This is a genomic window from Paenibacillus arenosi (assembly GCF_014841135.1).
GTDB lineage: Bacteria > Bacillota > Bacilli > Paenibacillales > Paenibacillaceae > Paenibacillus_B > Paenibacillus_B arenosi.
On record NZ_JACYTN010000006.1, the window covers coordinates 1 to 115,343 of the forward strand.

The 115,343-nt window shown below is 43.5% G+C and carries 100 protein-coding genes; 39 read left to right on the forward strand and 61 right to left on the reverse strand.

The window, feature by feature from the left end; genetic code table 11:
• Positions 1–810 (reverse strand): group II intron reverse transcriptase/maturase (gene ltrA / locus IFO66_RS10515; RefSeq protein WP_192025106.1); only part of this gene is annotated, 810 nt, incomplete at its 3' end.
• A 589-nt stretch (positions 811–1,399) separates the two neighbouring features.
• Between ltrA and IFO66_RS10520 the strand changes: the two genes are divergently transcribed.
• Genes IFO66_RS10520 through IFO66_RS10535 form a run of 4 tightly spaced genes read left to right on the forward strand, consistent with a single transcriptional unit; the run spans position 1,400 to position 7,387 of the window.
• Positions 1,400–2,449 carry a mannose-1-phosphate guanylyltransferase gene (locus IFO66_RS10520; protein WP_192025107.1) on the forward strand — a complete coding sequence of 350 codons (1,050 nt, stop codon included), beginning with the start codon at positions 1,400–1,402 and terminating at the stop codon, positions 2,447–2,449.
• Positions 2,446–3,396 (forward strand): GDP-mannose 4,6-dehydratase, encoded by a 951-nt coding sequence (locus IFO66_RS10525; RefSeq protein ID WP_028593043.1) that lies wholly within the window; start codon positions 2,446–2,448, stop codon positions 3,394–3,396. Before IFO66_RS10520 ends, IFO66_RS10525 begins: the two co-directional genes overlap by 4 nt.
• Positions 3,397–3,413: 17 nt before the next feature.
• Positions 3,414–5,834, forward strand: coding sequence for a glycosyltransferase (locus IFO66_RS10530; protein ID WP_225445672.1), 2,421 nt, complete (start codon positions 3,414–3,416; stop codon positions 5,832–5,834).
• 29 nt (positions 5,835–5,863) lie between these two features.
• Positions 5,864–7,387 (forward strand): glycosyltransferase family 4 protein, encoded by a 1,524-nt coding sequence (locus tag IFO66_RS10535; RefSeq protein ID WP_192025108.1) that lies wholly within the window; start codon positions 5,864–5,866, stop codon positions 7,385–7,387.
• Between the two features lie 100 nt (positions 7,388–7,487).
• Here the strand turns inward: IFO66_RS10535 and IFO66_RS10540 are convergent, their stop codons facing one another.
• Positions 7,488–8,264, reverse strand: coding sequence for an FkbM family methyltransferase (locus IFO66_RS10540; RefSeq protein ID WP_192025109.1), 777 nt, complete (start codon positions 8,262–8,264; stop codon positions 7,488–7,490).
• 221 nt (positions 8,265–8,485) lie between these two features.
• Here IFO66_RS10540 and IFO66_RS10545 point away from each other — a divergent pair, with 221 nt between their 5' ends.
• The gene (locus IFO66_RS10545; protein WP_192025110.1) at positions 8,486–9,130 is read left to right on the forward strand and encodes a DUF1796 family putative cysteine peptidase; all 645 of its coding nucleotides are present in this window, start codon (positions 8,486–8,488) and stop codon (positions 9,128–9,130) included.
• A gap of 8 nt (positions 9,131–9,138) precedes the next feature.
• Here the strand turns inward: IFO66_RS10545 and IFO66_RS10550 are convergent, their stop codons facing one another.
• The 5 genes from IFO66_RS10550 to IFO66_RS10570 form a co-directional block, all read right to left on the reverse strand.
• The gene (locus IFO66_RS10550; protein ID WP_192025111.1) at positions 9,139–9,528 is read right to left on the reverse strand and encodes a hypothetical protein; all 390 of its coding nucleotides are present in this window, start codon (positions 9,526–9,528) and stop codon (positions 9,139–9,141) included.
• A 255-nt stretch (positions 9,529–9,783) separates the two neighbouring features.
• On the reverse strand, positions 9,784–10,800 hold the full coding sequence (locus IFO66_RS10555) for a LacI family DNA-binding transcriptional regulator (RefSeq protein ID WP_192025112.1): 1,017 nt from the start codon (positions 10,798–10,800) through the stop codon (positions 9,784–9,786).
• A 310-nt stretch (positions 10,801–11,110) separates the two neighbouring features.
• Complete coding sequence (locus tag IFO66_RS10560) at positions 11,111–12,061, reverse strand: aldolase catalytic domain-containing protein (RefSeq protein ID WP_192025113.1); 951 nt, start codon at positions 12,059–12,061, stop codon at positions 11,111–11,113.
• Between the two features lie 112 nt (positions 12,062–12,173).
• Positions 12,174–13,271, reverse strand: a complete 1,098-nt coding sequence (locus tag IFO66_RS10565) for a serine hydrolase domain-containing protein (protein WP_192025114.1) — start codon at positions 13,269–13,271, stop codon at positions 12,174–12,176.
• Between the two features lie 38 nt (positions 13,272–13,309).
• Positions 13,310–14,206 (reverse strand): LysR family transcriptional regulator, encoded by an 897-nt coding sequence (locus IFO66_RS10570; protein WP_028593049.1) that lies wholly within the window; start codon positions 14,204–14,206, stop codon positions 13,310–13,312.
• Between the two features lie 155 nt (positions 14,207–14,361).
• On the opposite strand from IFO66_RS10570, the gene IFO66_RS10575 reads away from it, so the two are divergent.
• On the forward strand, positions 14,362–15,342 hold the full coding sequence (locus tag IFO66_RS10575; RefSeq protein ID WP_192025115.1) for a DMT family transporter: 981 nt from the start codon (positions 14,362–14,364) through the stop codon (positions 15,340–15,342).
• A 69-nt stretch (positions 15,343–15,411) separates the two neighbouring features.
• On the opposite strand, the gene IFO66_RS10580 is transcribed toward IFO66_RS10575, so the two are convergent.
• The 3 genes from IFO66_RS10580 to IFO66_RS10590 form a co-directional block, all read right to left on the reverse strand.
• Complete coding sequence (locus tag IFO66_RS10580; protein WP_192025116.1) at positions 15,412–16,932, reverse strand: leucyl aminopeptidase; 1,521 nt, start codon at positions 16,930–16,932, stop codon at positions 15,412–15,414.
• Positions 16,933–16,982: 50 nt separating this feature from the next.
• Positions 16,983–18,443, reverse strand: a complete 1,461-nt coding sequence (locus IFO66_RS10585; RefSeq protein WP_225445673.1) for an ATP-binding protein — start codon at positions 18,441–18,443, stop codon at positions 16,983–16,985.
• A 294-nt stretch (positions 18,444–18,737) separates the two neighbouring features.
• Positions 18,738–19,148, reverse strand: a complete 411-nt coding sequence (locus IFO66_RS10590; RefSeq protein ID WP_028593052.1) for a hypothetical protein — start codon at positions 19,146–19,148, stop codon at positions 18,738–18,740.
• Positions 19,149–19,392: 244 nt separating this feature from the next.
• Between IFO66_RS10590 and IFO66_RS10595 the strand changes: the two genes are divergently transcribed.
• The 6 genes from IFO66_RS10595 to katA all read left to right on the forward strand — a co-directional run bounded on the left by IFO66_RS10595 (position 19,393) and on the right by katA (position 29,817).
• Positions 19,393–19,608: a hypothetical protein gene (locus IFO66_RS10595; protein WP_028593053.1), complete on the forward strand. Its 216-nt coding sequence runs from the start codon at positions 19,393–19,395 to the stop codon at positions 19,606–19,608.
• A 225-nt stretch (positions 19,609–19,833) separates the two neighbouring features.
• Positions 19,834–20,352, forward strand: a complete 519-nt coding sequence (locus tag IFO66_RS10600; protein ID WP_192025117.1) for a DUF4912 domain-containing protein — start codon at positions 19,834–19,836, stop codon at positions 20,350–20,352.
• 26 nt (positions 20,353–20,378) lie between these two features.
• On the forward strand, positions 20,379–23,474 hold the full coding sequence (locus IFO66_RS10605; protein ID WP_192025118.1) for a 1,4-alpha-glucan branching protein domain-containing protein: 3,096 nt from the start codon (positions 20,379–20,381) through the stop codon (positions 23,472–23,474).
• Positions 23,471–25,900 (forward strand): sugar phosphate nucleotidyltransferase, encoded by a 2,430-nt coding sequence (locus tag IFO66_RS10610; protein ID WP_192025119.1) that lies wholly within the window; start codon positions 23,471–23,473, stop codon positions 25,898–25,900. The genes IFO66_RS10605 and IFO66_RS10610 overlap by 4 nt, the downstream gene beginning before the upstream one ends.
• 4 nt (positions 25,901–25,904) lie before the next feature.
• The gene (locus IFO66_RS10615) at positions 25,905–27,950 is read left to right on the forward strand and encodes a glycoside hydrolase family 15 protein (protein ID WP_192025120.1); all 2,046 of its coding nucleotides are present in this window, start codon (positions 25,905–25,907) and stop codon (positions 27,948–27,950) included.
• Positions 27,951–28,356: 406 nt separating this feature from the next.
• The gene (katA, locus tag IFO66_RS10620; RefSeq protein WP_192025121.1) at positions 28,357–29,817 is read left to right on the forward strand and encodes a catalase KatA; all 1,461 of its coding nucleotides are present in this window, start codon (positions 28,357–28,359) and stop codon (positions 29,815–29,817) included.
• Positions 29,818–29,992: 175 nt separating this feature from the next.
• Here katA and IFO66_RS10625 read toward each other — a convergent pair whose 3' ends face one another.
• A complete protein-coding gene (locus IFO66_RS10625) occupies positions 29,993–30,961 on the reverse strand; it encodes a hypothetical protein (protein WP_192025122.1) in 969 nt (322 codons plus the stop codon).
• Between the two features lie 225 nt (positions 30,962–31,186).
• The gene (gene leuB, locus IFO66_RS10630; RefSeq protein ID WP_192025123.1) at positions 31,187–32,281 is read right to left on the reverse strand and encodes a 3-isopropylmalate dehydrogenase; all 1,095 of its coding nucleotides are present in this window, start codon (positions 32,279–32,281) and stop codon (positions 31,187–31,189) included.
• 351 nt (positions 32,282–32,632) lie between these two features.
• On the opposite strand from leuB, the gene IFO66_RS10635 reads away from it, so the two are divergent.
• A complete protein-coding gene (locus IFO66_RS10635; RefSeq protein WP_192025124.1) occupies positions 32,633–33,166 on the forward strand; it encodes a sigma-70 family RNA polymerase sigma factor in 534 nt (177 codons plus the stop codon).
• The gene (locus IFO66_RS10640; RefSeq protein ID WP_192025125.1) at positions 33,153–34,295 is read left to right on the forward strand and encodes a DUF4179 domain-containing protein; all 1,143 of its coding nucleotides are present in this window, start codon (positions 33,153–33,155) and stop codon (positions 34,293–34,295) included. Before IFO66_RS10635 ends, IFO66_RS10640 begins: the two co-directional genes overlap by 14 nt.
• 64 nt (positions 34,296–34,359) lie before the next feature.
• Here the strand turns inward: IFO66_RS10640 and IFO66_RS10645 are convergent, their stop codons facing one another.
• The 4 genes from IFO66_RS10645 to ilvB form a co-directional block, all read right to left on the reverse strand.
• Positions 34,360–35,910 carry a 2-isopropylmalate synthase gene (locus IFO66_RS10645; RefSeq protein WP_192025126.1) on the reverse strand — a complete coding sequence of 517 codons (1,551 nt, stop codon included), beginning with the start codon at positions 35,908–35,910 and terminating at the stop codon, positions 34,360–34,362.
• A 147-nt stretch (positions 35,911–36,057) separates the two neighbouring features.
• On the reverse strand, positions 36,058–37,050 hold the full coding sequence (gene ilvC, locus IFO66_RS10650) for a ketol-acid reductoisomerase (RefSeq protein WP_144987209.1): 993 nt from the start codon (positions 37,048–37,050) through the stop codon (positions 36,058–36,060).
• Between the two features lie 223 nt (positions 37,051–37,273).
• Complete coding sequence (ilvN, locus tag IFO66_RS10655; protein WP_192025266.1) at positions 37,274–37,774, reverse strand: acetolactate synthase small subunit; 501 nt, start codon at positions 37,772–37,774, stop codon at positions 37,274–37,276.
• 11 nt (positions 37,775–37,785) lie between these two features.
• On the reverse strand, positions 37,786–39,531 hold the full coding sequence (gene ilvB / locus IFO66_RS10660; RefSeq protein ID WP_192025127.1) for a biosynthetic-type acetolactate synthase large subunit: 1,746 nt from the start codon (positions 39,529–39,531) through the stop codon (positions 37,786–37,788).
• Positions 39,532–40,123: 592 nt separating this feature from the next.
• Here ilvB and IFO66_RS10665 point away from each other — a divergent pair.
• Positions 40,124–40,585 (forward strand): GNAT family N-acetyltransferase, encoded by a 462-nt coding sequence (locus tag IFO66_RS10665; protein ID WP_192025128.1) that lies wholly within the window; start codon positions 40,124–40,126, stop codon positions 40,583–40,585.
• Between the two features lie 72 nt (positions 40,586–40,657).
• On the opposite strand, the gene IFO66_RS10670 is transcribed toward IFO66_RS10665, so the two are convergent.
• On the reverse strand, positions 40,658–40,954 hold the full coding sequence (locus IFO66_RS10670; RefSeq protein ID WP_192025129.1) for a 50S ribosomal protein L33: 297 nt from the start codon (positions 40,952–40,954) through the stop codon (positions 40,658–40,660).
• 231 nt (positions 40,955–41,185) lie between these two features.
• On the opposite strand from IFO66_RS10670, the gene IFO66_RS10675 reads away from it, so the two are divergent.
• The 5 genes from IFO66_RS10675 to IFO66_RS10695 all read left to right on the forward strand — a co-directional run bounded on the left by IFO66_RS10675 (position 41,186) and on the right by IFO66_RS10695 (position 43,978).
• Complete coding sequence (locus IFO66_RS10675; protein WP_192025130.1) at positions 41,186–41,617, forward strand: hypothetical protein; 432 nt, start codon at positions 41,186–41,188, stop codon at positions 41,615–41,617.
• Positions 41,618–41,667: 50 nt separating this feature from the next.
• Positions 41,668–42,444 (forward strand): Cof-type HAD-IIB family hydrolase, encoded by a 777-nt coding sequence (locus tag IFO66_RS10680; protein ID WP_192025131.1) that lies wholly within the window; start codon positions 41,668–41,670, stop codon positions 42,442–42,444.
• A gap of 78 nt (positions 42,445–42,522) precedes the next feature.
• Complete coding sequence (locus IFO66_RS10685; protein WP_192025132.1) at positions 42,523–42,837, forward strand: DUF3817 domain-containing protein; 315 nt, start codon at positions 42,523–42,525, stop codon at positions 42,835–42,837.
• Positions 42,838–42,949: 112 nt separating this feature from the next.
• Positions 42,950–43,264, forward strand: coding sequence for a metalloregulator ArsR/SmtB family transcription factor (locus IFO66_RS10690; protein WP_192025133.1), 315 nt, complete (start codon positions 42,950–42,952; stop codon positions 43,262–43,264).
• Positions 43,265–43,267: 3 nt separating this feature from the next.
• A complete protein-coding gene (locus IFO66_RS10695; RefSeq protein ID WP_192025134.1) occupies positions 43,268–43,978 on the forward strand; it encodes an SRPBCC domain-containing protein in 711 nt (236 codons plus the stop codon).
• A gap of 103 nt (positions 43,979–44,081) precedes the next feature.
• On the opposite strand, the gene IFO66_RS10700 is transcribed toward IFO66_RS10695, so the two are convergent.
• Positions 44,082–44,618 (reverse strand): YfiT family bacillithiol transferase, encoded by a 537-nt coding sequence (locus IFO66_RS10700; RefSeq protein ID WP_192025135.1) that lies wholly within the window; start codon positions 44,616–44,618, stop codon positions 44,082–44,084.
• Between the two features lie 81 nt (positions 44,619–44,699).
• Positions 44,700–45,125 (reverse strand): HD domain-containing protein, encoded by a 426-nt coding sequence (locus IFO66_RS10705; RefSeq protein WP_192025136.1) that lies wholly within the window; start codon positions 45,123–45,125, stop codon positions 44,700–44,702.
• 125 nt (positions 45,126–45,250) lie between these two features.
• Here IFO66_RS10705 and IFO66_RS10710 point away from each other — a divergent pair, with 125 nt between their 5' ends.
• The 3 genes from IFO66_RS10710 to IFO66_RS10720 all read left to right on the forward strand — a co-directional run bounded on the left by IFO66_RS10710 (position 45,251) and on the right by IFO66_RS10720 (position 50,624).
• Positions 45,251–47,629 carry a S9 family peptidase gene (locus IFO66_RS10710; protein ID WP_192025137.1) on the forward strand — a complete coding sequence of 793 codons (2,379 nt, stop codon included), beginning with the start codon at positions 45,251–45,253 and terminating at the stop codon, positions 47,627–47,629.
• A 145-nt stretch (positions 47,630–47,774) separates the two neighbouring features.
• Positions 47,775–49,040, forward strand: a complete 1,266-nt coding sequence (locus IFO66_RS10715) for an alpha/beta hydrolase (RefSeq protein ID WP_192025138.1) — start codon at positions 47,775–47,777, stop codon at positions 49,038–49,040.
• A 204-nt stretch (positions 49,041–49,244) separates the two neighbouring features.
• Positions 49,245–50,624, forward strand: coding sequence for an alpha/beta hydrolase family protein (locus tag IFO66_RS10720; RefSeq protein ID WP_192025139.1), 1,380 nt, complete (start codon positions 49,245–49,247; stop codon positions 50,622–50,624).
• A 178-nt stretch (positions 50,625–50,802) separates the two neighbouring features.
• On the opposite strand, the gene IFO66_RS10725 is transcribed toward IFO66_RS10720, so the two are convergent.
• The 5 genes from IFO66_RS10725 to IFO66_RS10745 form a co-directional block, all read right to left on the reverse strand.
• The gene (locus IFO66_RS10725; RefSeq protein ID WP_192025140.1) at positions 50,803–51,261 is read right to left on the reverse strand and encodes a hypothetical protein; all 459 of its coding nucleotides are present in this window, start codon (positions 51,259–51,261) and stop codon (positions 50,803–50,805) included.
• Positions 51,262–51,491: 230 nt separating this feature from the next.
• Positions 51,492–51,953 (reverse strand): hypothetical protein, encoded by a 462-nt coding sequence (locus tag IFO66_RS10730; protein WP_192025141.1) that lies wholly within the window; start codon positions 51,951–51,953, stop codon positions 51,492–51,494.
• 147 nt (positions 51,954–52,100) lie between these two features.
• Positions 52,101–52,592 carry an 8-oxo-dGTP diphosphatase gene (locus IFO66_RS10735; protein ID WP_192025142.1) on the reverse strand — a complete coding sequence of 164 codons (492 nt, stop codon included), beginning with the start codon at positions 52,590–52,592 and terminating at the stop codon, positions 52,101–52,103.
• Positions 52,593–53,155: 563 nt separating this feature from the next.
• The gene (locus tag IFO66_RS10740; protein ID WP_192025143.1) at positions 53,156–53,851 is read right to left on the reverse strand and encodes a Type 1 glutamine amidotransferase-like domain-containing protein; all 696 of its coding nucleotides are present in this window, start codon (positions 53,849–53,851) and stop codon (positions 53,156–53,158) included.
• A gap of 1 nt (position 53,852) precedes the next feature.
• Complete coding sequence (locus IFO66_RS10745) at positions 53,853–53,990, reverse strand: hypothetical protein (protein WP_192025144.1); 138 nt, start codon at positions 53,988–53,990, stop codon at positions 53,853–53,855.
• A 301-nt stretch (positions 53,991–54,291) separates the two neighbouring features.
• Between IFO66_RS10745 and IFO66_RS10750 the strand changes: the two genes are divergently transcribed.
• Together IFO66_RS10750 and IFO66_RS10755 are read left to right on the forward strand one after the other, a co-directional pair.
• A complete protein-coding gene (locus IFO66_RS10750; protein ID WP_192025145.1) occupies positions 54,292–55,581 on the forward strand; it encodes an amidohydrolase in 1,290 nt (429 codons plus the stop codon).
• A 165-nt stretch (positions 55,582–55,746) separates the two neighbouring features.
• A complete protein-coding gene (locus tag IFO66_RS10755; RefSeq protein WP_192025146.1) occupies positions 55,747–56,244 on the forward strand; it encodes a VanZ family protein in 498 nt (165 codons plus the stop codon).
• A 113-nt stretch (positions 56,245–56,357) separates the two neighbouring features.
• Here the strand turns inward: IFO66_RS10755 and IFO66_RS10760 are convergent, their stop codons facing one another.
• Complete coding sequence (locus IFO66_RS10760) at positions 56,358–57,587, reverse strand: MFS transporter (protein ID WP_192025147.1); 1,230 nt, start codon at positions 57,585–57,587, stop codon at positions 56,358–56,360.
• Positions 57,588–57,777: 190 nt separating this feature from the next.
• Here IFO66_RS10760 and IFO66_RS10765 point away from each other — a divergent pair, with 190 nt between their 5' ends.
• From IFO66_RS10765 to IFO66_RS10795, 7 genes are all read left to right on the forward strand, one after another.
• Positions 57,778–59,274: an Hsp70 family protein gene (locus tag IFO66_RS10765; RefSeq protein WP_192025148.1), complete on the forward strand. Its 1,497-nt coding sequence runs from the start codon at positions 57,778–57,780 to the stop codon at positions 59,272–59,274.
• Positions 59,275–59,290: 16 nt separating this feature from the next.
• The gene (locus IFO66_RS10770) at positions 59,291–60,565 is read left to right on the forward strand and encodes a tetratricopeptide repeat protein (RefSeq protein ID WP_192025149.1); all 1,275 of its coding nucleotides are present in this window, start codon (positions 59,291–59,293) and stop codon (positions 60,563–60,565) included.
• A 51-nt stretch (positions 60,566–60,616) separates the two neighbouring features.
• A complete protein-coding gene (locus IFO66_RS24230) occupies positions 60,617–64,729 on the forward strand; it encodes an AAA family ATPase (protein ID WP_192025150.1) in 4,113 nt (1,370 codons plus the stop codon).
• A 47-nt stretch (positions 64,730–64,776) separates the two neighbouring features.
• Positions 64,777–65,817, forward strand: coding sequence for a tetratricopeptide repeat protein (locus IFO66_RS10780; RefSeq protein ID WP_192025151.1), 1,041 nt, complete (start codon positions 64,777–64,779; stop codon positions 65,815–65,817).
• Positions 65,818–66,287: 470 nt separating this feature from the next.
• Positions 66,288–67,034, forward strand: a complete 747-nt coding sequence (locus IFO66_RS10785; protein ID WP_192025152.1) for a hypothetical protein — start codon at positions 66,288–66,290, stop codon at positions 67,032–67,034.
• A gap of 80 nt (positions 67,035–67,114) precedes the next feature.
• Positions 67,115–67,483 (forward strand): hypothetical protein, encoded by a 369-nt coding sequence (locus IFO66_RS10790; protein ID WP_192025153.1) that lies wholly within the window; start codon positions 67,115–67,117, stop codon positions 67,481–67,483.
• 111 nt (positions 67,484–67,594) lie between these two features.
• The gene (locus IFO66_RS10795) at positions 67,595–68,464 is read left to right on the forward strand and encodes an AraC family transcriptional regulator (RefSeq protein ID WP_192025154.1); all 870 of its coding nucleotides are present in this window, start codon (positions 67,595–67,597) and stop codon (positions 68,462–68,464) included.
• 101 nt (positions 68,465–68,565) lie between these two features.
• On the opposite strand, the gene IFO66_RS10800 is transcribed toward IFO66_RS10795, so the two are convergent.
• Positions 68,566–71,310: an S-layer homology domain-containing protein gene (locus tag IFO66_RS10800; protein WP_192025155.1), complete on the reverse strand. Its 2,745-nt coding sequence runs from the start codon at positions 71,308–71,310 to the stop codon at positions 68,566–68,568.
• Between the two features lie 448 nt (positions 71,311–71,758).
• On the opposite strand from IFO66_RS10800, the gene nfi reads away from it, so the two are divergent.
• The gene (gene nfi, locus IFO66_RS10805; RefSeq protein ID WP_192025156.1) at positions 71,759–72,442 is read left to right on the forward strand and encodes a deoxyribonuclease V; all 684 of its coding nucleotides are present in this window, start codon (positions 71,759–71,761) and stop codon (positions 72,440–72,442) included.
• 101 nt (positions 72,443–72,543) lie between these two features.
• Here the strand turns inward: nfi and IFO66_RS10810 are convergent, their stop codons facing one another.
• The 23 genes from IFO66_RS10810 to IFO66_RS10920 form a co-directional block, all read right to left on the reverse strand.
• Complete coding sequence (locus IFO66_RS10810) at positions 72,544–72,954, reverse strand: toxin-antitoxin system YwqK family antitoxin (protein ID WP_192025157.1); 411 nt, start codon at positions 72,952–72,954, stop codon at positions 72,544–72,546.
• A 98-nt stretch (positions 72,955–73,052) separates the two neighbouring features.
• Positions 73,053–73,784 carry a hypothetical protein gene (locus tag IFO66_RS10815; protein ID WP_192025158.1) on the reverse strand — a complete coding sequence of 244 codons (732 nt, stop codon included), beginning with the start codon at positions 73,782–73,784 and terminating at the stop codon, positions 73,053–73,055.
• Positions 73,785–74,055: 271 nt separating this feature from the next.
• Positions 74,056–74,751: a pentapeptide repeat-containing protein gene (locus IFO66_RS10820; protein ID WP_192025159.1), complete on the reverse strand. Its 696-nt coding sequence runs from the start codon at positions 74,749–74,751 to the stop codon at positions 74,056–74,058.
• An 85-nt stretch (positions 74,752–74,836) separates the two neighbouring features.
• Positions 74,837–75,610: a hypothetical protein gene (locus tag IFO66_RS10825; protein WP_192025160.1), complete on the reverse strand. Its 774-nt coding sequence runs from the start codon at positions 75,608–75,610 to the stop codon at positions 74,837–74,839.
• 191 nt (positions 75,611–75,801) lie between these two features.
• Positions 75,802–76,443, reverse strand: coding sequence for a suppressor of fused domain protein (locus IFO66_RS10830; RefSeq protein ID WP_192025161.1), 642 nt, complete (start codon positions 76,441–76,443; stop codon positions 75,802–75,804).
• A gap of 77 nt (positions 76,444–76,520) precedes the next feature.
• Complete coding sequence (locus IFO66_RS10835; RefSeq protein WP_192025162.1) at positions 76,521–77,009, reverse strand: hypothetical protein; 489 nt, start codon at positions 77,007–77,009, stop codon at positions 76,521–76,523.
• An 18-nt stretch (positions 77,010–77,027) separates the two neighbouring features.
• Positions 77,028–79,733: a phage baseplate assembly protein V gene (locus IFO66_RS10840; protein ID WP_192025163.1), complete on the reverse strand. Its 2,706-nt coding sequence runs from the start codon at positions 79,731–79,733 to the stop codon at positions 77,028–77,030.
• Positions 79,734–79,760: 27 nt separating this feature from the next.
• Positions 79,761–80,198: a DUF4280 domain-containing protein gene (locus tag IFO66_RS10845; RefSeq protein ID WP_225445675.1), complete on the reverse strand. Its 438-nt coding sequence runs from the start codon at positions 80,196–80,198 to the stop codon at positions 79,761–79,763.
• Positions 80,199–80,217: 19 nt separating this feature from the next.
• On the reverse strand, positions 80,218–80,751 hold the full coding sequence (locus IFO66_RS10850) for an imm11 family protein (RefSeq protein ID WP_192025164.1): 534 nt from the start codon (positions 80,749–80,751) through the stop codon (positions 80,218–80,220).
• Positions 80,752–80,764: 13 nt separating this feature from the next.
• Complete coding sequence (locus tag IFO66_RS10855) at positions 80,765–81,922, reverse strand: pentapeptide repeat-containing protein (RefSeq protein ID WP_192025165.1); 1,158 nt, start codon at positions 81,920–81,922, stop codon at positions 80,765–80,767.
• Positions 81,923–81,955: 33 nt separating this feature from the next.
• Positions 81,956–83,383, reverse strand: a complete 1,428-nt coding sequence (locus IFO66_RS10860; RefSeq protein ID WP_192025166.1) for a contractile injection system protein, VgrG/Pvc8 family — start codon at positions 83,381–83,383, stop codon at positions 81,956–81,958.
• 14 nt (positions 83,384–83,397) lie between these two features.
• Positions 83,398–84,012 carry a hypothetical protein gene (locus IFO66_RS10865; RefSeq protein ID WP_192025167.1) on the reverse strand — a complete coding sequence of 205 codons (615 nt, stop codon included), beginning with the start codon at positions 84,010–84,012 and terminating at the stop codon, positions 83,398–83,400.
• A 449-nt stretch (positions 84,013–84,461) separates the two neighbouring features.
• Positions 84,462–85,238, reverse strand: coding sequence for a DNA and RNA helicase (locus tag IFO66_RS10870; protein ID WP_192025168.1), 777 nt, complete (start codon positions 85,236–85,238; stop codon positions 84,462–84,464).
• 26 nt (positions 85,239–85,264) lie between these two features.
• Positions 85,265–87,829 (reverse strand): acetate and sugar kinases/Hsc70/actin family protein, encoded by a 2,565-nt coding sequence (locus tag IFO66_RS10875; RefSeq protein ID WP_225445685.1) that lies wholly within the window; start codon positions 87,827–87,829, stop codon positions 85,265–85,267.
• A gap of 132 nt (positions 87,830–87,961) precedes the next feature.
• Positions 87,962–88,657 carry an iron-dependent peroxidase gene (locus IFO66_RS10880; RefSeq protein WP_192025169.1) on the reverse strand — a complete coding sequence of 232 codons (696 nt, stop codon included), beginning with the start codon at positions 88,655–88,657 and terminating at the stop codon, positions 87,962–87,964.
• On the reverse strand, positions 88,648–89,928 hold the full coding sequence (locus tag IFO66_RS10885) for a normocyte-binding protein (RefSeq protein WP_192025269.1): 1,281 nt from the start codon (positions 89,926–89,928) through the stop codon (positions 88,648–88,650). The genes IFO66_RS10880 and IFO66_RS10885 overlap by 10 nt, the downstream gene beginning before the upstream one ends.
• A complete protein-coding gene (locus IFO66_RS10890) occupies positions 89,928–91,895 on the reverse strand; it encodes a PP2C family protein-serine/threonine phosphatase (RefSeq protein WP_192025170.1) in 1,968 nt (655 codons plus the stop codon). Before IFO66_RS10890 ends, IFO66_RS10885 begins: the two co-directional genes overlap by 1 nt.
• A gap of 54 nt (positions 91,896–91,949) precedes the next feature.
• Positions 91,950–92,786 carry a PP2C family protein-serine/threonine phosphatase gene (locus IFO66_RS10895; RefSeq protein ID WP_192025171.1) on the reverse strand — a complete coding sequence of 279 codons (837 nt, stop codon included), beginning with the start codon at positions 92,784–92,786 and terminating at the stop codon, positions 91,950–91,952.
• A gap of 14 nt (positions 92,787–92,800) precedes the next feature.
• Entirely contained in the window at positions 92,801–93,319 is a 519-nt protein-coding gene (locus tag IFO66_RS10900) for an FHA domain-containing protein (RefSeq protein WP_192025172.1), read from the reverse strand.
• Between the two features lie 17 nt (positions 93,320–93,336).
• A complete protein-coding gene (locus tag IFO66_RS10905) occupies positions 93,337–93,891 on the reverse strand; it encodes an FHA domain-containing protein (RefSeq protein ID WP_337912884.1) in 555 nt (184 codons plus the stop codon).
• Between the two features lie 257 nt (positions 93,892–94,148).
• Positions 94,149–94,616 carry a J domain-containing protein gene (locus IFO66_RS10910; protein WP_192025173.1) on the reverse strand — a complete coding sequence of 156 codons (468 nt, stop codon included), beginning with the start codon at positions 94,614–94,616 and terminating at the stop codon, positions 94,149–94,151.
• 115 nt (positions 94,617–94,731) lie between these two features.
• Positions 94,732–95,157: a membrane-associated protease 1 gene (locus IFO66_RS10915; RefSeq protein ID WP_144987098.1), complete on the reverse strand. Its 426-nt coding sequence runs from the start codon at positions 95,155–95,157 to the stop codon at positions 94,732–94,734.
• Between the two features lie 162 nt (positions 95,158–95,319).
• On the reverse strand, positions 95,320–97,488 hold the full coding sequence (locus IFO66_RS10920; RefSeq protein WP_192025174.1) for a transcriptional regulator: 2,169 nt from the start codon (positions 97,486–97,488) through the stop codon (positions 95,320–95,322).
• A 514-nt stretch (positions 97,489–98,002) separates the two neighbouring features.
• On the opposite strand from IFO66_RS10920, the gene IFO66_RS10925 reads away from it, so the two are divergent.
• The gene (locus IFO66_RS10925; protein ID WP_192025175.1) at positions 98,003–99,811 is read left to right on the forward strand and encodes a vWA domain-containing protein; all 1,809 of its coding nucleotides are present in this window, start codon (positions 98,003–98,005) and stop codon (positions 99,809–99,811) included.
• Here IFO66_RS10925 and IFO66_RS10930 read toward each other — a convergent pair.
• The 8 genes from IFO66_RS10930 to IFO66_RS10965 form a co-directional block, all read right to left on the reverse strand.
• Positions 99,789–100,715: a serine/threonine protein kinase gene (locus IFO66_RS10930; RefSeq protein ID WP_192025176.1), complete on the reverse strand. Its 927-nt coding sequence runs from the start codon at positions 100,713–100,715 to the stop codon at positions 99,789–99,791. The genes IFO66_RS10925 and IFO66_RS10930 overlap by 23 nt on opposite strands.
• Positions 100,716–100,831: 116 nt before the next feature.
• Entirely contained in the window at positions 100,832–101,284 is a 453-nt protein-coding gene (locus IFO66_RS10935; protein WP_192025177.1) for a flavodoxin, read from the reverse strand.
• Between the two features lie 239 nt (positions 101,285–101,523).
• Positions 101,524–102,090, reverse strand: coding sequence for a histidine phosphatase family protein (locus tag IFO66_RS10940; RefSeq protein WP_192025178.1), 567 nt, complete (start codon positions 102,088–102,090; stop codon positions 101,524–101,526).
• A gap of 64 nt (positions 102,091–102,154) precedes the next feature.
• Positions 102,155–102,592: an SRPBCC domain-containing protein gene (locus IFO66_RS10945; protein ID WP_192025179.1), complete on the reverse strand. Its 438-nt coding sequence runs from the start codon at positions 102,590–102,592 to the stop codon at positions 102,155–102,157.
• Positions 102,593–102,715: 123 nt separating this feature from the next.
• Positions 102,716–103,168: a GyrI-like domain-containing protein gene (locus tag IFO66_RS10950; protein ID WP_192025180.1), complete on the reverse strand. Its 453-nt coding sequence runs from the start codon at positions 103,166–103,168 to the stop codon at positions 102,716–102,718.
• A 258-nt stretch (positions 103,169–103,426) separates the two neighbouring features.
• Entirely contained in the window at positions 103,427–104,563 is a 1,137-nt protein-coding gene (locus tag IFO66_RS10955; protein WP_192025181.1) for a Ger(x)C family spore germination protein, read from the reverse strand.
• Positions 104,560–105,687 carry a GerAB/ArcD/ProY family transporter gene (locus IFO66_RS10960; protein ID WP_225445676.1) on the reverse strand — a complete coding sequence of 376 codons (1,128 nt, stop codon included), beginning with the start codon at positions 105,685–105,687 and terminating at the stop codon, positions 104,560–104,562. The genes IFO66_RS10955 and IFO66_RS10960 overlap by 4 nt, the downstream gene beginning before the upstream one ends.
• Before the next feature lie 60 nt (positions 105,688–105,747).
• Entirely contained in the window at positions 105,748–107,247 is a 1,500-nt protein-coding gene (locus IFO66_RS10965; RefSeq protein ID WP_192025182.1) for a spore germination protein, read from the reverse strand.
• Positions 107,248–107,435: 188 nt separating this feature from the next.
• On the opposite strand from IFO66_RS10965, the gene IFO66_RS10970 reads away from it, so the two are divergent.
• A complete protein-coding gene (locus IFO66_RS10970) occupies positions 107,436–110,744 on the forward strand; it encodes a DEAD/DEAH box helicase (protein ID WP_192025183.1) in 3,309 nt (1,102 codons plus the stop codon).
• A gap of 388 nt (positions 110,745–111,132) precedes the next feature.
• Here the strand turns inward: IFO66_RS10970 and IFO66_RS10975 are convergent, their stop codons facing one another.
• The gene (locus IFO66_RS10975; RefSeq protein ID WP_192025272.1) at positions 111,133–112,194 is read right to left on the reverse strand and encodes a nucleoid-associated protein; all 1,062 of its coding nucleotides are present in this window, start codon (positions 112,192–112,194) and stop codon (positions 111,133–111,135) included.
• A gap of 207 nt (positions 112,195–112,401) precedes the next feature.
• Here IFO66_RS10975 and IFO66_RS10980 point away from each other — a divergent pair, with 207 nt between their 5' ends.
• The 4 genes from IFO66_RS10980 to gerPC all read left to right on the forward strand — a co-directional run bounded on the left by IFO66_RS10980 (position 112,402) and on the right by gerPC (position 113,978).
• Positions 112,402–112,893 (forward strand): CS domain-containing protein, encoded by a 492-nt coding sequence (locus IFO66_RS10980; protein ID WP_192025184.1) that lies wholly within the window; start codon positions 112,402–112,404, stop codon positions 112,891–112,893.
• 115 nt (positions 112,894–113,008) lie between these two features.
• Complete coding sequence (locus IFO66_RS10985) at positions 113,009–113,224, forward strand: spore germination protein (RefSeq protein ID WP_192025185.1); 216 nt, start codon at positions 113,009–113,011, stop codon at positions 113,222–113,224.
• Between the two features lie 8 nt (positions 113,225–113,232).
• The gene (locus IFO66_RS10990) at positions 113,233–113,493 is read left to right on the forward strand and encodes a hypothetical protein (protein WP_192025186.1); all 261 of its coding nucleotides are present in this window, start codon (positions 113,233–113,235) and stop codon (positions 113,491–113,493) included.
• Positions 113,494–113,516: 23 nt separating this feature from the next.
• A complete protein-coding gene (gerPC, locus tag IFO66_RS10995; protein WP_192025187.1) occupies positions 113,517–113,978 on the forward strand; it encodes a spore germination protein GerPC in 462 nt (153 codons plus the stop codon).
• Between the two features lie 37 nt (positions 113,979–114,015).
• Here gerPC and rplT read toward each other — a convergent pair whose 3' ends face one another.
• The 3 genes from rplT to infC form a co-directional block, all read right to left on the reverse strand.
• Positions 114,016–114,375, reverse strand: coding sequence for a 50S ribosomal protein L20 (gene rplT, locus IFO66_RS11000; RefSeq protein WP_028593099.1), 360 nt, complete (start codon positions 114,373–114,375; stop codon positions 114,016–114,018).
• 76 nt (positions 114,376–114,451) lie between these two features.
• A complete protein-coding gene (rpmI, locus tag IFO66_RS11005; protein ID WP_028593100.1) occupies positions 114,452–114,652 on the reverse strand; it encodes a 50S ribosomal protein L35 in 201 nt (66 codons plus the stop codon).
• 63 nt (positions 114,653–114,715) lie between these two features.
• Complete coding sequence (gene infC, locus IFO66_RS11010) at positions 114,716–115,213, reverse strand: translation initiation factor IF-3 (RefSeq protein WP_192025188.1); 498 nt, start codon at positions 115,211–115,213, stop codon at positions 114,716–114,718.
• Between the last annotated feature and the right edge of the window lie 130 nt (positions 115,214–115,343).

A 115,343-nucleotide genomic window follows, 5' to 3' on the forward strand; every position in this document is an offset into this window, starting at 1 on the left:
ATCCGCATAGCGGACAAACCGCAACCCTCGTTCGCTTAGCTCTTTGTCCAAGTCATCTAGAAGAATATTCGCTAGCAACGGACTGAGTGGGCCCCCTTGGGGTGTGCCCTCTTCTGTTTCTTCCAGAATCCCATTCACCATAACCCCTGCATTCAAATAGGCACGAATTAGCTTTAGGACACGCTTATCCGCCACTTTTCGTGCTACCCTTGCCATGAGCATGTCATGGTTTACTCGGTCGAAAAATTTCGCTAAGTCCATGTCTACTACCCAGCGGCATCCTTCTTGCATGTAGCTCTGAGCTTGTTTCACCGCATCATGCGCTCGCTTCCCAAGACGAAAGCCATAGCTATGCCTCGAGAAGCCTCTGTCGAAGATCGAGTTCATCACTTGCAGGAGGGCTTGTTGGAGGAATCTGTCCATCACGGTTGGGATACCCAGTAGCCTCACACCGCCTCCGGGTTTGGGGATTTCCACCCGTCTGACTGGCATGGGTCTGTACGTTCCCTGTAGGAGTTCCACTTTCACTGCTTCCCAGTGTGTATTCAGGTAAGCCTGTAGATCTGCTACCGTTACACTGTCCACACCAGGCACTCCGCCGTTCTGTACCACTCGCTTGTAGGCAAGTCTCAGGTTGTCTCCTTTGAGCATTCGTTCCAACAAGTCGTTATTCTCTTCGCGAGAGGAAACTTGGATTTGTGCCGACGAAGAACTCGGCACTCCGGCATACCCTGACGGCTTCACCGCTTCTCTTTGCCGCAAGCTCTCTTGCGAGATATTCTGCTGTCTTTGCTCTTCATACGAACGCATCGGTCCCCTCTCTCCTTTCGGTTCAGCCCTTCCGATTTCCGGCGTCCCGTACTCTCGTACTATGGCCTCTGCTGACTCCTGTGAATTCAGCGCAACCTCGCGGTTGCGGTTACGAAGTTACTTCGCTTTTTTTTTCCCACAGGCCTCCCCAGATAAGAACGTCATCTTTCTGCCCGCAACCACTGGAGTCTACAAGGTTAGCCCTTGGCGACTTCGGATTTCATCATGTGTTGGTGACTCATCCTGCTAACCCTGCCTCAAATCCAGTTCGTGTACCTTGGCTCGTGCATTTGCCTCCAGCTTCCTTCAGATTCTGCCTCACGACAGACACCCTTGCTCTTGGCTAACGGTAGGCGTTCGCCAGCCCCCGTTCGGGACTTTCACCCTAGAGATGACGCCCATGCTGGGCGTACAACAACTCTAAGACAGCCCCTAAACTGGGCTGTCTTTATTTATTTTCATCTGCTCGTCATACGGTACGAACGCCGTTACAATTATTTGCCTAGTAATCATAATATAGGGTACATGACAAGACTAGGTTATCGTTTAGAAAAAACAACTTTGTGCATCACGACGGAGGTGATAACCATTGAACATCGTTATCATGGCAGGTGGAAAAGGCATAAGATTCTGGCCTAAAAGCACCGAACATAAACCTAAGCAGTTCCTCCCCCTTTTATCCTCCCGAACGCTGCTGCAAGAAACATACGCCAGATATCGACAGTGGCTCCCTGCATCACGTATATACGTAGCCACTACCCATGCCTATAGCGAACTTGTTATGGAACAGCTGCCTGAATGCGAGCCAGGTCAGCTTATTATCGAGCCATGCGCACGAGATACAGCTCCTTGTATCGCGTTAACAGCACTATTTTTTCTTCATCGCAATCAAGATGAGCCGCTTGCGATCGTCCCTTCCGATCAGCATGTACCTCAAGTCCATAAACTGCGAGATGCTCTTTATATCGCCACAAAGGAAGCCGACCACCATCATAATGTAGTCATGCTTGGTCTCGTCCCAACAAGACCAGAGACAGGTTTCGGATACATTAAAGCAAATGAAGAGCTCTCCAGCAACGGATTATTCCCTGTAGCTTCCTTTATCGAAAAACCAGATCTCCCCACTGCTCAACAGCTCATTCATACACCTCGAACCTATTGGAACAGCGGTATTTTTGTATGGCGACCTTCCACGATCGCCTATTTAATGGAGCTGCATTGCCCATCAATCTGGAAGCCGCTAACTGAAACATATCCTTCAACCGATGAAATATATTCCCACCTCCCCAAGCTATCTGTGGACTATGCCATCATGGAGCATGCTTCTCAACTGTACGTATTGCCCGTCAATATGGAATGGGATGATGTAGGAACCTGGAATGCCGTAAAACGCTATTATGATGAAGATGAAGCTGGAAATGTCGCACAAGGTAACATTCGCTCTCTTGATGCACACAACAATATTATTTTTTCGGATAAAGAAGCCATCGTCATCGGAGCTAGCGATCTTATTATTATTTCTACAGAAAATGGACTCCTCGTCTGCCATCAATCCGAAGAGCAGCGCATTAAGGAAGTTATGAAAGATAAGGACGTTTGGAAACACCATTCTATAAAAGAGGTGAAACCTTCTCCATGAAAGCATTAATTACGGGAATTACAGGCTTCGCAGGCAGTCATTTGGCTGAATATTTACTTAGTCTTCAAGTTGAGGTCATCGGAACCGTTCGGAACCGCAGCCGCATGAATCATATTTCACACATCGAAGATAAAGTCCGCTTGCTTGAATGTGAGCTGCGCGATCCATTTTCTGTAGAAACGTTGCTAACTCAAGAAAAACCAGATTATATTTTTCATTTAGCAGCTCAAAGCTTTGTACCAACATCGTGGAACTCTCCGGCAGATACGATCTACAACAATGTAGCTGGACAGTTAAATATTTTCGAAACCGTTCGTCGATACCAATTGCCCACACGAATCCAAATCGCCTGCTCCAGCGAAGAATACGGGCATGTTGAAGCGCATGAAACACCAATAACGGAAGACAATCCACTCCGCCCTCTCAGTCCATATGCGGTAAGTAAAGCGGCTCAAGATTATTTAGCCTACCAATATTTCAAGAGCTATGACATTCACACGGTTCGCACAAGGACTTTTAACCATACTGGCCCAAGACGTGGAGAACAATTTGTCACCTCCAACTTCGCAAAGCAGATTGCCGAGATTGAGAAGGGGTTGCGTCCACCTACCGTGCATGTGGGGAACTTGCAAGCCAAGCGAGACTTCACAGATGTCCGTGATGTTGTAAAAGCATATTGGCTCGCCTTAGAAAAAGGTGAAGCTGGAGAATGCTACAACATTGCTTCAGGTTCCTGCATTACGATTGAACACATGCTTCACATGCTGCTTGATATGAGCGATGTAACGATTGATATTGTTCCCGACCCTGCCCGCATGCGGCCTTCTGATGTCGAGATTCTGCTTGGCGATACATCCCGCTTCGAGAAACAAACCGGATGGAAACCGCAAATCCCATTAGAGCAAACCTTGCATGATCTTCTTCAATATTGGCGTGAACGCGTCTGAAAGGAGGCGGAGTCGCTTTGAGCACGGTTCGCAAACGATCCAAATCACGTATCAAAAAGAAATCGTCCAAGCGAAAAAAATCATTACAGAAAAAACAATTACGAAAGAAATCTACCCGTAAAAATCGCAGCAAAAAGTCAACCTCTACTGGCTTCCACACCAACAAAAGAAAAAAGCAAAATCGACGACTTCGTAAATCTAGAAATGCAAGGCGACAATCGTCAGCACACACGATAGCTACCCCAGTGACAGAAGTTCAACATCAACATGTAGTTGAACCTATATCACCAACATCCAGTACACCTTCTAACACGAATGAAATACATTCCACTGCAACGAGCACAACCATTTCATCCAACGTAAATCCAACTGAATCTGGAACTGCCGTAACTGCCCCACTACCTGCTTCTGCTCCTTCAACAAATACTCAATCTGCACTCCAAACCGCTCATGCTGAACAGTTGCAAGCTTCCCGTGCAGCCACTGCGTCCCGACAGCCACCACAAGCTGACATTCGATATACAACCTTTGCTCTTCAATCTCAACCTGATGATGCAATGACGGATCTCTTTCCTCTTTCATCTAAACATCTTGCCCGCCGCATCACCGTCATCATTTTGGCGTGGAATGCGCTAGACTACACTCGTTCCTGCCTAGAAGCTATTCGCAGCAGCAGTGAGAACAATGCAATGATAGATGTTATCGTCCTCGACAATGGCAGTACAGATGGAACAGCTGACTACTTAAAGTCACAATCGTGGATTAAACCGATATTTTTAGACTATAATTCAGGATTTGTTGCAGGCAACAACATTGCGATCAAGCATGCTGATCCAAACAGCGATATCGTATTATTGAATAATGACATTAGAAACAGCCGCCCAGATTGGTTAAAACTGCTGCAAGAAACAGCTTTAAGCGCCGCTGATATCGGTATTGTTGGCTGCCGATTGCGAGGTAGCGATGGTTCGCTACATCATGCAGGCACCTATATTATGCCGGACAATTTAATGGGTCAGCAGATTGGTGGATTGGAAACAGATGTAAGACAGTATGTGGATATTCGGGATGTGCAAGGTATCGTATTCGCCTGCGCCTATATTAAACGTGAGTTATTGAATAAGATTGGCCCTCTAGACAGTGATTACTTCTCCTACTTCGATGACACAGACTACTGCTATAAATCTTGGTACGCTGGGTATCGTGTTGTCTATGATGGCAGATTAACGATGCTGCACCACCACAATACTTCCACGCGTGTTAATGGAGTCGACTTCTGGGAAATGTACGAAAAATCCCAGAGCGTGTTCCGCTCAAAGTGGCAAGAGAAGCTATTTGCCAAGTACAAAACAGGCATCACTTGGCGATCCGTTGTTAATTTGCCTCTGTTCGGATACGCAGAATCCTCCCGCAACTTTATGAATGCCTTGGAGCAGCAAAATGTTATGGTTTCGTATCGATATGTATACGGGCCTGGCTCACCAATAGAATTGGAGGAGCCAGCTGAATCAACAGATATGCGAATTCAAATCTATCAGCAGCGTCAAGAAAGCTTGTCTAATCCGGGCATCGTATACGGGCAAGGAGATGCCTTCTTACGGAACCCGAATAAATACAAAATTGGATTCACGATGCTGGAAGTAGATGGCTTGCCAAATGAATGGATACGCCAAAGCAACGCGATGAACGAAGTCTGGGTACCTTCTTCGTTTAACATGTATGCCTTCAGAGAAAGTGGTGTACACGTCCCTATTCACGTAATGCCATTAGGTGTAGATACACAATATTTCCACCCACATGTCAACTTCAATCGCTTCTCACCTTCCTATACGTTTTTAAGTGTATTCGAATGGGGGGAACGCAAGGCACCAGAACTCCTATTCCGAGCTTTCCGCGATGCCTTCCAGCCGCATGACGATGTTCATCTCGTATGTAAGATAACGAACAACGACACTAGCATCGATATCGCGAGTGAAATTCGCAAGCTTAACCTAGGCGTGATAGCTGAAAAAATAACGTTCATTTATAATCAACGAATTCCTTCCCACCAAATGGGGAGTCTATATCGTTCCGCCGATTGCTTCGTGCTCCCAACACGCGGAGAAGGTTGGGGGATGCCCATTATGGAAGCGATGGCTTGCGGTTTACCCGTTATTACGACGGATTGGAGTGCACCAACGAGCTTCATGAACGAAAATAATGCTTTCCCCATTCCTGTTCGTCGCCTTATTCCTGCAGAAGCACGCTGTATTTACTATGAAGGTCTGAATTGGGCTGATCCAGACTACGATCATCTCGTCTATGTGATGCGCTATGTATACAATAACCGTGCAGCAGCTCAAGAAATAGGCGCTAAAGCTGCGAAGCAAATTGCAGAGCGATGGACATGGCATCACGCCGCTGCTCGAATAAAATCACGCCTGGAACAGTTAAGCTAATACTCCCACGGAAAGGAGATTGCTTCCCTATGAAAACGGACACTCAACATACAACTCGGCCCACTAAATCTCGTAAATCGACAGGAGCAACCCAACGCCGTAAGCGTAAATTAAAAGGCAAGTTTGCCTCAACTCAGTCTCGCTCTCGATCGTCATCCAAGTTAACTGCTCGACGCAAACAAGAGCGAAAAGCAAAGAAAGCTCGACACACAAAGAAATCTAAACATCGTACACGTGTCAAACGATATGTGAGCAGTACATTCAATGAACTACGCGCTGTCAAAGCGCTGGATAGAGAAAAGAAAAGCAAACTCCACGCGTTACAGGCGGAAGCTCCACCACTCCCTTCACCTTCAACGGTAGAAGGTGCACCCATATCGAGCACGAACGACACCTTCTTACACGAACCTATTCTGTTACCAGAACAAGAACCCCCTCAATCAACCAAGCAGACATTAGGTGTGAATCTATTCGGATTTTGCTATGCCGAGATGGGTATAGGTCAGGCGTTAAGACTTGGGGCAATGGCATGCTCTGAGGCAGGCGTTCCGACTACCCTCCACAACTATCCTTTATTAAAGACAACGAGACAACAAGATTATTCGCTGCTAGGGAAACTAGCCGAAGCGCCTAAGTATGGAGTCAATCTTGTTTATTTCAATCCTGATATTTTGGAGCAAGTGATCTCCTATTTCTCTCAAGATACCTTTAGGTCAAAATACACAATAGGCTATTGGCACTGGGAGCTACCTGTTGCACCTCCTGAATTCGATGCTGCTTTCAAGCATGTCAATGAAATATGGGTTCCTTCTGAGTTCGTACGTGCAGCCATCGCTGAGCGCTCTCCTGTGCCTGTATATACAATGCCGCATGGAATTACTACAGAGCCTTTATCTCCTTACAACAGAAGTAGCTTTGGCATCCCTGAAGATCACACGGTCTTCTTGACCATGTTCGATACGTACAGTATTACAGAACGTAAAAATCCAGCTGCAGTTATCCATGCCTTTAACAGCGCATTCCAATATGACGAGAAAGTGCATCTTGTTATTAAAGGACTTTGTCCAGAGAACGGGAATGAGAGCTATCAACAGCTAGAACAGATTGTAAAAGGTCATCCGCAAATGACGCTGCTTACAGAGCCTTTATCTAGACAGGAGACGTTGTCGCTCATCGCATGCAGCGATGCTTATGTATCCCTTCATCGTGCTGAAGGGTTCGGTCTATGCTGCGCAGAGGCCATGATGCTCGGTAAGCCGGTCATCGCGACGAACTGGTCAGGCAATACAGAATATATGACAGCAGACAACAGTTACCTCGTTCCTTTTTCATTAACTGCTATTACAAACAACTATGGGCCATATACAGCTGGTCAAATGTGGGCAGAACCTTCTGTCGTTGAAGCTGCACGTTATATGCGTACGATTCACGATCTCCCTAATAACGCCCGCTCGATAGGCGCCAAGGCTCAAGCCGATATGCAGCAGCATTACAGCTTGTCTGCAGCAGGCAATAGAATGCGGCAGCGTTTAGAGCAAATTATCCAATCCTAGTCATGTTGAAAATGTAACAAGAGAAGAGGCTATCCCGACCACTAGTGCGAAGGGATAGCCTCTTCTCTTACCTTTACATATTTGGTAAATACCATAACTATTAAACAATTCCCCACAAATCACACAGCTGACGACCATCTGCAAACATTCGTTGCAAATCCGCATACTGATGAACAGGAACAATTGAACCATCGAAGTTGATTACACTCAATCGTGGACACAACTGTTTTAACGCGTTATACAGCTGCTCCGGGTCTTCTCCAAAAATATTGCGCTGCGCATCAGGATTGAATTCAATTAACACATGAGGGCGAAGCTGACGAAGCAAGTTCTCCGCTCCTCTTAACACTCTCGTCTCGGCGCCTTCAACATCTATTTTAATACAGTCAAGTCGGTGTAAATTAGCTTGCTTCATCCAATCATCAAGCTTTACACAAGGGACAATTTCTTGAATACCATGACGAGAATGAGGGGTTGTAATATGAGACCATCCTCCCCCGAAGTCAACATAAGAGAAGGTAAGCTCTATATTTTCGTCATAAGCGCCAGCCTGTATCGGTACAATATTGTGCAATTGATTATGATGCACATTAAATGATAAATAACGATAATTATGCGCAGAAGGTTCAAAGGCATACACTTTACCCTGCTTTGCCTGATGTGCCATCGCAATCGAGATGGCTCCCAAGTTCGCTCCTACATCCATACAAACCGCATCCACTGCTATATACTTCTGTATCCATCTCATAAGATGGGGCTCATAATAACCGTTAGCCTGTTCGACCCCTTGTAAGATGGCATCTGCCTGATTTGAAGTTAGTACATACGCTTTATCTTCATCAGGTATACGAAGCAATGTTGTCTTTACATGCTGCATAGCACAGCTCCTTTCAATTTTGTTCAAGAAAACGCTCATCTTTGTCAGCTTGCTTATAGCTTCAGGCATTTCTTTGGCATTTCCTATTGTATGCACAGCAACTCCAATAAGGCCCTGGCAGATTCATTCTCCACAGTTGCCCCGCCTGTCCACACCAACCAAGATCAGCATGCATACATAATGGATAAGAGAGATGTTAGTAGCTAGAAAGGAGGCTGCTTATGCATGCAGAACGATGTTCTGGATCCTATAACGCAGTGATCAGTCTTGGTTCCAACTGCCTTCCTGCCATACAACTAGAAAGAAATGGCCTACGGCGCTTTACAGGGCCCATTGATTGGATGGACTCCAAACATACACCTGCCATCATAGAGCTTATTCATAATCACTTTGATCATTTTTTGTATAAACCTCATTTACAATCACTTGGTATATTAAACGATTTTGTGCTCATCCAAGATAATCGCTATCAAGTCATCGTCGTACATGATTTTCCTGTGTCCAATAATGATGAACACCATTGGAATAGTTATCCTGAAGTTGTTGACAAAGTAACTCGCCGTATCCAGCGATTATATCAATACATGGAACGCAGTGATCGGTTGCTCTTTATACGTACTGATACGACAATGAACGATGCGCTTTTGCTAGAACAGGAGCTTCGGAGCCACGTTAAAAAAGAGTTTCACTTGCTTATTGTTAATCATGAAAATGTGGGCACCCTCTCCCCATTACATTGGCCTCTCGTATACGGAACAGCCTTTGCTCTTCCAAAAAATAATGATATTTGGAATGATAATGATGCCCACTGGAAGACACTGCTGCAAGGAGTAAAAATAGTGCCCTCTAGAAAATTCACAAACTAATAACTTCGTTAAGATTGATCGATGTACCCCCTAATTAAGATAGGTCCATGTACGACAGCACTATTCGTACGTGAAACAAATGAAAAAAAGTAAGTAGGATCCCCTGCTTGTTCTGCCTGAATCTCATAATCTACAAACAAGGTCCCCTTCTCATGGCAAGTTTCTGTTGCCTGATAGACAAGAGGACCTTGTGCATGATCAATCCGAATAAGCAGTTCGAGCTCGCCTAGATCCGCTTCTTTTACTTTTGCCCAGTCAATCTCCATCTGGATGCCCGTCCATTCCCCTAACTCAGCACCATGAAGACACATCCAGCCAAAGGCGTGTTCCTTGATGCTAGGTATAATAGGTTGAAAAGAGCCATATGGCAGATGGCGTGTATCTAGAAATTTGAGCACATCCTATCCCTCACTCACCATGTTCGAGTTATGGAATAGCGTATGCATCTTGTCATGGATAAGCATGGGATACTTGCTGATTTTCAGCTATGCTTAGGGGCTTTTATGGTCCATTCACAACATGCACAACAAAAAGGTCAGCTATGCATTCTAGCTGACCTGCTGACCTTATCTATTAATATAATGAAAAAAATTAACTTTCATACGAGAACCTATTCATTAAGAGTACCTTTTTCTGTTCCATGTATAAGCTATTTATGAGTGCGTAAGCTGATGACTTTCTACAGGAGCCGTTGTCTCTCTAATAAGCAGCTCTGGCTCAAAACGAACGGTAATGTTGCGTTTGTTCGTGCCGTTAATTTGACGCATAAGTACATCCACTGCATGTCGAGCCAACTGTTCAGCAGGCTGCTTCATCGTCGTCAAATGCGGACGCAGCTCAGCGAACATCAGCTGATCGTCATAGCCGACCACGGACATGTCGCGGGGAACTTGGTATCCTTTTTCGGTCAATGCGTTGATAACTCCAATCGCAGTGAAGTCATCTGCGGCAAACACCGCTGTAGGCAGGCTTCCTTCTTGCAGCCACTTCTGAACTGCATCGTAGCCAGAAGTAATCGTAAACTGGCCAAATTCTACAGCGAATGGCTTGAGTCCTGCTTCACTTAGTGCGTAACGGAAACCTCTTTCCCGCTCGATTGCACTTAAAAAATAATCGGAGCCTTTGATATGAGCAATGGAAGTATGTCCTAGGTCAATAAGGTGTTTCGTTGCTTCATACCCGCCTTGAAAGTTATCAACGAGAACAGAGGAAAAGGAAGGTTGGATATTTTGACAATCAATTAGTACAAATGGTATCTTCCGCCTACGCAATTCGTTCACGTAGTCTTCTTCATGGACAGCCGCCAATACGAGCAAACCATCTACACGGTCTTCTTGAATAAGTTCCTTACCAGCACCAACCTCTGTTGGATAGTTAGCTACGGATATGGCTAAGTAATAACTGTATTGTTTCAAATGACTTGAAATATGCTGCACTACTGTATCTAAAAATGAATCTTGAAGGGTCGTAACGATGACGCCAATTACACCCGTTTTTCCTTTTGCCAAGCTGCGTGCCGCTGCGTTAGGATGATAATTCAGTTCTTTCATCGCTTGAAGAACCTTCTGCCTATTTTTCTCGCGCACCGTCTTAGCATTGTTTAACACACGAGAAACGGTTACAACGGACAAGCCAGCTTTTTTAGCTACGTCAAAAATACTGACTTTCATGCTTCTACTCTCCTCGTCTGTAATCTATGGATTTGAAGTTTGTCCTCCTAATCATATACAATGTCAACCAAAATTCCAACAAAATGAAGCAAATATCCGCTGAAAAAAGGAGGTTTTATACATTTTTATCGAATAATAAGTAAAAATACCTAGTCGACTATGCGCTTGGACTATATTTTTGTCAACTAATATGACATTTTTTGCGTATGTGTAACAAAGAAAAAGCACCATCTCGACTCTGCATATGCAAAGATAGAAATAGTGCCACGATATAATAGCTTGAAGCAAGGTGATTTACGTCATTTTATGATCAAAAACTGCCTTCAGGTGTCATCATTCGATCATAAAATTCTTCATATTTGTCTCGATCTGGGGAAGCCAGCAGGGACATTGCCGAACGAGGATGCTCGTCCAATGTGCCTGTAACTAAGTAAGGAATTAAATATCCCCATTCCCACTTCTCACGCATCGTAATCATATGTTTTTGAATGAATCCTAGTGAAGGACGAAGATGGTATTTTGTATTTTTCAAATGCGTCAACAACAGTTCCGTTGGACAGTTGCCCGCTCCACGACCCATTCCATAGACAGAAGCATCGAGCAGTTCAACGCCAAGCTCAGCAGCAACAAGCGTATTGGAAAATGCTAATTGCATATTGTTATGTGTATGTACACCTAGGCGCTTATTAGGCAAATGTTCTTGGAACTTCTCTACGAGGAACTTAAAATCATTATGGTCTAAGCTTCCATAGGAGTCGACAATATAAACTACATCAACAGGGCTTTCTTTAATCATTTGGAACGCCTCTACCAAGTCATTATCCATGACATTGGACAAAGCCATAATATTAATTGTCGTTTCATAACCAAGGTCGTGGAACTTCTGCACGAGGTCGAGCCCTTTGTCTACATCCTTGATATAACAAGCGACACGAATGAGGTCCAACAAACTTTCGGAACGAGGTAAAATATCATTCTCATCTACACGGCCAATATCAACAAGTGCAGAGAGCTTTGTATCGCCTTTGTTCGGAATCACTTTGTTCAAGAAATCCTCATTCAAGAAACGCCAAGGACCAGCCGCCTCTGAACCTTTCATCAACTTAGGAGAATTTTTGTATCCAATCTCCATGTAGTCGACGCCAGCTGCATTAAGTGAAGCATACAGATCTTGCACAAATTCGACACTGAAATCCCAATTATTGACGAGACCTCCGTCACGAACGGTACAGTCAACAATTTTGCAATGATTTGTTTTCATCTCGCTGTCCCCTTTGTTTTTTTAATTTTCTTCATTTTAATGGAAAGCAACCTAGAAAGCAAAGCAAAAGATCAGTTTGTAACAAAGTCATCACTTACTACAAAAATCTCATTTAGTAAACAGCTTCGACAATTTCTTCTGCATAAGGAATCAATGCGCTGGAATCCTCCAAATTACTCGTAAATACTAATACTAGCTTCTTTTCTGGGACCACAAATATATACTGTCCTGCGTGCCCCATTGCAAAGTAAGCCTGAAAACCCGCCATTGATCGGACCCACCAATGGTATCCGTAGCTTCCAAACCATAGAGATCCTTTCGAATGCTTCGATGTGGAGTGAGTAACCCAGATCTTCGGAACGATCTGATGCCCTTCCCACTCTCCGCCGTTCAAATACAATTGACCGAACTTGGCCATATCCCGTGGGACCATTTCCATTCCAAGTCCACCAGCACTCATTTGATTAGGTCCTGTCAACCAAAACACATCACGGATACCCAAGGGCTCAAATAGTTTGCGGTTAGCATACGTCTGAAGACTTTCTCCATATTGCTTGTGAATAATGGCAGATAAGAGCTGAGAAGCACCTGTATTATAGTTAAATTTCGTACCTGGATTTTCATTCATAGGCCGATTCAGAACAAATGATACCCAATCACTGCTATAGATCATCGGTTCTACACCATAATCCCATTCGCTCCACTCAGGCCAATCTAACCCCGTACTCATCGTCAGCAAATGCCTAATCGTCATCTTATCATTACGAGGTTCGGAATCTTGTTTCCAGCGTGGGAAATAGTCTGCTACAAGATCGTCAGCACCTTCAATAAGCTTCTCTTGCAAGGCAATCCCTACTAATGCGGAGGTAATGCTCTTCGTAACGGAATTTATCGGAAATCGTGTATTTGCATCGTAACCTTCCCTATAATATTCGTCCACGATAGCTCCATTTTTTACGACTACCATTGCATAAATCGGCATGCTCTCCAAACGAAGCTTGATTGTATCCAATGCCTCCATATCAAAGCCAGCCTCATCGGGGGAGATGAATTTCCACGAGCTCCGCTCTGCTTTATGATTCGCATCACCATGATGAATAGACTTTGTAATCGTTGGTTTCAGCCTAGTGGTACCGCTGTCCCCCATCGTACAGCTAGCTAGCAATGCGATTACAATAATAGATATAAGACTCGTAATCATTCGACGCATCGCGAATCACACTCCACTTTTACATTCCCCTACTTGCATCACTCATACATGGCAGCAAGACGCTTTGCTCTCACTTCTGTTATCGTCTCAAGAAAGCGACGTTCAACTTCTCCCATATAAGCATCAGAGCGACGTATATAAACAACAGATACTTGGCGAAATAATTCAGGAATGGAGAACAACGTAACCAATCCTTCACGTTCCAACTTATGCACAGCCGCACGAGGTACTAATGTGATGCCCAAGCCAGCAACAACTGTACCAATGATAGTCTCTAGCGTACCGAACTCCATCACTTTAATCGGTGTGACTCCTTCGCTTTGCATCCATTTCTCCAATTTGGCACGGTAACCGCAGCCGCGACGAAACACGAGCAATGGCAGATGCAGCAATTCCTCTAATTTCGTATGCGTATTTAACTCTTCTCGACTGTGACTGCATACAAGTACAAGCTCCTCTTCAAAAACAACGTGCTGATCAATATTAGGAACATCTACAGGACCAGATACAAATGCCCCATCCAGCTTAAGCTGCTGTACCTCTTCCGTCAGAGATTCCGTGACACCCGTAACTAGCGAAATATCTACATTCGTATATCTGCGGTAAAAGAGATTCAATATGTCAGGCAATCCAACAACCGTCTCGACAGAACCAATTTTCAGCATTCCAGCCGGATCTTCTGGATTTTGAAAGGCTTTATGCATTTCATTCATCAGCATCGTCATTTTTTCCGCATAAACGAGCAACTTTCGACCTTCTGGATTCAATGTCATGCCACGACGATGACGTTGAAACAACGGTCGGCCCATTTCTTTTTCTAAAGAGCGTATACGTGCTGTTACATTCGATTGTACATATCCAAGCTGCTCTGCAGCCTTACTTACACTTCCTTGTTTTGCTACTTCCATAAAGATTTGCATATCGCTAATTTCCATAATGCACCTCTCCGACGACACTTTGATATCATTAATAATGATACTTTAAATCACTTATAATTATTTTACAAGATAGTTGAAGCCACTTATGATGTTATTGAAAATAGTAGAAGTCGTATAAATACAAAGTGTATATGCTAGGAGTGAATGTAACAATGTCGGCGTCACGTCTATGGAAAGGTGCTCTATGCTGCTTCATTGCAGCTGTAGCATGGGGAGCTATGTTCCCTGTTGCAGAAAGCGCCTTGCATCATTTGGATCCATTTTGGTTCTCAACCATTCGTTATGTAACTGTATCCGTATTACTCATCTTGTTGCTGCTTTGGAAAGAAGGTCGACAAGCATTTCGTGCGGAAGGTCGATTCTTCTTACTCTGGATGTCCGGTACGTTTGCCTTTACCGTTTATAATTTCGGTATATTTTGGGGACAGAAGGAGCTCGGAAAGTCAGGAGTATTATTAGCCTCCATTATGGAGTCATTTATGCCTATGCTCGCGGTTCTCATCGTCTGGGCAGTCACTCGCAAACGGCCGCGCATGATTACATTAGGATGTGTAATAGCAGCATTTATCGGTGTTCTCTTCGTCGTTACGAAAGGCGACTTGGGGATGTTTAGCAGTGGCGAATTCAAACCAATCCCACTATTAGCTATCTTTGTAGCTGTTGTTGGCTGGGTGATTTACACCATATCATGCGGACAATTTAAAGGCTGGTCCGCACTCCGAATTTCGACATTAACTTGCATATATGGGTCAGCGACTTCCCTCGTTGTCGTACTTATCTTATCTGCATTTGATCAGATTCAAGCACCTGCAATTAGTGAATTAACTGGAGTTTGGCCTGAAATGTCATTTATGATTTTCATTGCAGGATTGTTAGCACTGCTGTGCTGGCTTAAAGGCATTGAACTGCTGTCACCTGTTAACGGTATGCTTTTCATCAACTTTGTCCCTGCAACAACGTTTATCATTTCCATCATTCAGGGCTATCAAGTATCTGCAGCAGAAATTTTAGGAACAGTCATCATTACTTGTGCACTTATAGTAGATAACGTAGCAAGTCGAAGAGCGGAAGCGACGATGAAGGAGAAAAGAAGCAAGACTCCGTCCAGATCGAGTGTAGCTCAACAAACCTAATCACAGAATGGGATGAAGGAGAGGTCATGAAGATGGCCTCTCCTTCTTGTTTGCAACTCGCTTTTGCTGTTACACGTAAGGATGTATTGTCTCCGCAAGTGTACGTACCATAACGCCTGTTCCGCCTTTCGGATTAACGCCCCGCGACTTCTTCAAGTATGAAGTTCCCGCAATGTCAAGATGAACCCAAGGCAAGCCGTCAGCGAATGTTCCAATAAACAATCCACCTGTTATTGTTCCGCCTCCGCGTCCACAGCTGTTGCGAACATCCGCCACATCACTCTTTAATAAATCCCAGTATTCCTTATGAGATGGAAGCGCCCATACGTGCTCGCCTGCTCGCATCGATGCTGCAAGCACCTCATTCAATAAAGGCTCATCATTTGTAATCGCGGCTGTCGTCACATCACCAAATGCCACGATCGCAGCCCCTGTCAATGTAGCTACATCGATAAGCTTCGATGCGCCGAGTTCCTTCGCATAGGTCATCGCATCAGACAGAACAACTCGACCTTCAGCATCCGTATTAATGACCTCAATGGTGCGTCCACTGTAGGTCTTTACGATATCCCCCGGTTTCAAAGCATTGCCGCCAGGCATGTTCTCGGCAGATGCAATGACACAAATGACGTTCTTGTTCGGACGCAAACGACCGATCGTTGCCATCGTACCTAGAACAGCCGCTGAGCCACCCATATCACTAATCATTTCTTCCATGCCATTTGCTTGTTTTAAGGAAATACCACCCGTGTCAAACGTAATGCCTTTGCCCACAAGCCCGAGTACATCTGACCAATCTTCTTTGCCTTGATACTTAAGGACGATGAGTCGTGGTGGGTTTACACTTGCTTTGCCTACACCGATAATGCCGCCCATACCTTTAGCCTCAAGCTCGGTTTCATCAAGTATTTCTATTTCCAACTGATACGTATCTGCTATACGAGCTGCTACGTCAGCTAATGAAGATGGATAAAGTTCATTGCCTGGCAAATTAGTCAAGTCTCTTGCAATCGTCGTACCAATCGCATAAGCATGACCACGTTCTGCGCCCACTTTCCATTGTTCATGATCCAGAACAGCTCCGAACAGTTCTAGCGTTTGCAAATGATGTGGAGCCTCTGCTTCCTTCTTGTACGTATCACGTTGATAAGCTCCTAGCAAGCAGCCCTCTACCACGGCTTGCGCTACAATAGCTGTCCGCTTCTCCGGCGTAATAACAGCAAACTCATGGGTTACATATATAGCCGGATGAGCTGCCTTCAATCTAATTACTTCTCTTGCTGCTTTGGCAAACGCACAGCGCAGTTCTTCCGTTGTCCATCCATGTTCGGAACGAACGATCGCTATTAAGAAACGCACATGGCCTTCACCTGCTGGAAATACATGAACACTTCCTGCTTGTGCCTTAATAACGCCTGTCTGTATCGACTGCTTACAAATGGCTGCGCCAGGAACATTCATCGTTCCATTTAACCATTCTGATTTTGTTGCTATTGCAATAACCGCATCCGCTTCTACGGATTGTTCTAGTGAAGAGCTAACTTGGATTGTTACGTGTTGAAGTGCTTCTGCATTCGTGAGCTTAACCATCCTGACCACCCTTTATCTCTTATGATGTCATCTATTATATCATATCAAACTTACCATTCTCCAAGTGAAGAAGAAGGTCGAGGTTGTTCACCATTCGAAATCGGCAAGCGAATAACGAATTGGGTCCATTCCTCTTGCTGACTGTCTACCTCGATCACTCCACCATGATTACGAATAATGCGATAGCTGACAGACAAGCCTAAGCCTGTCCCTTCATTTTTCGTTGTAAAGAATGGATCAAACAGCCGTTCAAGGGTGCGTTCATCCATCCCTTTTCCGTTGTCACGTATCGTTACGGCTACATACTTGCCTTCTTTAACGGCGTGAATTTGAATGCTACCTTTGCGAAGGTGAGCCACCTCAACAATCGCGTCGATTGCATTGCGGATCATATTTAGAAACACTTGCTTAATCTGCTTCACGTCTATAGATACAGTAAGAGGCTGTTCAGGCGCATGTTCCATCCACTCTATTTCACAGTCCTTCATTAACGCCTCGCTCTCGGTCAATAGCACCACTTCCCGCAGCAAAGACGAAATCGGAACTTCTGTCGTAAGGGGAGCTGTTGGCTTCGAAGAGTTAAGAAACTCAAAAATGATATCGTTGGCTCGATCGATTTCAGCCAGTATGATGCGTGCATATTCTTCTTTGCCTAAGTTCATCAAATGAGGTCTCAGCAATTGAATAAATCCGCGAATCGATGTTAATGGGTTGCGTATTTCATGCGCAATCGCCGCTGCAATTTTACCTAATATCGCCAACTTATCGTTCTGTACAGCTGTCTGTTCAATACGTTTATAGTCCGATACATCTTTAATGCTGAACAAGAAATCTCCATCCATTTGCTCACCGTGGGTGAACGTCACGAGAAAAGTTCTTCCTTGACGATCCGTTATTTCATGATAGCGCTTTCTCCTTTGGATAGTCTCTCGGAATACCCGAATCATCAATTTCCGTTTATCCCGTTGAATTAACGGATGACGCATAAGCTCAATCAGCGTGCAGCCGACTAATTGTTTGCGCGGAACTTGAAGTAACGTCGCGGTTGCAACATTGACAAATGAAAGAGTACCGTCTTCATCGAACAAGACGATAGCACAGTCCATCTGCTGCAGTACGTTTTCGTACTTGTTCTGGTTGAAGTCCCCGGCAAATAGAGCACGACTAGGTTGCATCCAAGGTTCCCGAATAGGGTTGATAGCCAAAAACTCCCCCTCCTTGCTCCCTTGTTCCATCTGAATGACGGACAAGCATTCCACAAAATAGACATAAGATCGATGCAGCATCTTTGCAGCTTCATTCCATTCCACATGTGACATCATCATAGTCATCGTATCTTCATGAAGGGTTAAAACGTCATAGGGCTTCACTTGTTGGCTTGTCCTAGCAATTGTTCTGGCCGTCTCCAAGTCTTTCTCGCTGCCGTTCAACATAAACTGGCGCAAACTCTTTGTATACTGCGACTTCCAATTCACTATGTCCAACACCGTATCTTCGGAAGGACTTATCATCGTGATCACCTCACTGCCCACTACTTTTGACTGGACAAGATGTGCTCTGGTTACCAATAGTTACATGATAGTTATAATGACATCACTTAATCAACCCTAGAAAATGTCGAATAATCGTATAAAAAGATGAATCGGCTAAAAGTAACCTAAATGGAACGTTGTGCATGGTGAAACTCAAAGAAAGGCGATCCATGTCGTATGTGAACAGACTTAGAAGAGATAGTCCGTGCGACAAACAACATGAATCGCCTATGTTGATAAAGGAAACTTCTGCTTGTTGTTGTAACAACTGATTCACGAACGCTGCTTCATCAACTGGGCTTTGCGCCTGCTCATGAGCGCCAATCGACGCTTCAATTGCAACTCCCAGGGCTTGTCATCCCACTGCTTCGCCAGCGCCAATAAGTCTAATGACACATCAATCTGGCTGCGGACGATATCTAGAGGATCTTCATCCTCATGATTGACACAGTTCTCAAATATACGGCTTTCATCCTGCACGACATACTCTTGAAAGTCAACTTCCTCCGCCCCATCTGTCTGCGCATAATCGGCAACGATTTCATACTCATTTTCAACCAAATAATGTACCTCGATGCGTTGACATACCGGGCACAGCAACAGGGGAACATTATGAATCCTTGTTCGATAATGCTGTAGTGACCCCTGTGTTCCTATCATACTTGCTCCACAACAGAAGCTCATGTTCTCCCTCCTCAGCATAACGTCAGAGTAAATGAGAAGCGTTGCACTCATAAGTAGTGTACCCAAGTTGTATCGCGGAACATAGTTATAGAAGCATATTCGCTTCGTTACCACGAAATTCCTTTTTATGATGAAAAATGGTGACTAAAGTCTTGCTCGTGACGCGATTGTCCTACACGCATAAGCGAATTAGCAAGCGCATATAGATGATAAAACCTATCCAATGGAACGGAGGAATGAAAAGATGTCTTCTCATGTATTGTTCCTGTCATCCAAGCAGATCAGTTACTTAACTTACAACGAAAGGAACCACGAATTAGTTGCTAGCTATGCAACAGGCGAGTGTAGATCTTTTTCATCCATATCTATAAATACGTTCGAGCAGTTGCTGCATTCTGAAAATCGGTATGATGACTTCGTTCGTCTCACGCAAGCAAAGTTTGGTGTGCCCACTTCATAAGGATACCGTACTGATAAAATCCGCCAGCTTCTCTTTTCTTCACGATGATCTACTAAGATAATACCTCATTTCATAGATTCACAATCAACAAGATTTTAAGTTTCACTGGGATATCTTTACCAAAAACTTAGACATACATCTTTGTACGCACGGATAAGATGATCAGGAAACGAGTTTGTGCGGTCATCAGCACAAGCGCAATAAAGAGAACGGAAGGAGGCAGCTATGGTTCAGCCATCCATTAATAATCGCCATTACACTGCGAATCAGAGCAATATTATTCACCTGATGGTTCAACAGCCGACGGTTCTGTTTGGCTATTGGGAAGTAAGCAAACGTCTAAAGTCTCTTATCGAGCGGCACTACCGGAGCTCTTGGCATGAACTGCGCAGAGTTGCCCGCCTCTATCAGTATACTTACTCGGAATCAGATTCCGCACCCTTGATCTACTATGATGCCGAGGTTGGCAATAGTGAGAGCTGGTACTTCCGTCACGTGGTGCCTCGCCATCGATATGCGCTTGATTATGGATTTATTAATCACAATCACCAATTCGTCTCTCTTCTACGCTCAACTCTAGTCGGAACACCGCGTAATGACCCGGATTGGATAGTAGAAGTCAGGCATGAATCATCAACTATTCACGAATGCTCGCCATCTGACTCCCAACACCAACAATACGGACAATCCAATTACTCACCGTTTCAACAATTCTCAACATACACGCTTTATAGCGACAATTAATCATGTTAAAGGGGTTAGACGATACGATGAGCCAATTGCTTGAAACAAACTCGACGATTTCGCTAAATAGGGTGCATAAAGCGGGCGATGGCTGTGTAGCTTTAGTGCTGCATGCCCATCTTCCCTATGTACGACATAACGAGCAGGCAGAGAGATTAGAGGAGCGTTGGTTCTATGAAGCTATGACTGAAACGTACCTCCCTCTCTTAGATATGTTCGATCGTCTGGAACGTGATCGGGTTCCTTACCGGCTGACGATGACATTAACGCCAACTCTGCTAGCTATGATGGATGATCCACTCATGCAATTACGATATGAACGTTATTTGTCACGCTCTGTTGAGTTAGCACAATCGGAAATAACACGAACAGCAGCACAACCAGAGCTGCAAGCTGTCGCAGACATGTATGCCCAGCATTGGTCTTACCTTCTGCAGCGGTTTCGCGAATGGGATCGTTCCATCATCCCTCAATTTAAGCGTCATTATGAAGCAGGTCATCTCGAACTAATGACATGTGCATTAACCCATGCATTTCTCCCATTCCTTAAGCATTCTGCACTTGCACAAGCTCAAATTGAATACGGAATCATGGAGCATGAGCGCCACTTCGGTGTTCGGCCAGATGGCATCTGGCTTCCTGAATGTGCTTACGCCCCTCATTTATCAAAACTATTGCAGCAATCCGGTATTCGCTACTTTATTGTCGACCAACATGCACTACAGCAGGCTGAGCCAATGCCAGTCAATGATACGTTCGTACCTATCACGACAGAGGACGGCGTGTATGCTTTCCCAAGAGATGCAATGTCTTCCCATCAAGTATGGAGCAGCCACGAAGGCTATCCGGGTGATCCGGATTATCGGGAGTATTACCGTGATATCGGTTTCGATCTTGGCTGGTATGACGAGGACGAATGGAACTATATTAAGCCTCATTTATTAGCCGATGGAGCGCGAATTAACACCGGCTTGAAATATTATCGCATTACCGGTAGCAATGGTGAGAAGCAGCCCTATTGCCCGGAATGGGCCCGTGCACGCACGGTCGATCACGCCCGACATTTTATACATAGCCGGATACAACAACTAAGGCATGCCAAAGACAATGTAACTGGCATTCCCATAGTTCTATGTCCGTATGATGCTGAGTTGTTCGGTCATTGGTGGTATGAGGGACCGCAATGGATCGAAGCCGTATTCAGAGAATGGCATGAGATGCAGCAGCAAGGCAATCAAACATTAAGTTTCGTTTCCCCGCTCGACTATGTGAACGCTGTACCAAATGTGCAGCAGGCTGAAATGTCGATGAGCAGTTGGGGACGCGGCGGTTATGCCGAAGTTTGGCTCCAAGAAAAAAACGACTGGATCTATAAACAGCTTCACAAAGCAGAGGAAAATCTCCTCACCGTGCTGCAAAGACATGCGAATGATTGGGGCTATTCTACCATTCGAGAACGACTTGCCAATCAATCGATTCGTGAACTTATGCTGGCAGCGGCAAGCGATTGGGCGTTTATTCTTGATGCGGATACCGTACCTAGTTATGCCATCGAACGTACGAATCATCATCTTGAGCGTTGTCAGATACTTCTTCATATGTTGGAGCACGGCATTTACAATTTGACGGAACTGGAGAAATTCGAGGCTGATACTCCTTGTTTCCCTAATCTACATTATCGCACTTTGCTGGATGCCATGACAAATGAAGCAACGAAAACACTTAACAGTCGTAGTAATAGCTCTACTAGTGCTGCCCCATCATCATCGGACCATCAACTTATGTTGTCATCCTTATTTGCTTATATTCGTCAGCAGCTACCCACTTCTCCTTCTCAGCAAGATGCAAATGATAGAAACAGCCTTACACAAAATTCAGCTTGGAATAAAAAACGCATCCTCATGCTAGCTTGGGAATTCCCTCCACTAGTGATAGGAGGCTTGTCACGAGCTGTTTATGATTTGTCACGCTATCTCGTCAAAAGAGATTGCGAGATTCATATTGTCACAAGAGAAGTACCTGGAACACCGCTCTATGAAAAAATGGACGGGATTCATGTACATCGAGTTCCACTCGCCCCATCCATGACCGAGATTGGGTTTATGGATTGGATTTTCCAGATGAATGCTTCATTTACCATTTGCACCGATGCCCTAATTACAGAAGGGATTCATTTTGACTTCATTCATGCCCATGATTGGCTTGTTTATCTAGCAGCCCAAGATTTAAAGGAAGCCTACCAGCTCCCACTTGTAGTCACGATTCACGCAACAGAGCATGGGCGGAATCACGGGGCTATTCATACTGACATGCAGCAACGCATTCACGAAATGGAGTACGAACTTACGCAAAAAGCAGAGCATGTTATCGTCTGTTCTCAAGCGATGAAGCGTGAAGTAGAGCGAATCTTTGATTTGCCACCTATGAAAGTAAGTGTCATTCCAAATGGAGTCGAATGCGTCAGTACGATCTCATCTTCTGCACACAATCACTCCCCCGATCATATTTCATTACCGATTCGCAGCACAGATATAGATAACATCCGAGTTTTTCGCTCCACGATTGCTAAGCCAGAAGACAAGATCATTTTTTTCATTGGCCGACTCGTTTATGAAAAAGGCGTACAAGTGCTATTGTCATCGCTAAAGCTTGTCCAAGAACGCGTTCCTAACGTAAAACTTGTTATCGCTGGAGCAGGCCCTATGGCATCCGAACTTAAGCGCCTTACTGCTGAGCTTGGCTTGTCCCATTGTGTGCATTTTACAGGATTCGTCAACGATGAAGAACGCGATCTGCTCTTTGATATTACAGATGTATCCGTATTCCCTAGCTTGTACGAACCTTTCGGTATCGTTGCACTGGAAGCGATGGGTCGTGGTGTACCTATCGTCGTCTCAGATACAGGAGGGTTGGCAGAAATTATCGACCATAATCATGATGGCTATAAAGCGCTGTGTGGACATACCGAGTCTCTCGCATGGCATATTACCGACCTACTGCTCTATCCTGACAAAGCTGAGCAGTTCGCTAAGCAAGCCTATCGAAAAGTGACAACTCTTTATGATTGGGATGTCATTTCCCTTTCTACAAGACAAGTTTATGAAGGAGTGATAGCTCAATGAAAGCAGTTATTATGGCTGGAGGAAAAGGTACACGCCTGCGTCCTCTAACGTTAAACACGCCGAAACCGATGGTACCGTTGCTTAATCGTCCTTGCATGGCGTACATTATCGACTTGTTGAAGCGTCACGATATTCATCAAATTGCTGTCACCCTTCAATACTTGCCAGATTCCGTTCGTGATCATTTTGGAGATGGCTCTGAGTATGGAGTACAGCTCGTTTATTTCGAAGAAGATTCACCTTTAGGAACAGCTGGTAGTGTCAAAAATGCAGAAGCGTTCCTTGATGAGACTTTTATTGTCGTGAGCGGTGATGCGCTAACCGATTTCAACTTAAGGAAGGCAATTGAATATCATAGATCAAAGCAAGCGCTGGCAACGATGGTCCTTACTCAAGTAGACTCCCCTCTAGAGTATGGAGTTGTTATGACAGAGTCAGATGGCCGCGTCACTCGCTTTCTGGAGAAGCCTAGCTGGAGCGAGGTTTTCAGCGATACAGTCAATACTGGCATTTATGTATTAGAGCCATCCATCTTCAATTGGATACCAGATAACTCACCTTACGACTTCAGCCTAGACCTCTTCCCTACCCTGCTGCAAAAAAAGGAACGGCTATACGGTTATACCGCTTCAGGATATTGGTCAGACATCGGCAACCTAACCCAGTATCGTCAATCTCAGTTCGATATGCTGGATCGAAAAGTATCGGTAAACTTAGCTGCCACAGAAGTAATGCCAGGCATATACTTGGAGTCCGACGTTAAATTACCGTCCCGTATCCATCTAAACGGACCTGCTTATATCGCATCAGGCTGCAAATTGCACCCCGCTAGTTCGATAGGACCGTATACCGTACTAGGCGAAGGCAATACCATTCACTCTTCCACCAAGCTAGAGCGTACGATTATGTGGAACGGAAATTATGTTGGCGAACATAGCGAACTGCAAGACAGTCTCATGATGAATCGCATCATCATCGGCTCTGGTGCACAGCTAGATGAAGGATGCGTCATTGGATCGGGATGCACGATTGGGTCCAAGGCAACGATCAGAAGCAATGTACGATTATGGCCTAACAAAACTGTGCCAACGAATACAGCCGTTCATGAATCTTTAATCTGGAGCAATGAGGCATCCAAGCCTCTTTTCACAAGTCGGGGGATAGTCGGCATCCCGAATGTAGATATCCATCCTGACCGAGCTGGAAAGCTAGGGGCAGCATACGGCTATACGCTGCCAAATGAAGCTACCGTAATCGTAGCGAACTGCAGCCATACCTACTCTTCCTTGTTGAAAGACAGCTTTGTATCAGGCCTTCGGTCTGTAGGCGTCCATGTTGTAGACATCGGAATATGCGCGGATGAAGTAACTCGCCATGCCGTACGCAATCGTTCTGCACAAGGTGCTGTTCACATAAAAGTCCAATTGGATCATCAACATGTGCCTCAAGCGGTACTTTCATGGATGGATGGCCACGGTTGGCCAATTGCTAAGTCAGCAGAACGGAAGATCGAGAACGCCTATTTTCAAGAAGACTACGTACGCTGCCATGCAGAAGCAGTAGGCAGTTGGAGGCAGGATGCATATGCTGTAGATCAATACTTGTCGGCACTTGCGAAAGAACTAGACTTCTCTGTTGCCCACACTTCTTCTCTCGCCTATGTGCTTCAACTCTCTCCTTCTGTTGACATCGATCTTGTCCAACGATTTTCAGCCGCTGTTGGAGGTAGAAGACTTATTATTCAAGACTATGCCTTTGATGCAGAATCACTAGCAGCACTAATCCAGCAGACTCATTCGGATGTGGGCATTTATGTAGGGGATGATCTTCAGCTTCAGGTAGTTACACGCTCAGGCTCTCTACTCTCAGATGATGGGCTGATGCACGTAATTGCTTACGCACTTGAACGTACTGGCGTGCCCGCTGTTCTAGGCGTCCCTGCTTCGTTCAGCATAGGTATCGAAGAAGAAAAAATGGGACGTACACTGCGCTTAGTTCGCACAAAGGAATCGTTGCGTTCAGTTATGGAAGCGACAGCAGGAGTTCCATTCTGCCCCCTCAGCCATCGCCTTTATGCCATCGGCCTACTATTACAATTGTTCGCAGACGAGAATAGCGCAGTAGATAATCTGCTGCACAATCTTCCAGAATCGCATACTGCCAAAGAAATTGTTCAATGCGGCTGGCATGAAAAAGGCATCTTAATGCGGAAAGTGATGGAATGGGTCCGGTCTGATGGACAGCAAGTAGAACTGCTGGATGGCATTCGTATTTCAGGCGATGATGGAACCGTACTCATTATGCCCGATGCGGATGAACCACTGTTTCAAATATACGCACATGCTAACAATTCCATGGACGCAGAACGTTTAGCTCATGATTATGCTTCCCGCTTGTTTCAATCACATCAAACGTTAAGGAAGTGATATCATGCCACGTTATCTCGTTGTAGGCAATGGCAAAATGCTCGTGAACCTCGACCAACATGCCTACATTCGTGACATTTACTATCCTTATGTCGGCCAGCTCAATCATGTCGGCGGCCACAAATGTCGACTAGGGGTCTGGGTAGACCATCAATTTAGTTGGCTCGATGAACCAGAATGGTCTATTTCAATGGGGTATCGAAATGAATCTCTTGTCACAAAAGTAGAGGCGCATCACCCTGCTTTGCAGCTTTCTTTAACGATTGAAGATGCGGTTCACCAACGAGACCCTATATTTTTGCGTAAAGTTCGCATCAAAAATCATACGTCAATAGAACGTGAAGTTCGCCTCTTTTTTCACCAAGATCTAGTCATCAATGAAACCGAGGTCGGCGATACAGCTGCCTATTATCCAGATCAACGCACGGTTTTCCATTATAAAAAAGACCATTACTTCATGTTTAACGCCTGTGCCGAATCAGCCACAAAACCTAACTCGAACAATGATCAGAACTTCGAGCATGTAACGGGGCGTGAACCGCCCCCTGCTCTCGATAGCATCTACGAATTCACAACGGGAATAAAGCGATTTCATCAAGCTGAAGGTACGTGGAGAGATGCTGAAGACGGTCGCTTAATGGGCAATGCCATCGCGCAAGGCTCAGTAGATAGTACGATAAGCTCTAGATCTTACCTTTCACCAAATGGTTTGTCGACTCACTTTTACTGGTTTGCGGCTGGGACTCATTTGGACGATGTAAAAAAGCTCAATCAGTATGTCCGTGAGAGCGGTCCAGGAAGGCTCATCGATCGAGTGAATACGTATTGGCGCCGTTGGGTGAACAAAAATAATCCAGATTTCGCGAATTTGGATGAAGCACTTATCCAGAGCTATAAGCAAAGTCTGCTTATCGTTCGGACGCAAACCGATGCAGAAGGGGCTATTATTGCAGCCAATGACACCGATATTATGCAGTTCAACCGCGATCACTACAGTTATATGTGGCCTCGAGATGGCGCACTCGTTGCTAAAGCGATGTCTTCAGCAGGCTATCATGGCATGATTGAGCCGTTCTTCCGCTTCTGTACAAGGGCACTTAGCAGCGAAGGCTATCTGTACCATAAATACAATCCAGATGGTACAGTCGGCTCCAGTTGGCATCCCTATGTACATGATGGACGCAGCCAACTACCCATTCAAGAAGATGAGACCGCTCTCGTACTGCATGCGCTATGGCATGACTATAGTGAGCATGGCGATATTGAGCGTCCACAATCGCTTTATCAGTCTCTGATCCGTCAAGCTGCGGGATTTCTGCTTCGTTATACAGATACTCAATTGAACCTGCCACAGCCAAGCTACGATTTGTGGGAAGAACGATATGGCATATTTACCTTTACGGCCTCAGCTGTGTATGGCGGTCTTACCGCAGCCTCTCAATTCGCTCAGCTATTCGGTGATGATGAACGTGCGGAGCGATATTTGAAAGGCGCCGAACGTATTAAAAGCGGCATTCTTACTCATTTATGGAACGAAGAAGAAAAGCGCTTCGCACGCGGGCTCTATCGAAAAGAAGGACGTTGGGTACAAGATATGACGCCAGAAAGCAGTATATTTGGCATTTATGAGTTTGGCGTGCTGCCGCCCGAAGATCCAAAAGTACGCTCAACGATGAGTAAGCTGCGAAATAGCTTAACGATTCGCACTTCTGTCGGTGGAATCGCTCGCTATTGGCAAGATTATTATTTCCAACGATGTTCGGACATGAATATCGCTCCAGGGAACCCTTGGATTATTTGCACACTATGGTTTGCCGCCTATGAGATAGCTATAGCTGAAAATGTAGTCGATTTGCAGCAACCATTGGAAACGCTTCGCTGGACGGTTCGTCATGCATTACCTAGCGGTATGCTGCCTGAACAGCTCGATCCCTTTACAGGCGCTCCTCTCTCTGTAGCTCCACTCACTTGGTCACATGCCACGTATGTGGATACCGTGCTGAAATATGTAAAGAGGTATAAGGAACTTGATTCAGCTACGTCTATGTAAACTACGCAGCCCCGCAGTTGGCACTTCGTACCTATAGTGCTTACTGTGGGGCATATTTGTTGGTTGCCATATGTATCGATTCAAATGAGATAATGATGTTTAACATCGCCCCTCCCCTGCACACCTATTCGGTGATTAAATAAGCGAACAAAGTGGTAAAGAAAAAGAAAGTAAACAAGTAAACGTTAGCCGGAGCAGTCATTTTCGTCAGTTACCTTTTTCAAAGGTAATAGATTTGTGAATGCCTACATACGTTATATCGTTGCATCTTTTTGTTATGCAGCTTGATTATTGTGCTTATTTGATTATAATAATTATTATTAAGTATTTATTTCTATATTATATTAGATATCATATAGCTTATAAATGAATCACTAATAAACCATGGCCTTAGGGGGAATCAATTATGACTACGAACAAGCAAACTTTGACAACAAGTTGGGGAGCTCCCGTTGGTGATAACCAGAACTCAATGACTGCCGGTCATCGTGGACCAACCTTAATTCAAGATGTTCATTTACTGGAGAAACTAGCCCATTTCAATCGCGAGCGCGTACCAGAACGTGTCGTTCATGCAAAAGGTGCTGGCGCACATGGTTATTTTGAAGTAACGAATGATTTATCTTCTTATACAAAAGCAAGCTTCCTGTCTGAGATCGGCAAGCGAACGCCAATGTTTATTCGTTTTTCTACTGTAGCTGGTGAGTCTGGGTCTGCTGATACGGTACGTGACCCACGTGGATTTGCTGTGAAGTTTTATACCGAAGAAGGCAATTACGATTTAGTCGGCAATAATACACCCGTCTTCTTTATTCGCGATGCGATTAAGTTCCCTGATTTCATCCATACACAGAAGCGCCATCCGCAGACCCATTTGAAAAACCCAAACGCAGTATGGGATTTCTGGTCACTTTCACCTGAATCTTTGCATCAAGTTACAATTCTGATGTCGGATCGGGGTATTCCTGCGACTTTACGACATATGCATGGCTTCGGAAGTCACACCTTTAAATGGGTAAACAACGAAGGTCAAGCAGTGTGGGTCAAATACCATTTCAAGACAGAACAAGGAATCAAAAACTTGGATGTCGAGCTAGCCGCTAAGCTTGCTGGCGAAAATCCCGACTACCATACGGAAGAATTGTTCAACGCGATCGATAAGGGCGACTTCCCTGCTTGGACCCTGTATGTGCAGATTATGCCGGAGCAAGATGCGAATACGTATCGCTTCGATCCATTTGATGTTACTAAAGTATGGTCACAGAAGGACTATCCACTAATTGAAGTTGGCCGTATGGTGCTTGATCGCAATCCAGAAAACTATTTTGCAGAAGTAGAGCAGGCGACTTTCTCACCAGGTTCTTTCGTTCCAGGTATTGAAGCTTCACCAGATAAAATGCTGCAAGGGCGCCTATTTGCTTATTCCGATGCACATCGATATCGGGTGGGTGCTAATCATAATACATTGCCGATTAACTGTCCGCATGCCAAAGTCCACAATTATCAACGCGATGGACAAATGCGAGCTGACTCCAACGGAGGCGCTTCTGTCTACTACGAACCAAATAGCTTCGGTGGACCAACGGAAAGCCCTTCTCATGCAACAGCTCCATATACGGTACATGGCGAAGCACAAAGTATCGCTTATGATCATCATGACCATTATACGCAACCTGGCGATCTGTATCGTTTGCTGTCAGAAGAAGAGCGCAGCCGACTCGTCGAAACTATCGTTGGTGCAATGAAGCCTGTTGAGAAGGATGAGATTAAGATGCGTCAAATTCAGCATTTCTACAAAGCTGATCCTGAATACGGCAAGCGCGTAGCAGAAGGTCTTGGTCTGCATGTTCCGGAAGAAAGCAAGTAAGAATCGCTATTGTAAAATTGAAGGCTTGGTTTAGCTTGATGACTTTGAAATCATTTAATTCATTTTCACAAATACGAATGAATGTACACTTTCCCTCTCAACATACAAACGGCTAAACCTATAAATCTAGGTTTAGCCGTCTTTTTATACATTATGTGAGTATACGAACATTTATTTATTTGTTTATATCCTCATCAGAAGAAGACCATTCCAAATAAACATAAGTGGAAAGTGTATCCGTGACAGGCTTATATTGCTCATCTGGATAAGTCAGCCGAAAGTTCTTCGCTTCTGTTTCATATCCCCATAATACTAGCTGCTCAGTCATCCACTCTCTCCAATCTGTACATTGAAACATATAATAGTGCTGAGCGTCACGAACAAATCCAATTTTCGATGCCAAGGATGCTCCCTCGACAAATTTCTGTGCTTCAACTAATTCATTTGAAGCTGAATTTCCTCCGTCACTCTGCCAATCTAAGCGTAAATGTGATTTCTCCCCCACTCCCTCGTCTTGTTTATCAATTGGAAGCACACCTAGCCCATTTACCGTTTCAAGAACTATTTTCGAACGTCTATCTGCGCGAATCGACTCTAGCTCGTTCCAGAGTAGCGATCTTTCAATTTTTCTTACTTGAAAATCCTCTCGAAATCGCTCCATTTTATTTTTGGACTCCTGTAATTGTTCAGCAGTTAATCTAAACTCTTCTTCATCCGGTTCTCTCCGCTCTTCTTCCTCTCTTTGCTGGACATAACGCATATAGTCCTCTTCACCCTCAAAATGATTAATGAGTAAAGCCTCATCTGCACAATAAATCTCCAAAAATTGAGCCAAATTATTTCCTGCATAACGTATCTCTAAGCCAAAATCCATAGGTGAAACACAAATAATAGGTGCTTTATTTAAATCTTCTACCGCTCCGAATTCTGTCAAAAACGCATAATGAATGCCGTCCACACCAATCGTTGCAAATGGTATAGAGTCAATCGGTGTACTCATATAACGACGATCATCATCTTTAAGTATATAGAGTCCTATATCTTCACTATCCGAACATCGCTCTTGACGCTCTAGCATTTTTATAATCGAATCAGGAATCTCATATTTACCGTACAAATCATGCATAGAGTTAGGAAGGTTCATACCATTTCTCCTCTCAAAATAAAACGATGTCTAATAAAAAAAGAGCTTACTTTCTCACCAACGAAATGGGATCAGTCCCTCTGCGATGATGGAAAATAAGCTCAATTAAATTCTGTTTCTTCCTTTATATATACCGTAACATACAGCACCCGATTGCGTACGATCGATAAGTCTTCTAGCATCTCTCTAATATAGGTGCTAACACACTTTCCGTTACTGTTAAGATTAAGCTTGAACTGCAGCTCCCTCTAATGCATTAGCAATAAGGTCGCCCATCTCAGTTGTGCTTAGTGCCTGAGCACGATCCGCAGCAATATCGCCTGTGCGATGACCAGCATCCAGCACCTGCTTCACAGCGCTCTCAATCGCGTCCGCAGCTTCACTATAGCCGAATGTTAAACGATACATAAGTGCGACAGAAAGGATAGTCGCGATTGGATTCGCAACGCCCTGTCCTGCAATGTCTGGTGCAGAGCCATGTACAGGCTCATACAAACCGAAGCTGCCCTCACCAAGCGATGCAGAAGAAAGCATGCCGATCGAGCCAGTAAGCATTGCTGCTTCATCACTCAAAATATCGCCGAACATATTTTCCGTTACGATAACGTCGAAGCTAGATGGACGACGCAGCAATTGCATCGCGCAGTTATCAACGAGTACATGTTCCACTTCAACATCTGGATAGTCTGGTGCTATGCGATTCACCGTTTCACGCCATAGACGGGATGTCTCCAACACGTTCGCTTTATCTACAGAAGCAAGCTTCTTACGGCGCTTCTGCGCTACTTCAAATGCTTGGCGCACAATACGTTCAACTTCTGTTACATTGTAAACACATGTATCAACAGCTTCTTCACCATGAGCACCTTCACGGCGGAACTTCTCACCGAAGTAAATACCACCTGTCAATTCACGTACAACGATAAGATCTGTACCTTCCAACACTTCTGGCTTAAGTGTGGAAGCGTCTTTCAAGCAATCAAACACGACTGCCGGGCGCAAGTTCGAGAACAATCCCAGCTCTTTACGAATACCGAGCAAGCCTGTCTCTGGACGAAGCTCTTTCGAGTTGTTGTCCCATTTCGGTCCGCCAACTGCACCTAAGAGAACTGCATCCGCACGTTTACAAATTTCGAGTGTTTCTTGCGGAAGCGGTGTTCCCTTTTCATCGATTGCAATACCGCCGAACAAACCGTGCTCAAATTCAAATTTCAAACCAAACAATTCCTCCGTACGTTTCATAACTTTGATCGCCTCAGCTACTACTTCTGGACCAATACCGTCCCCTGCAATAACTGCAATCTTTTTAACCTCTGTCATATCCGCTCGCTCCTTCTCTCCGTATGTATGTAAGAAAACACTCCTGCTCCAGTAATCCCATACCTTATTATTCCTTATATTTTATCGTACACCACTTCAGATGACTAAGATATAAAATCTATTATCTTAATAGGCTATATCTATAAAGGTGAGAGAATAGTCTACTTTTCATTGAGCATATGTAAAAAATGATATTATTTTAGAGCAAGAATGAACCATCTCGGCTCTCATGACCTCTAAGTATACATAGAGTTATTCATTTTAAAAATGAATCTGCACCTTTTGTATATCTAAACATGAAACATTATCATTCTATCCTTTTAATCAAAGCTGCCAAGGAGGTTCACCAATGTGTCTACACCACTAAATGTTCAGCAAGCACAACAAGGAGACCGTGAAGCTTTCGTCCGATTAATACGAGCCTATGAAGCCAACATGTATGCCTTTTCTCGCACAATGCTATCATCAGACGAAGATTGCGCGGATGCGATTCAAGAGACCATTCTTCTTGCCTATCGATCCATAACAACATTGAGAGAGCTTGCTTATTTCAAAACATGGCTGTTCCGCATTTTAATTCACGAATGCAGTCGTATTCGCAAAAATAAAGCTAAGCATCAATTGCTCGCCTCTGATATAAACAATCACCCAGAAAAAACGTTGGCGTATGAAGCCATCGATATACAAGATGCCGTTCAACGACTAGAACCATCTATTCGCATAGTTATTCAGCTGTATTATTTTGAAGATTTAACTGTTAAGCAAATTGCCGAAATGATAGATATTCGTGAAGGAACCGTTAAATCTCGACTACATCGAGCCCGAACCCTATTAGGAGAGTACTTAACTGATTCAGAAAAGGAGATAGAATATGAAACGTGTTAATCAGCACAAGCTGGATCAACAGCTTAAAGAAGAGCTGCATCGGACACAGCAAGCCATTCCAGCAGTTGTGCAGCAGCGCATTGACGACACATTAAGTAAGCTGCTCGAGGATACACATGAACATGCACCTGTCCAATCTATACCACTGCCACTGCCAATAGCAGCGCCAACATCTACCCGCTCCACTCGTAGAGCCAATAAAATATGGTTGTGGGCAGCACCTGCTGCTGCGATAGTACTCGGTGCCGCTATCATCTCTACTGCCTATTACTCACCAGTTATAGACTCGCCCGTTACAAAAGGAGCGCTTAAACAAATTCCTGGAATACAAGTTCCTGAAACGAAGTCCTTGTTCAAAATGTCTAACGATCTTGGCTTGCAAATAGCCGCTGAACAGAAAGTCGTTCAGCAATTAGAAGATAACACCATTACTCAAGGTCCGATTCGTATCCGTGTGAAGGAGGTGCTGTACGATGGGCATCGCCTCTCTATTGGGACTCAGTTTCAAACTGATAATTCTATGAGCCGAGAAACGTTAATGGAATTGGAAGAGGAACTTACTATCAATGGTAAAACCCCCAACATAGGGAACTCAACAGAAATCCAAAAAATCGATGCACATACTTATGCAATCATAATTAATTATTATCCATTACCTAATCTCGCCAGTACATTTGATGTCCAGATTGGATTTTTTCATCCTGCTCATCTCGATAGTCAATGGTTCTTTCAATTCTCTGTAAACCGTAATGATGATGGAAAACGAACATATCCCTTAGCTCACACTGCTTCCTATCAAGATATGAAACTTACAGCAAAAGAACTGTCATTGACTACTTACTCATCTGAGTTAAGACTTGATTTTTCGTACAAATACAAGCTTGGAATGAAATACTCTCCGCCTCTCCGTTTCCAAATGGAAGATGACCAAGGGAATGTCCTTCAAGAGAGATTCACTAGCGGTGGCAGTACATTAAAAAATGGCATCAACACGAGTAATAAAGTCATCGGATTTGATCCGGTTTCATTCGATACGAAATATCTGGTCATTAAACCTTACCTTTGGAATACGAAAGGACCTCATACTTTTATTAAAGAGTTAGAATTTACGATTCCACTCAAAAAATAATTCTTCCCCAAACACAATAAAAGCCCGCTATCCATTAACGATAGCGGGTCTTCATTTGTTCTAATTACACCAAACCAATCTTATCGCGACGACTGCCGCTGTTCAACTGACGCTTCTCGATTAGACGATTGAGCGCATCCACATACGCACGCGCACTCGCTTCAAGAATATCTGTGCTTACGCCACGACCAGATACCATTATTTCGTCTTGATTCATGACAACATGAACTTCACCTTGCGCATCTTTACCATGCGTAACAGACTTAATGGAGTAATCGGACAATACAACCTCTTCTCCAGTTGCCTTATCAATCGCATTGTAAATCGCATCAACCGAACCGTTACCTTCTGCTTCTTGCTCTAACACATCACCATCATGGGTGACGATGCGGACTTTAGCAGTCGGAGTCGCTTCATTGCCATAAGCAACATAGATCGTCTGCAGGGAGAAGACCTCTGTTGTATCCACAATTTTCTCCTCAATAAAGGCACGAATGTCCTCGTCAGAAACTTCTTTCTTCTTATCTGCCAAATCTTTAAACTTCGAAAATGCAATATTGAGCTGCTCATCAGTTAACTCATAACCAAGATCGATCAGCTTCTCACGGAACGCATGGCGTCCAGAGTGCTTGCCGAGCACAAGCTTGCTCTCCTTAAGACCAATTGTCTCCGGAGACATAATCTCGTACGTCGTCTTCTCCTTCAGCATACCATCTTGATGAATGCCAGACTCATGAGCAAACGCATTCGCACCAACGATTGCTTTGTTACCCGGCACAACCATACCTGTCAACTTGCTAACTAGGCGACTCGAACGAGCAATCTCCGACAGCACCATTGTGGACTTCGCTTGGAAAAAGTCTTGACGTGTTTCTAGCGCCATCGCTACTTCCTCCAACGCCGTATTACCTGCACGCTCACCAATACCATTAATCGTTCCCTCGACTTGATCGGCACCATTTAATACGGCAGCCAATGCATTTGCAGTCGCCATACCTAAGTCATCATGGCAATGGGCACTGAGCTGGATCTTTTCGATACCTGGTACTTGCTCTTTAAGTGTCTTGAAGATATTTCCGAATTCTGCTGGATATAAATATCCTACGGTATCTGGAATATTAACGACCGTAGCACCCGCCTTGATCGCCATCTCCGTTACTTGGCACAGGAAGTCCAATTCTGTCCGACCTGCATCTTCAGGGGAAAACTGAATTTTGGTGAAATATTTGCCTGCATACTTAATCGCTGCTTCAGCTGCTTCCAGCATTTGCTCCTTCGTCATGCGCAGCTTGTGCTGACGATGGATCGGAGAGGAAGCTAAGAATAGATGGAGGCAAGGGTCTTGTGCATCTTTCAACGCTTCATAAGCCGCATCAATATCTTGAACACGAGAACGAGCTAATCCCACGACAGTCGCATTTTTCACTGCTTTGGCAACTGCGTTAACAGCCGCCAAGTCACCAGGCGATGCTGCTGGGAATCCAGCTTCCATACGGTCAATGCCAAGGCGCTCTAGCTGATGCGCGATTTCAAGTTTCTCTTTCGTATTCAAATTGACACCCGGAGATTGCTCACCGTCACGCAAAGTTGTATCAAACAAATATATTTTTCGCATCAATCCGCACCTCCTCATTGCTACTAAAAACGCCCACCCGCCTAATGACGGGCGGACGCATTGCGTAATCGCCTTACTTATTTACGTGCATGTGTGTTACATGCACGGCTGTTGCTCAAATGAATATATTGAATATAATGCCGTTGCTTATTTCTTAATCCAGTGCATCATTTCGCGCAATTGACCACCAACAACTTCGATCGGATGGTTCGCTTCATTGCGGCGAGTTGCTGTCAAGAATGCACGGTTTGCTTGGTTCTCCAAGATGAAGTCGCGAGCGAACTTACCTTGTTGAATATCAGCCAATACTTCTTTCATTGCTTTCTTCGTTTCTTCTGTTACGATACGAGGACCTGTTACATAGTCGCCGTACTCCGCTGTGTTACTGATGGAGTCGCGCATAGTAGCCAATCCGCCTTCGTATACAAGGTCAACGATAAGCTTCAGCTCATGGAGACACTCGAAGTAAGCCATTTCAGGAGAGTATCCAGCTTCTGTCAATGTTTCAAAACCAGCTTTGATAAGCGCGCTTACACCGCCGCACAATACTGCTTGCTCACCGAACAAGTCTGTTTCTGTTTCTTCCTTGAAGGATGTTTCGATAACGCCAGCACGAGTACAGCCGATGCCTTTTGCATATGCCAATCCGATTGCTTTCGCATTGCCTGTTGCGTCCTGCTCGATTGCGATAAGTCCAGGAACACCGAATCCTTCCGTATATGTACGGCGAACCAAGTGACCTGGAGACTTCGGTGCTACAAGAAGAACATCGTTGTCTTTAGGTGCTACGATTTGACCGTAGTGTACGTTGAAGCCGTGAGAGAACATAAGAGCAGCGCCCTTTTTGAGGTTAGGAGCGATGTCATTGTTATAAACGCTTGCTTGTGTTTCGTCCGGCATCAAAATTTGTACAACATCAGCACGACTAGTAGCATCAGCAACAGACAATACTTCAAATCCGTCTTGACGAGCTTTGTCAGCTGACTTGCCTTCACGAAGACCGATTACAACGTCCAAACCGCTGTCACGCAAGTTTTGTGCTTGAGCATGACCTTGAGAGCCGTAGCCAATTACAGCGATTGTCTTACCATTTAGTACTGCGAAATCTGCGTCTTTTTCATAATACATCGTAACTGCCATTGTTATGATTCCTCCTCAAATTTGTTCCCATTTTGTTTATATACGTAAGGTATATATGATGTTTAGCCCTCGGATGATAAAGGGTATTTCAAAGGACAATCACATCTTATCTTCTGAAATACCCCCTCATCCGAAGGGAGTCTTACAACATACAGCAACACGTTCGTACACAATCATTTCTCGTCATGCGGATCACTGGCTACAGCTAGCCAACATTGTTTACTTAACGGCTTACACCATCTGTAATCGATCCGCGAATCATCGCCGTTACGCCTGTGCGGCTAATCTCGCGAATGCCGTATGGTTCCATCAATTCAATCATCGCTTCTATTTTAGAAGACTCACCCAACACCTGCACAACAACTGTACTTGGGCCAATATCAATGATAGAAGCGCGGAATGTCTCGACTACGCCAAGTATTTCTGGTCGCATGTTCGGCTCAGCCTTTACCTTAATTAGGGCAAGTTCACGTGCAACCATCTGTTGAGAGCTAAGGTTGATAACCTTGATAACATCAATAATTTTGTATAATTGCTTCTCTACTTGCTCCAGTGTTTGTTCATCACCCGTTGTGACGATAACCATTCTTGATAATCCAGGTTCTTCCGAAGCACCTACCGTAATGCTCTCGATATTGAAGCCGCGACGTCCGAACAATCCTGAGACGCGTTGCAGCACGCCTGGTTGATCGTTTACGATGACAGCTATCGTGTGTCTAGTCATTGTAATCGTGCTCATTCGCCATCCCCCATTATCATTTGATCAATCGTAGAGCCCTGTGTAACCATCGGATATACATTTTCGTGTTTACGAACGACGAACTCAACGACTGCAGGTCCCGGTGTATTCAAAGCTTGCTCCCAAGCTAACTTCGCCTCTTCCTTATTCGTTGCACGGAAGCCACGAACACCATATGCTTCTGCCAACTTCACAAAGTCTGGGCTGCCCGCTAAGTCAATATGGCTGTAACGCTCATCATAAATGATCTCTTGCCATTGGCGAACCATACCGAGCACTTGGTTATTGATGATAACCACCTTAACTGGAATATTGTTAATTGCACAGATCGCAAGCTCCTGCGCACACATTTGCATACCGCCATCGCCATTGATGGAAACAACTGTCCGATCCGGATGAGCCATTTGTGCACCGATTGCTGATGGGAAACCGAAGCCCATCGTTCCAAGACCGCCAGATGTAATCCAAGAGCGCGGATGGTTAAAGCGATAATATTGCGCCGCCCACATCTGATGCTGACCTACGTCAGTTGTTACAATCGCCTCGCCCTTTGTCGTGTCATGGATCATTTGGATAACCCATTGCGGCTTTAATTCCACATCACTATCTTCATATCGCAACGGTTGATCAATCTTCCAGCCTAGCAATTGTGCTCGCCATGCATCCGCTTTGTCCGCTCGTTTCACTGATTCATTTGCCTGAGTCAACGCTGTCTTAATATCAGCAACAATCGGGATATCCGTTGGAACATTCTTTCCGATCTCAGCCGGATCGATATCGATGTGGACAATCTTCGCATGCGGTGCGAAGCCATCCAACTTCATCGTTACTCGGTCATCGAACCTCGCACCGATATTAATAAGCAAATCCGCCTGTTGAATTGCGTTATTTGCCGTGAATGTGCCATGCATACCTGGCATTCCTAGCCATAAGTCATGCCCGCTTGGGAATCCACCAAGTCCGAGCAATGTCGTCGTCACTGGGATTTGCGCTGTTGTAATGAATTGATACAACTCTTCATGCGCACCAGAGTGGATAACTCCAGCTCCCGCCAATACGATTGGACGCTCTGCTTCTTCAATCGCTTTAAGCATTTTATCAATTTGATACTTATTCGGCTTCACCGTCGGATGGTAGCCACGAATATCTATCGTTGTTGCTGGTTGGAATAGGGTCTTTGCTGCCGATACATCCTTAGGAACATCAATCAATACTGGACCTTTACGTCCTGTATTCGCGATATGGAATGCTTCATGAATAATACGCGGCAAATCTTCTACATCACGAACGAGATAGCTATGCTTCGTAATTGGCATCGTAATTCCTGTTATATCCGCTTCTTGGAACGCATCTGTTCCGATCAGCGTCGTCGCAACGTTACCCGTAATAACGACGAGAGGAACCGAGTCCATATACGCAGTCGCAATACCCGTTACTAGATTCGTTGCTCCAGGACCCGAAGTCGCGATACACACACCAACGTTGCCGCTAGCACGTGCATATCCATCCGCTGCATGAATGGCGCCCTGCTCATGCCTTGTCAACAAATGCTTGAAATCATCAAAGCCATGCATCGCATCGTAAATGTACAATACGGCTCCCCCCGGATAGCCGAAGACGCATTCCGCACCTTCCAACAACAAGCTTCGAAGTAAAATTTCTGAACCTGTAATTACTTCTGGCTTCATCCATTTCTGACGTAATTCTTCTTTAGACCGCATGGTTGCTTGCTGAGCGCTCATTCGCCATCCCCCTCACCTAATCTGTAATTGAAATCAATCACTTAGACTTGCATATAACAAAAAAACCTTCCGCCCCAGGACACAGTTCTTGTATCCATAGGGACGAAAGGTTAGCTTCCGTGGTACCACCCAGATTTGCTATATGTCTCACAACACATAGCCTCCATAAGTTTGCAGCACATAGCTGCATACTGTAACAGCGCCTAACGCGCGCCCGACGATTCTACCTAGTAGTTGACGGATAATTCTTGGCCTTACTTGTGTTCTTGCATCCGTCTTCGTTCAGCAGAACAGCTCCGAGGTGAGCATCGATCATAAGGGGTTAAGGCGGCGGTTTCAGCATAGTCCGCACGCTCTCTGGTCATAAGAGCCCTTCGTCTTTAGTCCTCATCATAGCCATTGGTATGTTATGTCAAATTGTGTTCCAAATGTTTAGAAACATTATATGCCTACGATTTGAGCGAGTCAATAGGACGATTAAAAAAAATGCCAAAATGTTCTGGTGTCCATTCAAACGATCAAAAGCAGGCATAGAATAAACGAAAACGTGCTGCCATACAGCTGCTATCAAGCTTGAACTGGAGGAATGCACATGCTTCGAATACGTACACCTGAGCAGGATGACGAAATCATTTGGTCTTTAGTAGAAAACCAATTAATCCCCAAATCCAATCTCAATTGGGACATTCCTCAGCTTAAAAAGGAAATGCCAGCACGCCTGTCCAAAGGCTTCACGCATGTCAAAGTAGATCTTGTCAATCGTCCTGTCGGATTTATCCATGCGGTCGTAATTGATCGCATTTTATTCATCGATATGTTGGCCGTCCATTCTGACCTGCAGCGGAAAGGCATAGGGCAAATGCTGCTCCAATCTGCTGAGAAACAAGGCATACAGCAATCATGCAGCTCAGTCAAGCTCGCTGTAGATGCAGGCAATAAACCGGCACAACGCTTCTATGAACGAGCGGGCTACAAAAGCACGCAGTATCTAGCAAGTCTGCAATGTTGGGAAATGTTTAAAATAATACAGCCCGGAAACAATTCCGGACCGTAGCCGATACGTCACACGCATCCCTCATGCGCTGCTATCGATACTTGCTATCTCTTGCCCACCGCTAGTCTTGGATTAGTAGAACGGCCTCGGCCCGAAGCAGCCACCACAGCCACCGCCGCCGAATGGTCCACCAAATGGACCAAAGCCAAATCCTCCTCCACACCCTAACGTCCCAATGGCAAGCAAATCGAACAAGATGAGAGGCAGCAGAAAACATCTCGTTCTAGCCTTGCCGTCTGCTGGTGTCAGGACAAGCTCGTTACCGGAAATTCGAACAAGTTTGCCCGAAACTACTTTTCCGTCTTGACGCACAGCATAAATATGCTGCCCTATCAATTTCTCGGCCTGAGATTTGGTAACATGCTGCAAGGAAATCCCTCCTTCAGTCAACTTACTCTACAGCATATGAGAGCTTTACAAACCTGCTTGTATCGTTACCCTACTGACTTGCAAATTGTACGAATTCCTCATAGATTACGAGACTTTCACCTAAGGGCAAACACCATTTATAAATCTTCTAAAAATAAAAAGATTTCCATGGTAATATAAATATGCTTATTTCATCAAATATTCATATATTACATCTCATGGAAGTGCATTATGAAGAAATTAATTTCTGGATTTTTCATCTTAGCCTTATTGGTTATCTCTAACATATTTGTAAGTCCTGAACCCGCTTCAGCCAGTAAAATGGTTACATACACGAACCTGTATACGTACGATATGATGACCAAGCAGTTGAAGCAATTGGAAGCTGTCTATCCAGATGCAATCCATCTTGAATCTATTGACAAAACTCCCTACCAACGCAACATTTGGAGTCAAAATGACAATGTTGGAATCTGGTTGGCTTCTGAAGCCTATAAAATGTGGTACCCAGTAGCTAGCAAAAATCAAAAAGTAGACGCAATTGATAACATGCTTTTGCTCGAAGAGGAAGAAACTTTCTATCAGTATCCAAACATTTTGAAGCCGAACAAGAACAGCAAAAAGCCGCTTACGACCATCTTGCACCATCAGTTGATCCAATGATATAGTAACCCGCATATAGAGGCAATTGAACAAGACGGGAGATTCGAATCATGAGCTATAAAATTGTGTTTTTTGACATTGATGGAACACTCGTAAATGATGAAAAAGAGATTCCACTGGACGCAATTACGGCAATCGCAGAGCTGCAAAACAAAGGGGTGGAGGCAGTCATAGCAACAGGACGAGCACCGTATTTTATAGAGTCCTTGGCAGAGCAGCTAAACATTGACTCGTTCGTCTGTTTAAATGGCGGGTATGTTGTCTACCAAGGAAAAACGATATTTAGACGATCGATTTCTCGTGAAGATGTGGAAACGCTAGTGAATCATGCAGCACTGCATCAGCATGCACTCGTATTTGAAGGAGAATCTGCTTTCTATTCTAGCATTCTGGATCACCCCTTTATGTTAGATGCTGTCCAATCGTTAAAAGTCGACCTGCCTGGCCATAATCCAGAATACTGGCACGACGAACCTATTTATCAAATGTTTTTACATTGCACGGCGGATGACGAGCACCTATATAACGAGATAGTGCCGGGCTTACGTTACATTCGATGGCACCCAACAGCTATGGATGTGCTGCCACATGACTCATCGAAGGCGGAAGGGATCCAGGCTATGCTTCAACTACTACATATTTCTCCGGAGGAAGCGATCGCCTTTGGTGATGGGCTCAATGATAAAGAAATGCTGAACATAGTAGGCCTCGGAATTGCTATGGGCAATTCGCATGAAGAACTGTTACCATATGCTGATTACGTTACTGCTCATGTGAATGAAGGCGGCATCCGCCGTGGATTGCAGTATGCCGGATTAATCGATTAATATAGCATCGATGGATAAATGTGTTAATATGGAGTTCCAGCTTGTCTTCATATCCTACAAGAAAGGAGGATGAATTACGTGCTTCAATCCCCAATCGGCCGATTACGAATGATCGGAATTGTGGAAGGTATCTCCTATATTTTATTGCTATTTGTAGCTATGCCCCTGCGTACATTTATGGATATGCCTGAAGCTGTTTCTATTTCCGGCATGGCACATGGAATATTATTTTTACTATATATCCTTGCTGTTGGCCATGTTTGGCTTGTTCATCGTTGGCCCCTCACTCGTGTTATTATCGCAGTCCTTGTTTCCTTTATTCCTTTCGGTAATTTTGTATTTGACCAATCATTGAAAAAAGAACAGAACGCCAACCCACCAAAAGCCGCTTAGGATCTTTCCCAAGCGGTTTTATTTTTTACTAAAATATTGACTATTGACACTTCCGTTTTTTTCTATTAATTTATATATAACCAAATGGTTATATGAAATTGGAGGTACGGCTATGACGGACATTTATCGAGCCATCGCGGATCCTATTCGTCGAAAAATACTGCGCATGGTGTCGCAGCAAGAATGTACACAGTCGGATATCGTAGCTTCCTTTTCGATCTCACAGCCAGCTATTAAGAAGCATCTTGCAATTCTACTGGAAGAACAACTGCTGCTTGAACGCAGGGTGGGAAAGTTCTGCTATTACCGATTAAACACTCCTGTCTTTCAACATGAGTATTTACAGCTGCAGAGTGAATTGGGTCTTGTCTTGGAGAACAAACTGGCAGGACTGAAACATTACTTAGAGAACCTAGAGGAGGAATAGTACATGTTTGATTCACCGATTACGAGCGTAAAGAGAGAGACTTTTATCCGTACAACACCTGAGCGAGTTTGGAAAGCATTAACCAATCCAGCAGAACGGAATCGTTGGGAAACAAGGCAAGCCAACATCGATCTTCGCATTGACGGTAAGGTCGAGCTTGATTATGGCTGGGGTGTTGATTATGTCGGAACGATTGTTGAAATTGAGGAAAATGCTAGACTCGTTATAAAAGATGAGAGTGATGATTTGACGATCTGGACACTGCGAGCAGTTGAGGAAGGAACTGTGGTGGAGTTAGAGTACACAGGTCTATGGGCTGGAGCGCTCGGCTTTATGACAGCCGAAGATATGGGATTCGGTACGGAACAACTGCTCCGCAATATGGTAACCGTGTTAGAAGAAGAGCAAGACAACCGCGGTACGTACTGGACGAGTTGGATCGGTGTTAATCACCACACCTTACTAAACAGCTCGCAAAAGGGCTCTGTTATTGTTAAAGTAATTCCAGACACACCTGCGGAAGGAATTCTTCTGGAGGGAGACATTATACTTCGTGTTAATGATCTTATAGTTGAAACTTTCAGCGATTTCGAACGAATCGTTACGATGACGGTACCTGGTCAAACCTTAACTGTCGGCATACTTCGTGGTGATGAAGAACAACAATTCACCCTACACACTGTCCCATTCGGAGAAAAGAAAGTCGCCTCCTAAGCGAGTTACGTTTCTTATATAGATACACATAACAAGGCCGCTACCGGACTCTTACCGGAGCGGTCTTTCTACTGCTATGGCAATCATACGATACCTCGATATACTAGCTACCTTTTACCAAATGGTTGTTTGCAACTGCTAAATGAATGTGCGCTATATGATGTCGATCATGCCAAATCAGTCTTTGAAGAGCTATATCTAGGGTGATGGAATCTAACACTTGTGTACGCAATTTTCTATGAAAATCATCAGGCTGGAGACTTTTACAGAGGATGAAAAATCTTCGGTGAAGCGTTTCGATGAGCAGTAAGGAATCTTCAATGGGCAAATGATTATATTCATCAAGTGCCGCCCACGCATCTTGATCATACGAGCTAGCCGTAGGTTCTTCTTCGGTTAATGCACGCTTAAAACGCAAATAAGCATTTACGTTATTATCCGCTACATGATGCACAATCTGCTGAATCGTCCAGCCGCCAGGTCGGTAGGAGTGCTGAAATTGCTCAGGGGTTAAATGATGTATTACCTTTCGCAGCTCTATACTTATTTCTGGAATCTGGCTGATAAAATAGTTTCGCTCTACCATGGTAGGATTCAGTATCGGTTTAAATGGAGTGCCAGAATATTGATTGTTCTCCATAGCCTCATTGCCCCTCTCAAGGAATCATTGAATTGCGCCAACTACCTATTCTCACAGCTAATTTTTCGTCAGGACGTCAGCTTACTCGCGTATATACCCACGTGCAATCGAATGATGGACTAGCTGTTGGGTATATGCCCACAACGTTTTAGAACCATTGCCAATTTCACAATTCCGCTTCAAAATTTGCTCATTTGTAATCTGGTAGGTCCTCCACGTGTCACCTTCATTGTAATAATTATTTAAGATAGGATGCAAGCGGTCTATCGAGGCGGCAAACCGTGCTTCTTTACTTTCTTTCCGCTCAAATTCAAGCCACAAGTTCATTAATTCCTCTCCCTGTTCTGTTGATAAGAGACCAAAAATTCGCTGTGCCGCTTGCATCTCTCGTTCATGCTTGTCTTCATTTCCAGCCGTGTCATACGCAAATGTGTCACTATACCTTTCAGGTCTCCTACGTTTCGAACGATATTTCATCCACATAAATAAGCCAGGTTTCATGTACATAAAAAATACACAGCACTCCTCAATAATGGTATTCAAAGGGGTACACAATACCTTTCTGACAACGCTGCTCCCTTACTAAGATTGCCTACAAGGTGATCCAAAATACTGGATAGGAGTGAAGATCTATGAAACAACTAGTAACCGCTGAACAGTATGCAAAAGCAAAAGAATGGAGCCAAGATTGGCACGCTGATGTGGACAATGCACAAGTCGTACCACATTGGATTGGCCAATCGTCAACGTTCTGGTATCAACGCGATATTCGGGTAGGCGCACAAAAAGGAAGCGAATATGTTATCGTGGATCCCGTTTCCAACTCGGTAGAACCTGCCTTTGACCATGCACGCTTGGCAACAGCCTTACGAGCCGTACTACAGGAAGATGTTGATCCGCATCAGCTTCCGATTGATAAGCTAACGATTACTGACCATCATTCTATTATTTATTTTGTTGCAAAAGACAAATACTGGGCTTATGATCAAACACAGAATGAATGCTATGAAGTAGAACCTACTCCGCACGCGAAGCCAACTGAATCATTATCTCCAGATGGACAATGGGCAGCCTACGTAGAACAATATAATCTCTATGTCCGTCATCTAAAGACAGAGGAAGTACGGCAGCTAACCTATGATGGAGAACAGTACTATGGATACGGTTCCGAAGAATCAGCCATGAATGAGACCTCTCAGCAAATATCGGGCGACGTCCCTCCACCAAGTGTGCTATGGTCGCCAGATTCGAAGAAACTGATCACGCTTCGTTTGGATGAAAGAAATGTAAAAGAACTGTATGTCGTTCAAAACGTCCCGCTAGATCAGAAGGAAGTTAGACCTACCCTGTACACGTCACGTTACGCGATGGTCGGGGATGAGCATGTTCCGATAATGGAAGTGTATATTGCTGATATCGAACATCAACAATCACTACGAGTAGAAGCCGAGCCTATTGCGGCTACTAGCCCCTCTGCTTTCCACCCTATAACACCGCTAGCTGGTTGGTCTGAGGACAGCCAACAGGTCTACTATAAACAAGTAGCCAGAGACTTTAAATCAGCGCAGCTCATACTCGTCCAAGTTGATACGGGTGAAGCCAGAATCATTGTGGAAGAAACGAATGAAACGTTCGTATTCACTCATCTATATCATAATGGTAACACTTCATATTATAGTTATTTAAAATTTATAACATCGTTGAAGCCTAACTTCCAACTACTACAGGATAACTCTCTCATTTGGCTGTCTGAACGAGATGGCTATGGTCATCTGTATGTCATTGACTCTTGTACAGGTCAGACGCTAAGGGCATTGACAGCCGGCAATTGGAACGTCCGACGTCTCATCGCCATTGATGAAGAACAAGGCTGGGTCTATTTCACAGCAAGCGGTCGAGAAGCGGGACGTGATCCGTATTATCAGCACCTTTATCGTGTCCAGTTAGATGGCTCATGTCTCTCTTTACTTACACCAGAAGACGCTAATCATAATGTACTTCTCTCTCCAGACTTCGCTTATTTTGTAAACACGCATTCTCGCGTCGATCTGCCACCAGTCTCTGTACTGCGCAGTGTACACGGAGATTGCATCCACGAGCTAGAGCATGCCAACATCCAGCCTTTGTTAGAGAGAGGCTATCAACTGCCAGAGCGCTTTACGGTTAAGGCGGCAGATGGGATCACTGATTTATACGGCATTATTATCAAGCCTGCTCATCTCGATCTAGCACAAACTTATCCTGTTATCGATCATTACTATGCTGGACCTCAGGTCATTCAAACACCAAAGTCATTTAGCTTAACGGCTTTAAATACTGGTGGAGCACAAGCACTCGCCCAACTAGGATTTGCCACTATCCTTATGGATGGCAAGGGAACTCCCTTCCGTTCCCGTGAATTTATCGACGTAGTAGCAGGAAATATGGGCGATGGTTCTGGGCTCGAAGACCATGTGGCGGCCCTGCCTCAATTGGCACAAATGTATCCATTCCTAGATATCGAACGTGTAGGAATTTGGGGCAGTTCTGGCGGTGGCTACGGTGCAGCACGTGCTATTTTGAAATACCCTGATACGTACACAGCTGCGGTTGCTTCTGCAGGCAATCACGATCAATTGATGTACATTAATATGTGGGGTGAGCATTATCAAGGGATGCTTGATCCAAGATATCCGGATCGCTATGCGAATCAAGCAAATGCGGATCTAGCTGCCAATTTGAAAGGCAAACTGCTGCTCGCACATGGCGATATCGATGATAATGTCCATATCGGCCAGACGTTACGCTTAGCTGCTGCCCTGATTAAAGCAGATAAAGATTTCGATCTGCTTATTATGCCTAATGTCGAGCATAACGTTCCTGGAGAAGCTTATTTTATTCGTAGAAAATGGGACTTCTTTATTAGACACTTACTGGGAGTAGAACCACCTAAACTTCCCATACATGCACCTGTCAATGAAGGGCAATCTGCTTCCATAGAGTCTAATTCAATAGAAGTAAGTATGAGTTAACCTATATCGTTTACACTAACTTATCGATGAAATGGAGAGTTGCATATGGGAATAAAGCTTACTGGGAGAAGTAAATTTATAATGACGATTATGTTGTGTTCATTGTTTGTAGGCAATATTGTGTTCATTGTTTGTAGGCAATAGCGTGCTTAACGCGCTTGGAAGCAGCCCTACTCCACAGGGTCAGCAAGCAGCGGCTGCATCTACACAAACAAAAGCCACTACAACTTCGTCCAAGCAAGCAGCTGTTGTACTTCCAGCACTTAAAGGCCCGTACAAAGTGGGAACTGAACGTTTTCATTGGGTTGATAAATCCCGCCCTGAAACGTTCACTGCGGACAGCAAAGATCATCGTGAGTTGATGATTCAAGTATGGTATCCTACCAACGCATCAAGTGCATCACATAAGCTTGAACCGTATGCAACGAATCCAACATCGATGGCCAAAGCCTATGAAGGCTACATGAAAATACCTGCTGCACAATTTTTACCTTTACTCTCATCAACTACGCACTCTTTGATCAAAGCACCTATTGCCGAATCGAAACAAAAACATCCTGTACTTATTTTATCGCATGGCTTCGGCATGCTAAACGATACGTATCGATTTATTGCCGAGCCATTAGCAAGTGAAGGCTACATCGTCGTAAGTGTACAGCATACGTATAATTCATTAATAACCACATTTCCCAATGGAAAGATTGCAAATTTCAACGGCACTAATGCCGACAGTACCTCTTACTTGGATCGGTTGATCACCAAAGTATGGGTGAAAGATATTCAATTTGTATTAGACCATCTAGATCAGCTTTCTGAGAAGCAGAGCTATCCTATTTGGAAACAGGCCGATTTGAATCGAGTCGGGATGCTCGGTCACTCATTCGGTGGTGCTACAGCTGCTCAAGTTATGCTGCAAGATAGCCGTGTAAAAGCCGGCATCAATATGGACGGTGGTTTTTTCGGTAGAGTGATTCCCGAGACCGGAATTCCGGGTCCATTTATGCTGATGAACGCTAGCTACGATGGTTTGAAAAATTTAGAAAGCATCGATCCTAAACAATCTGCGGAAGCACAAGGATTAGACGAAAAGAAGATAACGGAAATGTTGAAACATGTGATTGCACGCTACAAGCAGGCCGTACGCTTTAGCTACTCCGTATCCTTCCGCCATGCAGACCATGGAACATTTTCGGATACGCCGTTAATTACCCCGTCGCCTGAATCAAATGATGCTTCCCGCTTACAAACAGTGTACCGTACGCACAGCAGTATCAATGCCTATGCATTGGATTTCTTCGACCATTTCCTAAAAGGAAAGCCATCGAAACTGCTGGACGGAAAGAACAAGCTTGAAGATGTTAAGGTAGACGTTGGGGAACACGTGAAAACGAAAATATCAGCAGCTAAGTAAAATTTAAATTCAGATTGGAGCCTTCTCGGTACATAACTGGGAAGGTTCTTTTTATGTTCATAAAAAGTACACAGCGTTGCGCGATAATAAGAAGCAAGGGGTTAGCCATCGAAGCATATGGCATCCATTAGCATCAGCCTCTTCACATCTAGAACAGTTAACATACATTCAATTGTACATTTTATTAGTAAAAGGAGGATCGATATGAAGTCCAAGATGACGATGGAAAGGAAAAACATATTGCTGCTGCTCACCCTTCTTTGTTCCTTGTTCGCCTTCAACAGTGCAAGCCAAGCACTTGGAAATGATGACTCAAAGCAATCGGTAGCAACAGCTGAAGCCTCAGCATCCATCACTGCTGCAACAGCAGTTGACACAACGACAGCAACATTCAAGCCTATGTCCCATTCGACAGCTAAGACTACAACGGTTCAGTTCCCTTCGCTTACAGGGCCATATCAGGTGGGCACCGAGACATTTCATTGGATCGATAAAACTCGTCCAGAAAGATTTACAGCTACTAAAAACGACCATCGTGAACTCATGATCCAAGTCTGGTACCCCACGAAAGCAACTAGTACCATTTACAAACGGCAACCATTCTCAGACGATCCAACAGCACATGCTAGAGCGTTCGAAAGCTATGCGCAAGTTCCAGCAAGTAAATCTATGCCCTTATTTCTTTCAACTACTCATTCTCTGATTAAAGCCCCTATAGCAGAAAACAAACAAAAATATCCCGTGCTTATTTTTTCACACGGATTCGGCGCTCGCAATGATTCCTATCGATTTCTCACAGAGCAGCTCGCAAGCCAAGGATATATTGTCGTAAGTGTGCAACATACGTATAATTCATTCCTTACTCAATTCCCAACTGGAAAGGTCGCCCCATACGTAGGTAGTAAAATAGAAAACTACGCTTACATGGACCGATTAATGACGAACGTATGGGTCAAAGATATTCAATCCGTACTGGATCGTCTGGAGCAGCTTTCCGAGAAGCAGAGCTATCCTATTTGGAAACAGCTCGATCTTAAACGAATTGGGATGCTTGGTCATTCGTTCGGCGGTGCAGCTTCTGCTCAAGTGATGCTGGCAGACAAACGCGTCAAAGCAGGAATCAATATGGATGGAAGCTTTTACGGAAAAGTCATTCCGGATACGGGTATACCAGGTCCCTTCTTGTATATGGGAGCTAACGATGCAGATGGATTGCAAAATATGGAGAACATTGACCCTAAAGAGCTTGCAGCAGAACATGGAGTACGCGTTGAAGAAGTGAAAGAACTGCTGAGCTATTCAAGCAAACGATATAAACAAGCGCTGCGTCATAGTTACTCCTTATCTTTCGAACATGCAAACCATGAAACATTTTGTGATTTCCCAATCCTGATGGAGCAGTTCGGGCAAATGAAAGCCTCCAGCTTAAATTCCGTATCACGCCACCATCGCATTATTAATGAATATGCATTGGAATTCTTTGATCATGTTCTCAAAGGCAAGCGTACCACGCTGCTGAGCGAAAATAAGAATAAGTATGAAGGTGTCACATTAACTATCGGGGAGGGCTTGAAAGAAAAATAAGAATAGATTAGAAACTGGAATACTCTCTATTCTCGCTCTCTCTTCCTGTATGAATATAAATAAGCCGCTGCATAAAATGGTTCGGAATGACCATTCGACAGCGGCTTTACTATTTAAAATGTATATCTTATCAACAAATAAAATGACCAGCTCATACACTTAACGTTCATCGGAGCTGTTAAAACGGTCCCGCTCCCACTGCCGCGATCCCGTTAAATGTAGCTGGTCCAATAAGTGTATTGCCTGATGCTGCGGACGAAGAAATAAACAATGTATATCTAATTTGGTTCGCATTCACATCGGTTACTGACGGGAAGTCAGCTGCTGTTACACTAATAGATAAATTTGACACAACCGCGGGATTTACCGTCTCTGTATAAATGAGCGTACCTGAGCCAAATGTGTCTGTACCGTTGCGTTCGACTCTAAGCAGGATATCTGGAGGTTCTCCAGTCGTACTTACCCCCACCGTACCAGACAACCATACCCGCACATCTCCAGCCTGTGCTGTCCCAGCGGCCGCTGTTGTAATCAAACCAACATCTCCAATAAGTATAGGGGTATCTTCTATTTGTAACGTACCTGTATTCGTATTGCTTAACTGTGAAAGACGAACATCCAATACTTCAAAAGCCATAACTTTCCCTCCTTTAATATAATTCATCCTATTGATAAAGGGAGGTTGAGGTGATAGATTACTATCTTATAAAAAAGTACATTTTTTAAATTTCAAACATTTCCAATTATAAATAACCACTGCATGAAATGGTTCAGAATGAACGATCGTCAGCGGCTATTTCTTTCTATACATATATTTTATTAAGGAATAGAATGATCAGCTCATAAAATTAATATTCATATAAACTGCTAAAACGGCCCCGCTCCCACCGCTGCAATTCCGTTAAATGTAACGGGCCCAGAAAGTTCGATTCCTGCATTTTCACTAGAAGAAATAAATAATGTATATCTAATTTGGTTCGCATTCACGTCGGTTGCTGGCGGGAAATCAGTTACTGTAATGCTGATGGGTAGAAAATTAGAAAAAACGGTAAGAAATGATTCTGTATATATAAGTGTGCCTGAGCCAAATGTCTCAGTGCCATTCCGCTCAATTCTAATTAGAATTTCGGGCTCTTCAGCAGAACCATACCCCACCCCTACCGTTCCTGATAACCATACTCGTACATCTCCTGCTTGTGCTGTACCGGCGACGGCTGTCGTAATCAAGCCAACATCACCAATAAGTATCGGTGTTTCTTCTATATTCAATGTACCTGTATCCGTATTACTTAACTGTGAAAGGCGCATATCTAACACTTTAAAAGCCATAGCAATCCCTCCTTTCTTAGTAACTATCCTATTAATAAAAGAGAGATGAAGTGATAGATCGTTAGCTTATATATTAGTACATTTTAAAAGAGCGCCAAAATCAACTACTCGTCATCATACTTAGTTACAGCCCTATATCCCGTGACTCTATGTAACCTTTACTCGTTCCACATAGTTCTTTTCAATACTGCTAATCGCTGCTTGATTCTCTTTATCCCAAACCAAGCTTATTTCAAAAGTACCTGTTTGAAAAAACAGAGGAAAACGACTTCGAAACCAATCTTGCATCGGCAGTTCCATCGCCTTATCCTTTTCAATCCATATCAACTCACCTTCTGGCGGATCCTCTAGTAATTCCCCCTCGAAGGAAGTAGCTAAATAGTTAAATACCATCGAACGTAATCCTGTCTGCGGCTCACAATATTCTGCTAATCCTTTGTAGATAATGTCTGTTACAATAAGTCCCGTTTCTTCTCTTACTTCTCGTATTGCACCATCTACGATACTCTCTGGATAATCTACTTTGCCCCCAGGAGCTATATATCCCGGAAATCCACGTTTCGTTGGCCTATTTATTAATAGCACTTTATCGTCCTTCTCGATCATGCACATCGTGTATAATTCATGATTAATCTTCATCTAACAATCTCCTAATGCATTACGTAATAGTCCGTACCTTGCTTGCTCCATGCAGCTCACACTCTCAGCTAAATGTTTGGATTCCATACTGCGAGATTCTTTATAGCAATCAACTCCTGTGCATTTTACGCTTCCAGTCACTCATAACGATTACAAAAGTTCGTACTCATATTCAATTTACGCTTAACTCCTCTAACGATCGCCACGGAGGCTATTCAACGTATATGGATGTATTTTAAAATCTAACGAACGTCAGTGAGCTTATTTGTCAAATAGAGCGCTTATTTTCACCAGTTTGGCTAATATAAGCTCTCCTACAACCGTTACAATGCTACGATGGGCAAATTCAGCAAAATAACGTCAATGACGTTCGTTAGAGCCAAGTATACGGCTTATTATGACATGTCTTCATCCGTATACAATCCAATCTGAATGACAATTAACCATCCTCCTAAACCTGACACACCATACTTATGCCGCAGCGACACTTCTTCATTGTTATCGATATCTTATTCTTCCATGGTCCAGTACGCCCTTTTTGCCTTGTCTCTCTTACTAGATAATTACCCCAAATAATCAGGCACAATTTCCATCTCAACGATCTGTCCATCACGAACATCTACCTCATATGCTCTCGCAGCAGGACGTGAGCTTACAACGCGATACAATTCATCACCACGATAATGAAGAGCAACCCCATCATCAGCCGCTCTGCCTCCACCCAGTTGACCTGTTAGAATAAGCTGCTGGTAGGAAGGTCTACGGTCTGCTTCGCCATCATAATGCGGACAGTTGCTGCCCCGCAGCCAGCCTAAACCATTCAGCTTCGTTAACTGACCAGGTATCGAATCAGTCACACCTTCTTCAAACCAACACAACGAGCCTGCACTAAGCCCAGACAGCACAGTCCCATTTTCCCAAGCCCGCTTCAAATATAGATCGAGCTCCCATTCTTTCCATAACACAAGCAGATTGCGTGTATTGCCCCCACCGACATAAATAATATCTTTATCCAGCACATAGTCTTCCAAATCCCCCGCTGGCGCGTTGAACAAGGATAAATGAGAAGGGATGCAATCATATCGATTAAATGCCTTATAGAATCGCTGCATATATCCATCCGCATCTCCACTTGCCGTCCCTATAAAGCAAATTTTAGGTTGTTTCGATTGGGCTTGCTGCAGCACGTATGTATCCAATAACGGATTTTCTGGCTCCATGGAGAATCCTCCGCCGCCCATTGCGATAATTTGCTTCATCTTAATCCTCTCCTAGTCCATATAGAATGTTGTCTTCTTGCTGTTTACTCTTATTTTTATCTATCGCGTTCGGCTCAATATGATCAATTGCTAACTCAGGGTACTTCTGTTCAATTAACTGCTTATAGGAGGCAAACATCGGCGTACTCCTTTGTCCAATATGTATTTTTCGCTACTGTAAAACAATTTTTAATCCTTATACTACCATAAATAAAGGTTTTATATGGAAAATATTAAAATAAAATAATGTCTCCAACTAGAAGGGACATCGTATACGTGGATTAGTGATTGAGAAAACAATTCAAGGCGACACTTGTGGCACGATTCAACACAACATCAACGTTACGAAAAAGACAAACATCAGCCCAACCATTAGAGGTATAATGGATAAAGCTGTTAATTACACCCAGTACAGGCATCCATATTTGGGAGGGAATCATATGAAACTGCTAATTAAAGACGTCACAATCGTCACCATGCTGGATAATGATCAGCCATTTAGAGGAGATATTTTAATCGAAGACGATAAGATCAAAGAAATAAGCAGTCAAGTGCAAGAACAGGCAGATAAAGTCATTCAAGGGAATGGAAAAGTCGCGATGCCTGGTCTTATTAATGCGCATCAACATACGCCTATGAGTCTACTAAAAGGCTTTTCCGATGATTTGAAATTAATGGATTGGTTGGACAAAAAGATGCTCCCCGCCGAAAACAACATGACGCCAGAAGATATATACTGGGGTTGTAAACTATCCATGGCTGAAATGATCAAATCAGGCACAACAGCGTTCGCAGATATGTACGTACATATGAATGAGATTGCACAAGCTATTGACGAAGTCGGCATGCGAGCATCACTGACGAGAGGTTTAGTCTTCTTTGAAGATGATAAAGGTAGAAGACTCCGTGAAGCTATGGAGCTTATCGAGCAATGGCACGGCGCTGCGGAAGGAAGAATTACCACGATGTTTGGCCCACATGCTCCATATACTTGCCCTCCTGAGCCTTTAAAAGAAGTCATCCGTCTAGCAGAAGAAAAGAATCTACCCATTCATATCCACTTGGCCGAAACTAAGGAGGAAATTGTTAAAATAAGAGATAAATACAATCAAACTCCTACAGAGTACTTATATAACCTTGGATTGTTCGAAAAATCACATGTTTTACTGGCTCATGCTGTCCATTTGACTCGTAAAGATATTAGTTACTTGGTTGGCATGCGCGGTGGTGTTGCTCATAATCCTGTGAGCAATCTGAAATTAGGATGCGGCATTGCTCCTATCGTCGAAATGCTGAATCGTGGAATACATGTAGGACTAGGTACGGATGGAGCAGGAAGTGCTACAACGCTCGATATGTTCGAGGAAATCAAGACTGCTACTTGGCTGCAAAAATTAGACTATGGCGATCCGACACAAATTCCTGCTAAAAAAGCGATTCAACTCGCTACGATTAATAGTGCAGCACTGCTTAATATCGATAAAGAAGTCGGTACACTAGAAATCGGTAAAAAGGCAGATCTTATTTTGATCGATATAAATAAACCTCATTTAATGCCACATCACAACATCGAATCTCTAATCGCTTATAGCGTTAATGGTGGTGACGTAGATACAACGATCGTAAACGGAAAAGTACTTATGGAAAACCGCCAACTTCTGACGATAAATGAAGAGGAACTTCTTCAAGAAGCAGCAGTGCGTGCCAAGCGAATTGTAGAAGGAATTTAATAGATATGCACGCCTAAGGTAAGTTAAGCTGCCTCCTGTACTTTATGACTGGAGCAGCTTATTTTTTTATTTTTCAAAAAACAAGGAGTCCAGTTGCTCACAGCGGTAACAAGTGGTAGGCTATTAGCTAGCATTGAATTGCCAACTTAATAAGGGAGTTCACACATGACGATTACACACAAACGGAAGTTTATCATCTGGCTAGTACTTACAGTGGTATGGATGGGGGTTATTTTTTATAAATCCTCAGAGCCTTATACAGAGCAGGATTTGCGTCCAGCCTTCGCATCCTTAATCGAGGCGAAGACGCTGCAGAAGTATATACCTGAGCTTTCCTTTTATTACGATAATCAACTTATCACTTGGGAAAAGCCTTACGACTTCGTTGAGTTTTTTATTCGCAAAGCTGCACATGTCTTCTCCTTTGCGCTACTATGCTTCTTCGCCATTAAGACTCTCTACGCTACAAAGATGAAAGATTGGGCATCTATCGGTTTAGGTGGATTATTTTCATTCCTTTACGCTTGTTCAGACGAATGGCATCAATCGTTTGTCGTCGGACGAACGGGGCATATCGAGGACGTCATGGTCGACTCGATCGGAATTGTACTTATCGTACTCATCATGAGCATTCGTGCTTGGCGGCGCTGGTCCAATAGCTGATTCGTTCATGTAGAATCTTTCGTACGACAATGAAAGCTATCCACAGTCCGGTACGTCATACCGGTGCGGATAGCTTTCGGCGCATCATCTTCTCCTTTTAATTTGCGAATTTTCTACATTGTCATCTGTCCCTCTTCATAATGAGCTCGTTTTGACTTATCAAAAATGTGAAAGCTCAGCACAATCGCAAATACAATCGACACAACTGAGAAAATAATCGTAACGAGCTGCAAATCAAACCACTCCGCTAATATCCCCAATGCAAACGTAGCCATAATCTGCACGATGCTTTGGAACATCCCCTCAATGCTACCGAAGCGCCCCATAATGGAGGTCGGTACATTGTTCTGATAAAAAGTCGCGTAACCGGTATTGGAGAAAGACATAAAGAATCCAAGCAGGATAAAGCTTATCGTCGCGAACCAAAACCCTGAAGCACTGTAGAACATCGTATAGCCAATCGTTGTAAACAGCAGACCTACCGCTATGTACGTTTGAAGCGAGAATCGCTTCACCAAAATGGCCGATGCTGAAGCTCCAAGAAGAGCACCTATACCAGCCACGCTGACAATGACACCGTACAGTTGATCGTTCAAATGCAGATTCTGCTTAATGAACGTAACTTCTTGCGAATCGAGCGCAAAAAAGATCATAATTGCAATTTGATACAACAAATATATTTTGACAAAATAGCGCGAACGCAACATAAATTGCTGGACGAGCTTCCAATCCTCTATGATCATTTTCAAGCGAATCGGCTCCCGCTTCGCTGCATTCTCATCGCTAACATCAGGCAACATACCAATAAGGAATGCACAGATAAGAAAACTAACCGCGTTGATGATGACGCACCAACCTGTACCAATCAAAATAATCAGCACACCAGCAATCGCAGGACCGAGTAAGAAGGAGCCTGAGTTCATCATGCTCATAATGGAATTAAATCTCCTTCGCTCTTCTATTGCAACGAATTTGGTAATATAAAAGGTTGAGCTAGGTCCAAAAAAAGCAGAAGCTAGGCTACATACAAACACAATCGCATATACAGCCCATATGGATGACATTAATGGAATGAGGAAAATAAGCAATCCTCGAATAACATCCGCTGCAATCATAATTTTTCGCTTATTCATTCGATCAATGACTGACCCTGCCCACAAATTTGTAAACAGCTTTGCAATCGGGCCAATCATATATAAGCCCGCTACAGCAGCAGCTGAGTTCGTCATGTTCAACACAAGAATGTTCAACGCAATCAAATAAATCCAGTTACCAAAGTACGAAACCCCTATTCCCCCCAGAAGCAATGCATACTGCTTCCACCTGCCTACACCCTCATCCACAGCAATTTCCCCCTATATAAGTTACCGATCCCACTTCTATTATCGTGCTAGAAAGACGAAGGGAAATCGACAGATTATGTCGAATTAAAAATGAATAAATGATACTATTTTCATATAACGATGGAACTACTTTCATGCATGGCATTCATTATAGATGTAATTGAGATGTATATGGAAAGGAAGATATAAAATGATTATCGGTATCGATCTCGGAACTACTTTCTCGGCCGCCGCTTATGTGGATAAAGATGGAATTCCAGTCATTATACCAAACCGTGAAGGCAAACGAACATCCCCGTCCGTTATTTTATTTGAACAATCTGTGCCGGTTGTTGGGAGCAAAGCAAAAGACGAAGCACTCAATGATCCACTTAATGTGGTGCAATTTGTGAAGCGCCAAATCGGCAATACGAGTTATTCCTTTTTAAATGAGGCTGGCGAGGCATACAGCCCTGAAGAACTGTCCGCAATTATACTTAAACGTCTAAAGCAAGATGCGGAAGACCATTTGGGAACTTCTATTCACCATGCTGTCATTACCGTACCTGCCTACTTTGATGATGTGCAGCGCAAAGCAACGAAAGATGCAGGTAAAATAGCTGGCTTGAACGTCGTGAAAATATTGAACGAACCCACTGCTGCTGCACTAGCCTATGGCATCTCTCAGCAATCGGAAGATCAAGATGTGATGGTGTTCGATCTTGGTGGTGGTACATTCGATGTAACGATTATGAGTATATCCAATAAGGAGATTATCATTAAGGCTACTGGCGGTGATCGCAATCTTGGAGGCTTTGACTTTGACAATAAAATTATCGAATACGTACATAATCAATTTTTGCAAATGCATCAAATTGATCTGTATGATGACCCAGTAGCTTTGCAACAGCTAAGAGAAATGGCAGAAGAATGTAAGAAGTCGCTCTCCATATACCCTGAATCCAGCTTTATGCTGAGCAGTCAAGGTAAGACATTGAGAGTCGCATTGACTCGGGATAGCTTTGTAGAGATGATTCGACCGCTCTTGAATCGCACTAGCATTGTGATGCGTAATGTATTACAAGATTCTGGAATGGAATGGGCGGACCTTGAGAAAATACTGCTCGTTGGCGGATCAACACGCATTCCTGCTGTACGAGAATGGATTCTGGAAACTTCAGGAATTGTACCATCCGATGAATTACATCCAGATGAAGTCGTTGCCTTGGGTGCTGCTATCCAGGCAGACTTGCTGAACGATAAGCAATCTCGCATGATGCTCAAACCAGCTGTTGTAGACGTTAACTCCCATAGTCTCGGCATTATCTCATTAGATCCACAACATCGTGAACAAAACTCGATTATTTTGCCGCGGAACACACCTATTCCGGCGAAAAAGAGCGATGTATTTATTACGATGGAAGACCGGCAGGACAATGTATCCATCGTCGTAACCGAAGGTGAAGACACAGATCCTAATTATGTGAGAGTTATCGGTCAATCTACGATTCAACTAGATAGACCACCAAAAGGCCACGAGATACGAGTTACGTTATCTTACGATGCAGATGGCATTGTACATGTTACTGCGCAAGATGAGCAAACCGGCAAAGACATGGGCGAATTTATGATTGATCGCAAGTCGAATCTTTCAGAGCCTGCCATCGAAGACAAGACAAGACGGTTTACGGACTTAACTATAAACTAAGCAGAGGTCGAGGTACATGTCGAGTACAAATTTTTATAAAGAGTTGGAGTTGGATCCTACTCTGCCAGATCAAGAACTGGATCGGTCATTAAAAGATGTCCATCGCAAGTGGCAAACACGCATCAATGCTCCTTCATTGGAACGACGACAAGAAGCGGAACGGATGATTCAATTGATTGAGGCAGCGAAGCCCGTTCTATTGGATTCTACCAAGCGTAAGCAGTATGACGCTTCCATGTTGGCTGCACAAACGATTGAGAGACATTCGCCCGTAGAATCGTCCGTTACTTATGAAGTGTTGAGTGAAGGAACTGCTCATGCTCCTAGTACACAACATGGAACAAGCTATCGTTCGGCAAATCAAGTGAATGAGCAATACGAGGAAGACGAACCACTTACACCAATTGAGATTCTAATAGAAAAAGCTGCAGAATATACGGAAAATGAACGTTATTTTGAAGCAATAAAGATAGCAAATGAAGCGAAAGCAATTGATAGCAACGATGCTAGAGTGTACGCCGAACTCGCTTGGGCTCATCATGGAACGGAACAAACAGATAAGGCTATCACCGAAATAAAGCGGGCCATTGAACTGAACCCGTATTTCGCAGGACACTACTATAGTTTATCTGTCTTTTATAATGAACATCCGGTGTTAAACGATGGAGAATGTCTGCGGCTGAGTCAACAATGGCTGCGTGAGGCTTTGAGAAGAGATCCAGAGGATTTCTCTTTCCGCTTTCATCAAGCTTATATCCATCGACGGAATGAGCAATATGAAGATGCACTTCCTATTCTAGAAGATATTTATCGTAATTGGACAGATGAGCAAGCAGATGACTCCGACTTTGATTTCAATGATCTAAAAGATCAGCTTGCCTTAATTCATTACAATTTAGGGCAAAAATACGCCAAATATAGCAAGAAGACAAAAGAAGACTTCTATATTCGAAAGGAAGACGTAGACCAAGCATTTTATCATCAAATCCAAGCCTTGAAGTATGTAGTGGATAGTAACCAGCGTGCAGAAATCGATCTAGCCATTCGATACATAGAAAAATCGAAGCAGCGTATCTTTTTCGGTTCACGGTTCTCATCTAACATCAAGATTCCTATATTTCTTATTGTTTTTGCTATTATTGGACAACCGAATCTTAACACTGTCGGTTATTTCGGTGCTGCCATTCTTGTCTTGAGTGCTATATTGAACTACATTCCAAAATGGAAATACGATCAAATACACTATAAAGAGCCCTGCAAGAAACATAGAAACTGCAGATGCTCCTGCTAAAGCCGAACGAATTGCGACTATGATGAGGGCAAGAAAGGATGTTATTTACCTGTGAGCAGCAGCATCGTACCATTTGAATCATTTCGAAAAGAAATCGATAATCTGATAGCGCAGTTCCAATACAACGCAGCCTTATCGCGATTCGAGGAGTTGAAAGACGCTTATCATTCCTACGCAGATATGTACGACCTGTATGCAAATGTGCTGCAGCATAATCAAGCAGGACTACAAGCTGTTGAAGCCGCACAGCAAGCGGTTCGTATGAATAAAGGCTGCATCGATTATCAAATTACACTTGGCCGCTGCTACGAGCAAATTCATTACGTTTCGGAAGCTACACAAATATATGAGCAAGTAGTGAGCCAGCATACTATGCATCGGGACGCTTTGCTCGGGCTTTGCCGAATTTCCTTCGCGACAGGTGAATATAACAAAGGAGTTGATTACGCTCAACTCGTATGCAGCATGCATCCAGAAGATGCAGAGGCATGGCAGTTGTACGGCAAATGCCTACTAAAGGCAAATGCCGCAAGTGACCTACTCCTTTCATGCCTACATACTGCGTTATCGCTAGCTAGTCATGAAGAATTGGAATTTGAATTATTGAAAGCATTATATGAAGCAGGGCAGTACGAAGAGTGTCAGGTGAAATGCACAAGGATGCTGAGGAAATACCCGAATTCAAGTTATACGAATGAAGTTCGTCATTTGCTAATTCGCCTGAAAAACAATCCGCAGCGAACACAACAATCGGCACCTATTTTGAATTCACCATTACAAATTCATTTTGAAGAAATAAAGCAAACATTGCAGCACAAGCTGTATGACCAGAAATCATATAGCGAAAAATTGTGCCAAGCCTTTATGCGACCTTTTATGATGCGTAGATCTGACACACAGCTTAAAAATGCTATTGTCATTAGCGGCCAGGAAGGAACGGGCAGGCACTATTCACTTCAACTTTTATCGCAAGAAATGGTCCGCAAAGGGTATTTGCAAGAAGAGGGCTATCACGAAATGGATCTCAGCCTGTACGCTACACCCGATCAGATCGACTCTACTTTTCTATCGGATCTCTATGCTGCGTTAAATGGACATCCATCTATCATCGTGTTTAAAAACATAGAAAAGTGCCACTCTATTGCCGTTCATTACATCAGTCAGCTTATTATTGATCATCGTCTTCAACTGGCTAAACGATATTTATTCGACCAAAAGACGACATCCTTGCTTCAAATAAGCGGGAATTTGACAGTGGCTACGGTTGACGACCTTTATCCCAACGGGAAATATTTTGTATTCGTTTCAGAAAAGGAACCGTCCACAGTGCTTTCTTATTTCCCTAATGAAGCCGCTCTAAAAATAATGGATATGCTTGCTACAAAGCCACTGTCTGACGAATCATTGGAGAAAATAACGAAGAAATATTTAAAAAAGTATATCTCTCAACATACAGGTCATGTACGTGTGCTAATGCCTTCGGACTCAACTATCCCACAACTTATCGTGGCTAGACACAGCAAGAAAAGAGGAGCGCATGGCATCAAATCGTATATCGAACAGCATATTTACGAACCATTTTTGGAACTTATGGTAAAAGGTCAATTGGAGAAAGAAGTAGTTCTTGATCTTAATGCTAACGAGCAATTCGTACTAAAAATGGGGGCATTCATTCATGTGCTCGCTGCTAAGGACAACTTAGATTCGTCTTCTGCTCTAAAGGAAATACAGACCGAATGGAAGCAAATGATAGGTCTCGATTCTGTCAAAGCCATTATACAAGAACTAGAGGATCATCTGCGTATCCAGAAACTTCGTATCGAACAAGGCATGATTGTGAAAAAACAAACGCTGCACATGGTGTTCACTGGCAACCCAGGTACAGGCAAGACGACTGTCGCTCGTTTAGTCGCGAAATATTTAAAAGCTTCCGGCTTCTTAAGCAGCGGTCATCTTATCGAATGCAGCCGTAATGACCTTGTCGGGCAATACCTTGGCCATACCGCTAAGCAGACGAATGATCTCATACAAGCTGCCAAAGGCGGCATTCTTTTTATCGATGAAGCGTATGCATTAGCTCGGGACAAGAACGATTCGTTCGGGATGGAAGCCGTAAATACGTTAGTGAAAGGGATGGAAGATTATCGCGAAGACTTGGTCGTACTGTTTGCTGGCTACAAGAACGAAATGGAGCAGTTTTTGAAGAGCAATCCCGGCTTGCAATCTCGCATTAATCTTAACGTAGATTTTCCTGACTATACGCCACAGGAGCTGTATGAGATTGCATGTACCATCGCCAAGGGTCACGGCTATAGCGTTGCTGAAGCTTGTCGGGAACCACTAACAGAACGATTCAGCGACCTTCAAATACCAGGCAAGAATGACTCCGGTAACGGGAGGCTGGCCCGCAATATTATTGAACAAGCGATCAAACGCCAGTCTCAGCGGCTTCTACGCGAGCTTACTACAGTTAGACAACACAGCGCTCTGCAAATGTCACAATTGTTAATAGAAGATTTCGAATTGGATCAGAAGCAAGAAGTCGATATCGAGCAAGTTCTGGCAGAGGTAGTTGGATTAGAAAATGTCAAAAATGTCGTACGACAGCTTGAACGACAGTTAATTGCTAATGAGAAGCGGAAGCAAGCTGGCTATCCCGTTCAAACATCCCAATCGTTGAATATGATCTTTACAGGCAATCCGGGTACAGGCAAAACAACGGTAGCACGTATCGTTAGTCAACTGCTCCAGCAGATGGGTGTTCTGTCCTCTGACAAAATTGTTGAGGTGGATCGCAGTCATCTCGTCGCAGAATATGTCGGACAAACGGCAGTAAAGACGACAGACGTATTTATGTCCGCTCTTGGCGGCGTGTTGTTTATTGATGAAGCATATGCGTTAGCAAGTGATGGCGGCAGCTTCGGCCAAGAAGCAATTGATACACTAGTGAAGCTTATTGAAGAGCATCGCCATCATATTGTTGTTATATTGGCCGGATATGCATTGGAAATGAAGGATTTTTTGAAGAGCAATTCAGGCTTATCTTCCCGCTTCCCGCTCCACCTTCATTTTGACGACTATTCTATGGAAGAACTAACCGAAATTGCTGTTCGGATTGTGCATCAGAAAGGCTTTCAGATTACACCTGACGCACTGAAAGCACTCACGGTACAGCTTCGGTCGGAATCTCGGATTCGCGGAACCAACGCTGGTAACGGAAGACTCGCCCGCAATCTGATCGAACAAGCGATTCGCAAACAATCTGATCGCGTTTCTCGTATGGAAACCTATGAGAAAGAAGCCCTTATTATCATCGAACAAATAGATGTTGAGCCAGAGCAAAGACTAGATAAACCTGCATTCAACCTCGATGAGCAGCTGCAGCGCATCATAGGACTCGATCAGGTCAAACAGTTTATGCGCAGTATCCAAGCTGAGCTCGGCATTCGTAAACTACGTAAAGAGATGGGACTTCCAAGCTATGATCAAGCAACCTTGCATATGATCTTCAAAGGCAATCCCGGTACAGGGAAAACAATGATGGCCCGTGTTGTTGGCGCAATCATGCATGATCTTGGGATTCTTCGTACATCGAAGCTCGTAGAGACTGATCGTGCTGGCTTGGTAGCTGGTTATGTTGGGCAAACTGCTCTGAAAACACAGGAAAAGATTGAAGAAGCAATGGATGGCGTGCTATTTATCGACGAAGCTTATTCTTTGGCGAATGACGCTGACTCAGGCAGTGGATTCGGTAAAGAAGCTATCGATACACTGGTTAAAATGATGGATGATCATCGAGATCGACTCATTGTTATTCTAGCGGGCTACAGCGAGGAAATGGATTCTTTTTTGGCGATAAACCCTGGTTTACGCTCACGTTTCCCGCATATTATTGAATTCGAAGATTATTCTGCCGCACATCTCATGATAATCGCCGAAACGATGTTTACGGAACGCGGCTATGTACTTCAAGAGAGTGCCAAGCAGAAAATGGCTCTTATTTTCGAAAATGTTCAATACGATCCTACTTCTGGGAATGGACGTTACGTCCGCAATCTTTGTGAGAAAGCTGTACGTTTGCAATCAATGCGACTGTTTAACAACTCTACGCTCACAAAGGAAGAGCTTATCAACATTACAGCAGTTGACATCCAAGCGCTATAGCTAAAGCGCACAACGAGATTCTGTAAATACAAATTAGGCGGTCAACGATGACAAAGTTACTGAAATCGAAAAAGAGGAGTTTACGCTCATCCAGCCAAATGAATAGGATAGATTCAGGCTCTTTCACAACACTAACAACTGAACTGACGTATTCTCCAAATGGCATAGATTATAATCAAATGTATGAACAAGCCGAAGCGCATTATTCCAATCAACAATATGATGAAGTGGATCGACTCACCCGTCTACTGATAGACTCGGACCCATATCGAACGGAAGCTTGGGAACTCATTTCGCGCAACTACTTGCGGCAGGAACATTATAATGAGAGCATTCAATGTTGGGAAGAAGTCGTAAAGCTGAAGCCGAATGAGGTAGGCGTATACTATGCTCAATTGTGGCTGTATTTGCTTCACGAAGGAATGAACGCAGCAGATAAGCTGCAAGCTACTCAACAGCTTATGGACAAGATTAGAACGCTATTCCCTAACGACGAATCTTTTTCGTATGGAGATGCGCTCATTTATGGTCTGGCCGGTTCCGACTATGATCAAGCAATTGCTATACTTAAGGACATTGATTATTACAAACAGTGGGAAAGCCCTAATGTCTGCTACGATAAAGATGAGGTCAGAGAGGCATTGAGACGAATTTATCAGTTAAAAGCCTACTCTTATATGCATCATTCTCCAAGAGAGGACCTCTATGTAGCCGCTAGTCGCGAAGGTCTCTACGAGGCTATTACCTATATGCAGCTAGCCAGAGAATACGCAGATAGCGAAGAAGCAATAGCGGTTCACGAACAAGAAATTGCAGATATGATCAGTATGAAAGATGTGATGTTCAATTGGCAGAAGTTCATATATGTCACTATTCTACTCGTTAGACCGTTCCTTCTGGGAGACTTGCTTCTTCAAATCGGAATTATCCTACTTGCTCTCGTATTCTTCAAATTATGTTGGGAGCCTGGTTGGAAGATCAATTACGGGCGCGCACCGGGGAAACCTTATAAAAAGTGGTGGCATATCGTTTTTGTGACAGAGCTGATTATCCTTGGCTGCATCAGTTTGCAAGGTTTACTTTCTTAGCAGCAGTGAAAACATAGGACAGCAATGCGGATCATGTATCTCTATTAAAATTATCGACCCTGCTTTTACTTGCACAATTAGACATAGTAAGAGCGGGTTTAACTTATTATTATCTACAGCTCTTCTACAACTCCCCCATCGCAACTTCCATTCCTATTTTCATAAAAGCACCCCATGTTGTTTCTTATGAAGAAGGAATAGATAAAGCGCTATGTAAGATGATAGAATTACCCTTAAAGACTGATGCACACTGAGAAGAGGGTGATGTTATCCATACTCATTTGCTTAGTAGAAAAAGTCATTTCAATTGCTTCAAAATTGAACTTGCTCATGTTTTACTTACCTACGAGTATGAGACAGCTCATCTATTTTATAATGCTTATGAAAGTACAAATGCGATCAACCAAGAGCTCCTAATAGAAAGAAAGGGCTTCTGGCTCTTCCACATGGACTGTCTGAACGATAGCGACTTGGCCCAAGTTGGTGTACATTTTACAGATTTCGAAGGCTCTTCTACTGCGGAGGCAGCCCAATATATTGAAACTAATTTGCAGGCCGGAAATGTCGTGTTCTCTGGTGCCAAACCTAAGTATTTTCCCGAATTGCATTTTATGGATGGGGAATCCATGCATTACATTATCATCGAACAATTTACGAATAATCAACACGCCATAATCAGTGATATCAAAAACATTGTTAGCAAAACGTATGAAGCAGACTTTGTATTGCAAGTCACAGCTGATTCCCACTATCCTCTATTCTCACTTCATAGGAAAGATATTCAAATTACTCCAGAAATAATAAATGCATTCCATAATAGAGCAAGACAGTGTATTTTACATAATGAGGACGATGCAAGACTATTCGATCATGCGCTTGAAATCGTTAAAATGTTACCCTATTCTCCACTGGAAGCAGCGAAACCACTTCTCTATTGTCTCGGTCAAGTATTTATCATGCTCAGCGGATCAAGATATGTGTTTTCCTGCTATATGGAGCTCCAACCGGTGCCCGCTTACGTCGTAGATTTGTTAAGGCACTGCTCCGATCAAGCTGAAACCATCAAAAACATAATTATAAAAAAAGAAATTGAAATAAAAAATAAAACCACCAATCGCCAACTCCAAATCGACCAACTGATAGAGAAAATAGAAATGCTGCGTGACTATGAACGATTAACATTGTTAGCCTTGAAAAAAGAACTAGCCAATGAATAAGGACAACTCAACCTGCATGCAGCTTTCATACAAATGCCTATACATTCGGTGAAGTCTATTTCCCTAAAAGGATGGTTGTGATGGTAAATCCAGTTGAATTTTTAACAGAGTTAAGAAATTCGGATACGTTTATTGCTGATATTTATATGAAAGGTAGCTGTTACAAATTATTCAGAATTTTGAAATTGTTATACCCTCACTCCATCCCTTACAAATGCGGAAATGAAAATGACTATTATCACGTCATCACATCGATTGACAATGTGTTCTATGACATCAAGGGGATTGTTGATCCCCTTCAATATGACTCTGTTGTTCCTATGCTGATCGAGGATCAAGAAGAGTTCGAATGGTACTCATATAGTCGAATGTGGTATATTCCTGATTGCGAGGAATGTCCTGTCATGACCGCAGTTACTGCGCATCAACTGGAACCAGAAGAATGCTAATGTTGTCCTTCGTACAAGTTAAGGTCTCAAGCATCCTACAATATGGTGCACGGATTGTAGGATCGATGCTCACCATTCCTGCTAATCTATAACCAAGAAGGAGGTGGGAGTATGGATAGTCTCGAAAGGTTTAATCTTGCCTTGCAGTACATCGAAAAACATCTCGATGCTGAGATCGACTACACGGAAATGGCACGGATCGCGGCTTGCTCGGAGTATCATTTTACACGAATGTTTTCATTTCTAGCAGGCGTTACGCTCTCAGAGTACATCAGGCGCAGACGCCTTTCGCTCGCAGCATTCGATCTCACTACTAGCAAGGTAAGAATTATAGATGTAGCGGTAAAATACGGTTACAGCTCGGCAGATTCATTCACTAGAGCGTTCCACAGCTTACATGGAAAAACGCCGTCAGAAGCGAGACAGGACGGACAATTTCTAAAAGCATACCCACCTATGACCTTCCAACTATCGATTCAAGGAGGAAGTGAAATGAATTATCGGGTGGTTGAAAAAGAAGCGTTCCGTATTGTAGGGATTAGCAAACGAGTTCCTTTAATTTACAATGGCGTCAACCCAGAAATTGCAGTAATGTGGCAAAGCCTTAATGAAGACTTGATTCACACGCTGAAGCAACTGTCTAATGTTGAACCGTCAGGATTAATCAGCGCATCAACTAACTTTGCCGAAGGGCGACAAGAGCATGGCGAGCTGGATCACTATATTGGAGCAGCTACAACGAAGGATTGTCCTGACCATTTGACTCAGCTTGATGTACCTGCTTCTACATGGGCGGTATTTACCGCAGTCGGCCCATTTCCAGAGACGCTGCAAAATGTGTGGGGACGTATTTATTCAGAGTGGTTCCCTAGCTCCAACTACCAACTTGCTGAAGGACCTGAAATGCTCTGGAATGAGAGTAAAGAAGTAACTTCGCCAACGTTCAAGAGTGAAATATGGATTCCCGTAATGAAAAAGTAAGATTGGGAACAAAAAACGCATGTCTAGTTATTCGATAACTAGGCATGCGTTTTTTACTATTTGAAGATATAATCTCATTTACATCTCTGACCCGTTTGTAATTAAAGCAATAAATAAAGTCGGTACAGCATTCTCGTAGCTTCCCCACGAGTAACAGCCTCGCGAGCCTTAATCTGTTTATTAGTAGGAACGTCGATCAAATGCTGTTTTACAGCCAACGCCATCGTTCGTTTTGCCCAATTAGATATTGTTTTCTTGTCTTCGAATTGATTCAAGTAGACATCTGGATTCGATGGATAATAATAATTTTTCTTCTCATGCAAATATCTTGCACCTATCGCAATCATTTCTTCGCGAGCTATCGTCTTATCTGGCTTAAATGTGCCATCAGGATAGCCTTTGACGATATCCTTTTTCTCGGACGAAGCGATATAGGGATGATGCCACTGCGGAGACTGGACATCTGAAAAGCTCTCCGTGGCCGTTTTATCCAACGCGTAAAAAGCTTTAACTAACATCGATGTGAACTCTGCACGGGTTATCAATGTATCTGGTTCAAACTTGCCACCGGCTTTCCCTTTCACAATTCCTTTAGAGGCGAGAAATTGAACGGCTTGCTGGAGCTCTGGATCTCGACCCTCCATATCAGGGAAAGAGGTAGCATTATCACCCAAATAATACGTGCCAGGACGGTTAATTTCAGCTTCCACTCCATTTTTGTACGGATTGAACTTTCCACCGATCGGATCCGTCGTAGTCCCATCCGAATAAAACACACTGTTATTGGTTGCATCCGACTGACTCGCGGGCAAAATAAGCCCGATGTTGCTTGCTACACTCGGAAGCTCTCTTCCTTGTTCGTCTAAAAATTGTACGCGATATCCACCGTTCGTTTCTTTGACCAAATGAATAACGATAACAGGATACGAATGGAACAGACGATCTGCAGTCGCAACATGAATCATTAACTTCGCATCTCCCGCATGCACGGTAATATAATCGATATCTTTACGACCGATTAAGCTATCTTTATGCAGCATGAACGTATAACCATTTTGACCAGGTGAAGACAAAACTTCCCCATTAACAACTAACTCTCTAGCAAGAACAATTCCGCTTTCTGATAGCGATTGCTCCACCTCGGATTTAGCCGTTAGCGCACTACCAGCTATACGGTTCATCAACTCAGCGTTAATGACTACTTGTCCATTTACAGGAACCGGCTGCTCACTGCTTGCAGCTGTAATAACGAACTCTCCGGCCTGTGTCAGCCCCTCCACAATATACGGCTTCTGTTTGTCAGCGGCAGGTACCGTGCGCACAGCAGTGTAATACGTATCGCTCAGCCTATTACTGTCAGCCACATATAGCATAAAATAAGCGAATACGTCCGGATAACCCGTTCTAGTTCCGGTTGCCCGCACAATCGTCTGCCCCGGTTTATTCGCTACTACGACTGGTGTACCATTCACATACGAAATGCTCCCTATACTCGGATCATCTATCGTGTAAGTTACATTGGTCCCAGGTAGCAGATTGTTAACCGCAATAGACTGATTTCCACCAGGCGGGAGCATTGTGACATATGGATACAGGCTAATATCCGAAGCTGTTCGCACCCTTGGTTCGCTTGTTGTTGTCGTTGTCTTAGGTTTATCGCCTGTTTGTTTATCAGATCGTTTATCTGTATGGCTATCTGTTTGGGTGCCCGTTTGGCCTGCTTGGTTACCTACTGTTCCAGATTCTCCACGCTGCTCCATTCTTTTCGTGAACACAACAAGCTTAGGATAATCAGAAGCACTTTCCCACGCCCACAATGTCTGATCTTCTTTTAATACATGATATCTTTTTGGGCCACTTGGTTCCCTTTGATGTACAGAAACGATATTCTTCAGTTCGGGAAAGACCTTTTCACTTTCCAAAGACCAGAGCTGGCCATCCTTTCGGAATGCATACATTTTGTCGAGATTCGGATCTCTAAGAAAATCCAATTGAACAATCGTTCGCACGTCTGCTGCTGTATGTACTTGAACAGGAGCATTGTCGTCTCGATATGTTCGCCAGGACCAAACCGTTCCATCCTGCTTATAGGCATAACTTGTAATAGAACCTAAATCTATGTTGACAACATCACTAAGTCCCGTAATTTGTTCAACCGTTTTGCTGTTAGATCGGTTATGCGGAAAATACGAGCTTGATCTCCATTTCCACACCGAACCGTCCTTTTTAATTGCAAATACATGGCCTCCAATTGATTGTAAGGATACAACATCGTCTAGTAACTTCATTTGTTCCAGTGAGGATTTCGCATTTTTAGAGTTGCCTGTTCTCCTTCCCCACGTCCATACAGAGCCGTCAGATTTTAATACGAACAAAACTTTGTAATTACCATCGAATTTAGCAACGAATGAAGTCACGTTACTCAAATCTTTAATAAGCAGCGGATCACTCGTAGGATATGATAGATTATCTGTACGCTTGGCATCCCAATACCAGACGGTTCCGTCTTTTTTTAGCGCAACATATCCACGAATATCCTTACTGCTTCCACTTCCTCTAACATCGATCTGCTTTACATCTCTCAATCCTGGAATTTGTACCATATGAGCTTTGTAGACCGTGTCCGAAGTGTAATGGGATAATCCATTGTTGATATACCATATCCAAGCCGTTCCATCCTTCTTCGAAGATAGCACTTGCTCGTCAAGAATGTCGAAATCCTCGCCAACACGTGTATAGTGCTGCTCGCTGACGGCCTTCTTATCGCTTTGAATGGCTTGAACCGTTCCTGAATGAGTCGTCAAAATTAACATCAAGCTTACTAGTGCTGCCATGTACCGTTTCATTGTTGACCTCCACCCATTTCTCCTTCATTTCTCGGCATTCTATCTCCATAGCCCCTACAGTAAGCAGATTGCTTGTCCTGTTCTTCAATCCGCCTATTTACTAATATTTCTCTATTTATTTATCGGGTAAAGTGGATTGGAAAGTTAATATTTCCTAAACAATTAATAATATTGTAACTTTTTATAGTTATTGATTTTTAAAATATTTTTTAGAATTATAAATTTAACCAGAAACATTTTGTATCCTTTAGTAAGGATCGAATCAACTTTATATTTTTAGAGATGTATATATTCTCTATATGATTGTATATGAACATACTTTTACGTCAGTTGTCTATAATAACCCTTACACAAAGAGAGCTAGTACGTATGCATTTTATATTTGGTATTCAATTTACTGGAATATCTCCTGATATAATAATAGAAGCACACGTAAGGAGGAGCATTCATGTACCCTGTATTCATCCACCCTTGGAGCATAAGTGAAACAGAGGCATTTAACCTACAGCAGGAACTCGCTAAAAAAGTGATAACGGAAGATCAATTTGCAGATATCCATTATGTTGCGGGTGTAGATGTTGCATATTGCAGTCAAAGTGATCAATTAATTGCGGCTGTCGTCATTTTACATGCCGAAACCTTAGAAGTTGTTGAGTCCGTTGTTACTCAAGATACGGTTCAATTTCCATACATACCGGGATTGTTTTCATTTAGAGAGCTGCCTTCTATCGTGAAAGCATTTAACCTAATCAAGACACCCCCTCAGTTAGTTGTATGTGATGGACAAGGAATCGCCCATCCTAGAAGATTCGGGTTAGCCAGCCATTTAGGTATTCTTTTCGATATTCCGACGATTGGGTGTGGAAAAACGAAGTTGATAGGAGAATTCGAAGAACCCTTCATTCAAAGAGGCAACAGCTCATCCTTAACGGATAATGAAGAAGTGATAGGAAGTGTATTGCGCACTCAGGACAACATCAAGCCTATATACGTTTCCGTAGGTCACCGTATTTCCCTCTCTACAGCTTGCGAGTGGATATTAAAGCTATCGCCAACCTATCGATTACCCGAGACGACTAGACAAGCCGACCAGCTCGTCAGAATAACGTTATTGAAGCTGCAAGAAAAATAAAAGAAGGGCGGCTATTAAAGCTAACCGTCTGAGAATTTCGGAGAGAAAAGCTAAAGGAAAGGCATCCATCTCCCTAAAAAAAGGGAATTGGATGCCTTTTTTTAATTTATTTTTGGTAATTGTCTAGATAAAATTAATTTATTGAATTCATCCCATTCATTATAGCTTAATTCTATTCCTTGTTCATGTTCACTTACTGATTTGATTTTGCCACTTTCATACCAAATTGTTCTTTTTCCAATTGTTTGACCGTATTTCATTACTTCTTCAGATTTTAACTTACCACTTCTGTAGTACTCCCGAAACATTCCCTCTTTAAATCCATTTTTGTAAAAGCAAAAATACCTCAAACATCCATTTTCATATAATTCATAGGTTAACCCCGTAAATGGTTTTCCTCCTTCATCTTCAGGGTTATCTATGATTTCATCACTACAAGAAGTGAACCACAAATCTTCAAAATCAGATCCATTGTTTCTAATGTACTCTAGTGTATAAATATCATTTTCCATGTCGATGTTTTAATACCTCCGGTATAAATTTAGTACCCTTAGTTATATATTCACAGTGCGGGCATCGCGGCATTGAAGATCCAGCGGGCATTTTTTGTTTATTTTTTTGTGGATATTACATAAATCATAGAATCTTCTAAATCTGCATCTGGTCTTTCTAATAACGCTCTATTCAGTGCTTTAACTTCGGCATGCGATCCTGCTCCTGCTGTTATAATGTAACCTTTCCTTAATCTTCTTGGGAAACCACTGTTTCCCTCCGCTGTGTAAAGCGATGCATAAGCGAACCAACTTGCTTCCCCCGCGGATTGCTGTTTATCCACCTCAAGATGCACCTTGACCGTATCTTTGGCAACATCGAGTATCTTCCCTTGCAAAGAAGCGCCCACGATCTTATCGTTATAAATAAAGTTCTGACGCATACTCGGCTCCTTGGACAGCTCATAGCGGAACTTAAGCAAACCGCCATCCATGCGGGCATCAACCGCAGACACTTTCCAACGGTCGCCCCGGAACGTAATATTGTCGCCCATGTTAAACACTTTGCCGCTTTCCACCTTATAAACAAGGAAATCGTCGCTGTTAGAAATATGCTCACCGTTCGCAAGGGCATATCGGTATTCATTCAAATCTTTACGGTAATCGTAGATTTCGTTATGAATCTCGCCATTGCGGCCGATTGGAACACCGCAGAAAAACTTCGGCCCGTCAGTCGTCGCATCTGGAATTAATACCGCACCAAAGTGCGAAGCAAGACGCTTTATAAATTGCCAATCTGTCTCCTCGTACTGGACAAGGCATTTCGGAATTGTTTTATTATTGGATGCCATATCGATGCAATCTGAGTTGGAGTAAGGGGCGATGATGTGGTGGATCAGATTTTCATAGCTCATCGAAGCATGTTGGAAAAAACGGGTGCGATACTGGCCGGTTGAACGAAGTCAATTGCTTAAATAAAAAACAGGTTGATCATGGTCGCCTCTGACCATAATCAACCTTCTCAATGTAACGAGAAAAGATTATTTAAGATATACATTTTAATCATGATATGCATACAAACAAAATGATAAAGTTTTTATACAGTCACTATATTTTATTTACTTAAAATGAAGACAAATCAAACTTGGCACTTTCAATATTGGCATCTTTCCACTGAACACCATCAAGAGTTGCATTAGTAAAGTCAGCACCTGAAAAATCTCCACCAGATAGATTTGCTCCAGTTAAATTGGCGCCTCTAAAATTCGCATTGCTTGCATCAACACTTGCTAAGTTTGCATAAATAAAATCGGATCCTTTAAAGTTCCCAGCGAATAGAATAGCCCCTTTCAAATCAGCTCTATCAAAAAATGTACCTTCAGCAATTATTTCTGTTAGGTTTGCCCTGTGAAAAGTTGCTTCAAACAGAGTCGAATCTGATAGGTTCCCCTTTAGAAAATTAACTTCATTAAAACAAGTTCCTATACAAGTACTCAGTATAATTTGAGCATTTTTCATTTGCGCACCATGAAAATTTGCTTTACTTAGTATGGAATCCATTACTTCAGCCTGCTCTAGATTACTGCTACCAAAATTACTGCCTATAAAGGTACAGTCACGGAGAGAAACGTTGATTAAAGAAGATGCTCTAAAATTCACTTCATTAGCAATTAAGCGATCAGCCATCAGTTCCGATAAATCAGAAAAGGAGAGATCTGCATTTCCATTTATCTCCAAACCTCTTATAAGTTCATTATTGTACTGCGACCTGTTAATAGCCGCCATAATTTCGGATTTTCCATCGTTGCTTCCGCTCATAACCTCACCACCACTCAACTTAGAAACATGTAAAAAAATCAATTATTTATTCTTATTGTTATTTAAAACTCTCTATATATTTTTTTCATTTATCACCTACAGTAAACTGTACTGTTCTATTATCTTTTAGATTAAAGTTCGGAATAGCTAATACCTCTGTTTCTTGAAGATAATTCATCGACTGTAACCAAGCACTTAGTAATTGATCTGGGGTTGATAACCACGGTTCTTTTACAACATCAATTTGTATTCCCCCCCATTCATTTTCACTAACTATGGCTGGCGTGTTTAACAATGAAGATTCACCAATCAATTCTACGATATCCTCACCAAAATATGTTCGATGACCAAGCCCAAGAGGACCCACAGGTCCAAAGTTGACAGGAGCAGGTTGTGCACAAAAATTCATCCATCTGTGAAGACGTTGTTGATCCGTTTTCCAAGGAACTGTGGAAGGCCAAAAAATATGGGTATTACCATATCTCGGCTTAACAATCTGAGCTATACTATCAGATAATTCAAATAACAATGGCCATAATGTTCGAGGCATTGAGTTAAATTTGAAATGTAAAAATGATCTAAAGCTATAACCCAGACTAAAACTTCCTTCATATTTTAAATTCTCAGTTCTATGAAGATATATTTCTGTATCCTTGAATGGAGAAGCTAGTACTCTTTCTAATACATCACTTTTATTATAGGTTAATCGTGTCATTTCATTCGGCCCCCACTGTGTAGGGATTAGCTGTTCAATTTGTTCTAGTACATTTAATAAACTATTCAATAGAATTTCATTATCTAGTGACACTGACGGGAACATAGAAATCGTAAACACGCTTGGTAATTTATTGTTTTCCAATCTTATCTTCCTCCTGATTGTCCTATCCTCAACTTATAACTCAGACCAGTAACCTTCTCCTGTTTCAACATCCACAATCCATTTATGCGTGACTTTTTTACTTAAGCACGTAATAACACAAAAAATAGCTGCCGAGACTTCTCGGCAGCATATATGTGACTAAAAATGGCTTCTACGTGTACTTGCTACTTTTAAGACTTACACATATTAATTCTATTAATATCAACTATGTCGTTTACGTCATACTCATCAAATTTTTCTAGAACTGCGTTAAATCCATTTGTAAGATGAAACTCCATTTCTTCCTTGTAGATTGGGAAAACTACTAAAAACTGAATTGTCTTTTCCTCACTAATATCTAAAGAAAAAAAGCCCTCATCTTCACGAATTGGAGGTAGTAACAACATACAAGAAAACTTAGTATTACTTGCAATAGGTTCTGGCGGCTCACCGTTAGGAATTGTATCCCCGTAGCAAAACCAAGTATCTCTTTCATTCGGAAATTTCCCAAGCTTTCTAAGCCACCCTAGCGGCCAATACTCCTCAAATTCTTTAATGTTATCTTTGGTAACAGGCCAAGAAGCAGGAAGATACATCATTAACTCTGTATATTTCCAATCTTCATTTTCTTCAGAAACATTTGAAGGAACTAAACTCATTCCTGATGTAATAATTGTATGGTAGTTTCGTTTTTCATTTGCTTCGAAAATTACTAAATTAATATTCAAACTCTCAGAAACACTCTCTATATTAATCAAGCTTGGCTCCCCAATAAATTTACGAAAGTGTTCTAATAAAATTAAATTATCATGGTTTGGTTTATTGACTATCAAAAGATTCATCCCTTTTTATAAATAATCTTACTTGACGCACGCTATAAAATAGATCATCTGTGCAGCTGTAGCAATTACTAAAATACTAGCAAAGTCCCTTCGGGCGACTTTCCTTTCCATCCACATGGTATATGCCCGAACTCATACAATTCAAATAACTCCGTATGGAAACCAGGTTGTATATATGGGCTATATGCATATTCCATCATAGCAGTTAGTAAATCCCACTCGATACTATCATATACTGAAGTTTTTAAATTGTTATCTTGTATAAACGTCGAAACCTTCTTCAACTCACCCTCAGACAGCAGCTTTTTTGCTTGTATCGTAATCTTGTTCCATTCTCTATACTCTTGACGAAAATTTTCATGAAGAGAAGACGTTAATCGATTCCGTATCTGTAGTTTCAAATTATCCCAATTTGAATTGATATTTTTTTCAACATCTCCCCAGTTTTTAGCATAGACAAATTTCGTACCAGCTTTGTCAATCTGCCTCCCACAATTACTAAACCAATCTATTTTAGTAATTCTTTCATCATAGAATTCATTTACGGATTTTAACAATTAATAAACCTCCTATTTTTACTTTAATTTTATTCGCGTGAATAAATGTTTATGGATAGAATTTATTTGTCCTGGTATTTTCGGAATTGGATCATCATCATTTAAACCATATAATAATCTCTGTTCTCTTGCTTTTTCAACAGCACTTAATGCTTGTTTTTTATTCAAACCTGCTTTTCTTAAGGATTTGTACAATGCCAAACTATACTCTGCGTTTGTCGGCATTAGTCCTTTCTTATCCCCTTTACGGTATCTATTAAAGAACTCTTCCATAGTTTTATGTGCCATAAAGTGCGGAGAGCCAATATCCTTAAATGCATTTCCTTCTAATTCTATGGTGTAACCTTCTTCAGATGGAATTACTTCATTTCCATTTCCATCTTTCTTAAATGCAGCATCTTGATTGAGATGATGTTTTTGATTTCCAGACTTGTCATTTTTCCACTCGCCGTATTTCTTAATTTTAATCTCATCATCAGAATTACTTCTATCCTTCCCGTCATTTTCCTGCTTATGTTTCTCATCTTTGTTTTTATCATTGCCTTTACCTGAACCGCCTTTACCAAGACCTTGGCCGTTATTTTCAGCCATCTCAGCTTGAGCTTTCAAGTAGTTCTTCTGGACCTCAGTTTGCTTTATTTTCTGATGCTTAATCCGTCTAGATGGAATCCTTCCACCACCGTTTGGTGCAAGTTCCCATCCTCCTAAACGTTCAATAAAATTATCGAATCCTTCTTGAAGTCTTTCGCCCAAATCTTTGAGATTGCTTTGGATTCCATCCATTTTACTCTTAAGTTTTTTCACTATATTACTCATCGACAAATTACTAAGCAAATTCCGCGCAGAGGTCAGCACACCCCCAAGCTGCGACCACACCCGCCGCACATTTTTCAAAATGTCAGCCTTGTCGATAACGTTCTTCAAACGGTCGCCTGCCTTGACGATCTTCACCCCGGCCTTAATAACGGCTTGTCCTGCTTTGCTTCCTTTCGCGGCTTTGCCAATCTTACGCGCCCATTTTGCTCCGGTCGCTACTTGTCCTCCAATCGGGCATGCTGCTGCAAAAGATAACGCAGCTCCAACATAATCGCCACGCCCTAATGAGATCGCCCCGTTCGCAAGGTCAGCCACTTCACCGACTACCGGAATCATCCCGACTACATCGAGTGCCAATTGCACACCATCCAGCAAGCTGCCCCAGAACGACTTTTTCTCCGGCTTCGGTGCTTCCTCAATTTGCACTTCAGCTGCATCCAGCTCTGGCATCGGCGCAACCGTAACAGGGTTCTTCTTCAGCCCTTCCACTTTAATAACCGAAGCCTGAATATCCGTCTGCCCATCTAAAATAATGCTGCTCGTATCGCAGGTCATCTCAACGCCTTCTTGTGCGGAAATGACGAGCTTTTTCGTCGCATCGAGGCTCATATTCTTTTTCGACGTTATCGTCAAAGGCTTATCGCTCTTCACGACAATCCCGCCATCATCCGTCATTCGGATAAAAATACTTCCCGCTTGCGCGGTCAGCGACACCTCACTAGGCGTCATCTTCAGCTCCTTGCCGTTCGGTGCTCCCCAATACTTTACGCTTGGATCAGCATGTTTCGGCGAGCTGCCACCTCCTTTGCGGACGGAACTCATCGCAGTAGCATTCTTCTCTTCCCCATCTGGGAAGTAAAGCATAACGGAATCGCCTTTCTCTGGCATACAATAGAAACCACTGTTTCCCTCCGCTGTGTAAAGCGATGCATAAGCGAACCAACTTGCTTCCCCCGCGGATTGCTGTTTATCCACCTCAAGATGCACCTTGACCGTATCTTTGGCAACATCGAGTATCTTCCCTTGCAAAGAAGCGCCCACGATCTTATCGTTATAAATAAAGTTCTGACGCATACTCGGCTCCTTGGACAGCTCATAGCGGAACTTAAGCAAACCGCCATCCATGCGGGCATCAACCGCAGACACTTTCCAACGGTCGCCCCGGAACGTAATATTGTCGCCCATGTTAAACACTTTGCCGCTTTCCACCTTATAAACAAGGAAATCGTCGCTGTTAGAAATATGCTCACCGTTCGCAAGGGCATATCGGTATTCATTCAAATCTTTACGGTAATCGTAGATTTCGTTATGAATCTCGCCATTGCGGCCGATTGGAACACCGCAGAAAAACTTCGGCCCGTCAGTCGTCGCATCTGGAATTAATACCGCACCAAAGTGCGAAGCAAGACGCTTTATAAATTGCCAATCTGTCTCCTCGTACTGGACAAGGCATTTCGGAATTGTTTTATTATTGGATGCCATATCGATGCAATCTGAGTTGGAGTAAGGGGCGATGATGTGGTGGATCAGATTTTCATAGCTCATCGAAGCATGTTGGAAAGAACGTGTGCGATACTGGCGATCATACAGAACCGTATAAGATTCCGCTTCAACCGTTATATAATAAATACCGCGAACCATGCGAACCTCAAGGTTCGTCATTAATCCACGGAACAGCGGCTTGCTATCCCCGCCTGCGTTATCCTTTACAAACAAAGCAATCAGATCATTGCTTGTCGATTCGAAAATGCAGCTGTGCCTTTTCTGCTCCGGGATGATCCCGGTTAGCACCAGCTTAGCGTGCTCATTCACCCTGCGCTCTAAGCGCACATCGGTAATCTGCTGGATGTCATAAGGTGAATCGAAGCGGATATGTTCCAAGCCATAAAATTTATCTATCCCCGACACCTGCACCTCTCCCTTTAACACCGTGTGTTATGCCAAATCTTGACCATCGTCTTCAATCTTCAAATCCCCGCAGTACAAGCACATATTTGTACAGTCATTGAGCATTGCAGGCTCATTTTCAATAAGGACGTCGGTCTTTCCACCTTGCCAAGGCATCGTTACCATCGGCGTACACGGCACTGGCTTCAAAATATCTCCATTCGCAGCAGTCCCTGAAGCAACCGCTGGATTTTGAATACTTAAGCATTTTCCAAATGGCTGTATATTAAGATTTGGCTTATAATCAGCCGTGCTCATTTGTGGCTTGCCCTTTACGAACGCCCCATGACTTACTGGCATATGGAGCCGCGTCATCTTCGTCCCATACGAACAAGATATAATTGCACCAGCGACTACATAGCTTTTTTGTGGATTACCAAGTGCAGGGATCATACTTAATGCCGTGCTCATTAATGATCCGAACATAATGCAGCCCCCTCTCGATTCATTGCATGTCTACGTGCTCGACACGTATTCCCGTAAAGTCTCGCCGCAGCATACTTTCAGCTAAAGCCAAGCTTACAATTAACATATCTTCCCGAATTCCGCCCAACTTGAACAAATGATACGGTCCGACCTTCTCTTTCTCGATAACGAGCTGTTTCAAACTTCCATCCAGATAAAATTCCGTAGCTTCAGACAAACAATCAACTACAGGTGGGGCGATGATCCAATACGGTTGCTGCTGTCCCTGCTCCTGGTCGATAAGCACAGCTGAGCGCACTGGCATTTTCGCCGCATACTTTTCCACCAATCGTTTCAGCTTGTCCGACAATAACGGCAAAGGCCGTTCCAAATAATCAACATAACGCTGACGCGATTGCGTTCGAACGTGGAATGGTAGGCTGCCATAATCGGCCCCCCTTTTGCTCTTGTCTCCATCTTCCGTATCATCCGATCGCTGCAGCGTACTAAACCCACCAACTACTTCAACAGCATGCAGCCATCGTGGATCCTGCTTTAACACGAAATATGCCATTAGATACGCCTCCTCACGCCTGCCATACGATCTCAAATCGCTGCTGCTCCGTTATGTTCAACTGCTCCTTAGCCTCAAGCAAGAAAATAGCACCCTGTAAATTGGCATACTTGAAATTCACAGCCTCTACCTTCGATCCGACGAAAATAGCACCACGCATGTCCGCATGTTCAAAGTCTGCCCCTGTCAAATCAGCCCCGCTAAAGTTCAAGGGTTCAAAGCCCGGCATCGTCCATTGCGCCTCATCTTTCAAGCCGCTGCTGCCATCAGCAAAACGGAGTAGTGCTCCGCGAAGGGAAGCGCCACTAAAGTCAGCTTCATTCAGAAGGCTAGCATATAGATTCACACCATCCATCTGACAGTTTCGAAAATGAGCACCTACCGCGATACAGATTGGCATCTGGCTGCGTGAGAAATGACTTCCGCTAAAGTCGCTGTACCGAATATCCTGTTGGACGTAGTTGCCATCGCTCAAATTCAACCCACGCAGCATCTGATAGCCAAGTGGCGCCTCATCGGAATCCGCGCTCCGCACCTCTTCCAACTCTAAACGCACATCCGACTCTTCTTTGACAGACTCGTCCAATTTCAGTACACATTCACTCTGATCTAAATATTCACCAACACGCACCTCAAACTGCGTATGTCGGTTCACATAGCTCCATTGCGGCAGTGCATCGATGCGTCTTAGCGCATAGCGAGCAAGTCGAATCACATATTGATGATAATGAGCTGCTGCCTCCAACATAAGCTGTTCAACTTCAGGCTTAATAACCGTCCCTTGATAAGCAAGCATGTCCCACTCCAACTGTTCACCAAGCTTGAACCAACTTTCGAATGCCCAACCCATGTCCGCTTTTATCGTGCAGGGATTTGGGTCGAAAAACCAATTTTCATCCGTCGCTTCCACCAAATAAAACGCTCGACCATGGATCAATTCTGTGCGCAGCATCGAAAATGTAATATATCCGAGATCGGCCTTCGTCTCCGTCTCCTGCAAAACGATAACTTGCTGACATAGTGAATACATGCTGTCCAGCAGATCCTGCACAAGCTTGTCTTTGTTCGCTTCATAATATCGTTCCAGCGCCAGCAGACTATCGTTAAGCTTCGGCTGCATCACCCGCTCCTTAAAATGCTGCAATTTATCTTCGGTCACTATGCCCGCCATCTATCGCCGCTCCTTTCTCCCTATACACACCAATTAGTTCGACTTCACTTCATTACCAGTAATGATCGTGTCTCCATCCATCTTGATATTGCTTTCTTTACATGAAATAAAAAGCTCTTCTTGAGCGGTAATCGTTATCTTCTTCTCTGACGTCATCGAGATATTTTCCTTTGATACAAACGTAATGTCCTTATTCGAAATAATCTCGATGCCGCCATCATCACTCAACCGAACGAACATTTCACCATCATTGTTCGACAACACCACTTCCGAAGGTCCAAACATAATCTCCTTGCCACCAGCGGTACGCAAATATTTCATGTTCGGATCGCCAAGTTTATTGTTCTTGCCCTCATTGTTGTCTTTGCGAACAGAGCTGAGCGCAATCGAATCCTGTTCTTTATTGCTCGGGAAATAAGCTCGAACGGTGTCGTTAATTTCCGGCATGCAGTACCAACCGCTATTTCCTTCTGCTGTGTACACCGAAGAATAAGGGAACCAATGTGCTTCCCCTTTATTTTGAGAAGGGTCAATGTCCAAATGAATTTTCACATTATCTTTGGACACTTCTAAAATCTTTCCTTCCAGCGAAGCGCCAATAATAGATTCCAAATAAATTCGATTCTGCTTCATACCCTGCTTCGTACTCAGCACATACCGATGTTTAAGCAAGCTTTCTTTCATTTCCGTATATGCTTCGAACACGTAGAGACGTTTGCCTTGGAATTGAACCGTGTTGCCAATATCCATGACATGCTCTTTCGTCTCTACCTCGTAATAAATAAACTCATTCTCATCGATGCCCTCTACATAGTTGCGTGTCCGGTCATAGAAACGATTCAAGCCTTTACGGATGCTGTAATGATAGTCTTCCAACTTACCTTTTGAACTGCTCTCTGGCACGCCGAAGAAAAACTTCGGCTTATCAAACGAAACCGCTGGCACTAATCCTGTATCAAATCGTGATGCCATTCGCTTCAAAAACTCCCAATCCGTCTCCTTGTACTGGACAGTAAAATGCGTCAACGGCGTTCCATTTGAAGCATGATCGATGACATCCACTCCTGAATATTCTGAAGTGACTCTATTGATCAACGCCGAATAAGCCATTCCTTTATGCTGAAAAGAACGACTCTCTCGTTTTACATCCAATTGGTGAGTATGAGACACAGCTTCTACGACAATATGATAGACATCCCGCACATTGCGAAGCTCCACATTGCACACCATCCCGCAAAAGATTGGCTGCGCATTGCCCTGCTCATCGAGCTGACTAATTTCAACTGGCGTATCCTGCGATGTCATCTCCGCATAGCTGCTCTTTAAGTTATCAGGTACAACACCTGTAAACTTCAATCTTGCATGATCGTTCACTTTTTTCGTAATCGTCAGCTCTTGGAGGTAGGTTAAATGAAAAGGCGACACCTGCAAGTTATTGTAGGCCATAACCGATTGACTCATCTGTTTGTTCCTCCTTATTCTATCGATTCAATGCGAAAAGACTCCACGATAGCTAGAGCGACAAGCTTCCAATCATCCATATCTTCTTCCATGCAATTAAATGTACAGAGCAGCGCTTTTTTATCGAAATACGTAAAGAACATATGATTGAACATGCTTGTATCCAAACCTGGCACGATAAAGCTGAAATAGCCTATCGAGCGCTCGTTAATTTCTTTAATTCCGTCTTCAATCCAGCGCGCCATCGGTTGAGAACGCTTAAAGATGTCGATGACACCCACTTTGAAGTCAGGCAATGTCATACGATTGAGATCATGCTCGGTGCATTTAAATGTAAGATTTATCGTACCTGCTTCATTGGAGTAAATCAGTTCTGGTCGATTGTCCGTAGGGTATTTGCGCGAGGCAAGCTTAGCCTCCATAATGTCAAATTCTCTTGGCAGACGAATGGTCGCTTTTCCGTCCAAAATCGTTTTTTGCTCGAATAAGACGCGTTCATCTCCAATTTGGACAAACCAGGTTCCAACCTCTTCTTCATTCGGCTCAAAGAGTTCTAGCGGATTTATCACTTGGCTTTCCTCTTGGGCGCGATTGAGTAGTTCGATGATTTTTTCATCCATGCGTGTCATAGTGGGTACACATCCTTTCGGTTGATGCTTGTAAAATGAAGTGCAATACAATGAAAACCTAATTTCTTTCTGTCGTTATCGTGTGGGGAGTAGATCATTTTTCCGATCGCTGTTGTAGTCAAATCGTTTGGATTGCTGATTATGACGGATACCATTTGACTACAAAGGCGAACACTCCGTTTCTCCAAAATGATTCTGCTCCCTGGCTTTTCGACAGTTACATGTAAAGAACGAAAACATGAAGTTCAAAATAGATTAGTGATTGTATGGACGATGCTTAAGCCGCATCCAACTTATCGCTCGTTGTTTTACAACATCGCTACATAACAAGACCAGCAGGGAGAATTTATAGAATCGATTACAATTAGGAAGTCACGAGACTCGTAAATTGATAGGCTCACACCATAATCCAAGATCGTTGAAATTATTAAAATGAAATAGACCAAAAGCTAGTCGACCATGATACGCTGCATGCCCCCGCGCATTATATCCCCGCTTGCTCGTCTTCCGCTGCGCGCTTCGTCGAGAATACGGGTTAAATGTTTATGGATTTGCACATTTGTATATGGACGATAGCCCCCACCTATACGCTGGGCAATATAATGCAGAAGCAGTTCACGGGGCACGATTCCATCGTTCAGTGCCTGCATCGCAAACGATACATCATAAACGTGGCTCGTCCCGCTCTTTAGCAATTCGGTTGCAAAGCAACGGATAATCATCGGGTGCACTGTGCTGCTCTCATAAGCAGCGTAACGCACATGAATCACATTGAACGTGTTGTATTCCGTTGCCAGATCGGCAAAGCTCTGATAATCAGAACGCAAGCGAGCGCCTGCCTTCAGCTTGAAGCGACCTAGCTCCAACTCATTTGGTTGCAAGTTCGTATCTTCATGCAGTACAACGACAGAACGATGCGATACGAAGTCACCTATCATCTCTGGTTCCTCGAAGCGAATTTTTAATAGCGTCTCTTTCCCCGTTGCCTTATAGGGCAGTTGGTATGCCTGATCCAACACGTACACGATGCCATTATGCTTCACTATGCCTTTGGCAATCGTTAGATCGCTTTCCCCAATCGTTACCTCTGCACCAGTAAGCACGCCATCTGCATCATACTGGCTATAAATATCCAATAAAGTGCGCGGATAATCGCGAATGCTCTCTAGCATCTCCCGCTTCAAAATGCGCCCTTTATAAAATTGTGGAACCGAATTCGAGAACATAACCGTCCCCCTCTCTGTCTACGCCATCACTTCAATCCGTCGAAGAAATCCAGCTCGGACAAATCATTTTCAAACGCAAAAAACTCTTTCTTCCCAATATACAGCTGCTCATCTTTACGCGATATCGGGACAACGTGGAACCCCCAATTGCTGTCCTGTGCAAACACGAAAAACTTTGCTTCCCCATTTACAATCGAGTCTGTATCATCCTGCAAAATGTGGTGCCCGTACATCCGTGCAATCTCTTCATACATTACCGCCCGGTAGCTGTCTGGCTTATTCCGATACACCAACTTACGGCGCAGTTCGCCATCACTTTCCTTCAAATAGAATTCCGTCTCTGCCACATCCAGTGGACGAGAAATGAAACCATGCACTTGATCCAGCCTCTGGTGGCTTGCCATCAACACTTTCTCATGACGATTATGAGTAATCGCTGTCAATTGGTACGGAACAACGGGAGCTTCTTGCGTAATTGAAGCCTCAATAATACCCGCCTTCCTTGCACTCAAATAGCGAATAGCCCCCCTTAAACAAGCGAGCTTCAGCTCTGGCACTTCGTTCGCATCTTCCGCTTTTTGACGGAACTCAATTGCCCGCCCAGGCACAAATTCCTTCAACGCTTCGCGGAACACATCTATCCGACAAGACTGGCCTGTCAGCTTAATGATCGAATACTCCTGCAACCGTCCATCATAGTAAAATTCATCTAAGAACTTGCGCACTATCTCATAAATATCAGCCCGAATGAGCTGGTTAATTTCTTTAATGTTGAACTCTACAGTGGGAGCTTCATATACATCCTTAAATTGACCGTTTTGTAGCAGAGCTAAGCTCCAACGTTCTACAGCCGTTATTTTCAAGTCATTTTCTTGGCTGTTCGTACCTACTGAATCATGGAATCGATTACGCAAAATACTCGTCTTGCGGAAAAATTCCTTCTTCATACTGTCAGCGAGTTCCCATAAGAAATAAAAGTTGTTCCTTACACGGTGGTACTCATCACGCGCACGATTCTCATATTCCTTGAAACGAGTCGGAATAAGTTGTTCCGCTTCCGAGTAGCTGTCCTCAAACTTTTGATAGACAGCATCTACCCCGTGCTCATCTACATAGCGATAAATGTCCTGACTAGGAATATCGATAAACGAGTCAATCTCAGGTACGAGCTTGCCTGTGCGATAGTACTGAGCAAATACAACCTTCATAAACTGCATAATTCGATACGTAATATTGTTGCCACCAAAGTTCGTATCGCCATTTTCATATGACGTATGGATATCAAGCTTATAGGAAATATGACTGTCCTCAATTCGGAAACGGCAAGAAGATAAATCCGTCGTCCCTCCACCACAGTCAATGACTAATGCCTTATATTCTTCTCCATCAAGGAAACGATCTTTGTCTAACTGATCGGCGATTGCGTTATAAAGCACAGCCATTCCTTCATCTAACGCATTCGCGGATTCAATCTGGTAATGCGGCAGCACTTCTCTGAACATATCGATAAACTGTGTCTTCAATTTCACTGGGCTTGATAAATGAAGATGTTTGAACTTGCACTTGAATTGATGCTCGGCCGTCTGCACCACATACTCCACATAGGCACGAAGCATTTCCATTCGGCTTACTGTAGTAGCATTGCCCTGCCCATCCATCACTTCCTCGATCCGCATATAATCGTTAACCCAGCGCTTCATCCCATGGTAGACAGAGGCTTGGCCGCTATAGCCATTTTTCCTCATGTACATAAGGGCATCATAGCCAAAATGAAAATGAACCTTCTTAGGCTCGGAACAGTCGGCAATACTAATCAGTGTCGGCAATATTTCAATCCACTGCGTCTCTTTGTTCGTCGTGTCCGGAAACGATACAACATTCATACTGTTTAGCTTTACAAGTCCGTTGAGCAAATCATTGCTGCACGGTGATGAAATATAGGTGCTATCCAAATAAGCGCCTGCCGTCGTATTTGAAGTACCAAAGTCAATTGCCAATACAGCATCCGTCTGCTCCAATTGTCTAATTTCTAGATCAGCAACAGGAATCCGATAAAAATGCAAATTCGCTGGTGGCTGAGGACGCGGATCATTGTACGTGCGGTACAAATAATCGGAATCTTGCTTACGGAAAAATAAGAAGCTATACTGCTGATTGACCGTCTGCCGCAATTCTAGTTCTGCTGCACGAGTGAAATAGAACAAGCCTGCTTGGCCGTCTGCCTTCACTAGATTCAATATGCCACACAGTTCTTGATGCTCATTTACTAAAAGAACATTAGATTCGGCAATACCGCTGCCCGCTTCAACCTTATATTGATCACGCTTGTTAATGTGCAATCCATCATAAAGAAACATGCGTGCAGGCACTTTAATACTCCCATTGTCCGATAACGGAGTTAACAAATAGTTACAAAGTGCCTTCTCTACTCGCTCAAACCCTTCAGCATTATACTTGTGGATGAGCACTTCTCGATCTGCCCCACGGAACTTGAGCAGTGTCGCAATCATCCCTTCCCGATCAAGTGGATTGGCGTAGCTCTCTACTAATCGTTCACGGAAACAAATATTGCGTAGTTGCAGTGTTGTCATCTCGGTCAACTCTTCACGTGTATATCGTGCGAGCTGCTTGTCCTTGGGATTTCCATTCGTATAAAGTCGGTATGAATAGGTATTGTTCACGTTCAAATTCGGTCCTCCCCTGCCGCATAATCGATTACAAAATTAATAAAGTGCAATATAGTCAACTTGCATCGTTTTATCCACATCAATAACGCCGAAATGCCGATCCCAGTACAGCTCGGTTTGGAATCGAATAGGGAGAAACAAATCTTTAATCAGCTCTATTTTAGCCAACGCCTGCTCGCTATACGGCTGACCGATATAGAACAACAGCTCGTCTTTCTCTTCGCAGTTGGCATAAATTGTGGACTGCTTAAATATTTTTCGCAGCGTATCCTTTAGCAAATAGATCGCTTCGCCTGATTCATATAAACGCAGTACATTGCCTGCAATTACCTCTTGTTCGTCTTTTGTGAATAGCTCTATGTTTTCACTCACACTAGTGCCAAACACCCCAGCCTTCATATCTCTCAGCGCAAAGCGAATATGGTACTCACGCTTATTCATCCCCTGCATCAAATCGATTTCCGCCAAAAAATGAATGGCCAAATCAAACAACGTATGCCGCAGCTCTTCCTCATGATCGTTCTCGGCGTCGAACAAATCTTTGAAAATAGAATGAAAACGATAGTACGGATTAATCTCAACCGTTCGTTCCACGCTCTGGTCGTTCAGCATCTCACGACTAATCTCCATGTAGGGAGAATAGACTTTGGCTGGAACGAAACGCAGCTCTGACTTCGCGATGCCCTGCTGTTCCGCCTTCACGACTTGATCCCAGATGTAATTCAAGTCCATTCTCCTTCACACTTGTATTCTGGGAAGTACATCTGCACTTCTGAGACGATAAAGCTGAGCACATCACTCGTCGTGAAATTGTTCGTATGATGCAGCCTAAATTTCATCCGCATAATCTTTTTATCCCGCTCAACACGAACATGATCGCTAATGAACGGATTCATATTGTACGTCTGTTCCCGCTCATCCGAACGCTCCATAATTGTAATTTCCTCAAGTTCAAGCCCTTTTGATACTTCAAAGGTTTGAATGAGGCGAACAATTTCCGCTTTTGCACGAACAACTATCGCCTGTCTGCGTGCAAATCGATCGATAAAGCTGGAAACGCGCTTATTGGATTGCCTATCATACATCGGATGACCTAGTTTACTCGTTACGGGCTGTATAATTTTAAGAACATTCCATAGCATTGACTTCGATTGCGGTGTCACGATGATTAAGTCCTCATATCCCCGCTTTGTATAGCGGATATCCGCTTCATCTCCATCGATCAAGTAGCCGTGCCCAACACCTGTAGCATGCAAATTCATAACGTGTTCGTAGCTCACCCGATCCTTTGCAGGCACTGGGAAGCCCACAGTGCGCATCGTTAATCGCTCAATGTTCCACAATGGCACCAAATTCAAGCGTTTGTAGACCTCGTATTCTTCCAAATGTACTGAGATTTCAAAAATCTCTTCACCTTCACGGAACATGCCTTCCTCGTAAGTAACGAGATACACATCAAAAAACTTGTATGCATAAGGATGATTGACGGTTCGCCAAGGCACGTTGTTAACTTGAAATATACGATACAACCTCTCTATTTCTTGCATGTACGTTGCATTTTGTTTGAGCTGTACACCTACCGTATGCGATCCCCTTGCTGTAACTATAGTGCCTGTAAACGTCCGCTCTTGTTGAAGCAGCGACTTCAATAGAACAAAGTCACACTCCAAGAACAACGTTAGTAAATAAGCATCTTCACCGCGATTCAAAGCTGTTAGCAGCTCCGTCATATTGCAGATCTGCTTATCCATATCGGCCGCCACCATCGGATGAAGGTATTCATGAATGGGATCGACATCCTCTCTAGCAGCAAGCGAGACGTAGATATCGTATTTATCTCCCCAGTCTTCCATTTCATTAAATACACGCTCTTCGAGTTGACGGTTCATCTCTTCTTGATACTCCATTAGATTCAATAGAGCGCCACTTACAATCTGCTTAAGCATCTTACGCTGTTCAAGGTCTTCCATTCGGCTAAGCCGATCGAGTATGATATCCTTCATCAACGTTCACGACCTCCTTGCTGCGCCCGCTCCATACGATTATCCGAAGTAGCAGCCTGATCTCCTGTTGATTGTGATCCAGTAGAGCTTCCCGTTGGTTCCGACTCCCCTGTAGACTTAGAATTTGAGGCAGGTGACTCAGAATTCCTTGGTCCATCCGATCGTGAGCGCTGTCCTGCTATAGCTCCACCATTTTCTTTAGCCTCTTCCCTGCTCGTTTCTGGCGTATTTCTAGTGCCGGATGCTGCCCCATTGTCATCAACAGGGACGCTTGTACCATTCACAGACGGTGTTGTTAGCTGCGAAGAGGAAGCAGGCGGATTGACGTTAGAAGCTGGTACATTTGTATTAGGCTGTGTCACCACCGGAGGGGTAACAGCATCACCAGACGCGCCTGCATCAGCAGCACCCGGCGCAGTGGCAGGAGGTACTGGCGGCTCCATCTTATCCAAAGCCTTCGAAATTTTCCGCTCCATCCCGAGCACCTTCTCCAGCATATTAATTTCTTGATAAATTTGTTGTGCAGACACATATGACTCAATCGCCATTAAATAATCTTGCGCGGTCATGAGCTTGTCTCCATCCTTCTCCAGCTTCTCGGCTTCAAGCTGCTTCGTTCCTTTTACAATGCCATACAGCTTTTCTTGCGTAGCTAGCAGCTTCTCCTGAATGACATCCGCCTTCTCATAAGAGGAAGTCGCCGCCGCTTTACTTGCACGTATGTAGGCATTTTGAGCACCAAGATAGTTGCCACTCTGGAACTTCATATCGCCTTCTTTGACCATGTCCAACACCTTGACATGAGCCTTCGTACGCTCAATTCGTTCTTCCATATCGGCACGGCTTATTTCCTTATGTGATTCCGACTCTTTAAGCGCAATTTCATACATGCTTAATGCCTTCGGATAATTTCCTTCTTTAAATAACTTATCTCCATCAACCACAAGCTGCACGAGACGCTGCTTATTCGTAAACAACTGCTTGTTCACACGATCTTTCAAACGAATAGCGGCATTTCGACCATCGCTGAACTCTTTAAATGCCTGATCATAATTGCCGTCCCGTAAATAGACTTCACCATTTTGCCTATTATCGATCATGCCTTGCACAAGCTCCGCTTTATTAGCAGCCTGCCGTGCCATCATGTACCACGCACCACCGCCCAGTAGTGCGAACAGAAGAACCATAATGAGAATGCGACGCATAATAAGCCATTTCTTCTGCGGGTCTTCCTTAAATATTTTATTAGCAAAAATAGCTGCTGCTGTATAATTGCGAATAACCTTTGTCTGCTTGCTGAGCAAAATATCTTCCAGCGTATCCACCATCTGTTCAGGGGATTGTGCTTCTTCGGCGGCATCCAGCATTTCGACACGACTAACGCCTTCCCACAATCCAGATGTACATAACAGCATTGCATCTCCATCTTCAAGTCGAAACTTCGGCGATACGTATGGTTCCATCGGTTCAGGTTGTCCCACATATTGCAGTAAATTGTGGCGTTCCTCGTGGTGATCCAGCGCTTCATCCGATATTTTCTCTTCATTCGCAAGCTGCTGCGCCAAGCTCAAATCCTTGCTCTTAAACGTCAATCGCCCTTGTCTAAAATGATATAAGCGGGTGTTGCCCACTCCCGCCCATCGAATTCGTGTATAATCAGTCGCAACGATCGTCAAGCTAGCCTTGAGCCTGACTCGGGTGCTATCCATCTTTAATCGTTCATGTGCACGGCGCAAGTACCGCTTCAGTCGAAATCGAGACATCGTAGGCTTCTGTTGGAATTGATTCAATATCGTCTGAATCGCAAGCTCCGCGCTCTCTATTTCCCGGTCCGTATCAAGCCCGTCAGCAATGACCCAGCAAGCTTTGTCGTCCATTTCCACGAACGCAAAAAAATCTTTATTGTTCACGAACGTGCCGGCTTCTGAAACGAAGCTTGTCACAAATTCACTGTTGTCTCTTCTCATCCGTGTGCCCCGCTCCTCCTTCGCTACTCGCTCTCTCCTGCCGCGGCTGCCCTGTTAACGATGCTCTAAAATAATGATTGTTGCATTGTCTTGATTCGGTTTGTTACGCTGTTCCACGACCTCAATAATGTGCTGTGCTGCTTCATGAGGGGATAGCGGTTGCGATAAAATGTTCTCCAATTCCAGCTCCGTCAAGCAATTTGTAATCCCGTCACTGCACAGGACAATTTTATCTCCCGGCTGCAGCCAAATCGGCGCACCGCAAACTTCCATATGCTTAAAGCGCTCGAACCCTAGAAAGTTAACAAGCCGCTTGCGCATCGGATGGTCTACGACATCTTCCTTGGCGATTTCGCGGCGCAAATATCTTTCTTTCAGCACAGATTCCAGCGTGTGCTTCTCATTAATCTCAATCCATTCCTTATTGCGAAATATGGCAATGATGCTGTCTCCGACTGCTCCCCAATACAGCTGCTCATCAGCAATAACAGCTGCTACGAGCGTCGTTCCACCTCGCTGCCCCTTCAAATTGCGTACAATCTCGCTATTGCTCATGCGAGCCGCCTTAGGGAAAAATTGCTCGAGCATATTCGGATGATCCAGCTTGAGAAATTCTCGAATAAACGTGTTAACCGCAATCGTACTCGCCAATCTTCCATTTTCTAATCCACTCATTCCATCTGCCAATACAGCAGCTGTCCCAATTGGTGTCGTTACGGATGAGAAGTAGTCATCCTGCTCGTCTCTTGCCCCAATCGTCTGCCCATTACCGATACGAACATCGGATGTATCTTCCTCTGCTTCCATTCGCCGCTTTGCAATGAGTAAGCCAATAAGTAGGACTGCTAGACCTGCTAAAATGAGATAGGGTACTCCATTCATATCACTCATAATTGTCCCTACCTTCATCCAGCCTGATGATCCCACTCAAAGTGAATGCCGCATAAGGGGATGAACAAGAATTTACTCTGCCCAAGCTCAATCACATCGTAGGCATTCAGCTCCACAGGTGAATATACGGCCTCATTATTGTGATAAGCTAACCCTGAGGCATCTCCTGGAAGTAGGAAGAAATTGCGCTTCTTCGGATCATATACGATGACTGCATGATTACGACGAGAGATCGCGTTATCGCCCAAGATACGAATATGCATTTCCTCGGCACGGCCGATAAAATTCTTCTCCGCCATAATTCGATAGTCCTGGCCTTGCTGGGGGCCTTCAATGCATACAAGCCAGCCCGTTACTGGTGATACTCCATCTGTCTCACCTAAATAAGGAAGCGTGCGATCATCTTCCTCTACTTTTGCAGGCACTTTGCGGCTTTCAGCTTCGGGCTCCACTGCGACATTACAGTACGGACAGATGCTTCCGTGCTTGCGTGTACTAAACATGTGACCATTTGCGCATCTTCTCAAACTCATTGTGCTCATTCCCCCGTCTATTTCATTTGAAGCCGTGTATTTGCAACTAAAATAATATCTCCTTGCTCAAGCTTGTGAGGATGTTCCTTTTCCAATCGCTGCTTGCTGCCTGAACCACGATGTTGGATGCCTGTCCCGTTGCGGGACTCAATATCCTCGATATACCAAACGCCCGAAGCATAGTTAAGAACAGCATGTTCTTTACTAATCAACGAGGCGTACTCAGACTCCGTCAAATCTATATCAACCTCGCTCTGATTCGATCTTTTTCCAATCAGCAAGGACGTTTCCCCATTTATGTACCATTCCTTGATACTATCTCCATCTTCATTTAGCAGCACAAGCTTCGTAATACCTACAGGCTCTACAATTGCAGCTGCTGGTTGTTTTTGTTGCGCAAACCTCCAACCAACTCCAATTGCCGTACCAACGAGCATAATTCCTGCTGCTACCATGACACCCTGCGTCTGATTCATAACGAAGGCATAGTAGACAATACCAAGCATAATGACAACCAGCATTGCATTAATCACTTGAATCCAAGTGCTGCGTGAACGGGTTGACTCCTTCACATGGACTCCTCCTATCTTTGCTTCTCTCATAGTTCTATGCGGATTAGCAATCGAATGTAAGAGACATTTTTATCGCCCAATAGAATCGTTGATTTCGTGCTAGAAACCACAAATGATCATTTCCATAGAGAAATAAAAAATTGCTCCAAATCCGGCTTGATCCTCACATCTTCGTTGTACTGCCAAGAGAAAGAGCATTGCGCTCCTCCTAACGGAGAGAGCCTAGTTGCCATATTCATATTCGTTAACCGATTACACTAGCGTTTACGCCCGCCGAAATAACGTTCAAACAGTTCCGATGTATCGATGGGATTGTTCTTTCCATTTCGATTTTGATTCACTTTGCCTTCCTTCGACTTCGGATCAAATCCGAAAAACCGCTCAAAGTTCTGATGCATCTGCTGCATGTCGAACTCCACTTTTCCTGATGCTGCGGTACTACCTTTTTGTCTGCCTGCTTGAGTAAAGGATGATGATCCCGCTTGTGCCCCTGCCCTTGATCCGCTGTCTTTTTGAGCTAACTGCTCATCATAAACTTGCCTTGACGCTTCATCCGACAGTACTTGATAAGCCGAAGCCAATGCTTTGAATCTAGCTTCCGCTTGCGCATTTCCTGGATTGACATCAGGATGATAGGTTTTTGCCAAGCGACGATAAGATTTCTTAATCTCATCTGCGGATGCCGTTGAACATACTTCGAGCAATTCATAATAGTTTAGATTCATCGTATTATTCCTCATTTAAAGGATTGGATTAACTCTCTTTCACCAGTGCAGGTACACATTAAGGGGCATAACGCCCCTTAACATGCGAATTCCCCGTCGGGAGGCATCGTTACGCTTATACAGCGTAGCCGCCTTCGATTTTTGTGAATTCTGTTTTGTCTTTCTTTTGTTTGATATAAAGCGTGAATTTACCTACGCCCTCTGTATCGCCGAAAGACTCTGTGTAGTCGACTACGAAAGCGTTTGGAAGATGGATTTTGCGAACTACTTGATCCGCAGCGATTACTTCCAATGTTACTTTGCGGTAGCAATCCGCTTTCTCAGCAGATACGAGCGACCAATTAGCCAACTTCAATGTGTCGTCAGCACTTTCCCCGTCAACTGCTGTGATGATTTTTCCTGACAACTTGATTGTTGCACCCACGTCTGTGGAGCGAGCATTGGAATCATCCGGTGTGTCTGTTTCGTATTGAACCGTTTGGATGTTGTCCATACCCAATTCGATAGTTTCTGCACCTTCAACTTTTAATCTGAATCCCATGAAAAAACCTCCTCTTAAAATAAATAATGGCTGTTCGAGGATGACCCTCGAAATATATGTGAAGAGTTGTGACAATTAGTCACATCCCAAGCACACGAATCAGTGTGCACGAACAGAAAAGTGCTACCTTTAGAAACACACTCAGGCTATAGCTCTATTCAACTAAGCTTTGACTGGAGTAGTAGCCTTTGTAATCGAAACTTCCAAGTTCTTCACGTTGCCGTTGAAGACGAGATCGATGTGACAAAGATTGCTCTTCTCATCGATGATATAGGTCATATCGTCGCCTTCTTGAACGATGGAGTTCACGAAGCCTTTGGCGTTAAGCCACTTGCTCTTCTGACTGCTTGGATTGTTGCTGAAAAATTTCGCGATATTGTCATGCTTGAAGTCACCTGTCTGGAAGCGAAGAATACGCTCGATGTACGTACTGACGAGTGTTTTATATAAAGAGTCGAAGCCGTCTTCAGCCGAAGCCAAGCTGCGAGCTTTATAGACTGTAATCCGTTTAATATCTTTTCCTTGCAGCTGCGCATTCTCAGATGAGAAGACGAACCCAAAGTTACGCTTATTGATGGCATCCTTGATGTTATTTGTAAATCCGGAAATTTCTTTCGCCATCGTCGTAACGGTACGCAAGCTGTTGTCTGCTGCCTCGATATCGAAGCGCACGCCTGGGAAATCTTTGCCGACATTTTTGAATGACTCCTTCAAATAGTCAGGACATTGTGAAGCGGCAACAATCCCTGCCGCTACGTAAGATGCTCCCACATAGACACCTTCAATCCAAAGCTTTAAGATATCTTCTTTTTCCTTGGAAAGCTGAACACCCTGCTCCGTTTGAAGCATGCGACTGTCGATAATGACTCCGGACTTGTCCTTCGGAATAATCGTAAAGTTCGGGATACAAGGCACCGCGAATTCACTGTAGTCTTTACGAATAAGCACATTGCACTTGTCGATATATTTTTCAATCCCGGCTGTAGACATGCTGTTGAACGTCGTCTCTTCACCAGTCTCAAAGCTAAAGAACACTTGTACTTTATAAGGCTTGATCGTATCAAGCAGTACAGACAGCGATTCCATCGTATTACCATCCTGTTTCACTGCCTTTTCGTTCCCGCGGAAACGCTCACGGCTGACTCGCACTGCACTGGAAGACCCCATATCAACGGATGGCACGATACCGAACCAAATCGTTTCAGAGAAATCATTTTTAGAGTTAACTGTATTTAAATACGCTTCGAGACGAGGCATATTACTGCTCTTAATCGTCATGTCCAGCTTGCTGTTTGTAATGAGCATGGCAGGCAGCATGCCGCGATTTTTGGTTGTATATTGATCAAAGAACAACTTAATCCCTAGCATTTTCTCTACAAGCGGCTTCACTGTTTTGACGAAGTCGTCTTTGGCATTTTTGTAGAATTCCAAATACGTGTTATAGTTCTGAACTTCCTTCTCTACGTTAATGTCCGACTGTACAGCAGGAAGTGGACAGAACGTACGCACAACCAAGTCCTTCACGTATGCAGAAGGCGACTCGGTAACCGAATCATAGTCATCTTCGAATACAGTAACGAGCTCATTACTGCCGTTGTCATCTCTCAGCATAAGTGCCGTACTGTCCACTTTCGGTGCTTCTATGATTTTCAGTTCGCCATTTTCACCGATCATTAGCGTACCAATTTGAATGCTCTCAGATTGGTTCTCTTCAGATGAACCGCCAAGCAGTAAACGCGTCTTAATATCTTCGATTGCTAGCGGTAGCAGAGCCATCACGTTGTTATAGTTTTTGCTTGCATCCTCGAACAAGCCATTCAGCTTGTCGCCGATATCAAGCTTCTTCGGATCGTTGTCATCCAATTCTTCGTACTGGTTGTACACATAATGAATTTCTTTACGAACCTGACGAATATCGTCCATCACTTTCTTTGGCGAGATCATATCGAGCAAGTTCTCAAACTTGAAGTCCACATTGATGATGCCCTGGCTTTTCTTCGTATCAATTAACGTAAACAGCATTTTCAAGAAATCATTGTTCTGGTCAATACGAATTTCAGAAATACAATCATCGGAGATGCCTTCCGGCTTACGCAGTGTATACAATACTCGTTGATTCGAAGCGTTATAGAATGAGTACACTGTTGGGGAAAACTTAGTGAGAAACTCGTCAAAGTTTCGGACTAGCAAGTGTTGATTAATTTCTTTTATCTTGTCATCACTTAGGCTGTCGATTCCTCTTACATCGCCAACAATGGTCAAAAGGTCTAATTTCTCAGGATTAATCTCTTCGAATAGCATCGTTCGATTCGTCTGATGAATAATGTCCACGGCTCGTTGCTATAAACGTGACAGATTGTAACCCTAGTGCCATAACGATAGAACAGGGCATTAAGCTGTCTGTTTACAGCCCCCTCCTCTCAACAATCTATTAGATTTAACAGTACCTAGTTTAGTCATTCGCACATAGGTCTCCCTAGTTCTTACTAAACATGGAAGATCAGATGTCGAATAGTTCCAATTACGCTTCCAACATATTACATCGCTCTAAATTATTTTGTCAAATACTTACTTTTGTATGACTTTATTCCTATTTAAGACCTATAAAGCCCTATATTTCGACTCATTTTCAGAATGATTCTTTATTTTTCCAATTCTCTATTATATGCTGGAATAATATTACCTTTAGCCTAAAATAATGTTATTTATCTCTAAAACGCTCATATTGAAGACCGCTTTACTCATGCACACGGACGTTTAGCCTATCGCTACTTACTAGCTATTTATTGGCTAATAACGCTCACAGCATAAGCGGAATCTGTAGAAAAAAAGGAGGGTAACGTCTATGTTTAATGCTCGTCATACTAGCAAATGGTTATGGCGAACGCTCGCAGCAACGCTCATACTATCGCTAGTTTCCATTGCGATCCCTTCATTTCACTTAGCAGCCGAACCTATCCGATCACGCAGCACCGACACTTTAATCGTATGGGATACGAGTTATTCCATGAGAAAGACAGATTCAAATCAGACTATTGCCGTATCCATTCCGGTTCTAATTGATCTCCATGATCGTGAGCGTTTCCGATTGGGGGTCATCACTTACAACCATCTTGCAAAAGACACTGTCTTATTCTCATCTTCCCTTTCAACGATGAATAAGGAGAATTTAGAACAGCAATTAAGAGGAGTTTCATATCGTGGGTACTCTGACCTAGGATTAGGATTAAAACGAGGGGTAAATCAACTTTCGGGACTTAAGAATCAATTTCAAAAAAATTCCTCAAACCGATATATGATCGTTATATCTGACGGGAATATTGATCTTCCCACGTCTGGACAACGGCAGCTTAGCGATGCCCTGCATGACATTCAACTCGCTGTAGCGCAAGCTAAAGAAAAGCATATTCCTATCTATACGATTACGATAGCTCAGAACGGAAATGCCAAGAAGCAATTAGAACAAGCCGCTTCGTCTACAAACGGAAGAGCATTCCAAGCGCATACTGTAGATGAGCTTCCTAAGCTGCTTGCACAAATAGCAGCCACTGAGCAGCAGACCTACGGCATGCTAGCTTCCCTTACAACGCCTTACACGACTATTACAGAGCAGATCCCCACCACGTGGACAGCTCAACTGCTGCATGCGAACAAAGAAGTCGTGACAGATAAACGCATATACGAGGATTTGCAAGCGGAACTGATCATAACGAACAAACGCAGCAATGAATCTCGTACGATACCGCTAAAGCTTGATAATAATAGTTGGGCAGCTTCTGTTATTTTTGAGGAAACAGGCAGACACATACTGCAGCTAAAGGTGAAAGGACTTGAATTCAATTCTACTTATAAGAAGGAACTTGATGTTACTGCACTGCAACCTACTTCCTCTTATGTTGGAGCAATTACCAGCATGAAGGAGCATGGTAGCATAGAACATGACATCACATCCTATTTTAAACACGCTACCTCTGAAAACAATCAGTATTACTTGTTGCCAGCATTACCAGCAGCGGAACATTCGAGAGCACTAGGAAAAACAGCATTGAACAACGGGAAATTGTCATTCATTCCACAAGCAACGGGAAGCTATCCGCTGCATATTGTCGCAGTAAGTGAGAATGGACAACTTGCTAAGCTGCAATTAGATGTGCATATCGATAACATCTGGACACGATACGGACTTACTATAGTAGGTGTGCTGACTTTGGCAGCTGCAGCGCTAGGATTGTGGTTGTGGCTGCATAATCGCGCTCGTCAACCATTTACAGGCCGAATCGAGATGTGCTTCCTTTCTACCGCAAGTGGAGCTAAGTATCCCGTGAAAGTTTGGCCGCTTGCAGCCTTTAACAACCACACTCGCATTGACCTGCACCAACTGTTTATGCGTTTGGATACGAATGAACCTATTCCAGAAACATCTCGCATATTTTTTGAGTCAGGTAGAAACGGGCAATTGCACTTTATCCATCAGACCAATTGTCGCGTTGTTTTTGGTATGAGGACGATCCCTGCACATACAAAAATAGCCCTCAACGCGAATGATCGAATCTACATCACGTTTGAGGACGGTAAGACGGAAGTGGAACTAAGCTACAAAAGCAAGGGCGTGAATTCAGCATCCCGTTCCTTTACTGCACCTGCCGCAGGTTAAATTTAGGTTTGTATTTATACAAGAGATGCTCCGCTTGGAAGGCGTAACGAAACCATTCAAGCGAGGAGCATCTCTTATTAGGTTCAAGTGCCAAGCCCCAACGTGTGACGAATGATAGCAATCGTGTCATGTTCTTCTGTTCCAGCTTCTTAGCAAGATGATCCTCGAATAATCGATCCGCTACATCGTCTGGTGCTGAACCATTCATAATAAAGTAGACGATAGCTGCAAGACTGTAAATATCTGAATACACGCCCTGCTGTGACTGCGAAGAATACAATTCTAAAGGCGAATAGCTTCGGCTAGTAAATATATGGCGCTGAACCTGATCTTCGATATGTATAGCGGAACCAAAATCAATAAGCTTGGCATGCCCTTTACGATCCACGATAATGTTTTGCGGCTTCAAATCCCGATGAATAATACCTTGCTGATGTATAACTGAAATCGCATCTAGTAGAGGAAGCATTGTATGTATGAGCAGCTCTCTAGCAGCTGTTGAAGTAAGTTCGGCAGATTGAACCAGCTTATCCAGCGTCTTGCCTTTGCACAGTTCTGTCACTACATAAGCAGTTCCATTCTCCTCAAAATGATCCAACAGCTTCATAATACCAGGGTGTTGAAACTTGGACAGGATTGCTGCTTCCTGCATAAATGCTTGTTTTAATACATGAAAGGATGATTGATGAGCGGGCATGCGACATAAGACCGTACGTCGGTTCAAGTCGCGAATGGCTAAAGATTGAGGATAGTATTCCTTTATAATAACAGACTCACCTGTCTGCATATGAACGCCTACATATACATGAGACAGCTCACTGCTAGATACGTGCCGTTTAATCTTATATACTCGTCGCAGTTTCATATTTGTAAATAAGCCATTGTAACTTCGCAGCGTTGTCATAAGCCTCTCCTCTTATTGATGAGCCCACTGATTCACGATGTAGCAGGCTCACTATAATCCTCATCTATTGTAACATAATATTCCAACAGCGAAGCAAGAGGCTTACCTTTCATCTCTTACGCGTTCGACAAAGCACGTACGGCATTGCGTCCGAATTCACGGCAGATCTCTCTCTCATCTTGAGATGGGGAAAGCTCCACTTTAAGCCCTTCATGCACAAGTGTACAACCAAGATCACGCAGCTTGTTCGATAAAATGTCTACAGCAGCACCGTACTGAGCATAGCTCGAATCACATGAACCGAAGACAGCAGCACGCTTACCTTCCAACTTCAAATCTTCCATTTCATCATAGAAATCAAGGAACTCATCTGGAAGCTCTCCATCGCCCCACGTATAGGCACCAAGCAATATCACATCATAACCTTCCAAGTCAGAGCCTTGTGCATCCATAACTTCCTTAACAGTTACATCCGCCCCCAATTCACGGATCCCCTCTTCAACAGCATCCTTCATTTCCTCTGTGTTACCTGTCATACTTGCATACACCAAAATAATTGATTCACTCATTCCTCAATTCCCCCAATCCAAATATACAGCAAACAGCTGTCAGTCATTCCTTTATGAGAAAGATTATCATTATCACCAAAAAAAGTCCACTACAACATTTTCATCAGCAATAACTTCCAGCTCCTATCGTTCTTCCTTTTTTAACTTATGCAGCTTATCCTAGATTTTTTCCTGATTATTTTACGTGCACAGCACTTTTTCGTACTGCACACCTACTTATGGCAAACATAAAAATAGAGCTACGTAGGAAGCAGCTCTAGCGCTTGACCGCAGCTCCATACTCGCTCTAAAGAAAGTTGTTCGGCCTTACATCGAATCACGAATATATCCATGTACGAAGTATTTTCCCCACGGACATCCTCCTCAATATCAAAATAACCAAGAAGAGCCGAGATTTCATGACGACTTGTCATAACGGCAACATTGTTAGCTTGCTTATTCAGTGCATTACTAAGAACCGACACGCCTCTTGCAAGCGTTGCTCGCCCAATTGACTCTTCTTTACTCCTACACGCTTCATGCGTAAACAACTGGGCGAGCTGCTTCATTCCCGCTGCCGAATGTGAAATGGCAAGCAGCCACTCTTCCATTCGTTCATCAATCACAATTGGCTTGCGCAATTGAATTGCAGTTGGCTGTAAACTATGTATCGTACGTAGAGATGGACTTGAAATTAATACATCAACATTTAATTCATTCATGCAGGATGCAAGCTGTTTAGCTTGCTCATTTTCTTCCTCTGTCAATGGAGTTGACGCTTCTTCACCCGCTCCATAACCGTGCCTTATTATAAATAGGTTGTTCATCCAGGATCCCCTTTACCTGATCGTCGTTCTCGACACTAGTATGGCAGCACTTCAGCACTTCCACCTATGCTCTCGCAACCATCTCCGCTAGCTCGATGATAACCCGCTCCCAGTGCAGCTTCATCTCCTCACGACGATGTACATCATCCAGCTTCTCCTGATGGAAGCTAATCGTTGTTGTTCCTTTCTTATTCGAGATTAACCGAATTTGTAGCGTAGATGGTGTATGCCATGTATGAGGCTGCCAAGTCAGCCTCAACTGTTGAAAAGGCTTTACAACACGAAGTTCGCCCTTTGTTCCATTCTGGCAATGATACTGCTCACCTGCTTCCGCAACCAATGACTCAATAGGACCCAACCAAACATTCAACCCTTGCTTCGAAAGCAATACATTCCACATTTGCTCAGGCTGGACAGAAAGTGTCCTTCGAATACCTACTTGATATCCAGATGAAGCCGTAAGGCCGATTGGCTTATCATTGCTGCGCTGTGACTGCACCATGACACATCCTCCTTATTAATTGAGCTGTATAGTAATAAAGCACCATAACTTCCTTCATTGAAGTTATGGTGCTTCCCATGAACGTACATCCCTGACGTTGAAATCCACCATGAATGATGACGCTTACTTTTTTACAGGTATCCAAAGCTCAACTTTCTCTTGCTGATTACCTTCCTCCACATGGAATAACTCGACACAACTAGCTCCCCATTCCCGATCCAAATGCTTCTGGCGAATCCAACGATATACCGCTTTGTACGCATCGGAAATTGATTCTCTCTTGCCTTCTACAACCGCATAAAGCTGAGACGGCAAGTGCAATCCCACCATTCCATCCGGTACATCTTCAAGACTATCTACTTGCAAGCAACCCCAGTAAGTCATGAATTGATCGTTTCCATAATAAGGGCTAAATATCAATTCCGTATGTGCGACAGAAGTAATCTCATCTCTTCGCTTCCAGAATCGCTCATGTAGCCTAATGGACTCATCTGGAAAGCATTCCTTCACAGGCCCAGAATAACTGATCCCCACCAGCTTCAACTCATTTTTTTGCATCAATTGACATTCATACATAAACATCGTCCTCCATTCGTGAAATGTGAATGTTCACAAAACTGGTAGTCATGTTCTTGCCATGCGATGTCACTTGGCTCAGCCTTTTCTTGTTCTCTTGTCTTATAAAACAGGCTACTTATGCTTCAAAAAAGAACATCAAGATCGGTATCCTGATGTTCTACTGAGATGGCGTCGGATTTGGTTTTGTTTAACATTATACACAGGTTGCCTAGAATCGGAAAGGTATTTTTGCACTCTTTTTCCAACACAAAGTCGTTATTCTATCGTTCCAGTACGAATGAGATTCACGTTAACCGTAGTATTGAACTTCGCCTTCGGGAACATATCTTGCCATTCCTCTTTCGTTAACCGAGAATTTCTAACGGAACTGCGGTATACTTCACCAAAGCCTACTGCATCAGAGTTAAGCCGCTTTAATTGGTTAAGCATCTTCACCAGATCTTTGCTCATTTGTTTGCTCAACTCTGTTTCAAGCTTCTGCACAGCACCTTCTTCCGCGAAGTCATAATCCTCGGTTATTTCTTGCAACTCCACATTTATTTTAATGCTTACATCAAATGTAAGCTCGTCCTTCGAAATTAGTTTAATGGATGATTTGCTCCCGATATTCCCAAGCGCCGCCTTCATATATTTAAATGGCTGGTTCACTTTTCTTACATACTTCGCCATCCCATCCTTTGGCATTTTAACCTCAATTGTGTCAGGTTGTTCTTGGTTAAGCAGCAACTTCAAGTAAACCGCTTCTTTTGGCTGCATTTTTCCAATCATGACATCTTTTCGGAATAGGGCTAGCGCTGTTACGTTGACCTCTTTATCTGTTCTTTCGACGATAGGAAGTACAGGTTCCTTGCCTGCACTATAATAATCATTGCGAAAATTATGCAATGTACATGACGGCACCCAACTATCCTGAATATTGTGTGCAATTAATCTCGACATATAGGTTCCTACATTTGATATATTCGGATATTTATAAGCGAATAGATCGCGGATTGGCTTTTCCGTAACAGATAAATACATCATTTCCCCATAAGAAGGATCTCGACTAAGCGTATCCACGATACTTATAATTCCTTCTTTGGCTAATTCATTCTCGTAGGCAATAAATCGAATTTGCCCGCTGACTACTTTAAAGGCCAGCTTATGATTCAGATTTTGGCGAGCCCCTTTACTCGTTTCACCTGCTACAGAAATAACATGTGAACTTTCCTTTCCTTCTTTACTTGTAGGGCCGTACAATACCGAACTAGTTTGAATTTTCCCTTCTCCAATCTTATCGTAACCCAATGCTACACTTATGGAGGTTCGTTCCAACACAGACGAGTGGAAACAGCCCGTCATAAATACTAGCATAAGAACAATAGATATTTGCTTGACTTTGAACTTGTTCATGCTAGTTCATCTTCTCCCTTCTTAGGTTTGTGTTGACGCCACCACCATACAACAGCCACCGTGACATAAAGAAAAAGAGGATATACAAAGCTGATAAAAAGAGCTGCTTTGCTAATCAGGCTATTTAGCATATCAATTTGTTCCCGATTATGAAATACAAGCGTTACCACATATATAAAGATACTGAAAACAATCAGTACCTTTTTATGCGGAAAATTGAACAATCGTCGCAAGCCTCTGCTTATTACCCACGTCAGAATAATAATGCCTGGCACAACTGCGAACATCCATACCCCCATCGCAAGCACTTCTATACGCTCCAAAAAAGGATATTTGACGATCTTGAGCATGTTGAGTGAACTCCATACCGTTCGCAACAGTTGATCTTGACTGAAAAAAATCGTCGTCACAAGGATAACGAATAAATAAAGGATATTCGTAAGCAATAGACTTATCTGCATGTATTTCTGCGACTTATCTTTATCATTAAGGTACGGGTACAAAAAAGAGACAATCTCAAAACCCGACAAAGTAAACCCCATCGCAACCGCTCCATTAAATAGCTGGTACGGGGTTGCTTCTCCGATCGGTAGCAGCCTGTTCCATTGAGCGAACTGGATCGGATTATAGTATAGCGTTGAGAAAGCAAACATAACAAAAAAACCTATGAAGCAGACCCCTACAATGACGCGTAAGCCACTTATCCCTGCATACCATGATAAAAATAGTAGGACAAAGGCAAGTAGCCATGTAGGAAATTCGGGGAAAATCCAAGACTGTACCGCCTCAATGTAAGTACGCAATATAGTCACAGTAACGATCACGTAATAAAGCATCATCAGTATACTTAATCCCCCGCCTACCCAACGGCCGAACAAATCTTGGTGAATCCCGTACAAGTCAGCAGACTCATAGCGACGCAGCACACTTACTATCAACCAACCGGAAAAATGACAGAACATGCCTGCCAGCAGTACAGCAATCCAAGCATCATGACCTGCCTCACGAGCTATATATCTTTGAAATCCAAACACTCCGATCCCGATTTGAACATTGCAGATGACAAACAAAAGTCCAAACGATTGAATCATCTTATTCGGTCTCGGCTTAATTCTAACATCCATGCGCTTCCCTCGTTCTTCCGTAAATTCACTTCTTTTTTTCTTTTTCACCGATAAAATCTGTCACTGGTTACTATCAGACTGCGGGTCTTTCGATGAAGAACGATTGCTTGTATGATCATTCTCACTACTGTTAGGGCTGTTCTGCACAGGCGATCCCCTATAGCTGTAGTGTGACTGAGGTGTTAATAGCATATCGACTGTCAGATCTTTGCGACGAAATGGAAAGAGCGGAAATAAATAAGGTCTCCCCAAGCTTGTTTGTCTCAGCAAATGTATAAATATAAGCATGGCTACAAATACAATGCCAAGAACTCCCCATAAACCTGCCATTATGATCATCGGGTAACGAATTAATCGTATACTTCCACTCATTAAGTAGTTTGGAGTGGTAAAAGAGCCAAGTGCAGCCAAAGCAACCAGCATAATTAAAATATTGCTTGTAAATCCAGCCTGTACAGCAGCTTGGCCAATTACGATCCCACCAACAATACCAATCGTTTGACCTACTTTCGTCGGTAAGCGAACACCAGCTTCTCGCAAAAACTCCATCGTCATCTCTAGCATCAATGTCTCTAATAAAGGTGGAAATGGAACTTTGGAACGTGTTTCAATAAGCGATACAATTAAGGCTGGCGGAATCATTTGATAATGAAACGTTAGCGCAGCGACATAAATTGGTGTCAAAAATACGGACATCATTAGCCCTATAAATCGCAGCATCCGAATAAAAAGACCTGTTCCCCAACTCATATATCGATCTTCTACCGATAAGAAGAAATCAATAAACGAGCTTGGGCCGATAATAACATGCGAGTCTCCCTCCATGAAAATGACAATTTTACCTTCCATTAGAGCCTGTATCGTACGGTCAGGACGTTCTGTCAAGGTCATTAACGGAAAAAGGGCGTACGGATGATTTTGAAGCTTCTGCATAAGCAAAGCATTGCCGAGCAATCCATCCGTTTTGATTTGTTCTAGTCTGGACTTTACATATTTGATATACTGCTCGTCTACATATTCCGACATATAGGTAAGCTGAATACGAGTTTCCATTTTTTTACCTATTATATGAGGTTCTACTACCAAGCCTGGACTTTTGATGTAAGAGCGTAGAACGGCAATATTTTCACCAAGCGATTCGTTAAACGCTAATACAGGGCCAAAAATAACCGTTTCATTTTCCGAAGCTGCAATTGCTCTAGTGGGGAAATGTGCTATATTGCATAAAAGGCCTTCATATTCATCCATTACAGCAATATATACATGCCCTTGCAGCAGCTTCAACGCGACTTGATCCAGATTGCCTTCCCGCTCAATTTCGCATATCGTTATCGTCTGCCTAATCAGTTCCGTATTTACTTCATCTTCATCCATCATCGTAAGCACACCGAGGATCGAAGAGCTTAACACCTTCGTGTCAATTAATCCAGATATGTAACACACAGCTACAGAAGAATTAACCCCATGAATAACCAAGTCTGAGCAATTTGGCAGCAGCTTTTTCAGCTCTACTTTTAAATAGGCGGCCATGTCAGAAATCTTTATATTTGAAACTGTCATTCTACTGCTCCTCCTTCCAGTTGGCATTACCGGAAATTATCCCCCATTCGTTACAAAACCATGCAGATTATTGTGTTTGTAATGAACTTCGTCAAAAAGAGCAGTATACTAAGAGCAGCATCTAACATCGAACGCTCATACATACAATTGCCAATCTATATAGATATAAAGAGTTACGGAGGAACAACATGTTTAACCAACTGGAATCTTACAGTGATGTGGAAGATATATGCGGCAGAACTTCTTATAGCAGAGGTCTTAAGTATTACATGACTCGTCGCATCATTGAATTTAAACAAGTAACAGAGCATTTATACGCAGCTCTCGTACGCGGCAGCGAGGATTACAGTGTCCAAGTTAGGCTGCCAACGGTAAAGGAAGTAGAAGCAAGCTGTACTTGTCCTGCTTCCAATACTTATTTTGCTTATTGCAAACATATCGCTGCCGTCATGCTAGCGGTTTGCGACAGCAGATTTGACAAAAAAACGGCTGATCAATATTTACCGAGCGCTCTCCAGAATAGATATCCTGCCGCGATTAGTTCCAAAGATACGGCATTAACGCGCAATATGATTTCTATTTTCGGCAGCCAAGCGTACCAATCAGCGTCACAAGACGATTATGACGCCTACGAAGACGATGATTATGCGCGTGAAACGCTTCAAGTAGAATGGATCTGCCATGCCGTATCCCATGCACGCAGAAGTTACTTCGCGCTTGAATTTCGAGTTGGGCCACAGCGACTGTATATCGTACCCAAAGTAAGGGAGTTTTTGACGGCGTTTGCCCAAGCTCAACCGTTTGCATTTTCTAAAAAGTTCACCTACAGCCCTGATCAATATCGGTTCTCGGAACAGGATGAAGCTATTATCCGCAAGCTTATCGACATCGTGCGGATCGAAGAAAGTTACTATGACCTTATGTATGGCTTAAATAGCAGCGGTAGGCTTGGCACAGAACGGACCATTGTCATTCCACCTCATATGTGGGAGGAAACGATCCCTTTACTGCTGCAAGTTCCGATTCGAATCGAGCAAGATACGAAACAATACGATCTTAGACTTGGAGAACAAGGCAAAGTGCCTCTTTCCTTTCGGATCAAGCAGGAAGAAACGGATATTTACGAACTTGCTATTGAAGGCTTACAAACCGCACTGCCTATGGAGCAGTATGGCTACATATGTGCAGAGGGCATGCTCTGCCCTGTAAGCGACCTTCAGTTGGACCAATTTACAGCACTAAAGAAGCTGTTCTATATGTCTCGCAGCAACGAGGTTCGTATTGCAGCTACTGAGCTCCCTGCTTTTATTGAACGGGCACTCCCAGGAATTAAAGCACTTGGCCATGTTTCGATTGGACCTGAAATTGCCGATAAGATTGTAAGCCCAAGTCTCATAACTAAGATCTACATTGATAGATTAGACAACAACTTATCGGTCTTGGTCGAATTTATTTATGATGATAAAGTCATCTACCCGTTTCAACCTGAGCAGGTTTCGATGGAACAGGACGTAGAACGCTATGTACTGCGCAGCTACGAGCAGGAGAATGAAATCGTGCGAATTCTGGAACAATCTGGCCTTCGCAACAATGGCAAGCAGCTGTACACCAATGATGAAGAAGCAATATACAGCTTCCTGTATCACTTGCTGCCCAAGTTGGAGCCGATAGCGCAGATCTACTCCACGGAAACGGTCAAATCTCTGATGTTCCAAGCTCCACAGCAGCCTAGAGCGATGTTGGACGTAGATGCAGCTACAGATTGGCTTGAGGTCAAGTTCGACATGGCAGGCATTGAGCAAAGTGATATTCACGACATCCTCTTCTCTATTTTGGAGAAGAAAAAGTATTATCGCTTGCCAAGCGGTGCTTTTCTTTCATTGGAGCAAGAAAGTTATCGCCAATTCGGCGATCTAATGCATGAGGTAGGCATGAGCCGTACAGAAGTACAGCAGGATCGGATCTTCCTACCGATAACGAGAGGTCTTAGTCTTATTGAGACAGGAGACGACTATCGTGCGCGCGGGATGAAGTTTGGCAAGCAACTACGCCAGATGTTGGATCACATGAAAAGGCCAGAAGACTTGGAGTTTGAGGTTCCTGCTCCATTGGTGAATGTACTTCGGGATTATCAAACCTATGGCTTCCACTGGCTCAAAACGTTGTCCTACTATCGCTTTGGCGGCATTTTAGCTGATGATATGGGGCTTGGTAAGACACTGCAAAGTATCTCCTATATCGTTTCGGAACGTGAAGCAATTAACAAGGAGCAGTTGGAAACCAACAAGCCTGTACTCGTCGTAGCGCCTGCATCATTGGTCTACAACTGGCGCAATGAGCTTCACAAGTTCGCACCTCAGTTAAGGGTAGAACTTGCAGCAGGCTTGAAGGATGAGCGCAGCCAAGTCATTGAGTCCTTAGAGGAAGTAGATGTGCTGATTACTTCTTATCCTTCATTACGTAGGGACATTCACCTGTATGAAAATATTACGTTCAGCATCTTGCTACTAGACGAGGCACAAACGATCAAAAATGAAGCAACACAGGCTTCCAGAGCAGTCAGACAAATTACAGCAAGCCGTAGATTCGCCCTTACAGGCACGCCGATCGAAAATTCCGTCGAAGAAATATGGGCGATCTTTGAAGCTGTATTCCCTGGTTTATTTACGAGCAAAAAGTCATTCCAAGCCCTTACTCGTGAAGAACTGGCACGCAAAGTAAGACCATTTATATTGCGACGTCTCAAGCAAGATGTATTGAAAGAACTACCAGACAAAATTGAAACCTTGCATATGACGGAGCTATCCCTTGATCAGAAAAAGCTTTACTTGGCTTATTTGAGCAGACTTCAAGAGGAAACACTCGAAGTATTGGCAGCGGAAGGCTTCCAAAAAGGACGGATGAAAATACTCGCGGGCATCACTCGCTTGCGGCAGCTCTGCTGTCATCCAGCCTTGTTCGTACAAGAGTATGAAGGAACTTCAGGCAAGCTCGAACAGCTGCTAGAGCTTGTAGAAGAATGCATGAGCAGCGGCAAGCGGATGCTTATCTTCTCACAGTTCACGAGCATGCTGGAGCTTATTCGCAGCGAACTCGAGCTGTGCGGCAGATCGGCCTTCTATCTAGATGGCAAGACACCTCCTAAAGAGCGGGTGGAGCTGTGTCAGCGATTTAACGAAGGGGAACGCGATATTTTCCTTATCTCTCTCCGTGCAGGAGGAACAGGGCTTAATCTAACTGGTGCAGATACGGTCGTCCTATATGACTTATGGTGGAACCCTGCTGTTGAACAGCAAGCTGCCGACCGTGCGCATCGTATCGGTCAAAAAAATGTGGTGCAGGTCATTCGCCTTGTCACGCATGGTACAATTGAAGAGAAAATCTATGAACTGCAGCAGCGCAAAAAAGATTTGATACATGAGGTAATCCAACCAGGTGAAGAAACGCAATCTGCCATTACGGAACAGGAAATTCGTGAAATATTAAGTATCAATTGATGTCTGCATCATTGCTCATTCACTTGTTTGTAAAATCGTATGAAGCAGTATCCTTTTCAAGTTTTCAAATGTTCAAGAAATAAACATACAGCAAGCATTATTCGATATGCCATACCATAAGTAAAAGAGAGGGTCTGTCCGCACATTACTCTGCTGACAAGACCCTCTTTATATTTCATCTTTGAATATGGCTGCTGCATCCTAGAATCTTATGGTGCAGTGTTTAGCTAACGGATACCATTGACGTTATTTAGACCAAATTGTCTGTGTTCAAATTTTAACGGGCGCGAGAGCGCTTATTTTCGCAATATTCATGCATTCATTCGCTCCCGCATACCATTCCAACTTCATATGCCAGAAGCTGTTTTTACAAATCGCCAACGTTCCGCTATTCTTCTTGTGAGAAATATACTTTGTAATAATGAAGCTTGCGCTCTTCGTCATAGCCCCGTTCCACATAGGGGAAGCTTTCACTCTTCAGCTTCAACTCAACCCCGGTGTCAGTCTTAATCACGTTGCGCAGCGTTTTCTTCGCTTTCTTCAAAGCTGTTTGTGAAATCGGCATCGCATCAAATGGAGGTAGCTCATTCATTTCGGTATACGATTCTTTGTATACTTTGAACATTTCACCTTGATTATGATCCTGAAGGACGTTATGAATGAACTCCTCTTCCTCGAACTTATCCGTGCGAGAGAAATACTCCATCGTGCTGTTGATGAATTCCAGCTTCTCCTTCTTCTCTGGCTGCTCTGAGGCTGGAGCAATCACATTGTCATAAAACTCATTCACCATCTGAATCGCGTGGTCTGTATAGTAGTTCTCGTCTTCCATAAACGTAACGTTCAGGAAGTCCTCCATCCAGTACATTGCCGCATCTTGCGTCTTTCCAGCTGTCGCGTCAACTACGCCTACTACGAAGCCGCCGACCGCCTTTACATTCAAGATCAGGCAGCCCTTATCCAGCTTACGAACGTTGACGCCTTCTTCGATTAGCAAGCCCAGATCATCCATGTTCGGTTCATCTAGCTTCAAATACACATCTTTATTCTCCGACTTAAACAGCCCAATAGCGTCAATGCTGAAGTCGTTATATAAAATGTTGTTCAAATGCACGACATAAAGCTCACCTGACTTTATTTGTGGATGCGATGACTGCTCATACAAATGATTTAAAATGTGTACGGATTGCTCTTGAAATGTATTAGGCTGGTCAAACATACGACTTGCGTACGTATACACCTCATTCATCGACAGATCCGTTTCATGATGAAACCGATAAAACATATCGAATTTGAAGCTCGTCAAAAAATATTTTAACAACGTATCGCGTACTTCCTCACTCGGTACTTCATATCGAGTTTGCGAAATACGTACGCCCTCATCTCTAGATTTATTCCCTACTTTGTGAACGACCATCTGGTGAATATCTACCTTGGACAGATCAATCATCCTGCTCACTCTCTCTTTCTCCAAACGTCACATCTCACCATTGTACCCTGATTGCCACTCAAAGAAAATAGCTAACAACATTAACCTGCATTTTACTATTTGGCATACTGCTATTTGGATCAGTCGGGGCAAGCCAAGCCCGCCCTGCATACATTGTTAGCATGCCAATTATGATGCATCAGCAGAAGCGGAAAGGAGTTGCCCCATATGGCAAACATGTCTTCCTTTTTCCCATGGCAGAAATTTCAAGAGCAATTCGGGATTACGATGCCAATAAACCCCTCACAGCTATTATCGCAAACGGCCATCCAAAAATATGTCGAGGAAGAAATCAAACGCTCCTTTTCCAAAGCATTTGATCAAGCCGAGTACACTTCCGATACAACCGATCCCCCTCCCTCAACTTCTCCAGCGACTAGTGGTAAACCAGGATGGTCTTCCAGAGAAACGGATCATGAAATAACAATTGAAGTGAAAATGTCTAAAAAAACAAAGCCTCAAGATGTACGCTTGCAAATGAACCCAACACAGCTTCTGATCCAAAATACAAGTACATCTCGTAAACAGCTTATCCCCCTATCTGCCCCAGTATTTCCAAAGAGCACACGCGCCACTATTCAAGACAAAAAGCTCCGTATTGTCATGCGTAAACAAGCTGCAGGCAATATGCAAAATATTGATATCCAAATTGTTGATTAGATTGTCAGTAAGTAATATTTGATCACTTTCAATATTCACCCTAGACCAAGTTCCTTCTTATGGGCGTATGACATAGAATACGGTTAGACGGATTACAGTCAAAGGATGGATGGATATGCCTAACGTATTTAACATTTTCAACATTCGTGTCAATGCCATATCCAGTAACGGGTCCTTTAATTTAGGGAATACGATTATAAAAGGCAATTCAACGGAAACAAAAAGTGTAGGCGGAAACTCTGTCGTTGGTGATTGCACCACTTCCATTAATAGTGAAAGTAATTTGGTCAACAACCCTGATGTCATATCAAGTCCAAGTGTGGTCATATAGAGGTGTACATGATGAACATCTGTATTAATCAAATACGCGTTAATGTCCTGAGCAACCTAGCTTCCATTAATATCGGTACGACATTTTTGGGCAGCAACCAAAATGCAACGAGCCAAGTTCCAACTCCTGAAGGCGAAACTCCGCCGGCTATGAACTCTGGTCATACACAGTCATCGGAGCCTGTAGCAGTCCCTGAAGCTGAGCTTATGGAAGAGCCTATCATCCTTCCGCAACTTGGAATGCCACCAATTGAAAGGCCAATAGAATAAAAAATTAGTATGGAGGCGATTCGATGCAGCCTTACTCATCCTCACCTTCTACCTTTTACGTGTGGCAGGCCTTAGAGGAACGGATACGCTCCATGGAAGCTCGCATTTCACAATTAGAAACTCAAGTCCAACAGCAAAAATTAGAGAATCAAACACTACAAGAAAAAATAAAAGAAACTAAACCTATTCAAATTGGCACGATCAACTATAAAATTCAAGAATTGCACGTTAGTGACTTATCAGGAACGCTCAATGTCGGATTAACGGCACTTACAGATGAAAAAGAGCTGCAAAAGCTAATGGGCTCGCTCAAGGAACAAGGAGAAAAGCAAATGGAGAACATGGATACAACTTATTCGAATGAGACTAATGTCTATGATATGTCAAAGCTGGATGAGGAAAAGCAAGGAGAAAACAATCAACATCATAGTAAAAATCAAAATAATGATACTAGCAAACAACAAAAGAGCACCGCATTCGAATAATTCGAGTGCAGTGCTCTTTATCGTATAACGCAAGCTACTATGCGTTGATTTTTTGTTTAGCTACTGTTGCCAAAGAGTTGAACGCGTTGATATCGTTCACTGCAAGATCAGCAAGCATTTTACGGTTGATGTTTACTTCAGCAAGCTTCAAGCCGTGCATGAATTTGCTGTAGGACAAACCGTTCATACGAGCAGCTGCGTTGATACGAGCGATCCACAATTTGCGGAAATCGCGCTTCTTAACGCGACGATCGCGGTATGCATAAAGCAAGGATTTCATTACTTGCTCGTTAGCTGTCTTAAATAGACGGTGCTTGGAACCAAAGTAACCTTTAGCTAGTTTTAGTACTTTTTTATGACGACGACGTGTAGTAAATCCGCCTTTAACTCGTGCCATTCTAGTAACCTCCCAATCGAATCATGTATCCGAATTATTGCTTGAGCCGTTTGTGCGACTGCAAGTTCTTACGTTATTACTTCAAGTTAGCCAATTGCTGTTTCAAACGGTTCACGTCACCAGGAGCCATTACTGGGTTTCCAGCGAGAACGCGCTTTTGACGTCCGGACTTATGGGACAACAGGTGGTTTCTGTAAGCTTTGTAACGGCGAACTTTACCAGTACCTGTAATTTTGAAGCGGCCTTTAAGGCTGCTGTGCGTTTTCATTTTAGGCATAATCATTTCCTCCTCAATAATCAAATCCAATCCGCCACCTTCTCTGCGTGGCGGGAGGACTCGTTAGTTGCTCTTAGGCGCTAGAATCATTATCATGCTGCGGCCTTCAAGCTTAGGTTGACGCTCGATTGTGCAAAGCTCTTCAACCTCTTTCTTAACGCGCTCCAACACGCGTTGACCGATTGAAGCATGTGTAATCTCACGACCGCGGAAGCGAACAGAGCATTTCACTTTGTCCCCATCTTTGAGGAACTTAACAACGTTACGAAGCTTCGTTTGGTAGTCGTTTTCCTCGATGTTTGCGCGGAACCATACTTCCTTCACGTCAACAACCTTCTGGTTCTTGCGAGCTTCTTTCTCTTTCTTCTGCTGCTCATAGCGGAACTTTCCATAGTCCATAATGCGACATACTGGCGGCTTCGCCTGTGGTGCCACGTTAACCAAGTCCAATTCTGCATCAATAGCCATTTGAAGAGCTTCACGGAAAGGTTTAATACCTAACTGTTCACTATCTGGTCCGACAAGACGAACTTCCTTAGCACGAATTTCTTCATTGATCATATGTTCCTTGCTAATGACCTTCCACCTCCATCATTTATATCCCCAAATTCATCAAAAAAGGGATGCGTGCTCATAAAAGAGCCCACATCCCTCACTTATCATCACACGTGAGTATCGCACTAAAAGCGAT

Excerpts from the sequence above, each read along its gene's own strand:
- IFO66_RS10605 (WP_192025118.1), top strand. The coding sequence starts at position 20,379 with ATGAGCCAATTGCTTGAAACAAACTCGACGATTTCGCTAAATAGGGTG.
- IFO66_RS10810 (WP_192025157.1), bottom strand. The coding sequence starts at position 72,954 with ATGGAAAATGATATTTATACACTAGAGTACATTAGAAACAATGGATCT.
- IFO66_RS10700 (WP_192025135.1), bottom strand. The coding sequence starts at position 44,618 with ATGGAGAACAATCAATATTCTGGCACTCCATTTAAACCGATACTGAAT.
- IFO66_RS10595 (WP_028593053.1), top strand. The coding sequence starts at position 19,393 with ATGTCTTCTCATGTATTGTTCCTGTCATCCAAGCAGATCAGTTACTTA.
- IFO66_RS10555 (WP_192025112.1), bottom strand. The coding sequence starts at position 10,800 with ATGAAAGTCAGTATTTTTGACGTAGCTAAAAAAGCTGGCTTGTCCGTT.
- IFO66_RS10535 (WP_192025108.1), top strand. The coding sequence starts at position 5,864 with ATGAAAACGGACACTCAACATACAACTCGGCCCACTAAATCTCGTAAA.
- IFO66_RS10965 (WP_192025182.1), bottom strand. The coding sequence starts at position 107,247 with ATGACAGTTTCAAATATAAAGATTTCTGACATGGCCGCCTATTTAAAA.
- IFO66_RS10645 (WP_192025126.1), bottom strand. The coding sequence starts at position 35,910 with ATGCGAAAAATATATTTGTTTGATACAACTTTGCGTGACGGTGAGCAA.
- IFO66_RS10565 (WP_192025114.1), bottom strand. The coding sequence starts at position 13,271 with ATGCGTCGAATGATTACGAGTCTTATATCTATTATTGTAATCGCATTG.
- IFO66_RS10880 (WP_192025169.1), bottom strand. The coding sequence starts at position 88,657 with ATGGACTTGAATTACATCTGGGATCAAGTCGTGAAGGCGGAACAGCAG.
- IFO66_RS10890 (WP_192025170.1), bottom strand. The coding sequence starts at position 91,895 with ATGAGAAGAGACAACAGTGAATTTGTGACAAGCTTCGTTTCAGAAGCC.
- ilvC (WP_144987209.1), bottom strand. The coding sequence starts at position 37,050 with ATGGCAGTTACGATGTATTATGAAAAAGACGCAGATTTCGCAGTACTA.
- IFO66_RS10545 (WP_192025110.1), top strand. The coding sequence starts at position 8,486 with ATGCATGCAGAACGATGTTCTGGATCCTATAACGCAGTGATCAGTCTT.
- IFO66_RS10725 (WP_192025140.1), bottom strand. The coding sequence starts at position 51,261 with ATGGCTTTTGAAGTATTGGATGTTCGTCTTTCACAGTTAAGCAATACG.
- IFO66_RS10925 (WP_192025175.1), top strand. The coding sequence starts at position 98,003 with ATGTTTAATGCTCGTCATACTAGCAAATGGTTATGGCGAACGCTCGCA.
- IFO66_RS10780 (WP_192025151.1), top strand. The coding sequence starts at position 64,777 with ATGACAAAGTTACTGAAATCGAAAAAGAGGAGTTTACGCTCATCCAGC.
- IFO66_RS10875 (WP_225445685.1), bottom strand. The coding sequence starts at position 87,829 with ATGACAACACTGCAACTACGCAATATTTGTTTCCGTGAACGATTAGTA.
- IFO66_RS10945 (WP_192025179.1), bottom strand. The coding sequence starts at position 102,592 with ATGGTGCAGTCACAGCGCAGCAATGATAAGCCAATCGGCCTTACGGCT.
- IFO66_RS10815 (WP_192025158.1), bottom strand. The coding sequence starts at position 73,784 with ATGGCATCCAATAATAAAACAATTCCGAAATGCCTTGTCCAGTACGAG.
- IFO66_RS10915 (WP_144987098.1), bottom strand. The coding sequence starts at position 95,157 with ATGGGATTCAGATTAAAAGTTGAAGGTGCAGAAACTATCGAATTGGGT.
- IFO66_RS10940 (WP_192025178.1), bottom strand. The coding sequence starts at position 102,090 with ATGAACAACCTATTTATAATAAGGCACGGTTATGGAGCGGGTGAAGAA.
- IFO66_RS10885 (WP_192025269.1), bottom strand. The coding sequence starts at position 89,928 with ATGAAGGATATCATACTCGATCGGCTTAGCCGAATGGAAGACCTTGAA.
- IFO66_RS10665 (WP_192025128.1), top strand. The coding sequence starts at position 40,124 with ATGCTTCGAATACGTACACCTGAGCAGGATGACGAAATCATTTGGTCT.
- IFO66_RS10860 (WP_192025166.1), bottom strand. The coding sequence starts at position 83,383 with ATGAGTCAATCGGTTATGGCCTACAATAACTTGCAGGTGTCGCCTTTT.
- IFO66_RS10600 (WP_192025117.1), top strand. The coding sequence starts at position 19,834 with ATGGTTCAGCCATCCATTAATAATCGCCATTACACTGCGAATCAGAGC.
- IFO66_RS10745 (WP_192025144.1), bottom strand. The coding sequence starts at position 53,990 with ATGTTTGCCTCCTATAAGCAGTTAATTGAACAGAAGTACCCTGAGTTA.
- IFO66_RS10895 (WP_192025171.1), bottom strand. The coding sequence starts at position 92,786 with ATGAGTGATATGAATGGAGTACCCTATCTCATTTTAGCAGGTCTAGCA.
- katA (WP_192025121.1), top strand. The coding sequence starts at position 28,357 with ATGACTACGAACAAGCAAACTTTGACAACAAGTTGGGGAGCTCCCGTT.
- gerPC (WP_192025187.1), top strand. The coding sequence starts at position 113,517 with ATGCAGCCTTACTCATCCTCACCTTCTACCTTTTACGTGTGGCAGGCC.
- IFO66_RS10625 (WP_192025122.1), bottom strand. The coding sequence starts at position 30,961 with ATGAACCTTCCTAACTCTATGCATGATTTGTACGGTAAATATGAGATT.
- IFO66_RS10720 (WP_192025139.1), top strand. The coding sequence starts at position 49,245 with ATGAAGTCCAAGATGACGATGGAAAGGAAAAACATATTGCTGCTGCTC.
- ilvN (WP_192025266.1), bottom strand. The coding sequence starts at position 37,774 with ATGACTAGACACACGATAGCTGTCATCGTAAACGATCAACCAGGCGTG.
- IFO66_RS10790 (WP_192025153.1), top strand. The coding sequence starts at position 67,115 with ATGGTAAATCCAGTTGAATTTTTAACAGAGTTAAGAAATTCGGATACG.
- IFO66_RS10855 (WP_192025165.1), bottom strand. The coding sequence starts at position 81,922 with ATGGCGGGCATAGTGACCGAAGATAAATTGCAGCATTTTAAGGAGCGG.
- IFO66_RS10900 (WP_192025172.1), bottom strand. The coding sequence starts at position 93,319 with ATGAGTTTGAGAAGATGCGCAAATGGTCACATGTTTAGTACACGCAAG.
- IFO66_RS10850 (WP_192025164.1), bottom strand. The coding sequence starts at position 80,751 with ATGGCATATTTCGTGTTAAAGCAGGATCCACGATGGCTGCATGCTGTT.
- IFO66_RS10950 (WP_192025180.1), bottom strand. The coding sequence starts at position 103,168 with ATGTATGAATGTCAATTGATGCAAAAAAATGAGTTGAAGCTGGTGGGG.
- IFO66_RS10910 (WP_192025173.1), bottom strand. The coding sequence starts at position 94,616 with ATGAATCTAAACTATTATGAATTGCTCGAAGTATGTTCAACGGCATCC.
- IFO66_RS10615 (WP_192025120.1), top strand. The coding sequence starts at position 25,905 with ATGCCACGTTATCTCGTTGTAGGCAATGGCAAAATGCTCGTGAACCTC.
- IFO66_RS10690 (WP_192025133.1), top strand. The coding sequence starts at position 42,950 with ATGACGGACATTTATCGAGCCATCGCGGATCCTATTCGTCGAAAAATA.
- IFO66_RS10800 (WP_192025155.1), bottom strand. The coding sequence starts at position 71,310 with ATGAAACGGTACATGGCAGCACTAGTAAGCTTGATGTTAATTTTGACG.
- IFO66_RS10525 (WP_028593043.1), top strand. The coding sequence starts at position 2,446 with ATGAAAGCATTAATTACGGGAATTACAGGCTTCGCAGGCAGTCATTTG.
- IFO66_RS10680 (WP_192025131.1), top strand. The coding sequence starts at position 41,668 with ATGAGCTATAAAATTGTGTTTTTTGACATTGATGGAACACTCGTAAAT.
- IFO66_RS10865 (WP_192025167.1), bottom strand. The coding sequence starts at position 84,012 with ATGACACGCATGGATGAAAAAATCATCGAACTACTCAATCGCGCCCAA.
- IFO66_RS10870 (WP_192025168.1), bottom strand. The coding sequence starts at position 85,238 with ATGTTCTCGAATTCGGTTCCACAATTTTATAAAGGGCGCATTTTGAAG.
- IFO66_RS10590 (WP_028593052.1), bottom strand. The coding sequence starts at position 19,148 with ATGAGCTTCTGTTGTGGAGCAAGTATGATAGGAACACAGGGGTCACTA.
- IFO66_RS10770 (WP_192025149.1), top strand. The coding sequence starts at position 59,291 with ATGTCGAGTACAAATTTTTATAAAGAGTTGGAGTTGGATCCTACTCTG.
- rpmI (WP_028593100.1), bottom strand. The coding sequence starts at position 114,652 with ATGCCTAAAATGAAAACGCACAGCAGCCTTAAAGGCCGCTTCAAAATT.
- IFO66_RS10985 (WP_192025185.1), top strand. The coding sequence starts at position 113,009 with ATGCCTAACGTATTTAACATTTTCAACATTCGTGTCAATGCCATATCC.
- leuB (WP_192025123.1), bottom strand. The coding sequence starts at position 32,281 with ATGACAGAGGTTAAAAAGATTGCAGTTATTGCAGGGGACGGTATTGGT.
- IFO66_RS10740 (WP_192025143.1), bottom strand. The coding sequence starts at position 53,851 with ATGAAGCAAATTATCGCAATGGGCGGCGGAGGATTCTCCATGGAGCCA.
- IFO66_RS10980 (WP_192025184.1), top strand. The coding sequence starts at position 112,402 with ATGGCAAACATGTCTTCCTTTTTCCCATGGCAGAAATTTCAAGAGCAA.
- IFO66_RS10705 (WP_192025136.1), bottom strand. The coding sequence starts at position 45,125 with ATGTACATGAAACCTGGCTTATTTATGTGGATGAAATATCGTTCGAAA.
- IFO66_RS10765 (WP_192025148.1), top strand. The coding sequence starts at position 57,778 with ATGATTATCGGTATCGATCTCGGAACTACTTTCTCGGCCGCCGCTTAT.
- IFO66_RS10580 (WP_192025116.1), bottom strand. The coding sequence starts at position 16,932 with ATGGTTAAGCTCACGAATGCAGAAGCACTTCAACACGTAACAATCCAA.
- rplT (WP_028593099.1), bottom strand. The coding sequence starts at position 114,375 with ATGGCACGAGTTAAAGGCGGATTTACTACACGTCGTCGTCATAAAAAA.
- IFO66_RS10560 (WP_192025113.1), bottom strand. The coding sequence starts at position 12,061 with ATGAAAACAAATCATTGCAAAATTGTTGACTGTACCGTTCGTGACGGA.
- IFO66_RS10640 (WP_192025125.1), top strand. The coding sequence starts at position 33,153 with ATGAAACGTGTTAATCAGCACAAGCTGGATCAACAGCTTAAAGAAGAG.
- IFO66_RS10695 (WP_192025134.1), top strand. The coding sequence starts at position 43,268 with ATGTTTGATTCACCGATTACGAGCGTAAAGAGAGAGACTTTTATCCGT.
- IFO66_RS10960 (WP_225445676.1), bottom strand. The coding sequence starts at position 105,687 with ATGGATGTTAGAATTAAGCCGAGACCGAATAAGATGATTCAATCGTTT.
- IFO66_RS10970 (WP_192025183.1), top strand. The coding sequence starts at position 107,436 with ATGTTTAACCAACTGGAATCTTACAGTGATGTGGAAGATATATGCGGC.
- nfi (WP_192025156.1), top strand. The coding sequence starts at position 71,759 with ATGTACCCTGTATTCATCCACCCTTGGAGCATAAGTGAAACAGAGGCA.
- IFO66_RS10955 (WP_192025181.1), bottom strand. The coding sequence starts at position 104,563 with ATGAACAAGTTCAAAGTCAAGCAAATATCTATTGTTCTTATGCTAGTA.
- IFO66_RS10845 (WP_225445675.1), bottom strand. The coding sequence starts at position 80,198 with ATGTTCGGATCATTAATGAGCACGGCATTAAGTATGATCCCTGCACTT.
- IFO66_RS10730 (WP_192025141.1), bottom strand. The coding sequence starts at position 51,953 with ATGGCTTTTAAAGTGTTAGATATGCGCCTTTCACAGTTAAGTAATACG.
- IFO66_RS10935 (WP_192025177.1), bottom strand. The coding sequence starts at position 101,284 with ATGAGTGAATCAATTATTTTGGTGTATGCAAGTATGACAGGTAACACA.
- IFO66_RS10570 (WP_028593049.1), bottom strand. The coding sequence starts at position 14,206 with ATGGAAATTAGCGATATGCAAATCTTTATGGAAGTAGCAAAACAAGGA.
- infC (WP_192025188.1), bottom strand. The coding sequence starts at position 115,213 with ATGATCAATGAAGAAATTCGTGCTAAGGAAGTTCGTCTTGTCGGACCA.
- IFO66_RS10975 (WP_192025272.1), bottom strand. The coding sequence starts at position 112,194 with ATGATTGATCTGTCCAAGGTAGATATTCACCAGATGGTCGTTCACAAA.
- IFO66_RS10710 (WP_192025137.1), top strand. The coding sequence starts at position 45,251 with ATGAAACAACTAGTAACCGCTGAACAGTATGCAAAAGCAAAAGAATGG.
- IFO66_RS10755 (WP_192025146.1), top strand. The coding sequence starts at position 55,747 with ATGACGATTACACACAAACGGAAGTTTATCATCTGGCTAGTACTTACA.
- IFO66_RS10675 (WP_192025130.1), top strand. The coding sequence starts at position 41,186 with ATGAAGAAATTAATTTCTGGATTTTTCATCTTAGCCTTATTGGTTATC.
- IFO66_RS10795 (WP_192025154.1), top strand. The coding sequence starts at position 67,595 with ATGGATAGTCTCGAAAGGTTTAATCTTGCCTTGCAGTACATCGAAAAA.
- IFO66_RS10820 (WP_192025159.1), bottom strand. The coding sequence starts at position 74,751 with ATGAGCGGAAGCAACGATGGAAAATCCGAAATTATGGCGGCTATTAAC.
- IFO66_RS10610 (WP_192025119.1), top strand. The coding sequence starts at position 23,471 with ATGAAAGCAGTTATTATGGCTGGAGGAAAAGGTACACGCCTGCGTCCT.
- IFO66_RS10930 (WP_192025176.1), bottom strand. The coding sequence starts at position 100,715 with ATGACAACGCTGCGAAGTTACAATGGCTTATTTACAAATATGAAACTG.
- IFO66_RS10540 (WP_192025109.1), bottom strand. The coding sequence starts at position 8,264 with ATGCAGCATGTAAAGACAACATTGCTTCGTATACCTGATGAAGATAAA.
- IFO66_RS10575 (WP_192025115.1), top strand. The coding sequence starts at position 14,362 with ATGTCGGCGTCACGTCTATGGAAAGGTGCTCTATGCTGCTTCATTGCA.
- IFO66_RS10585 (WP_225445673.1), bottom strand. The coding sequence starts at position 18,443 with ATGATAAGTCCTTCCGAAGATACGGTGTTGGACATAGTGAATTGGAAG.
- IFO66_RS10990 (WP_192025186.1), top strand. The coding sequence starts at position 113,233 with ATGATGAACATCTGTATTAATCAAATACGCGTTAATGTCCTGAGCAAC.
- IFO66_RS10735 (WP_192025142.1), bottom strand. The coding sequence starts at position 52,592 with ATGAAGATTAATCATGAATTATACACGATGTGCATGATCGAGAAGGAC.
- IFO66_RS10750 (WP_192025145.1), top strand. The coding sequence starts at position 54,292 with ATGAAACTGCTAATTAAAGACGTCACAATCGTCACCATGCTGGATAAT.
- ilvB (WP_192025127.1), bottom strand. The coding sequence starts at position 39,531 with ATGAGCGCTCAGCAAGCAACCATGCGGTCTAAAGAAGAATTACGTCAG.